The sequence below is a fragment of the Mariniphaga anaerophila genome, from assembly GCF_900129025.1.
GTDB lineage: Bacteria > Bacteroidota > Bacteroidia > Bacteroidales > Prolixibacteraceae > Mariniphaga > Mariniphaga anaerophila.
This window is the reverse complement of sequence record NZ_FQUM01000003.1, coordinates 346,028-461,370: the sequence shown is the minus strand read 5'-3', so window position 1 is coordinate 461,370 and position 115,343 is coordinate 346,028. Positions and strand designations below refer to the sequence as shown.

93 protein-coding genes (2 of these 93 running past the window's edge) are annotated in these 115,343 nt (G+C 42.9%); 58 read left to right on the top strand and 35 right to left on the bottom strand.

Features of this window, described 5'->3' with window-relative positions:
- Positions 1–1,251, bottom strand: the 5' portion of a protein-coding gene (sufB, locus tag BUB08_RS07995) for a Fe-S cluster assembly protein SufB (protein WP_073000525.1). It extends 192 nt beyond the left edge of the window; the window shows 1,251 of its 1,443 coding nt (coding positions 1–1,251); its start codon is at positions 1,249–1,251; its stop codon lies off the left edge, out of view.
- Positions 1,252–1,382: 131 nt separating this feature from the next.
- On the opposite strand from sufB, the gene thiL reads away from it, so the two are divergent.
- Positions 1,383–2,423, top strand: coding sequence for a thiamine-phosphate kinase (gene thiL, locus BUB08_RS07990; RefSeq protein WP_073000523.1), 1,041 nt, complete (start codon positions 1,383–1,385; stop codon positions 2,421–2,423).
- A 3-nt stretch (positions 2,424–2,426) separates the two neighbouring features.
- Here the strand turns inward: thiL and lpxA are convergent, their stop codons facing one another.
- The 4 genes from lpxA to BUB08_RS07970 are packed head-to-tail and all read right to left on the bottom strand — an operon-like array spanning position 2,427 to position 6,975.
- The gene (gene lpxA, locus BUB08_RS07985) at positions 2,427–3,209 is read right to left on the bottom strand and encodes an acyl-ACP--UDP-N-acetylglucosamine O-acyltransferase (protein ID WP_073000520.1); all 783 of its coding nucleotides are present in this window, start codon (positions 3,207–3,209) and stop codon (positions 2,427–2,429) included.
- 19 nt (positions 3,210–3,228) lie between these two features.
- A complete protein-coding gene (locus BUB08_RS07980; RefSeq protein ID WP_139249644.1) occupies positions 3,229–4,617 on the bottom strand; it encodes a bifunctional UDP-3-O-[3-hydroxymyristoyl] N-acetylglucosamine deacetylase/3-hydroxyacyl-ACP dehydratase in 1,389 nt (462 codons plus the stop codon).
- 9 nt (positions 4,618–4,626) lie between these two features.
- On the bottom strand, positions 4,627–5,682 hold the full coding sequence (lpxD, locus tag BUB08_RS07975; protein ID WP_073000517.1) for a UDP-3-O-(3-hydroxymyristoyl)glucosamine N-acyltransferase: 1,056 nt from the start codon (positions 5,680–5,682) through the stop codon (positions 4,627–4,629).
- A gap of 36 nt (positions 5,683–5,718) precedes the next feature.
- Positions 5,719–6,975: an HD domain-containing protein gene (locus tag BUB08_RS07970; RefSeq protein WP_073000514.1), complete on the bottom strand. Its 1,257-nt coding sequence runs from the start codon at positions 6,973–6,975 to the stop codon at positions 5,719–5,721.
- 171 nt (positions 6,976–7,146) lie between these two features.
- On the opposite strand from BUB08_RS07970, the gene rimP reads away from it, so the two are divergent.
- From rimP to BUB08_RS07925, 9 genes are all read left to right on the top strand, one after another.
- Positions 7,147–7,611: a ribosome assembly cofactor RimP gene (gene rimP / locus BUB08_RS07965; RefSeq protein ID WP_073000511.1), complete on the top strand. Its 465-nt coding sequence runs from the start codon at positions 7,147–7,149 to the stop codon at positions 7,609–7,611.
- An 11-nt stretch (positions 7,612–7,622) separates the two neighbouring features.
- Positions 7,623–8,858 (top strand): transcription termination factor NusA, encoded by a 1,236-nt coding sequence (gene nusA / locus BUB08_RS07960; RefSeq protein WP_073000508.1) that lies wholly within the window; start codon positions 7,623–7,625, stop codon positions 8,856–8,858.
- A gap of 95 nt (positions 8,859–8,953) precedes the next feature.
- Positions 8,954–11,989: a translation initiation factor IF-2 gene (gene infB, locus BUB08_RS07955; protein ID WP_073000505.1), complete on the top strand. Its 3,036-nt coding sequence runs from the start codon at positions 8,954–8,956 to the stop codon at positions 11,987–11,989.
- Between the two features lie 96 nt (positions 11,990–12,085).
- Positions 12,086–14,875: a hypothetical protein gene (locus tag BUB08_RS07950; protein ID WP_073000502.1), complete on the top strand. Its 2,790-nt coding sequence runs from the start codon at positions 12,086–12,088 to the stop codon at positions 14,873–14,875.
- A gap of 123 nt (positions 14,876–14,998) precedes the next feature.
- Positions 14,999–15,910 (top strand): DMT family transporter, encoded by a 912-nt coding sequence (locus BUB08_RS07945; protein WP_073000499.1) that lies wholly within the window; start codon positions 14,999–15,001, stop codon positions 15,908–15,910.
- Positions 15,911–16,151: 241 nt separating this feature from the next.
- A complete protein-coding gene (locus BUB08_RS07940) occupies positions 16,152–17,534 on the top strand; it encodes an efflux RND transporter periplasmic adaptor subunit (protein ID WP_073000496.1) in 1,383 nt (460 codons plus the stop codon).
- On the top strand, positions 17,531–18,874 hold the full coding sequence (locus BUB08_RS07935; protein WP_073000493.1) for an ABC transporter permease: 1,344 nt from the start codon (positions 17,531–17,533) through the stop codon (positions 18,872–18,874). Before BUB08_RS07940 ends, BUB08_RS07935 begins: the two co-directional genes overlap by 4 nt.
- Positions 18,875–18,892: 18 nt before the next feature.
- A complete protein-coding gene (locus tag BUB08_RS07930; RefSeq protein WP_073000490.1) occupies positions 18,893–20,377 on the top strand; it encodes a TolC family protein in 1,485 nt (494 codons plus the stop codon).
- 9 nt (positions 20,378–20,386) lie between these two features.
- A complete protein-coding gene (locus BUB08_RS07925) occupies positions 20,387–21,634 on the top strand; it encodes an efflux RND transporter periplasmic adaptor subunit (protein WP_073000488.1) in 1,248 nt (415 codons plus the stop codon).
- 275 nt (positions 21,635–21,909) lie between these two features.
- Here the strand turns inward: BUB08_RS07925 and BUB08_RS07920 are convergent, their stop codons facing one another.
- A complete protein-coding gene (locus BUB08_RS07920) occupies positions 21,910–22,308 on the bottom strand; it encodes a GreA/GreB family elongation factor (RefSeq protein WP_073000487.1) in 399 nt (132 codons plus the stop codon).
- A gap of 92 nt (positions 22,309–22,400) precedes the next feature.
- Here BUB08_RS07920 and BUB08_RS07915 point away from each other — a divergent pair, with 92 nt between their 5' ends.
- Positions 22,401–23,102, top strand: a complete 702-nt coding sequence (locus tag BUB08_RS07915; protein ID WP_175549973.1) for a MarR family winged helix-turn-helix transcriptional regulator — start codon at positions 22,401–22,403, stop codon at positions 23,100–23,102.
- Positions 23,103–23,131: 29 nt separating this feature from the next.
- Here the strand turns inward: BUB08_RS07915 and BUB08_RS07910 are convergent, their stop codons facing one another.
- The 4 genes from BUB08_RS07910 to BUB08_RS07895 form a co-directional block, all read right to left on the bottom strand.
- A complete protein-coding gene (locus BUB08_RS07910) occupies positions 23,132–23,911 on the bottom strand; it encodes an inositol monophosphatase family protein (protein WP_073000485.1) in 780 nt (259 codons plus the stop codon).
- A 13-nt stretch (positions 23,912–23,924) separates the two neighbouring features.
- On the bottom strand, positions 23,925–25,196 hold the full coding sequence (locus BUB08_RS07905) for a zinc-binding dehydrogenase (protein WP_073000484.1): 1,272 nt from the start codon (positions 25,194–25,196) through the stop codon (positions 23,925–23,927).
- A gap of 33 nt (positions 25,197–25,229) precedes the next feature.
- A complete protein-coding gene (locus tag BUB08_RS07900; RefSeq protein ID WP_073000888.1) occupies positions 25,230–27,206 on the bottom strand; it encodes an SDR family NAD(P)-dependent oxidoreductase in 1,977 nt (658 codons plus the stop codon).
- A gap of 74 nt (positions 27,207–27,280) precedes the next feature.
- A complete protein-coding gene (locus BUB08_RS07895) occupies positions 27,281–28,516 on the bottom strand; it encodes a hypothetical protein (protein ID WP_083570647.1) in 1,236 nt (411 codons plus the stop codon).
- A gap of 268 nt (positions 28,517–28,784) precedes the next feature.
- Here BUB08_RS07895 and rplM point away from each other — a divergent pair, with 268 nt between their 5' ends.
- From rplM to BUB08_RS07795, 20 genes are all read left to right on the top strand, one after another.
- Positions 28,785–29,240 (top strand): 50S ribosomal protein L13, encoded by a 456-nt coding sequence (gene rplM, locus BUB08_RS07890; RefSeq protein ID WP_073000885.1) that lies wholly within the window; start codon positions 28,785–28,787, stop codon positions 29,238–29,240.
- Between the two features lie 5 nt (positions 29,241–29,245).
- Positions 29,246–29,632: a 30S ribosomal protein S9 gene (gene rpsI, locus BUB08_RS07885; RefSeq protein WP_073000483.1), complete on the top strand. Its 387-nt coding sequence runs from the start codon at positions 29,246–29,248 to the stop codon at positions 29,630–29,632.
- Positions 29,633–29,730: 98 nt separating this feature from the next.
- Positions 29,731–30,555 (top strand): 30S ribosomal protein S2, encoded by an 825-nt coding sequence (rpsB, locus tag BUB08_RS07880; RefSeq protein WP_073000482.1) that lies wholly within the window; start codon positions 29,731–29,733, stop codon positions 30,553–30,555.
- A 44-nt stretch (positions 30,556–30,599) separates the two neighbouring features.
- The gene (gene tsf, locus BUB08_RS07875) at positions 30,600–31,427 is read left to right on the top strand and encodes a translation elongation factor Ts (RefSeq protein WP_073000481.1); all 828 of its coding nucleotides are present in this window, start codon (positions 30,600–30,602) and stop codon (positions 31,425–31,427) included.
- Positions 31,428–31,661: 234 nt separating this feature from the next.
- Positions 31,662–32,402 (top strand): hypothetical protein, encoded by a 741-nt coding sequence (locus BUB08_RS07870; RefSeq protein WP_073000480.1) that lies wholly within the window; start codon positions 31,662–31,664, stop codon positions 32,400–32,402.
- Positions 32,403–32,504: 102 nt separating this feature from the next.
- On the top strand, positions 32,505–34,559 hold the full coding sequence (locus BUB08_RS07865; RefSeq protein WP_073000479.1) for a DUF2264 domain-containing protein: 2,055 nt from the start codon (positions 32,505–32,507) through the stop codon (positions 34,557–34,559).
- A 98-nt stretch (positions 34,560–34,657) separates the two neighbouring features.
- The gene (locus tag BUB08_RS07860) at positions 34,658–36,607 is read left to right on the top strand and encodes a glycoside hydrolase family 127 protein (protein WP_073000478.1); all 1,950 of its coding nucleotides are present in this window, start codon (positions 34,658–34,660) and stop codon (positions 36,605–36,607) included.
- Positions 36,608–36,825: 218 nt separating this feature from the next.
- Positions 36,826–38,277 (top strand): TrkH family potassium uptake protein, encoded by a 1,452-nt coding sequence (locus tag BUB08_RS07855; RefSeq protein WP_073000477.1) that lies wholly within the window; start codon positions 36,826–36,828, stop codon positions 38,275–38,277.
- A 57-nt stretch (positions 38,278–38,334) separates the two neighbouring features.
- A complete protein-coding gene (locus BUB08_RS07850) occupies positions 38,335–39,849 on the top strand; it encodes an ATP-binding protein (RefSeq protein ID WP_073000476.1) in 1,515 nt (504 codons plus the stop codon).
- Positions 39,842–40,525, top strand: coding sequence for a response regulator (locus BUB08_RS07845; RefSeq protein ID WP_073000475.1), 684 nt, complete (start codon positions 39,842–39,844; stop codon positions 40,523–40,525). Before BUB08_RS07850 ends, BUB08_RS07845 begins: the two co-directional genes overlap by 8 nt.
- Positions 40,526–40,568: 43 nt before the next feature.
- Entirely contained in the window at positions 40,569–41,324 is a 756-nt protein-coding gene (locus tag BUB08_RS07840) for a hypothetical protein (protein WP_139249643.1), read from the top strand.
- A gap of 93 nt (positions 41,325–41,417) precedes the next feature.
- Positions 41,418–43,568, top strand: a complete 2,151-nt coding sequence (locus BUB08_RS07835) for a cation:proton antiporter (RefSeq protein WP_175549971.1) — start codon at positions 41,418–41,420, stop codon at positions 43,566–43,568.
- Positions 43,569–43,664: 96 nt separating this feature from the next.
- Positions 43,665–45,776, top strand: coding sequence for an amino acid permease (locus BUB08_RS07830; RefSeq protein ID WP_073000470.1), 2,112 nt, complete (start codon positions 43,665–43,667; stop codon positions 45,774–45,776).
- 40 nt (positions 45,777–45,816) lie between these two features.
- Positions 45,817–46,695 (top strand): cell division protein FtsX, encoded by an 879-nt coding sequence (locus BUB08_RS07825; RefSeq protein ID WP_073000881.1) that lies wholly within the window; start codon positions 45,817–45,819, stop codon positions 46,693–46,695.
- Positions 46,696–46,710: 15 nt separating this feature from the next.
- A complete protein-coding gene (locus BUB08_RS07820; protein ID WP_073000467.1) occupies positions 46,711–46,977 on the top strand; it encodes a DUF3098 domain-containing protein in 267 nt (88 codons plus the stop codon).
- A gap of 11 nt (positions 46,978–46,988) precedes the next feature.
- A complete protein-coding gene (locus tag BUB08_RS07815) occupies positions 46,989–47,771 on the top strand; it encodes an undecaprenyl-diphosphate phosphatase (RefSeq protein WP_073000466.1) in 783 nt (260 codons plus the stop codon).
- A gap of 40 nt (positions 47,772–47,811) precedes the next feature.
- Positions 47,812–48,525, top strand: a complete 714-nt coding sequence (gene truB, locus BUB08_RS07810) for a tRNA pseudouridine(55) synthase TruB (RefSeq protein WP_073000465.1) — start codon at positions 47,812–47,814, stop codon at positions 48,523–48,525.
- 106 nt (positions 48,526–48,631) lie between these two features.
- Positions 48,632–49,681 (top strand): tRNA preQ1(34) S-adenosylmethionine ribosyltransferase-isomerase QueA, encoded by a 1,050-nt coding sequence (gene queA / locus BUB08_RS07805; protein ID WP_073000879.1) that lies wholly within the window; start codon positions 48,632–48,634, stop codon positions 49,679–49,681.
- 219 nt (positions 49,682–49,900) lie between these two features.
- Positions 49,901–50,596 (top strand): SIMPL domain-containing protein, encoded by a 696-nt coding sequence (locus tag BUB08_RS07800; protein WP_073000877.1) that lies wholly within the window; start codon positions 49,901–49,903, stop codon positions 50,594–50,596.
- Between the two features lie 101 nt (positions 50,597–50,697).
- On the top strand, positions 50,698–51,591 hold the full coding sequence (locus tag BUB08_RS07795) for a class I SAM-dependent methyltransferase (RefSeq protein ID WP_073000462.1): 894 nt from the start codon (positions 50,698–50,700) through the stop codon (positions 51,589–51,591).
- On the opposite strand, the gene BUB08_RS07790 is transcribed toward BUB08_RS07795, so the two are convergent.
- From BUB08_RS07790 to BUB08_RS07765, 6 genes are all read right to left on the bottom strand, one after another.
- The gene (locus tag BUB08_RS07790) at positions 51,592–52,371 is read right to left on the bottom strand and encodes a LytR/AlgR family response regulator transcription factor (protein ID WP_073000461.1); all 780 of its coding nucleotides are present in this window, start codon (positions 52,369–52,371) and stop codon (positions 51,592–51,594) included.
- The gene (locus BUB08_RS07785; RefSeq protein ID WP_073000459.1) at positions 52,368–53,405 is read right to left on the bottom strand and encodes a sensor histidine kinase; all 1,038 of its coding nucleotides are present in this window, start codon (positions 53,403–53,405) and stop codon (positions 52,368–52,370) included. The genes BUB08_RS07790 and BUB08_RS07785 overlap by 4 nt, the downstream gene beginning before the upstream one ends.
- A 66-nt stretch (positions 53,406–53,471) precedes the next feature.
- Positions 53,472–54,893 (bottom strand): TolC family protein, encoded by a 1,422-nt coding sequence (locus BUB08_RS07780; protein ID WP_073000458.1) that lies wholly within the window; start codon positions 54,891–54,893, stop codon positions 53,472–53,474.
- Entirely contained in the window at positions 54,890–58,048 is a 3,159-nt protein-coding gene (locus BUB08_RS07775) for an efflux RND transporter permease subunit (RefSeq protein ID WP_073000457.1), read from the bottom strand. Before BUB08_RS07775 ends, BUB08_RS07780 begins: the two co-directional genes overlap by 4 nt.
- Complete coding sequence (locus tag BUB08_RS07770; RefSeq protein WP_073000455.1) at positions 58,048–59,115, bottom strand: efflux RND transporter periplasmic adaptor subunit; 1,068 nt, start codon at positions 59,113–59,115, stop codon at positions 58,048–58,050. Before BUB08_RS07770 ends, BUB08_RS07775 begins: the two co-directional genes overlap by 1 nt.
- Positions 59,116–59,350: 235 nt before the next feature.
- Positions 59,351–60,268 carry a patatin-like phospholipase family protein gene (locus tag BUB08_RS07765; protein WP_073000454.1) on the bottom strand — a complete coding sequence of 306 codons (918 nt, stop codon included), beginning with the start codon at positions 60,266–60,268 and terminating at the stop codon, positions 59,351–59,353.
- A 147-nt stretch (positions 60,269–60,415) separates the two neighbouring features.
- Here BUB08_RS07765 and BUB08_RS07760 point away from each other — a divergent pair, with 147 nt between their 5' ends.
- The 9 genes from BUB08_RS07760 to BUB08_RS07720 all read left to right on the top strand — a co-directional run bounded on the left by BUB08_RS07760 (position 60,416) and on the right by BUB08_RS07720 (position 72,903).
- Positions 60,416–61,033, top strand: coding sequence for a hypothetical protein (locus BUB08_RS07760; protein ID WP_073000453.1), 618 nt, complete (start codon positions 60,416–60,418; stop codon positions 61,031–61,033).
- 152 nt (positions 61,034–61,185) lie between these two features.
- The gene (locus BUB08_RS07755) at positions 61,186–61,788 is read left to right on the top strand and encodes a TetR/AcrR family transcriptional regulator (protein WP_073000452.1); all 603 of its coding nucleotides are present in this window, start codon (positions 61,186–61,188) and stop codon (positions 61,786–61,788) included.
- 55 nt (positions 61,789–61,843) lie between these two features.
- Positions 61,844–63,148 (top strand): TolC family protein, encoded by a 1,305-nt coding sequence (locus BUB08_RS07750; RefSeq protein WP_083570644.1) that lies wholly within the window; start codon positions 61,844–61,846, stop codon positions 63,146–63,148.
- Positions 63,149–63,158: 10 nt separating this feature from the next.
- The gene (locus BUB08_RS07745; RefSeq protein WP_073000450.1) at positions 63,159–64,214 is read left to right on the top strand and encodes an efflux RND transporter periplasmic adaptor subunit; all 1,056 of its coding nucleotides are present in this window, start codon (positions 63,159–63,161) and stop codon (positions 64,212–64,214) included.
- 34 nt (positions 64,215–64,248) lie between these two features.
- A complete protein-coding gene (locus BUB08_RS07740; RefSeq protein ID WP_073000449.1) occupies positions 64,249–67,368 on the top strand; it encodes an efflux RND transporter permease subunit in 3,120 nt (1,039 codons plus the stop codon).
- 11 nt (positions 67,369–67,379) lie between these two features.
- Positions 67,380–67,673, top strand: a complete 294-nt coding sequence (locus tag BUB08_RS07735; protein ID WP_073000448.1) for a PG0541 family transporter-associated protein — start codon at positions 67,380–67,382, stop codon at positions 67,671–67,673.
- 189 nt (positions 67,674–67,862) lie between these two features.
- A complete protein-coding gene (locus BUB08_RS07730) occupies positions 67,863–69,698 on the top strand; it encodes a DNA topoisomerase IV subunit B (protein ID WP_073000447.1) in 1,836 nt (611 codons plus the stop codon).
- A 20-nt stretch (positions 69,699–69,718) separates the two neighbouring features.
- Complete coding sequence (locus tag BUB08_RS07725) at positions 69,719–72,373, top strand: DNA gyrase/topoisomerase IV subunit A (RefSeq protein WP_073000445.1); 2,655 nt, start codon at positions 69,719–69,721, stop codon at positions 72,371–72,373.
- Positions 72,374–72,402: 29 nt separating this feature from the next.
- Entirely contained in the window at positions 72,403–72,903 is a 501-nt protein-coding gene (locus BUB08_RS07720; RefSeq protein ID WP_073000443.1) for a shikimate kinase, read from the top strand.
- 105 nt (positions 72,904–73,008) lie between these two features.
- Here BUB08_RS07720 and secG read toward each other — a convergent pair whose 3' ends face one another.
- Genes secG through BUB08_RS07700 form a run of 4 tightly spaced genes read right to left on the bottom strand, consistent with a single transcriptional unit; the run spans position 73,009 to position 75,747 of the window.
- On the bottom strand, positions 73,009–73,383 hold the full coding sequence (secG, locus tag BUB08_RS07715) for a preprotein translocase subunit SecG (RefSeq protein ID WP_073000441.1): 375 nt from the start codon (positions 73,381–73,383) through the stop codon (positions 73,009–73,011).
- 10 nt (positions 73,384–73,393) lie between these two features.
- The gene (locus BUB08_RS07710; protein WP_073000439.1) at positions 73,394–73,999 is read right to left on the bottom strand and encodes a tetratricopeptide repeat protein; all 606 of its coding nucleotides are present in this window, start codon (positions 73,997–73,999) and stop codon (positions 73,394–73,396) included.
- 2 nt (positions 74,000–74,001) lie between these two features.
- Positions 74,002–74,514 (bottom strand): LptE family protein, encoded by a 513-nt coding sequence (locus BUB08_RS07705; RefSeq protein WP_073000437.1) that lies wholly within the window; start codon positions 74,512–74,514, stop codon positions 74,002–74,004.
- A 3-nt stretch (positions 74,515–74,517) separates the two neighbouring features.
- Positions 74,518–75,747: a sigma-54 interaction domain-containing protein gene (locus BUB08_RS07700; RefSeq protein ID WP_073000435.1), complete on the bottom strand. Its 1,230-nt coding sequence runs from the start codon at positions 75,745–75,747 to the stop codon at positions 74,518–74,520.
- Positions 75,748–75,928: 181 nt separating this feature from the next.
- Here BUB08_RS07700 and kdsB point away from each other — a divergent pair, with 181 nt between their 5' ends.
- Both kdsB and BUB08_RS07690 read left to right on the top strand, forming a co-directional pair.
- The gene (gene kdsB, locus BUB08_RS07695) at positions 75,929–76,669 is read left to right on the top strand and encodes a 3-deoxy-manno-octulosonate cytidylyltransferase (protein ID WP_073000434.1); all 741 of its coding nucleotides are present in this window, start codon (positions 75,929–75,931) and stop codon (positions 76,667–76,669) included.
- 49 nt (positions 76,670–76,718) lie between these two features.
- A complete protein-coding gene (locus BUB08_RS07690) occupies positions 76,719–77,084 on the top strand; it encodes a T9SS type A sorting domain-containing protein (protein WP_073000433.1) in 366 nt (121 codons plus the stop codon).
- 68 nt (positions 77,085–77,152) lie between these two features.
- On the opposite strand, the gene deoC is transcribed toward BUB08_RS07690, so the two are convergent.
- Both deoC and BUB08_RS07680 read right to left on the bottom strand, forming a co-directional pair.
- On the bottom strand, positions 77,153–77,866 hold the full coding sequence (gene deoC, locus BUB08_RS07685; RefSeq protein ID WP_073000432.1) for a deoxyribose-phosphate aldolase: 714 nt from the start codon (positions 77,864–77,866) through the stop codon (positions 77,153–77,155).
- 10 nt (positions 77,867–77,876) lie between these two features.
- Positions 77,877–79,172: a serine hydrolase domain-containing protein gene (locus BUB08_RS07680; protein ID WP_073000431.1), complete on the bottom strand. Its 1,296-nt coding sequence runs from the start codon at positions 79,170–79,172 to the stop codon at positions 77,877–77,879.
- A gap of 409 nt (positions 79,173–79,581) precedes the next feature.
- Here BUB08_RS07680 and pgi point away from each other — a divergent pair, with 409 nt between their 5' ends.
- Positions 79,582–81,228 (top strand): glucose-6-phosphate isomerase, encoded by a 1,647-nt coding sequence (gene pgi, locus BUB08_RS07675; protein ID WP_073000429.1) that lies wholly within the window; start codon positions 79,582–79,584, stop codon positions 81,226–81,228.
- A gap of 131 nt (positions 81,229–81,359) precedes the next feature.
- On the opposite strand, the gene BUB08_RS07670 is transcribed toward pgi, so the two are convergent.
- Both BUB08_RS07670 and BUB08_RS07665 read right to left on the bottom strand, forming a co-directional pair.
- Complete coding sequence (locus tag BUB08_RS07670) at positions 81,360–82,145, bottom strand: META domain-containing protein (protein ID WP_139249642.1); 786 nt, start codon at positions 82,143–82,145, stop codon at positions 81,360–81,362.
- A gap of 37 nt (positions 82,146–82,182) precedes the next feature.
- Positions 82,183–83,181, bottom strand: coding sequence for an NAD(P)H-dependent glycerol-3-phosphate dehydrogenase (locus tag BUB08_RS07665; RefSeq protein ID WP_073000427.1), 999 nt, complete (start codon positions 83,179–83,181; stop codon positions 82,183–82,185).
- Positions 83,182–83,289: 108 nt separating this feature from the next.
- Between BUB08_RS07665 and glpK the strand changes: the two genes are divergently transcribed.
- The 3 genes from glpK (at position 83,290) to BUB08_RS19990 (ending at position 86,945) form a co-directional block, all read left to right on the top strand.
- Positions 83,290–84,786, top strand: a complete 1,497-nt coding sequence (gene glpK, locus BUB08_RS07660) for a glycerol kinase GlpK (protein ID WP_073000425.1) — start codon at positions 83,290–83,292, stop codon at positions 84,784–84,786.
- Positions 84,787–84,911: 125 nt separating this feature from the next.
- Positions 84,912–85,661, top strand: coding sequence for an MIP/aquaporin family protein (locus tag BUB08_RS07655; RefSeq protein ID WP_073000423.1), 750 nt, complete (start codon positions 84,912–84,914; stop codon positions 85,659–85,661).
- Between the two features lie 285 nt (positions 85,662–85,946).
- Positions 85,947–86,945, top strand: a complete 999-nt coding sequence (locus tag BUB08_RS19990) for a response regulator (protein WP_083570643.1) — start codon at positions 85,947–85,949, stop codon at positions 86,943–86,945.
- 54 nt (positions 86,946–86,999) lie between these two features.
- On the opposite strand, the gene BUB08_RS07645 is transcribed toward BUB08_RS19990, so the two are convergent.
- From BUB08_RS07645 to hpt, 8 genes are all read right to left on the bottom strand, one after another.
- A complete protein-coding gene (locus BUB08_RS07645) occupies positions 87,000–88,283 on the bottom strand; it encodes a hexokinase family protein (protein WP_073000421.1) in 1,284 nt (427 codons plus the stop codon).
- A 32-nt stretch (positions 88,284–88,315) separates the two neighbouring features.
- Positions 88,316–89,689 carry an alpha-L-fucosidase gene (locus tag BUB08_RS07640; RefSeq protein ID WP_073000419.1) on the bottom strand — a complete coding sequence of 458 codons (1,374 nt, stop codon included), beginning with the start codon at positions 89,687–89,689 and terminating at the stop codon, positions 88,316–88,318.
- Between the two features lie 384 nt (positions 89,690–90,073).
- Positions 90,074–91,618, bottom strand: coding sequence for a beta-N-acetylhexosaminidase (locus BUB08_RS07635; protein ID WP_073000417.1), 1,545 nt, complete (start codon positions 91,616–91,618; stop codon positions 90,074–90,076).
- Between the two features lie 313 nt (positions 91,619–91,931).
- Positions 91,932–93,719 (bottom strand): MutS-related protein, encoded by a 1,788-nt coding sequence (locus BUB08_RS07630; protein WP_073000416.1) that lies wholly within the window; start codon positions 93,717–93,719, stop codon positions 91,932–91,934.
- A 2-nt stretch (positions 93,720–93,721) separates the two neighbouring features.
- Complete coding sequence (locus BUB08_RS07625; RefSeq protein WP_073000414.1) at positions 93,722–94,414, bottom strand: phosphatase PAP2 family protein; 693 nt, start codon at positions 94,412–94,414, stop codon at positions 93,722–93,724.
- Entirely contained in the window at positions 94,414–95,403 is a 990-nt protein-coding gene (gene obgE, locus BUB08_RS07620) for a GTPase ObgE (RefSeq protein WP_073000412.1), read from the bottom strand. Before obgE ends, BUB08_RS07625 begins: the two co-directional genes overlap by 1 nt.
- 82 nt (positions 95,404–95,485) lie before the next feature.
- On the bottom strand, positions 95,486–96,058 hold the full coding sequence (locus tag BUB08_RS07615) for an adenylate kinase (RefSeq protein WP_073000410.1): 573 nt from the start codon (positions 96,056–96,058) through the stop codon (positions 95,486–95,488).
- Positions 96,059–96,074: 16 nt separating this feature from the next.
- Positions 96,075–96,617, bottom strand: a complete 543-nt coding sequence (gene hpt / locus BUB08_RS07610; RefSeq protein WP_073000409.1) for a hypoxanthine phosphoribosyltransferase — start codon at positions 96,615–96,617, stop codon at positions 96,075–96,077.
- Positions 96,618–96,730: 113 nt separating this feature from the next.
- Here hpt and purE point away from each other — a divergent pair, with 113 nt between their 5' ends.
- Genes purE through BUB08_RS07580 form a run of 6 tightly spaced genes read left to right on the top strand, consistent with a single transcriptional unit; the run spans position 96,731 to position 103,436 of the window.
- A complete protein-coding gene (gene purE / locus BUB08_RS07605) occupies positions 96,731–97,237 on the top strand; it encodes a 5-(carboxyamino)imidazole ribonucleotide mutase (protein ID WP_073000407.1) in 507 nt (168 codons plus the stop codon).
- 23 nt (positions 97,238–97,260) lie between these two features.
- Positions 97,261–98,103, top strand: coding sequence for a PorV/PorQ family protein (locus tag BUB08_RS07600; RefSeq protein WP_073000405.1), 843 nt, complete (start codon positions 97,261–97,263; stop codon positions 98,101–98,103).
- Positions 98,100–100,142 (top strand): ComEA family DNA-binding protein, encoded by a 2,043-nt coding sequence (locus tag BUB08_RS07595; protein WP_139249641.1) that lies wholly within the window; start codon positions 98,100–98,102, stop codon positions 100,140–100,142. The genes BUB08_RS07600 and BUB08_RS07595 overlap by 4 nt, the downstream gene beginning before the upstream one ends.
- Positions 100,143–100,184: 42 nt before the next feature.
- On the top strand, positions 100,185–101,324 hold the full coding sequence (locus BUB08_RS07590) for a 1-acyl-sn-glycerol-3-phosphate acyltransferase (protein WP_073000402.1): 1,140 nt from the start codon (positions 100,185–100,187) through the stop codon (positions 101,322–101,324).
- A complete protein-coding gene (locus BUB08_RS07585) occupies positions 101,321–101,974 on the top strand; it encodes an HAD family hydrolase (protein ID WP_073000401.1) in 654 nt (217 codons plus the stop codon). The genes BUB08_RS07590 and BUB08_RS07585 overlap by 4 nt, the downstream gene beginning before the upstream one ends.
- Positions 101,975–102,005: 31 nt before the next feature.
- Entirely contained in the window at positions 102,006–103,436 is a 1,431-nt protein-coding gene (locus BUB08_RS07580; protein ID WP_083570642.1) for an ArnT family glycosyltransferase, read from the top strand.
- Here BUB08_RS07580 and recJ read toward each other — a convergent pair.
- On the bottom strand, positions 103,433–105,157 hold the full coding sequence (gene recJ / locus BUB08_RS07575; RefSeq protein WP_073000872.1) for a single-stranded-DNA-specific exonuclease RecJ: 1,725 nt from the start codon (positions 105,155–105,157) through the stop codon (positions 103,433–103,435). The genes BUB08_RS07580 and recJ overlap by 4 nt on opposite strands.
- Positions 105,158–105,290: 133 nt before the next feature.
- Between recJ and lysS the strand changes: the two genes are divergently transcribed.
- The 3 genes from lysS (at position 105,291) to BUB08_RS07560 (ending at position 108,238) form a co-directional block, all read left to right on the top strand.
- A complete protein-coding gene (gene lysS / locus BUB08_RS07570) occupies positions 105,291–107,000 on the top strand; it encodes a lysine--tRNA ligase (protein ID WP_175549970.1) in 1,710 nt (569 codons plus the stop codon).
- 151 nt (positions 107,001–107,151) lie between these two features.
- Complete coding sequence (locus tag BUB08_RS07565; protein ID WP_073000397.1) at positions 107,152–107,976, top strand: M23 family metallopeptidase; 825 nt, start codon at positions 107,152–107,154, stop codon at positions 107,974–107,976.
- A gap of 58 nt (positions 107,977–108,034) precedes the next feature.
- Complete coding sequence (locus BUB08_RS07560; protein WP_073000395.1) at positions 108,035–108,238, top strand: transglycosylase; 204 nt, start codon at positions 108,035–108,037, stop codon at positions 108,236–108,238.
- A gap of 147 nt (positions 108,239–108,385) precedes the next feature.
- Here BUB08_RS07560 and BUB08_RS07555 read toward each other — a convergent pair whose 3' ends face one another.
- Together BUB08_RS07555 and BUB08_RS07550 are read right to left on the bottom strand one after the other, a co-directional pair.
- On the bottom strand, positions 108,386–110,854 hold the full coding sequence (locus BUB08_RS07555; protein ID WP_073000393.1) for an alpha-ketoacid dehydrogenase subunit alpha/beta: 2,469 nt from the start codon (positions 110,852–110,854) through the stop codon (positions 108,386–108,388).
- 25 nt (positions 110,855–110,879) lie between these two features.
- A complete protein-coding gene (locus BUB08_RS07550; RefSeq protein WP_073000391.1) occupies positions 110,880–112,157 on the bottom strand; it encodes a dihydrolipoamide acetyltransferase family protein in 1,278 nt (425 codons plus the stop codon).
- A gap of 178 nt (positions 112,158–112,335) precedes the next feature.
- On the opposite strand from BUB08_RS07550, the gene BUB08_RS07545 reads away from it, so the two are divergent.
- From BUB08_RS07545 to BUB08_RS07535, 3 genes are all read left to right on the top strand, one after another.
- Complete coding sequence (locus BUB08_RS07545; RefSeq protein ID WP_073000389.1) at positions 112,336–113,046, top strand: GntR family transcriptional regulator; 711 nt, start codon at positions 112,336–112,338, stop codon at positions 113,044–113,046.
- Between the two features lie 200 nt (positions 113,047–113,246).
- Positions 113,247–114,146 (top strand): alpha/beta hydrolase, encoded by a 900-nt coding sequence (locus BUB08_RS07540; RefSeq protein ID WP_073000388.1) that lies wholly within the window; start codon positions 113,247–113,249, stop codon positions 114,144–114,146.
- Between the two features lie 219 nt (positions 114,147–114,365).
- Positions 114,366–115,343, top strand: the 5' portion of a protein-coding gene (locus tag BUB08_RS07535) for an aspartate kinase (RefSeq protein ID WP_073000386.1). The gene runs 345 nt beyond the window's last position; only the first 978 of its 1,323 coding nucleotides appear in the window; it begins with the start codon at positions 114,366–114,368; the stop codon falls past the right edge of the window.

Here is a 115,343-nt window from a genome sequence, read left to right as displayed (position 1 = left end):
CTCAACAATCGATGATTTATTGCCTACTTCAATGTATGGGAAGGTATGTGCTCCACAAGTGTCGTTCAGCAACAGCGAATCGCATTGCGAAAAGTTTCTCGAATTAATTGCTCCGGGCAGTACTTTAACCAGTCCGCGGTAAGAATTCTCGCTTTTCCCTGCAGAAATTCCTTTGGAAACGATGGTGCTTTTTGTGTTTTTTCCGATGTGAATCATTTTTGAACCCGTGTCGGCCTGCTGGTGATTATTGGTAACAGCAACAGAGTTAAATTCACCCACTGAATTATTCCCGATAAGAATGCAACTCGGGTATTTCCAGGTAATGGCCGAACCGGTTTCTACCTGTGTCCAACTGATTTTGGATGACACGCCTCGACAGATGCCGCGCTTGGTTACGAAATTGTAAATTCCGCCTTTTCCGTTTTTATCTCCCGGATACCAGTTTTGTACGGTGGAATATTTTACTTCGGCCCGGTCGAGGGCAATAATTTCGACTACGGCCGCGTGCAACTGGTTTTCGTCGCGCATTGGCGCGGTACATCCTTCCAGGTAACTTACGTAGCTGTCGTCGTCGGCTACAATAAGGGTTCTTTCGAACTGGCCGGTGTTGGCGGCGTTAATACGGAAATAAGTAGACAATTCCATCGGGCATCGTACTCCTTTCGGAATATAGCAAAAAGAGCCGTCGCTAAAAACAGCCGAGTTAAGTGCAGCAAAAAAATTGTCGGCAACAGGAACTGCCTGTCCGATGTATTTACGCACCAGGTCTGGATGTTCCTGCAGTGCTTCGCTAAACGAGCAGAATATAATTCCCTGCTCGGCCAGCACTTCTTTGAACGTAGTTTTTACGGAAACACTGTCGAGAACTGCATCTACTGCTACACCGGCCAAATGTTTTTGCTCTTCCAGCGGAATACCCAGTTTGTTGAAAGTATCCAACAGTTCCGGGTCAACTTCGTCCATACTTTTGAGCTCTTTTTTCTTTGGCGCTGCATAGTAGCTGATGTCCTGAAAATCGATTGGTGGTACTTTTAAATAAGCCCAGTTTGGCATTTTCATTTTTTGCCACTTTCTAAATGCACCCAGCCTGAATTCGAGCATGAAATCCGGCTCGTTTTTTTTCTTTGATATTGTGCGGACAACTTCTTCATTGAGCCCCCGATCAATAATATCGGTGTCTATGTCGGAGAAAAAGCCGTACTTGTATTCGTTTTGGGTTACTTCTGCTAATATCTTGTCTTGATCTGTCATTTTTTTACTCTGTTATGGATAAATAACAAACGTTTATCCAGACTGTTTACAAATAAATTGCAAAGATATAAAACTATGGGTAATTTTGTCCTTAAGGAATGCAATTAACACCTTTTAGTCTTTTATTAATAATGAGTAAAGAAAAGAAACAAACCAGAATAGCCGATTTGGGTGAATTTGGCCTGATTGAACGGCTTACCAAGAACATTAATATTGTAAATAAGAGTACACTGAGAGGAGTTGGAGACGATGCCGCAGTTATTGATTATAAAGAGAACTGCGTGGTGTTTTCTACTGATTTACTGACTGAAGGAGTGCACTTTAACCTGATGTATGTTCCGTTAAAACATTTGGGATACAAAGCGGTTGTTGTGAACCTGTCGGATATTTACGCCATGAATGCCCGTCCGCGGCAAATAACCGTTAATCTAGCGTTGTCGAATAAATTTTCGGTAGAAGCGGTGGAAGAGTTGTATTCTGGTATTCATCTGGCCTGCGAGCATTATGGAGTCGATTTGGTTGGCGGAGACACAACAAGCTCGTTAACCGGTTTAACAATTAGTATAAGTGTACTGGGCGAAGCAATCCCGGAAAACCTGGTTTACAGAAGTGGCGCAAAACCGGGCGATTTGCTCTGTGTTTCGGGCGATTTGGGCGGTGCCTACATGGGATTACAGCTTTTGGAGCGTGAGAACGAAGTTTTCAAAGTAAATCAGAATACACAACCACAATTGCAGGGATACGATTATATTCTGGGACGGCAGTTAAAGCCGGAAGCCCGGGCTGACGTTGTGAATGCTTTTGAAAAGCTGAAACTGAAACCTACTTCGATGATTGATATTTCAGACGGGTTGTCTTCTGAAATTTTGCATTTGTGCAAAAACTCGAATGTGGGGTGCCAGTTGTTTGAAGGAAGTGTGCCCATGGATGATCAAACCAAGAAGATGGCAGGCGAGCTGAACATTAATCCGATTGTGGCTGCGTTAAACGGGGGAGAAGATTACGAATTGCTTTTTACATTGTCTCCTGAAGACTCGGAGAAAATTAAAAATGATCCTGATTTTACAGTTATTGGAAAAATAACTGAGCCTGCAGAAGGTGCGAATCTGATTGCCATGGGCGGATCAAAAATTCCTCTGCAGGCTCAGGGATGGAATCACCTGAAAAGCTGATTGCTAATCGGGATAGTATCCTCTGATGATGCCTCTTTTTGAGTCTTTTACAAAAAGAAGAACTTCATCACGTTCCTGGGTTGCAGGCATTTCTGCTTCAATTATTTCTACAGCCTGAGCTGTGTTCAACCCTTTTTGGTAAATATACCGGTAAATGTCCTGAATTTCTCTTATTTTTTCGTTGGAATAAGTTCTGCGGCGCAGTCCGATGGAGTTAATTCCAACGTAAGACAACGGCTCGCGACCTGCTTTAATAAAAGGAGGAACATCTTTACGTACCAGAGAACCTCCGCCAATCATAACGTGCGATCCAATACGGCAAAACTGGTGAACTCCTGTCATTCCCGAAATAATGGCCCAGTCGTCAACAACAACTTCTCCGGCCAATTGGGTATTGTTTCCCAGAATAACAGAGTTTCCTACAACACAATCGTGTGCAATGTGCACATACGCCATAAGCAGATTGTTGTTTCCAACTACTGTTTTGCCTTTTGCAGCAGTGCCCCTGTTGATGGTTACATATTCACGGATGGTGTTGTTGTCTCCGATTTCGACAGTGGTATATTCTCCTTTGAACTTTAAATCTTGTGGTATAGCACCAATTACTGATCCCGGAAAAATGTTGCAGTTTTTTCCGATACGTGTTCCTGAAAGTATGGTAACACTTGACCCAATGCGGGTTCCTTCACCAATTACAACATCTCTGTCGATTGATACAAAAGGTTCTATTACAACGTTTTCTGCAACTTTTGCATCGGGATGTACGTACGCCAGTGGTTGTTTCATAATCTATACTGATTCTGTATTAATTATCTGTTTGTTTTACAATCTGAGCCATGAATTCGCCTTCTGCGACAATTTTGCTGCCCACATATGTTACTCCTTTCATGGTGGCAATACCACGTCTGATGGGAGAAGTTAAAATTACTTTAAATATGAGGGTGTCGCCGGGGACTACCTTCCTTCTGAATTTTACATTGTCAACCCTGATAAAGTAGGTTGAGTATTTTCCTTCAAGCTTACAAAGCACGAGCAGCCCGCCGGTTTGAGCCATGGCTTCAATTAGCAGTACGCCAGGCATTAGCGGTTCGTCCGGAAAATGTCCCTGGAAAAACGGTTCGTTGTGGGTTACGTTTTTAACTCCTACAATTTCTGTATCAGACATGGACAGAACTTTGTCCACCATTAAAAACGGATAACGGTGGGGAAGAAATTCTTTTATCTGAAGGGTATCCAGTACCGGCGCTGCATCCGGATCATATTCGGGTGCACCGGATTGCAATTTTTTCCATTTGTTTTTTAATTCACGGGCAAAAATCGTGTTGGGCCTGTGTCCGGGTTTTGTGGCAATAATCCGTCCTTTTATACGCTTTCCGCAAAGTGCAAGGTCGCCAATAACATCAAGAAGTTTGTGGCGTGCGCATTCATTGTCGAAATGCAGTTCCAGATTATTCAGTATTCCATGCTGTTTTACTTCAATATGGTCGTGGTGAAAAAGATCGGCCAAACGATCCAGTTCTTTTTGTCCAATTTCCCTGTCGATAATAACAATGGCGTTATTCAGTTCGCCACCTTTTATGAGGTTGTTGTTCAGCAGAAATTCCAATTCGTGCAAAAACACAAAAGTGCGGCAATTGGCAATTTCTTCGCTGAATTTTTCAATAGAATCGAGTATCGCGTATTGGTTGTTCAGTACTTTCGACTGGAATGAAATCATTACATTCAGACTGTAATCGTCGTCCGGAAGTGCAATGATATGTGAACCTGACTTTTCATCGAATATTTCTATTTTCTCACGAATTTCAAAATATTCGCGTTCGGCATCTTGTTCTTTTATACCGGCCTTTTTTATGGCCTCTACAAAATATTTAGAGCTGCCGTCCATAATCGGGGCTTCCTCGTTGTTTACCTCAATTAATACATTGTCGAGGTCCATTCCAACCATAGCAGCCAGTGCGTGTTCGATGGTGCCAATTCTGGCTCCGTCTTTTTCGAGCAGTGTTCCGCGTGAAGTATCAACAACCAAATCGACGTCTGCTTCGATAATTGGCTGGTTCTCTAAATCAATACGTTTAAATTTAAATCCGTGATTTTCCGGAGCCGGCAAAAAGTTCATGGTTACATGCACTCCGGTATGCAACCCTTTTCCCTCAATTTTAAATGAATTTGCTAATGTTTTTTGTTTTACCACCATACCTGAAATTTACTTAGAACCGGCTTCTTTTGCCTGTTTTAAGGATTCAACATCTTTTTGAAGCTGTAAAAATTCATTACGGAGTTTAGGTAAGTTTTTTATAATGGCGTATGTTTTAACGGCATCTTTGTAATTAATAGCCGGAGTAGAAAGTATGATTTCGTTATCTTTAACAGACTTGGCAACGCCTGACTGGGCTCCAATCTGAACATGGTCGCCAATGGTAAGGTGACCGGCGAGGCCAACCTGTCCGGCAAACCTGCAGTTTTTGCCTATTTTTGTTGAACCTGCCATTCCCGATTGCCCTGCAATTACGGTATTTTCGCCAACTTCGCAGTTGTGAGCTACCTGAACAAGGTTGTCGATTTTTGCCCCTTTCCTGACAATTGTAGATCCAAATGTTCCACAATCGACCACAGTATTGGCACCAATTTCAACGTCATCTTCCAGAATTGCATTTCCCACCTGGTGAATTTTTTTGTAGGTGCCATCTGCCTGTGGGGCAAAACCAAATCCGTCGGAGCCAATTACAACGCCCGAGTGTAGAATGCAATTGTTGCCAATTACGCAGTCGTCGTAAATTTTAACTCCCGCATATAATATGCAGTTTTCGCCAACGGTAACATTGTCGCCTATAAAAACCTGGGGAAAAAGCTTAGTGGTGTTTCCCACTTTTGCATTTTTACCAATGCTGGTAAATGCTCCAATGTAAACATCTTCTCCAATGCTTGCAGTTTCGTCTATAGAAACAGGAGACTCAATACCTTTACGGGTATTTTGTTTTGTTTGTACATATAAATCGAGAAGAGATGCAAATGCCTGATAGGCATCTTCAACCTTAATTAAGGTAGTTTTAATCTCTGCTCTTGGCTTAAACGTCCGATTTACCAGTACAATCGACGAGTCAGTATTGTATATGAAATGCTCATATTTCGGATTGGCAAGGAAAGAGAGTGTTCCGGGTTTTCCCTCCTCTATTTTCGATATGCCAGATACTTTAACATCGTTGTTTCCAATTACTTCTCCGTTCAGAAACAATGCAATGTCTGTAGCTTTAAATTCCATGCATTATTTTTTTAGCGGTGCAAATATAGGTTTAAACTAATTAATGACCAATTCTTTTGGGTAACAGGCAAAATATTTCCTGACTGTCTTGTTTAAAACAGAAAGGTTTATGTCGGAAGCTTTTTCCATGTCTTTGATTTTTCCGTTCTTTAATAGAATATTAATATTTTCGTTATGTCTGTTATACGCGCTGTTGGTAATTTCGCCAGTCATAAGAAAGTATTGAGAGAGTTTCGGGTTGTGTGTAATCTGGTTGGTAATTTGAACCAATGTTTTTTCTTTCCACTTTTTGGTAACGGGTTTGTCAATAAGCTGAATCCTGAAAAGTTTTCGGTTAAAAAGATTTGTAGACAGTGTGGAAAGAATCATATCGGAGTGTGACTGCCATTCTTTTATGCACGAGAAAATATCGTTGTCGTCCAGCAGCGCGTACCAATCGAGAACTTTTTTTCCTTCAACTACAGTGTTTTTTGAAAAGTCATCGTGGCTGAAGTTGTATTTCATAAAAATCTCGAGGGTGGGCGTTAGGAACAATTTTTCGCCTGTGGTATAAATTTCGTTTGCCCGTTTTAATACATTAATAAGTAAGAACTCTGCCGACACAACTGTTTTATGAAGGTACACCTGCCAGTACATCAACCTGCGCGCAATCAGAAATTTTTCGATGGAGTAGATTCCTTTGTAATCTACGGCCAGTTGGTCGTTCCAAACTGTTAACATTTTAATAATGCGGTCAATTCCTACAATTCCTTCAGCCACTCCTGTGAAAAAGCTGTCGCGGCTGAGGTAGTCGAGCCTGTCCATGTCTAACTGGCTGGCTACCAACTGGTGTAAAAACTGTTTCTTGTACTGGTTTTTAAAAATTTCGATGGCGAGCTGAAGTTTTCCGTCAAACTGTCGGTTCAACTCTTCCATCATCAGTAGCGAAATGGTTTCGTGAGGAATTTCTACCAGCGTGTTTTCCAGAACATGGGAAAAAGGCGCGTGCCCAATGTCGTGAAGGAGGATGGCCATGGTTACTGCGTCTGCCTCTTCTTCGGTTATTTCGTGGCCTTTTAGCCGCAACACAGAAATGGCCTGTCGCATCAGGTGGCTTGCTCCCAGGGCGTGCTCAAAGCGAGTGTGGTTGGCGCCCGGGTACACGAGGAATGAAAGCCCGAGTTGCTTGATTCTCCGGAGTCTCTGCATGTACGGATGTTCAATCAGATCAAATACCAGCTCCGATTGGAGATTGATGAACCCAAATACCGGGTCGTTAATTATTTTCTTTTTGTTTGTGAAATAATCGGTCACCTGTTTTCTATTATTCAGAGGCTAAAAATACAAAAGATTAATTAATTCGCTTTAAGGCATTTATCAATCTCTATATTTTTTGCATTTAGGAAAGAAATTACTATTTTTGCGCAGATTTTCAGAAAACCTGAAATAGGGGACCAGAGGTTCCCTATTTTGTTACAGGCAATTATGGTGGATAAGAAAAAAATAGTGGAACTGGTAAAAGAAAAGCTCGATGAAAATGCTTTTCTGGTTGATGTACAGGTAAACACATCGAATGTAATAAAAGTGTTTCTGGATAGCTTCGATGGACTTTCCATCGACCGTTGTGTGGAGATTAGCCGGTTTCTCGAAAACAGCCTTGACAGGGAAAAAGAAGATTTCGAACTACAGGTTTCTTCTCCCGGATTATCTGAAAGTTTCAGGGTGAAAGAGCAATACCTGAAGAACGAAGGACGTGAGGTGGAGATTGTAACTGCTGACGGTTTAAAACGAACAGGGCTCTTAAAAGAAGTAAAGCCTGATTTTATTTTACTGGAAACTTCGGCCCGTGAAAAAGTAGAAGGGCACAAAAAGAAGCAATTGATCGTAAAAGAACATCAGATTGATTATAGCGATATTAAAAGCGCAAAAGTTATAGTTTCATTTAAATAAAAAGAATAACGATGGAAAATATTAACCTTACCGATACTTTTGCCGAGTTCAAAGAGCTGAAGAATATCGACCGGGTGACCATGATGAGTGTGCTCGAAGATGTTTTTCGCAGCGTGCTGATTAAGCAGTACGGCACCGACGAAAATTTCGATGTAATTATTAACATCGATAAAGGCGACTTTGAAATCTGGAGAAATCGTGAGGTCGTAGAGGACAGCGAACTGGAAGATCCCAATTTGCAGATTTCTCTTACCGAAGCTCAAAAGATTGACAGCGATTACGAAGTGGGCGAAGAGGTAACCGACGAGGTGAAGTTAATTGATTTTGGTCGTCGTGCTATTCTGAACCTTCGGCAGAACCTGGCCAGCAAAATTATGGAGCTGGAGAAAGACCACATCTACGGTAAATACAAAGATAAAATCGGCGATATTGTTACCGGTGAAGTTTACCAGGTCTGGAAGAAGGAAATATTGATACTTGACGATGAAGGAAACGAGTTGATTTTGCCAAAGTCAGAACAAATTCCTTCAGACTATTTTCGTAAGGGCGATACCGTTCGAGCCATCGTATACAAAGTTGAACTGCGCAATAACAATCCGTTGATTATTTTGTCGCGTACAGCGCCGGTTTTCCTCGAAAGGTTGTTCGAACTGGAAATTCCGGAGATATTTGATGGATTAATTACCATTAAAAAGATTGTACGTGTTCCCGGAGAACGGGCAAAAGTAGCAGTAGAATCATACGACGAACGAATTGACCCGGTTGGAGCATGTGTGGGAATGAAAGGCTCACGTATCCACGGAATTGTTCGTGAGTTGAAAAACGAAAATATTGATGTAATTAACTATTCTGCAAACACCCAGCTGTACATAAAACGTGCGCTGAATCCGGCAAAAATTAACAACATCAAATTAAAAGAAGAAGATAAAAGGGCAGAAGTGTACCTCAGGCCCGAAGAAGTTTCGCTGGCAATTGGAAAAGGCGGTCTTAATATTAGGCTGGCAAGCCAGTTAACCGGTTACGAAATTGACGTTTACCGCGAAGTGGAAGACGACGATGATGACGTAAACCTGGAAGAATTTGCTGACGAAATTGAAGGTTGGGTTATTGATGCGTTGAAAGCAATCGGATGCGATACTGCTAAAAACGTATTGAGTATTCCTCGTAACGAATTGATTAAGAGGACTGATTTGGAAGATGAAACAATAGATAATGTACTGAAAGTATTAAAAGCAGAATTTGAGTAAATAAAAATTAAGCTTAATTTTAAGTTACTCTAAATGCTTTTATCTAAACTTGCAGAGACTTTTAATATTGGGTTAGGAAAAGAAAAAAAGAATATATGGCAGCAGGTAAAACAATAAGGCTTAGTAAACTTGCGAGAGAGTTTAACGTGGGAATTCACACCATTGTTGACTTTTTGCAAAAGAAAGGTTTTGACTATAATTCAAACCCGAATACAAAAGTTTCTGAAGATGCTTTGGCTTTATTGGAAAAAGAGTATAAGATTGATTTAAATCTGAAAAAAGAGTCAGAAAAAATAATTCTGAAAAGCCACCGGCCAAAGCAGGAGGTAATTAGTATAGACGACAAATCTGAAAAAGTAGTTGACGAAGATTTAGAAGAGGAAGAAGTTATAGAAACTCCCAAAGTAGCAGTTAAAAAAACACCTGCTCCTGAAGTCAAAAAGAAAGAAGAAGAGAAGATTATTGAAAAGCCAAAAATGGCTGACAAGATAAAGGTTGTTGGAAAGGTTGATTTAGAAAGCCTCAAAAAGCCTGTTAAAAAGGTTGAAAAGCCTGAAGAAGTTAAAGAAAAAGAACCAGAGAAAACTGTTGAAAAAGCAGTCGAAAAAGTAGAGCCCAAAAAGGTTGAGAAACCTGTTGAGCCCGAAAAACCTGTTGCAGAAAAAGAACCTGCTCCAGTAAAAGAAGAAATCATTCAACCGGAAAAGGCTCCGAAAGCGGAGGCACAACCTGCGAAGGAAGAAGAGAAAACCAAAGAAGAAATCATCGAAACAGAAGTTCCAAAAGTGGAAGAACTCAAAGTAGTCGGAAAAATTGATCTCGACGCGTTGAACCAGAAAACACGTCCAGCGAAAAAATCGAGAAAAGAACGCGAAAAAGAACGGAAAGAACGCAGACGACAAAAGGTTGCCTCGCTGAAAACAGAAGAACATGTTGCCGAAAAATCGACAGAAAAGGGTTCTGAAGGAAATTCCGAAAAAGAAGAAGTTGTTATCAGGGCCAAAGTCGGAAGACTTAACGGGCCCACAGTAGTTGGCAAAATTGATTTGCCTGAAAAAAAATCAGATTCGCATGGCGATGCGGCTTCCAAGAAAAAACGCAGGAAAAGGATCAAAGAATCCGGCCGCGTAAAATTCGAAGACAAAAAGCAGGATTCGAGAGGAGGAAGGACAGATCACAAACTACAGAAAAATACCGGAAAGAAGAAAAAAGTTCTGCTTAAGAAAGAGGTGAACGAAGAAGAAGTTCAGAAGCAGATTAAAGATACCCTGGCTCGCCTTACTTCAAAAGGCAAGTCGAAAGGATCTAAACACCGGCGCGATAAAAGGGCTGCGGCAAGTGAAAGAGCGCAGGCCGATATGGAAAAGCAGAATATAGAAAAGAAAATATTGAAGGCTACCGAGTTTGTATCGGTTAGCGAGCTGGCTAATATGATGAGTGTGAATGTAAACCAGATCATCTCATCGTGCATGAGCCTTGGCCTTTTCGTTTCTATTAACCAACGTTTAGATGCCGAAACATTATCTATCGTTGCCGAAGAATTTGGTTTTAAAGTCGAATTTGTAAGTGCTGACCTGCACGATTCAATTGATTCGGAAGTAGATGCCGAAGAAGATTTGGAACCACGTCCGCCTATTGTTACCGTAATGGGGCACGTAGACCACGGGAAGACTTCGTTACTCGACCACATCCGGAACACCAATGTAATTGCCGGAGAAGCCGGTGGTATTACTCAGCATATCGGAGCTTATAAAGTAAAGTTGAAATCAGGCAGGAAAATTACTTTCCTTGATACTCCTGGTCACGAGGCTTTTACCGCAATGCGTGCACGTGGAGCACAGGTTACCGACGTTGCCATTATTATTGTGGCTGCCGATGATAACGTGATGCCCCAAACAGTGGAAGCAATCAACCATGCCACAGCGGCTGGCGTACCAATTGTTTTTGCCATTAATAAAATTGATAAACCGGGCGCTAATCCCGACCGTATAAAGGAAGAGCTCGCCAATATGAACTTCCTGGTAGAAGAATGGGGCGGTAAATACCAGTCCCAGGACATTTCTGCCAAGCAAGGACAAGGCATTACCGATTTGCTCGAAAAAGTACTGCTCGAAGCAGAAATGCTGGAGCTTAAAGCCAACCCGAACAGGAGGGCAGTGGGTACCATCATCGAGTCGTCATTGGATAAAGGACGCGGGTATGTTGCTACCGTTTTAGTTGAAAACGGAACATTAAATGCAGGTGACATTGTTTTGGCCGGACAGCATTTTGGCCACATAAAAGCAATGTTTAACGAAAGGAACCAGCGTATTGAAACCGCAGGTCCTGCCGAACCGGTAATTATTTTGGGGCTTGACGGAGCACCGCAGGCCGGCGATAAGTTTAACGTGATGGAAAACGAACGGGATGCCCGTAACGTTGCCAACAAACGCGAACAGCTCGCTCGTGAACAGGGTCTCCGGTCGCAAAAACATATTACACTCGACGAAATCGGACGACGAATTGCCATTGGCAACTTCCAGGAACTTAACCTTATTATTAAAGGTGACGTTGACGGTTCTATCGAAGCTCTTTCAGATTCATTGATAAAACTTTCTACCGACGAAATTCAGGTTAACATTAAGCACAAAGCTGTCGGACAGATTTCCGAATCAGACATTTTGTTGGCCGCCGCTTCCGAAGCTATTGTTGTTGGATTCCAGGTACGGCCATCGCTTAGTGCACGTAAACTTGCCGAAAAAGAGCAAATCGATATTCGTTTATATTCTATTATTTACGATGCCATTAACGAGGTGAAAGCTGCAATGGAAGGGATGCTTTCTCCGGATATTAAAGAAGAAATTACAGGTACTGCCGAAGTGCTCGAAACCTTTAAAGTTACCAAAGTTGGAACAGTTGCCGGGTGTATTGTACGCGACGGCAAAATTTCCCGCAGTTCAAAAATCAGGATTATTCGCGATGGTATTGTAATTTATACCGGGAACCTCGGTTCGCTGAAGCGTTTTAAAGACGACGCCAAAGAAGTGAAGAATGGTTACGAATGTGGTTTGAACATTGAGAACTTTAACGACATTAAGGTGGGCGACCATGTTGAAGCATTCCAGGAAGTGGAAGTAGCTAAGCAATTGTAACCCCCGAGTTATTAACAACCGGTATTTCATTAATATTCAGAAAATCCCGCTTTTCAACTCTCCCGTTTTTGTAGTTTTGAGGAAAACCCAGGAAAGATGAAGCGTAACCTGATTATCGTTGTTTTGATTGTTCTGGCAGCCGTCGGAGGTTATTTCTATTTTTCAAACGAAAGAAGCCCGTTTTTAAGAGATACTTCCGTTTACAAAGCTGTTCCGGTATCTTCGCCGTTTTTTTTTGAATTAAGCTCCATTCGAAGCATTCCGTTTGGCGATCCGTTTATTCGTGAAATGGAAAATGCCGGGATTGGCAAAAATTGGTTCGAGTTTTTGCATAAGGCCGATTCGTTGATTGACGTAACCGAGGAACTCCCCCGGAGCTTGCGAAATTCCTCTTTTCTGCTCGCCTACGGCATTGCTGGAAGGAACGAACTGATTCCTCTTTTGGCAACTCAGGCAGAATCTCACAGCCGGAGAAATGCACTTGGAAAATTTTTGAAAACCGTTTATCCTCCCGGCAAATACAATTACGACGAACGTGATTATGGCAAGTATAAAATACAGGAGATTTCGGGCGAGAATAATCAGGATATCCTCTTTTTTTCATATGCTGAAGATTTGTTATTGGTTAGTCCGCGCGTGATTATTATTGAGCAGGTAATTCGCCAGTTTTCTGTTCATGGAATTGAAAATAACCCCTACTTTTTGGATGTGAACAAAACTGCGGGTACGCAGGGCGTTTCTCTGTATATTAATCATAAATGGATAAACAGTCTTTTCGCTGAAATTTTAAATCGAACTGCTATTCAAAAGGTAGACGAGTTTGGTGCCACGTCCCGTATTCAGTATTCTTCGAAGGCTGAAAAATTCAGGGATTTTGCTGAATGGAGTGAACTCGATTTTAGGTTTAATAACGGACAACTTCTGTTAAATGGGGTTTCTGCGGTTGATGATTCCCTCAACCATTTTTTGACTGTTTTCGACAAACAGCAGCCGGTTCGCTACCGGGCCGGAGAAATTTTGCCACAAAATACCTCCTTTTATTGCAGCTACTCGTTTTCCGATAAGAAATTATTTTTTGAAAAACTGGAAGACTTTTTCATGCATTCGCCGGCTTATTATCACCGCGAAGAACGGATGAAACGGTTCGACCGGGGATTCAGGGGAAGTGTGCGCAATGCATTTCAGGAAATGGTAAACGATGAAGTGATTGTAGCAACATCAACAATTCCGGTAGATCCTTCAAATAAAACTACGTTTTTTATTATTCATACCGAAAGCCGTTCCGGAGCCGAGGAGCAGTTCCAGAAACTGATGAGCGGTTATGCTTCGCGTACGGAAACTGAGATGAATAAATTGTATACTGATTTTGAGATTGACAAAGATGTCAGGTTTCGTATTTATCGTTTTCCGTATCCGTCTTTCCCCGGCTTGTGGATGGGAAGCCCGTTTGGTATTGCAGATGCCAGGGTTGCTGTGTTTTACGATAATTATCTGGTTTTTTCCAATTCGGAACAAGGGCTGCAGGAATATTTGCGCAACATGGTTTTGGGGGCAACGCTGTCGGGCGACAACAATTACCAGCGGTTTATCCAGAGCAGTTCCAGCCGTTCTAACATCAACGTTTATGCAGATATAAACAGGGCTTTCGGATTGCGAAATGAAATTTTGTCTCCGTCATTCCTTGAACAAATCAAAGAAAAAGAAGAAACCATCCGTCGTTACGGGCAGGTAAACTGGCAGGTACAACACGACAAGGGAATCTTTTTCAATTCCCTGGCTATTCAGGCTCATTCGGCTGAAAACGAGGAGGCAAAAACAACCTGGCAAAGTTCCGTTGGCAGTAATGTGGCAACAAAACCGCTGATGGTTTTAAATCATACCGACAAGAGTAACCGCGAAATCATTTTTCAGGATGCGCAAAACAATCTTCAGTTGGTTGCCGGTTCCGGACGGGTGCGTTGGAGTGTGCCAATTTCGGGTTCTGTTTTAGGCGAAATTTACCAGATAGATTATTTCAAAAACGGCCGATTGCAATATCTTTTCAACACGAAAGACAAATTGTACCTTATCGACAGAAATGGTAATAACGTGGGGAATTTCCCGATTGCCCTGCGTTCTCCGGCAACAAACGGAGTAAGTGTATTCGATTACGATAACAACCGGAATTACCGCTACTTTGTGGCAGGCGAAGACCGAAAAATTTACGCTTATGATTATTCCGGTAAAATTATTTCGGGGTGGAGTTTTGGGCAGACTGATTTTTCGGTAACTACTCCTGTTCAGCATTTCAGGGTTGCGGGAAAAGATTACATTGTATTTAACGATAAGTCGCGCATTTACATTCAAAACAGGCAGGGCGAAACGCGGGTGCCGGTTTCTGCTCGTTTCGATTTTAGTAAAAATCCGGTTAAACTGAGCCTTGAGGGAACGCCCAAAATTGTTGCTACCGATTCTGGCGGGAAAGTGCACTACATTTACTTTAACGGAAAAACAGAAGAGAAAAAAACGGCCCGGTATAGCAGTAATCACTTTTTTACAGTTGATGACCTGGATGGTAACGGAACTCCTGATTTTGTTTTTGTAGATGGCAACGAAGTAACGGTTATGGACGAAAACGGGAAAAAGTTGTTCGGCAAAAAGTTGGATAATCCCGTTCAGCACCAACCCAATGTGTATACTTTCTCGTCGAAGTTGAAAAAGGTGGGGGTGGTTGATGCCGTTTCAAACCGGATTTACCTTTTTGCTCCTGATGGAAAAATACACCAGGGTTTTCCGCTGCAAGGAAACAGCGAATTTTCTATCGGAAAACTTTCCGACAGTTCAACCGGCCTGAATCTGGTTGTGGGAAGTGAAGGGGGAAAACTTTATAATTATACGCTGAATTAAGAGTCGTTCGCGCTACTAAAAATTATCAGAAAATAACGTGATAACAGAACAGGCGGCAAAATGCTTTCTGTAAACAACCGGTTTCAATTTTTTATACTTTTGCGATTCATTTTAGAATAGTCAATGAAATTAGATACGTTAAAAGGATATTTGTTTGCTTTGGTAGCAACCATCGCATTTTCCAACGTTTATATTTTTAGCAAGGCGGCACTTAATGAGGTGCATTTGGTTCAGTTTGGTGTTTACTGGTTTTCCATCAGTACATTTTTAAACCTGCTTTATTCCGTAAAACAGAAGAAGCTGGCACAGCTAAAAATGCTTTCCAAAAAGCAGGTGCGTATTTTAATTACGTTGGGAATGCTGGAAATACTTACCACCACATCGTTTTTCTTGTCTATTCATATTATTCCCGACCCGGCAGTTACTTCTTTTTTGGGCAACATGTTTCCGGTAATGCTGGCTTTGGGAGGAGTTTTTATACTCGGAGAAAAATTTGGACCGGTGGAAATTATTGGTGCTTTTTTGGCAATGACTGGTGCTTTTATTATTAGTTACACCGGTGGAACCTCGTTCGATAAATTTTTTATTCCGGGAACCGGTATTGTGCTGATAAATGCTTTTTTGGCAACCTCTGCTTCTTTGGTTGTAAAAGTGCACGTGAAGAAAATGAGCCCCGAGCTTTTAAATCTTAACCGTTCGGTTTGGTTGCTGATTTTTTCCATTGTCATGTTTTTTGTGTACGGGCAATCGATTATTATTCCGGCTTCAGCAATAAAAAATATTGCCATTGGCGCTTTGCTGGGGCCGTTTTTGGCTGTTCTTACCGTTTACTATTCGTTCAGTTTTCTGCCTGCATCAAAGTCGTCGGTAGTGCAAAGTCTCAAAGGGATTTTTGTGCTTGTGGGCGCCTATCTGTTTTTCGGTACGCTTCCGCTTAAGCACCAGCTTATTGGTGGATTTCTTACTGTTGGCGGAGTGTTGATTATGACGCTGGCCCAGGCGGGGGTTTTCAGAAAAAGAGTTAAAGAATCATAATGCCTCTGTGTTATTGACAGAGATTTATTTTCTTTCGGACAAATTATACCAAAATCCCTGTTCTCTTGTTATGTTATCAGAATTTTAGCGTTGTATATTGAATGTGTGATTTTCAAGAATGAAATAAATGTTCTGTAACTTTTGAAATTTCGTTTTTTAAGAAAATATTATTGTTAATCGGGGCATAATTTTTGTTAATTAAATGCCTGTTAATGAAAATCAAATCCGAAAATAAAAAAGCATGAATAAAAAGCTATTGTTAACCGCCGGCATTGCAGTAATCGTGCTGCTAGCTGCTTTTTTCCTTCTCACGCAATCGAAAAGCGAGACGGTGAAAATTTCCACCAAAGTAAACCGAGGCCCTTTTGAAGTACTTGTTTATTCCAGCGGGCAGCTGGAGGCACAGCATTCAGAAGATATTGTCGTTCCTGACAATCTTCGTGATCGGGACATTCGGATTTATGAGATCAAAATTACAGATTTGGTAGAAGAGGGTACCGTAGTGGACTCTGGTGATTATGTGGCAACCCTCGACCAGAAAGCGGTGGAAGAAACCCTGACCAACGCCCGCGAAGAACTGGAACAGGCGTACAACGAGTTTGAAGATGCCAAACTGGACTCGAACCTTACCCTGAGTAACGTGCGCGACCAGATTATTAATGCAAGGGAAGAAGTTGAAGAAAAGAAAATAGTGCTTGACGAGTCGGTTTACGAATCGCCGGCTGTAATACGCAAAGCCGAAATGGATTTGGATAAGTCTAAACGGAAGCTCGAACAGGAAGTTCAGGGGTACGATTTAAAGCAACGTCAGGCAGTTTCTAAAGTGGAACGAAAAAAAATTGAACTTCGGCGGCTCGAAAGCCGGGTTGATAAGCTGAACGACGTGTATCACTCGCTGGTGATTACCGCGCCGAAAGCCGGAATGGTAATTTACGGAAAGGACCGCACCCGCGAAAAAATAAAAGTGGGCTCCACAGTAAGTCCCTGGATGCCGGTGATTGCTACCCTTCCTGATCTTTCGTCCATGCTTTCAACAACGTTTGTTAACGAAATAGATATTTCGAAAGTTAAAACCGGACAAAAAGTTATTCTTGGTATTGATGCCCTGCCTGAAAAAGAGCTGGAAGGCGAAGTGGTTTCGGTGGCAAACATTGGTCAGCCCATGCCCAAAAGCGATGCTAAAGTATTTGAAGTAAAAATAAGGGTGTTTGGCGATGTGTCGGACTTGAAACCTGCAATGACGACCAGTAACCAGATTCAGACCGGTTTTTATACCGACACACTTTTTATTCCGGCAGAGGCGGTTTTCTCCAACGACACCATGCAGTATGTTTATGTTGAAAATGGCGGGGTGGTTAAGCAGGTAGTTGATTTGGGCGACCAGAACGAAAACTATTTTCTGGTGCGGAAAGGATTGAATGCCGGTGATGTTGTGCTGCTAACAGAGCCGCCACATTCGGAAGATATTGCCATTGTTGGCGAAGAAATTTATCAGGAAATAAAAGAACGGAAATTACGCGAAGAGGAGGAGGCCAAAAAAGCGCTGGAAGAGGAGAAGAAGAAACCGTTCAAACTTCAGAAAAAAGCAAGCGGAAATTCTGGTAATGTAATAATCATCGGATGAAGGCAATTATTCAACGTTACGGGCATGATATCGTTACAGGTATCGAATCGATTTTTGCCAACAAGGTAAAATCGCTGCTGACGGCTTTGGGAATTATTTTTGGCGTGGCTGCGGTAATCAGCATGCTAGCCATAGGTAACGGAGCCCAGCAGGAAATTCTGGAGCAGATTAAAATGGTGGGTGTAAATAATATTGTAATTTCTCCCGTTGTTGGCTCTGATAGCGAAAATGAAAACAGTTCGGGCAGCGAAGACGGCCCACAGGTTAGTACCAAAAAATTTTCAAAAGGATTAACATTACTTGATGTGGAAGCCATCAAAGAAGTTATTCCGAGTGTGGAAAGGGTAACCCCGGTTATTTCTTTTAATTATTCGGCCATTCTCGATGGGAAAAGCAAACCAGTAGTGCTTGAAGGAATCAATAATCATTATTTCCATCTGTTTAATATCACGCTTCAGTCAGGTAAAGAATTTACCGATGAACAGATGGCCAACGCATTTCCCGTTTGTGTAATCGGAGACAACATTCGGAAAGTATTTTTTAACCAGGAAGACCCGATTGGAAAGCATATTAAGTGCGGCGAAATCTGGCTTCAGGTAGTCGGGGTGGTCGAACGGCGTGATTTTACGGCGTCTGCTTCCGACGAAATGGGAATTAGCAGTACTGACAATAAAATATTTGTTCCGGCCAAAACGGTGAATATGCGGTTCAGAAACAGGGCGCTTATTCGTGCCGACGAAGTGGAGGCTTTGGCAACTTCTCAGGGGGGCGAAGCCAATCAGTCGGAAAACATTAACCAGTTGGACAAGATTATTGTGCAGGTAGATGAAACTGAATACCTGAGTTCCACAGCCGAAGTAATTCGCAGAATGTTGCTGCGCCGGCACAACAACTTGTACGATTTTGAAGTGACCATTCCCGAGCTGCTGCTAAAACAACAGCAACGCACCAAAAATATTTTCAATATTGTGCTGGGGGTAATTGCTGGCATCTCGTTGCTGGTGGGCGGAATCGGAATTATGAACATCATGTTGGCATCGGTAATGGAGCGAATTCGCGAAATAGGTGTACGGCAGGCAATCGGGGCTTCCCGCATAGATATTATTGTGCAGTTCCTGTCAGAGTCTACCATTATTAGTGTTTCGGGCGGAATTATCGGTATTCTGCTGGGAGTTGCGCTATCGAAAATCATTACTGTGGTTTTCGATATTCAAACCATAATTTCGGCATTTTCCATTATCATTTCTTTTGGCGTTTCGGTTATTGTCGGAATTACTTTTGGGTACCTGCCCGCAAAAAGAGCATCCGAGCACGATCCTGTCAATTCGTTACGGTATTAATTTAACCTCAATAAAAAAATGAAACAGCTAATCACTGCTTTAATAATTTATAGTTTGTTTACCCCGGTGGTTTTCGCTCAGGAAAAGAAATACTTCACCTTGCAAAATGTGATAGATGCTGCATCAGAGCAGTCTCTCGACGCATTCAGAAATGAAAACATGTACCTGGCCAGTTACTGGGAATTTCGGTACTTTAAGGCCGACCGGCTCCCCAGTTTGTCGCTGCAGGCGACGCCGCTGGATTATAGCCGTGCCATGCAAAAGGTGTATAATTACGACGAGAATCGCGACGAATTTAAATTGCGCGAAGATTTAAGTTCCGAGTTATCGCTCTCTTTAAGTCAAAGCGTAGGTTTTACCGGCGGGCAGATTTTTGCCCGGTCAGACCTGGGCCTCTTGCGAAAGTTGGGCGACGATGAAGTTTCGTCCTGGTCATCTACTCCTTTCAGTGTGGGATATATTCAACCGCTTAGCGGCTATAATAAGTTGAAATGGACTGCCAAGATTGAACCGCTAAAGTATGAGAAGGCGAAGAAAAACTACATTCAGTCGAAGGAAGAACTGGCTATAAAAGCCGGCAGGTTGTTTTTTGATTTGGTTGATGCCCAGATTGAGGTAAATATTTCTGAAACCAATTTGGCAAATGCCGACACGCTTTTTAAAATAGGGCAGGGACGCTACCAGGTGGGCACCGTAACCCAGGATGAATTACTTAACCTGGAACTCAGTTTTATGAATGCAAATTTGGCACTTACGCAGTCGAATCTGGGGCTTGAACGGGCTTTGGCTGAACTGAATTCTTTTTTGGGGTTTGATAAGAATACGAAAATCGAATGTATTGTTCCTGATGAATTGCCTGACTTGCAGATTTCTGCGGCAGAAGCAGTCGATTTGGCGCTGGCAAATAACCCCGAAATGATTGACCAGCAGCAGCGGTTGATTGAAGAGGACAGAAAAGTAAATCAGGCAAAAAGCGAAAATGGCATAACCGGTGATTTGTTTGCGCTTTACGGGTTAAATCAAAATGCAAAAGGGTTTAATGAAGTGTATAGGGATCCGCTTGACCAGCAACAGTTTCGGGTCGGAATTGATGTTCCCATACTTGATTGGGGGCGCAGAAAAGGGAAACTGGCCATGGCGAAATCAACCCGCGAGGTGGTGCGCATTAGCGTAAATCAGGAAAAAATGGATTTTGAGCAGAATGTGATTATGAATGTGATGGAGTTTAATCTTCAGGGAAAACAGGTGCAAAACACAGCGAAAGCCGATACCATTGCACAAATGGGATACGACGTTACTCAACAGCGGTTTCTTATAGGTAAAGTGGATGTTACAAAGTTGAACCTCGCACGAAACGATCAGGAGCAGGCCCGCCGGGCATATATTCGAGCACTCCGCTCATACTGGAATTACTACTATACTATTCGCAGGCTTACTCTTTTTGATTTTGAGAAGAAGGTTACCCTTTCAGAAGACTTCGATGAGATTGTCAACAACTATTAAACGTACGGAATGAAGCTCAAACGAAAACAATATCTAATAATAATTGCTGCGGCCGCTGTAGTTGTTACAGCGTTAACTTTTTTTCTTACATCGGGAGAAGGGGGAAAACAGTACACGGTAAAAAACGGACTGTTTGAACTTGTTCTTGAAGTGAAAGGCGAAATTCAGGGTAAAAATGCCGTAGTAATTAGTTTGCCCGACGAACTGAAACGCAGGGACTTGCGCATTTATCAGATGAAGATTAAAGACATGGTGGAAGAGGGTACATCCGTAAAAGCAGGCGATTGGGTTGCCACGCTTGATGCTGCTCAAATTACTCAGGAAATGCAGAATAACCAGCAGGATTTGGATAAACAGCGGGCCGAACTGAACGATGCAAGAATCGACTCTTCGATACAACTGACGAAATTGCGGGAAGAACTGGGTGAGTTCAAATACGATTTGGAATATAAAGAGTTGGAGTTGGAACAGTCTCAGTACGAATCGCCGGCTTATCAGCGCAAAAAGCAGATGGAGTATGACCAAACCGTTCGGCAAATGAAAAAGAAACAGCGAGATTATCAACTGAGACAGCTGGATCTGAAAATGAAAACCAAGCGGATTGAAGACCGTTTCGATTTCCACAGCAACAGAGATTCGCTGCTGAAAGCGGCTATGATGGCAGCCCGGGTAACTGCCCCCAAAGACGGGCTGGTTATGTATGCCAAACTCTGGAACGGCAGAAAGCTGCGCGTTGGCGACGACATCAGCATCTGGATGCCAACCATTGCCACTTTGCCTGATTTGTCGGAACCCGTGTCTGAAGCTTATATTCCTGAAATTGACATAACTAAAATTGCTCTGGGCGACAGTGTCAGAATTACTATTGATGCGCTTCCGGGTGACGATTTTAAAGGCGTGGTTTCAAACATTGCCAACGTAGGACAGGAATTGTCAGGGTTTGATATGAAGGTTTTTAAAGTGATGATTGACCTGAAAGTGGAAGGCAAAAAAATTAAGCCGGCAATGACGTCTAACAATAAAATTGTTCTGGCGCGGTTAACTGACGTGATAAAAATTCCACGCAGTTGTCTTTTTACAGACAATGGAAGTACTTACGTTTTTCTAAATAAGTCAGGAAAAATCTGGAAAAAAAAGGTTACCCCCGGGCTGGAAAATGAAGAAGAGGTTGTTATTGAAACAGGCCTTGAAAGTGGCGATAAAATTTTGATGAACCCGCCTGAAGGGGGAGAATCCATTGATTTTCTGAACAGCTAGGTAGTTGCCTAATTATCAAAAATAAAGAAACCGGATTTTTGGTCCGGTTTCCTGAAAATCAAATAGAATTGGTTCCTGGAATACTTGTTCTTGATGTTGAAATTTAGCAATAATTAAAAAACTTGCAGAAGCACTAAATTCTGCCTTTTCTCTTTTTAACTTTTTCCTCCTGTTTTTTTAGCTTTTTTTCCTGTTGTCGTTCTTTCAAGCTTTTTTTGGGTGCTTTTAACCCGACATTCTTTTTAGCCATGATGATTTATTTTTTATATGAGTTGTTAGTGCTCTTCCTCTGTATAGATAATATTTTTGATTTTGATTTTTTTTACGCCGCGCGGAGCGTTAAACGTTATGGTGCTTCCGACTTTATAGCCCAGTAAAGCACTGCCAAACATCGACAGAACAGAAATTTTACCTGTTTTGAAATCAGCGTCTTTTGGGAAAACAAGCCTCACCTTCATTTCTCTGTTGGTGTCCAAATCCACCACTTCTGCAAACGAATTCATTCTTACAAAATCTGTTTTTATTCTTTTGCCTTTTACTCTTTTGGCGCGTTTAATTTCCCCGCCCAAATAGTCGAGATTCCCTTTTTCTGTTGTGTGGCTTACTTTCTCCGTTTTTAGTAGCTCGCATAAACTTATATAGTCTTGCTCAGTAATATTTATGTTCTGTTTCATGATTAATTTGTTTTAAATCGTATACGATGTAAATATATCGTATGCGATACAATTATAATAAAACTTTTATATTTTTACAAAAAAATGATTTGATGGGAAGAAATAAGTATGCGATACTAAAGCAGGTTATTGATTTGTACGAAGATTATGAGCAAAATGAAAAACATCTTGATTTATTGTCGTTTGCGAGGTGGATAACCAATAAGCTCGATAAAGAGCCGGAATTGAATAAAAGAGTTGCTCCGGAAAAGAACTACGATGCGTTTGCTGATGAAATTCCGGTAATAAAAAAGTTTGAAGAGAAAACCCGTTTCCTCGAATCTGTTTCCCGTCTTGCCCGCTATCATGAGTTTTATTCGCGAAAAGCCCTCAAAGATTTAGTGATAAATACCCGGCTCGAATTTTTATTTCTTCAGACCATTAATTTGATGGAAAAGGCAAAAAAGACCGACCTGATAAATACTTACCATTTGGAATACACTACGGGGATGGATACGATAAGAAGACTAAATAATAACGGGCTGCTGGACGAGATTCCTGACGACTCCGACAAGCGTGCAAAATTGCTGGTGCTCACCCAAAAAGGGCACGAGATTTTAGCGCTGGCAAACAAAAGAATGGATGAAGAGAATAAAATGTTTTTAACTGCCGTCAATCAAAACAAATGGAAAAAGGCGATGCAGATTCTCGAAGAAATTGATGAATTTCATAGTAATGTTTACCAAAACCACAACGACAAGCCTTTTGCCGAATTATGTAACCTGATGGATTCGTTAAAGTATTTGTACAAGTAATTTATTTGCCGGGAATACTTTCCGGTTTCCTAACCAATCTTTTCTAGCTGTTTTACCAGAGACTCGTGAATCTCGCGGCGAGAAAACAAAAGCTTGTCGCTTTGGTTGTTCCACGGGTTTCCCTGCCAGTCGGAAAACACGCATCCGGCCTCGGTGGCAATTACTGCGCCGGCAGCAAAATCCCAGAGCGAATCGCCCGAACAGATAAACCCGTCAACCGAACCGGCTGCCAAAAAACAAAGTTCAACCGCAGTGGTTCCGAACTTCAGCGTATCAAAATTAACCGCCAGTTTTTCTGCAACTTTTTTAAAGTTATTTCTGTCTTCGTGCCCGTATCCATGGTTCAGAAAAACACACGGGGTGAAATCCTCGCGCAACGGTGGAAGCACTATTTGTTTTCCGTTGCAAAAAGCGCCTCCTCCTTTTTCGGCAGTGTATTCTTTTTGTGAGATGGGATCGATAATCACCCCGAGGAGAAAGTCATTCCCCTCCATCAGTCCGATGGAAACAGCAAAAAGCGGAATTCCCCGGGCAAAATTGGAAGTCCCGTCCAGCGGATCGACCACCCATTTTTTGCCCGGCTCCTGCCGAAGTAATCCACTTTCTTCACTTAAAATATTGTAGGCAGAGTTGTTTTTCAAAACACTGAAAATGGCTGTTTCTGCTGCAAAATCAGTATCGGTAACTAATCCCTGGGCTTCTCCTTTTACCCTGGCATTGGATGAATTTCCGAATTTCTCCCGGATTACTTCAGCTCCTGCCCGGGCTGCTTGTAGTGCAATATTTAAATCAGTTGAAAGTGCGGACATATTTTCAGGTAGTTTAAATTTCAGGTGCGTGTTCCAGCAAGTATTTTTCGGCGTCAACGTTCCACAACCCTTTAGTCCGGGCCACCAGCTTTGCCAGTTCGGCATAAAACGGTTCGGTTTTCCCTCGTTCTTCAAAATCGGAAATTGCAACCAGCGGAAGGTTTTTGTGCGTGTATATTAGTTTTTTTCCGCCGGGAATACTGGGCAGGTTCAGCGTTGTTTCTGCAACCGTATTTAGTCCCCCGATGTGCGTGATTAAACCCGCCGGATCGAGTCCCTGGCTCATGCAGGCCAGCGCTTCCACCATGTCGTCGTTATTCCCGCCCGAAGTTCCGGCAATGTGTGTGTAGGCGTAATGAACGTTGTAGAAATTCAGTTTTGCCGAAAATTCGGGATTGGAGGGGCCTGCAAAAAAGTTCAGGCAACCATCGTGCGCCAAAATTGCATCAGCCTGTTCCACAACCGGTGCCACCGGAGCAAATACAAAAACATCGTTGTATCCGCCGCCCGAAATTTCCTTGAGCTTTTCAACCGGGTTTTCAATGTTTCCTGTATTGATATAAATCAGTTCAATTCCTTTTTCCTGCGCCCATTTTTCCGGGAATATTTCTGCCGCACGGTCAAGTCGGGTCTGGTCAATGTCTGTAATTACCAGTAGCGAAGGTTTCCTGTCTTTTCGGTTTACAACGTAGTTGATGGCCGCCAGTCCCATCGGCCCGACTCCCGCAAGAATAGCCATTTTCCCGCCGTCCACGATTTCCATTTGGTGAGCATACGAACCCGGTTTGGTGTGGTAGTTGGCGTGCATGGCGCCAATAACGCAACTTAGCGGCTCAGCCAGCGATGCCGGGTAAAATCCCGGCCCGTTGTAGGTAAGCAGACAATCTTGCACCAGTACATCGTTTGGAATGATAACGTAAGTTGCATCTCCGCCGATATTTTGGTACGAGTAACCGGGAGCACTGAGTACGCCCAGCGGCCCGTCTTCGTAATAAATAGCCGGCTGGATGGAATATTTTTGACCGGGTTTGAACTTGTGCTGCCATTTGGCGCCCACTTCTATGATTTCTCCGGCGAATTCGTGTCCGATAATAACTGGATTTTCGTTTACGTTGTCGGGAATTCGTTTATGGTCGGGGCCCTGTTTGGCCGCTTTGTAGCTCGACATGCAAATGCTGTCGGATACCACTTTCGCCAAAATTTCATCCTCTTTTATTTTTGGAAGCTCAAATTCTTCCAGCCTTAAATCTTCTTTTCCGTATAGTCTGATTGCTTTTGTTTTCATTTTTAAATTGAGTCGTCAGTTAAAGAATTACTACTATTTTAACATGTTCTGGCCACCGGTTACCGGAATGGCCTGCCCGGTTTCGTATTGCTGGTCGATGACGTAAAAGATTGCTTTAGCCACATCTTTTGGCGTGCATCCCCTGCCTGCCGGAACCTGCGCTTCATAAAACGATTTTACGTCGGAAATGGTTTTTGCTCCCGGTACTTTTCCGGCTTTCAGGTATTGAACAAACAACCCTTTTTCGGGGTCGCTCCACAGTGGCCCGTCGAAAAAATTACCCGGGCAAACGGAGTTCACTTTAATGTTGAACGGCATCAATTCCAGTGCAAACGACTGGGTGAGGCCAATTCCTCCGAACTTTCCGCCTGCATACGCAAAATTCTTGTTGCTGCCTTTTAGCCCCGATTTCGAATTGATTTGAATGATGTCCATAAAATGATTGGGGCAGTGCCTGTGTTGTATCTTCATTACTTTCTGGGCATATTTTGAACACAGGAAATAGCCGGTGTAATTTACCTTAGTCATCAGCTCAAAAGTTGCAGCGTCCATTTCGTCCAGGCTGCCCGCGCGAAGTATTCCGGCGTTGGAAATCATTACATCCAGTCCGCCAAACCGAAGGACTGCCTGCTGAATCATATTTTCGACCGAGGTGGCCTCGCTAACATTCACACCGATAAAATGCGCTTCGTTTTTCCTGCCTTTGTCATTAAGCTGGCCGGCAAATTCTTTTCCTTTTTCTGCGTTGAGGTCGGCAACAACAATGTTAGCGCCTTGGTTGAACAAGATTTCTGCAATGCCTGCCCCAAACCCCTGGGCTGCCCCGGTAACAATTACTGTTTTGTTTTCCAGTTGTCCCTGCGCCTTTCCTCCGAGCGAAACTTTTTTTCGGTAGTTTTCCACCTCCCAGTTTTCGATAAATGCAACCTGCTCTGCGGTTAAAGGATGCGGCCCCCCGAAGTTTTCCGCAAGCGTGGCAATCTGGCAAAAGTCGCTCACCATATCTTTCAGGTACCCGACTGACACTGCAGAATCTTCAGCCGCAATTACGCCTTCGTTTTGTATGAAAATAATTTTAGGCGTGGCCTTGCGCCGAGTTGTAAATTCCGCAATTTGTGCACGGGCTTCTGACAGAATTTTTTCGGTTGTCCCTTTGTTTTCAATAAACAGGTATTCTGATAGGCAATACACCATTTGGTCGGGATTGTACGGACGAGCAATCCACTTGCTGAATGTTTTTTTGTCTGTTATGAAGTTGGAAATCCACGTACTGTTGAAAGCCGTTGCTACTTTTAATTTCTCTCCGGATAGCATCATTCTGACGGCAGGTAGAATCTCTGCCATTTCTTTTGAAACCGGTTTTTCTTCCGATTCGGGAAATGAATCAAACGTGTTTTTAAGCTTTGTTTCTATGCCGGCGTAAATGCCTTTTATTTCGTCAGTGGTGTTGGCAGCAACAAAAATTCCGTGGTTCTGAATCAGCACAATTTTCGGGTCGTTCCCGAATTTTTGGTGGTAGGCGGCAATCTGTTCCGCAATAATTTTGAAAAGAATATAACCGGGGTCTGAATACGGAACGAATAGTGCCTTCTCTCCGAAAATTTCGGTTGTTTTTTGTTCTGCCTGGTTGCTGCACATCAATCCGTTAATTAGCGTGGAGTGGGTGTGTACCACATATTTGTAGCTAAACAGGTTGTGCAGCGACGTTTCAACCGACGGGCGCAAACCGGATTCCGGATTTATCCGGCTGTTCAGTAATGCATTTTTTACCTCTTCTTCGCGTTGTACCGGATTCGCAGAAAACTGTTGATTGGGTATGTCGTTAAGTTTGGCGCGGTCGAGTACGCAAAACCCGTCTTCACCAATACTACCCAGATTGATGCCGCTGGCTTTTATCCACAAATGTTTTTCGTTTTTAAACGATGTGTTTCCGCCGCCTGCAATTACATATTCTTTGTTTTTGCCATAATAGCGGGATACTTCAATCAATTCTTTTATTTCGGGTTTCATTTTGCTTTTTTTGTATTCTCTGCAACTGATTCGGAATGTTCCGGCAGATGCAGAATTTATTTTACTGTTCAAAATTAATTATTTGTGTACTTTTTTATTACTGCTTTGCCCAGTTTGATGAAATAATTTTTTTGGTCAATTTTTGCTTTTCTTCCGTTCAGGTACCCCTCTTTGCCTTGTGCTTTGAGGTATTGGTGGGCGGCAATTACAGCGGCGCCATCGTAGTTTATATTCATCAACTCAGCATCCAGGGGCACACCGCCGCGGCAGGAAACTTTAAGCGGGGAGAGCTCAGGAGTGTTGTGCTCTGTTCCAAACGTAACCACAAATCCGTGCTCGTTAAAATATGTGACAAAATCCTTCAAAATTTTAAAATCATTTCTTCCGGGAATCAGTTCAACGGAGTACACATCGTTTTTAACAAGCTCTTGCAATAGCTTTTCTTTGTTTGCTTCGTAGTCGGTAAAATTACCTTTCGAGTCATCTAACAAAACAGGATAACACGGAATTCCACCCGCATCGATAATAATTTCTATTACTTCTTTTAGTGAAAGAAATGCTTTTGGATCTTCCGGAACAAATGCTGCGCCGCCCGCCTTTAAAAGGTTGCCACGAATTTCGTTTTCAATTGTTGCTAGGTTGTCAAGCGGAGATATCAGTTCCTTTCCCGAAAATATTTTTTGGAAAAGCGTTTTCCTTGCTCCTTCAGTACTTTCTTTGTCGAAAACAGCCAGCCGAACGGCCTGTGCAATATGCCGTTCTCGAAACAGGTTTTTTGCCAATTGCTGTTGAAGTTCTGCTACGCTAAAATGGATTTCGATATTATTTGCTGCAAAAAATGCATTCAGCTTTTCTACCATCTGAAAAGTCTGATGGTTGCTCTCTGTTTGAAGTTCTTGTATTTTTTTTTGTGACTCTTCGTTCATTTGCACAGGGAATTGCAGCCCTTTTCCACTGAAATAGGTGCGGCCCGGATTGTTGGGGTCGTTTACCCTGACGCCGGCCTCCTGCAAATCGTTTTGCAACGCCATAAATTCGATGTTGAACAGCGGAAATATTTTATGCGTTTCAGCCAAGTTTGCAAACTCGCTGTACCCGTCGGTAGTATAAAAATCGTTTATGCCAAGCACCTTTATGCTTTCTTTTTGGGCCATTAAAAAGGGCTGTTCAATATTTGCAAAAGCAGAGAATGAGTGTGGAGTATGTATGTGCCCGTTTATCTCAGGAACCGGGTTCTCGTTTAGTTTTTGGTGCCATTCGAGCAACTCGTCGGGCGTAGGAAAATTGGCCAATGCGTTTTTTACTTTCATGGTTTGTTAAATTATTGTGTCTGGTTACAAATTAACAAAACGCTTTGTATCTGGCTGTCCTTTGGTATCCTGTTAATTAGCTGAAAAAAAAGAGAATTATATTTTGGTAATAACAAAAAAGAGAATACTTTTGCAGTCCCGATTATTGTCCGTACTTACAAGTGATGTAAAAGGTTGATTTCCTTTGGATAACATACTTCAGGAAGCCCGAAAACCTGAATGGAAACCACGGGATGAAAATTAAATGTTGAATAAAAAATTAGGACGAGTGGATACATTGAGTTACAAAACCGTTTCGGCAAACAAAGCAACCGTTAATAAAGAATGGGTACTTGTTGATGCTGAAAATCTGGTGCTGGGCCGGTTGGCCAGCGAGGTTGCTAAAATCCTCAGGGGCAAACACAAGCCCGAGTTTACACCGCACGTAGATTGTGGTGATAATGTAATTGTGATTAACGCCGAAAAAGTGCAGCTTACCGGAAATAAAATGACCGACAGGCTTCATTTTCGCCACAGTGGTTACCCGGGAGGACAGACAAAACAAACCCCGAAACAAATTTTGGATAAATATCCTGAAAGGCTTGTTGAAAAAGCCGTTAAAGGGATGTTGCCGAAAAATAAACTGGGAAGGCAGTTGTTCCGTAACCTGCATGTTGTTGTGGGAGCAGAGCACAAATACGAGGCTCAGAAACCAAAAGTTGTTGATTTAAGTACGAATAATTAAGAAAAATGGAAGTAGTTAATACAATAGGGCGTAGGAAATCAGCAGTTGCACGTATTTACGTGAACGAAGGTAAAGGAAATATTACCATCAACAAACGCGATTTTAAAGAGTATTTTCCAACCACTACTTTGCAGTACATCGTTACTCAGCCGTTAAATCTGGTTGAAGCTGCAGAAAAATACGACATTAAAGTGAATCTGGACGGTGGCGGTATTAAAGGCCAGGCCGAAGCATTGCGTTTGGCAATTACCCGTGCACTGATGAAAATTGATCCGGAATCTAGAAAAGAACTGAAAGCAGCAGGCTTTGTTACCAGGGATCCACGCGAAGTGGAACGTAAAAAACCAGGTCAGCCAAAAGCAAGAAAACGGTTCCAGTTCTCAAAACGTTAATATTATTATTGTTAAATTATATGGGTCTAAAACGGTTGAGACTTCCATTTGGCGGGACTACTCAACGGTTGCTTTTAGAATCATAAAAAAGTAAACAGATGCCTAAAGTATCATTTCAGGAATTATTGGATGCAGGTGCGCATTTTGGCCACCTGAAAAGGAAATGGAATCCGAACATGGAGCCTTACATCTTCATGGAAAAGAACGGAATCCACATCATCGATCTGCAGAAAACAATTGTAAAAATTGATGAAGCAGCAGCTGCAATGAAGCAGATTGCCAAATCAGGAAGAAAAATTCTTTTTGTTGCCACTAAAAAACAGGCAAAAGAATTGGTTTCTGACTTGGTTAAAAGTGTAGGAATGCCATATGTTACCGAGCGCTGGCCCGGAGGTATGCTTACCAACTTTCCTACTATCAGGAAAGCAGTGAAGAAAATGATTGCCATCGATAAAATGGCAAAAGACGCCAGTTGGGATAACCTTTCAAAAAGAGAAAAATTGCAGATTACCCGTCAGCGGGCTAAACTGGAAAAAGTTCTCGGTAGTATCGTTGATCTTACCCGTCTGCCTGCAGCGTTATTCGTTGTTGACGTGATGAAAGAAAAGATTGCCGTTCGCGAAGCTCACCGTCTTGGAATTCCAGTATTTGCCATTGTGGACACCAACTCAAATCCCGATGGAATTGATTTCGTAATTCCTGCAAACGACGATGCTTCACAGTCGATTAAACTGATTGTTGGCGAAATGGTTGAAGCAGTTCGTGAAGGTCTGGTTGAAAGGAAAGCAGAGAAGAAAGACGAAGATGAAGCTCCTAAAAGGAAAAGCCGGGAAAAAGTTAAACACGAAAAGGCTCCCGAACAGAGCCCGGTTGATGACGAGGATGCCGGTGACGACCAAGATGCAGGAGATGAAGAAGAATAGCCAACAGCTATAAAATATTAAGAACATTTATAAAAACAAGTTTTATGTCTTTTACAACAGCTGATGTAGTAAAACTGAGGAAAGTAACCGGTGCAGGAATGATGGATTGCAAGAATGCACTGGGTGAAGCCGATGGTGATTTTGACAGGGCTCTTGAAATTATCCGCGAAAAAGGAAAATTGGTAGCCAGCAAACGTGCCGACAGGGAAGCAACCGAAGGTGCAGTTTTGGCTAAAACAACTGAAGATAAAAAGTTTGGTGCTCTGGTAGTACTGAACTGCGAAACCGACTTTGTTGCAAAAAATGAAAATTTTGTAGCATTTGCCGACAGCATTTTGAATGTTGCTTTGAATCAAAAATCCGAAAATCTGGATGGTTTGAAAGGACAGGATCTTGACGGAAGGACAATTGAAGCGCAGGTAACTGAACAAACAGGGGTTATCGGAGAAAAACTCGACCTTTCCTACTACGGAAAGATTGACGCCGAATCTGTTGTTAGCTATATCCACCCCGGAAATAAACTGGCTACTTTGGTTGGTTTCAATAAAGCCGATGTTGATGAACATGTTGCCAAAGATGTTGCCATGCAGGTAGCTGCTATGGCTCCTGTTTCTGTTGACACAGACTCGATTCCGCAGGAAGTTATTGATAAAGAGCTGGAAATTGCGAAAGAAAAATTCCGTTTGGAAGGAAAACCTGAAGCAATGCTTGACAAAATTGCTCACGGTGCCCTTAATAAATGGTACAAAGAGGTTACTCTTTTGAATCAGGCATTTATTAAAGACGGTAAAATTTCCGTAAAAGAATATCTTGCACAGCACGATAAAGAACTGAAAGTAACAGGATTCGAACGTTATACATTGAACGCATAATTATCCTGAATACGTTATAAAGCGCTAACGGATTTTAGTTCCGTTAACTCAAAAAAGAGGCTGTTTGGTTTTTCCAGACAGCCTCTTTTGGTTGGTAGCGCCCTGGCTAATTCAGCCGTTCCGTATTTGAGAATTCAGTAATTAGCTCTTTTCTTTATCTGCATATCTTTAAACACAGGTTTCATTTGAAGCAGTGGTAAATTATTTCTTGTTAAATTTCGGGAAATTTCAATTATGCAGCCGGAAAAGAAACAACTGGAAGTATTGTTGATGCACTATTTCCGCAATTGTTATCCAGAATTTCCCAAAGGGAAAACGCTACCTTCGGAGTCGCCCGATTTTATTGTCACTTTAAAAAGCAAAAACCATTTGGGAATTGAACTCACCCGGCTGAACCCTGCAAATGCAAAAGAACCCGACGAAGTGGCTATTGCAAGGAATAGAACACGTGAGCGGATAATTGAGTCGGCCAGGGAGCTTTTTGAAGGCACATCTCCCCTGAAACTGTTTGTGAAATTTCTTTTTTCCGAGACCGAACCGATTTCCGAAGAGCGCGAACTTGCCGTTTCGGTGCAACTGACAAATGTTGTGCGAAAGGCTATTGTTGGTAAAAAGACGGGAAGTTTTTTTAAGGAGTTGGTGGGACCAGAAGCGCTGCCCGCCGGTCTGGAAGCACTCTTGATTGTTCATCACCCCGGATTGCAGGTGTCTTTTTGGGAACGTTCAAATAACCTTGGGGTTTCCGAGAATGTGGTTGCCGATATCCGCGAGGCAATTCATAAAAAAGACGAGAAATTGAGGTACTACCAAAAACAGCGGTTGAATTACTACTGGCTATTGGTTACAACCGACCGGTTGCGTGGAGTGAAGAGTTATAACCTGCCCAATAAAATAATGAATCTTACTTTTCATTCGCGTTTTCAGCATGTCTTTCTCTTCGATTTAATAAAGGCTGACGTTTTTCAGTTGGTTTAGTAACGGGTTGCTAAAATAGTACCAGTGCTTGCTAAACCGGTGGTAAGCAAATAATCTTAGCATTCATAATCTTTGCAGGTATAAAACAGAACATCGAAAACCATGAAAAGAGCATTTTCAGTTGAACAACCTGACTTTGAGTTGAGCCCGCTTACCGGCATGAACCGCGGACACTACATTGAAATGGCGAAGTACCTGCTCGAAAGGGCATTTCTTCATATCAATTCGATAAATGATCCTTTGACCTTTCCTCCGGTACCAGGGAAAACATATCCGCAGCCAAACGACCCGGACTGGCGTTGGCGGTCGTTGGAGTTTGAGGCGCTGGAGCGGACATTTACGCTTGCCGGCCCACTTATTCATGTCGAGCCCGAGGTGGAAATTAAGGGGATTAAATTGCGGGATTACTATAGCCTGCAGATGTACAACGCGTTTACTCCTGGTCATCCCAACTCCCTTCCATTGCCCGAAGATTTGCCCGATTCAACCTACCAGTTCACGTGCGAATTTGGCGGGTTGTTTAAAACGTTGCTGTTGATGCCCGATACCATCTGGACACAGTTTCCGGAAAAGCAAAAAGAAGAGATGGTTGTTACCATTTCTAAATGGGCACATCATCGCACAACGCAGAATAACTGGCGTATTTTTAATGTTGTAGCGCTCTCGTTTCTGAAAAAATATGGCTACGAAATTGACGACGAACTGCTGAAAAGTCATTTGTTGTGGGTGGCTTCTTATCATTCGGGAAACGGTTGGTATCTGGAGCAAACCTACAATTACTACTCCATTAGTTTATTCATTGTTTACACCACAATCTGGAACCGGACTTTTGGGGATGAATTTTATCCGGAGATTGCTGAAATTATTGAACGTTCGGCCAGGAAACTGATGGAATCGTTAACCAGTTTTTTCGGTCGTAACGGGTACATCAACATGTGGTCGCGCAGCATTTGCTACCGCACCTGGGTATCGGGCGCTTTTCCCGTTGCGTTTATGCTGAAGGATGGTGCATTAATTGACGCAGGTTTTGCCCGCCGGCTTTGTTCCGGTTCATTGCTTCAGTTTGTTACCCGAGAAGAGTTTTATTACAACGATATTCCCAGCCTTGGTTTTTATGGGAAGAAAGAATACATGGTTCAGAATTACAGTTGCCCGGCAAGTCCGTTTTTAATGTTTTTGCCATTTATTTGTTTGGCATTGCCCGAAGATTCGCCATTTTGGACAGCCCGCGAAAATGAAGGATTCTGGGAGGGGTTGGGTGAAAAAACAAAGACGGTCGTTCTCGAAAATCCGGGGTTAGTTTTGGCTAATCACGGGAAATCCGGGGCGTCAGAAATTATCCCCGGAAAAGTTTATTATGATGATCCCAATTACTCGAAGTTGGTTTACAATACCTGTTTCCCCTGGGAAGATCATGACCCAACGGGAGGAACGTCAATGGAATACAGCTTCAGAAGTCTTGATCCGCGGGACGTGCGCGGCGATGACATAAATTTTTACCTGACCGGGCTGAAGGTTGACAATAGTTCGGAAAAGAACAAAGCTTTTTCCATTTCGCAGAGTATGGTGTTTAACGGAGTGAAGGGCGGCGTTGTCTACCGGCAGGCGTTTATACGAAAACCGCCAAACAATGGAGTCGGTTACATTATCGATTTGGCCGATATCATTATTCCGGGCGGGGTAATCAGGGTTGATCGTACCCGGCTGGCTTTTGAACATGAACTTACGCTCGGCCACTTCGGATTGCCTCATATCAATGGAGAAAAAGCGGTTGTGAGTCGGTTTAACGAAGGGAATAAGGAAGTAATTACAGCAACTATTAAAGGACGCAGCGTTGCGCTAATTGCATATACTGGCTGGGATGAATTGGATAGTGTGGTTCATGCCAACCGCAATGCCGAAGCGGATGAAAGTACGGTTGTTTTTGCGCGGAAAAAACGATTGGAAAAAAATCCGGCTATGGAAATAATGATTACGGTAATGCTGCATAAAACCGATGATTCTGGCTGGACACAGGAAGAGCTTTCTCCCATAAAGGAGTTTGAAATAATGGATGTTACACCGGTTTTCTCTACAATGGGGGCAAAAATTACATTGTCTGACAATAAGGTTTACGAAGTTTATTTTGAAGAAATTGACGGCCACCGAAGGAGCTGACATACATTTTTGGTTGAGTTGTGTTTTTCCGCTTTGTTTTTGTCCGTTGATTTTCAATTTTTTGAATAACTTTAGTCAATCCAAAAAACAGAGTGAAAATGCGCCAAACAATCCTCTCTTTTGCAATTGTTTTGATGTTGTTCTCCTGCTCTGAAAAGAGCTCGACGAATGACTATCCGATATCTCCGGTGCCGTTTACGCGGGTAGAGTTAGACGATGATTTCTGGACGAAGCGGATAAAAACAAACCACGATGTTACAATTCCCATTGCGATTCAGAAAAGTGAGCAGACCGGACGTATTGATAATTTTGCCATTGCAGGAGGTTTAAAAGAAGGTACTTTTTGCTCTCCTTTTCCTTTCGACGATTCAGATGTTTTCAAAATTATTGAAGGTGCAGCCTACTCCTTGCAGATGTTTCCCGATACTGAAATGGAAAGTACGGTAGATTCGCTTATTAACCTGATTGGAAAAGCACAGGAAGAAGACGGCTATTTGTTTACCAACCGCACAATTATGGGCGACAGCGGGCATGCCTGGATTGGAACAAAGCGTTGGGAAAAAGTGGACGATTTGAGCCACGAACTATACAACCTTGGACATTTTTACGAAGCAGCAGTTGCCTATTTTCAGGCTACCGGGAAACAGAAAATCCTCGACATTGCTGTAAAAAGTGCCAATCTGGTCGACCGTGAATTCGGGTACGGTAAAATCGAAAACTACCCCGGGCATCAGGAAATTGAAATTGGACTGGTAAAACTTTACCGCATTACCGGCGACAAAAAATACCTCGATTTGGCCAAATTTTTTCTTGATATCCGTGGGCGTGGAATTGGGGAGAAAAAAAGCTACAATCAGTCGCATGTGCCGGTGGTTGATCAAACCGAAGCAGTGGGGCACTCGGTGCGTGCAGCCTATATGTGGACCGGCATGGCCGATGTAGCCGCGCTTACCGGAGACCAGTCGTATATAAACGCCATTACAAAAATCTGGGAAGATGTGGTTTGCCGGAAGTTGTACATTACCGGAGGAATTGGTGCCCAAGGTGGACACGAAGGCTTTGGCTCCCCGTATGAGCTTCCCAACAAAAAAGCATACTGCGAAACCTGCGCAGCAATTGCCAACGTATTTTGGAATCACCGGATGTTTTTGATGACGGGCGATGCCAAATACATTGATGTTTTAGAACGCTCATTGTACAACAATGTGCTCTCCGGCGTTTCGCTCAGCGGCGATCACTTTTTTTACCCCAATCCACTTCGGTCGGACGGTGAGCACCAGCGCAGCGAGTGGTTTGGTTGTGCCTGCTGTCCTTCTAATATCTCAAGGTTCATTCCTTCGATGCCGAACTATATTTATGCGCAAAAAGGGAATGATTTGTACGTCAATCTTTTTGTGTCTGGCTCAACCGCTTTTGAAACATCCAGAGGAAGTGTAACGCTTACGCAGGAAAGCAACATGCCCTGGAACGGGCACATTTTGTTTACGCTGAACCCCGAAAAACGAACCAAAGCAAACCTGCTTATCCGGATTCCGGGCTGGGCCTCAGAACATCCTGTTCCCGGAGATTTATACGAATATTCAGACAACTACAGCATTTCGCCGGTATTTAAAATTAACGGCAAAGAAGTTTCTCCTGAAAAAAGAAGCGGGTACGCTGTCCTTTCAAAAAAGTGGGGGCCGGGCGATAAAGTTGATGTGACCTTTCCTTTTAAAGTGCGAAAAATTTTAGCCAACGAAAAGGTGGAAGCCGATCGCGGAAAAATGGCGCTTCAACTTGGCCCGTTGGTGTATTGTACTGAATGGGCAGATTATCAGGATGCCAATATTTTTAACCTTATTTTGCCCGAAAATGCAGAGTTTTCCTATGGTTTTCAGCCGGGAAAACTGGGCGGGATAAATGTTGTTTCAGGTGATGCTTCTATTCTGAAAATAGGAGAAGGCCCGGATAAAGGAGAACTTTTTCCGCAACAGTTTACGGCCATTCCGTATTATGCCTGGGCGCACCGCGGCCCCGGAAAAATGATGGTGTGGATTCCGGTTCGTTAAAGTATTCAAGCACCAAATTTTCCATTTCTTTTTGATTTTTGGGAAGTTGTTTCGAATCAGGTTGTTAAAGTAAAATGTTTGTCAATCAGCTTAATGTGCAAAAAATAAAGAACAGGTCTTCTTTATAAAATCTTTATATTCTTCAAACAATATTTTATTTACTATTTATGAAATCTCCTGCAAATTTGCCCTGAGAATATAAATGATAACAGAGGGGAATGAGCCAGGTTTTACATTTCAGGCTAATAGCAAAAGTAATAAGCCGAATTTCGTTTATTATTGCTGTGGCTTTGTTGATTTCTGCAGGGGTAGCAGTAATTTATAAAGAGGCAGTGTTGCCTTTTGTATATTCGTTGCTGTTGTCTGTGCTTTTGGGAGTAGGGTTGGATTTTGTTTCCCGGAGGACGGAAAAGAAAGCCATAATTCAACGAAAGGATGCCTTTTTTTCTGTTACTCTGTCGTGGTTTTATGTTAGTCTGCTGGGGAGTTTGCCCTTCATTTTTTCCGGAGCCATTCCCTCTTTTGTAAATGCTTTTTTTGAGTCTGTTTCTGGGTTTACCACAACCGGGTCGTCCATTTTAACCGATATCGAATCACTGCCAAAATCTGCACTTTTTTGGAGAAGCCTGACCCACTGGATTGGCGGAATCGGAATCATCGTACTTTTTATTATTGTAATGCCGTCGCTTCACGAGGGCGGTTACCATTTGTTTACGCTCGAATCGTCGGTGCAGGAGAAAATCCATCCGAAAATACGGTCTGTTGTTCAGCGGTTGTTTTTTATTTATTTGCTGCTTACCGGGCTTGAAACAATACTGTTGCTTGCCGGCGGAATGAACCTTTTTGAAAGTGTTTGCCACTCGTTCGGAACGATTGCCACTGGCGGATTTTCTCCAAAAAATACAAGCATTGGTGGCTACTCTCCATACATTCAGTATGTGGTAATGATATTTATGTTTTTGAGCGGAACTAACTTTGTAATTCATTATAATTTGCTGAAAAGGGATTTTACCAAAATCGCAAAAAATGAGGAGCTGAAATTTTACATTGCTGTAACTGCAATTATTGGGGTTGTAATAACGCTGTTGCTTGTTTTTAATACTGAGAAATCAGTTGAAGAGTCGTTTAGGGAATCCTTTTTTCAGGTTATTTCCATGATAACCTGCACCGGGTTTGCAACAGAAGATTACCTGCTTTGGCCAAAGATTGCCTGGATGATTATTTTCTTTTCCATGTTTTTAGGAGGATGTTCCGGGTCTACCGCAGGAGGAATTAAAATGGTTCGTCATTTATTGGTTTTCAAGAATATTCGCCTTTTCTTCAATGAGTCGGCTCATCCACAGGCGGTATTTCGTATGAAACTGAATGGAAATGCCATTAACGAAACAACGAACAAAACGATTTTGTCTTATTTTTCCACTTATTTTTTAGTGTTTATTGTGGGAAGTATTTTGTTGGTAACTGCCGGTCTCGATGCAGGCTCGGCAGCAAGTTCGGCTGCAACGGCCATGGCCGGTATTGGCCCGGGAATTGGCACCGTGGGGCCTGCATCCAATTTTGCGCATTTAACCGATGCTGCCAAGTTAATCCTTACGTTTCTAATGGTTTTAGGGCGTTTGGAAATTTATACGGTGCTTGTTTTGTTTACTCGAAATTTTTGGAAGGATTAACCAAGTAGCAACATCTATTGCTACATTTGAAGTTAAGTTTTAAGAATTGGTTGTGAAATGAATAAAACAAAAAAATCGAAAATAAATCCTCTTGTTCTTGCTACTTTGATAACAGGAGGAATTGCTTTGCTTTGCACTCCGTTGGCAAATACACAGAACTACCATTTGGTATCGTATATTTTGCTGTTTGTGGTTTCTATTCTTTCAACTTTTTTGGGAACCGGGCCTGTTTTGCTGGCGTCTGCGTTAAGTGCAATTCTTTGGAACTTCTTTTTTATTCCCCCTCACTATACTTTTCATATTGAAAAAACCGAAGACATTCTGATATTCAGCCTCTTTTTTATTATTGCCCTGGTAAACGGAATTTTAACCACCAGAGTTCGTAACCAGGAAAAACTGGTGCGCGACAGGGAGAGCCGTACAAATGCACTTTTTCAGTTAACCAAAGAGCTTTCAAAAGCCAGCGGAATTGAGGCCGTACAGAAAGTTGCCATCAGAGAAATCAGAAATCATTTTAATATCGAATCCTTTTTTATTTTGCAGGATGGCGACAATATTCTGAAAAGCAGCGGGAGACTGCAAAAAGAAAAGCAGCTAAAAACAGAAGTGGTAAATGTAGCCGAATGGGTTTTTAAAAAGGGACAAAAAGCCGGCGCTTTTACCAAACATCCCATGGGAATTGAGTATACGATTTATCCGCTTCCGGGAATCAGGGTAACTACCGGAGTAATTGCCATAAAACAGGAAAGCGGGTTTGCCGGCGATCAGGAGTCTTACTGGGATACTTTTCTGGTGCTGATATCCAATGCACTTGAGCGCGAGTTTTTGGGAGAGATGGCGCAGCGGGTCAGGTTTTTAGACGAGTCGGACAGGTTGTACAAAACGTTGTTTAACTCCATTTCTCATGAGTTGCGAATTCCGGTGGCAACCATCATGGGAGCTTCAGATTCCATGTTGAATTCGTCGAAATCTGAAAATATGCAGGCGGCGTTGTGCAACGAAATTTTTACGGCATCGCTTCGGTTAAACCGCCTCATTGAAAACCTGCTGAATATCTCACGGCTGGAAAGCGGACACATTTCTCCGCGGCTCGACTGGTGCGATCTAAACGATTTGGTAAACAAAGTGGCCGATGATTTAAAAGATGAACTTAAACCTTTTACCCTGAAAATTAACGTTCCGGACGATATGCCCCTCGTGAAGATCGATTTTGGCCTGATGGAGCAGGTTCTGTACAATCTTTTAATTAATTCGACCCAATATGCTCCGCCAACCTCCGATATTTTGCTGTCGGTAAATTACACTAACGGAACACTGGTTGTTGAAGTGGAAGACAATGGCCCCGGATTTCCTGAAAATGAGTTGAAAAGTGCGTTTAACAAATTTTACCGGGTTGATAAACACAGAACCGGCGGGCTGGGACTTGGATTGTCTATTGCAAAAGGGTTTGTGGAAGCGCACGACGGAACAATTGCTGTGAAAAACAGAAAGAGCAGGGGTGCAAAGTTTACCATTCAAATTCCTTCGGAAAAATCAGAAATTAACAATTTACAGGAACGCGATTATGAATGAAGACGGAACCATATTAGTTATCGACGACGAAAAGCAGATTCGCAGGCTGCTGGAAATAACGCTTTCTGCAAACGGCTATAAAGTACTGTTGTCAATAAATGGCAAAGACGGGTTAATTGATGCCGCAACGCAGCATCCGTCGCTTATTTTACTCGATTTGGGGTTGCCTGATATCGACGGGCAGGAAGTGCTTAAAAAATTGAGAGAATGGTACCAGAAACCGGTTGTTATTCTTTCGGTGCGCGATTCGGAAGAAGAAATTATAAAAGCGCTGGATAACGGCGCCAACGACTATTTGACAAAACCGTTCAGAACCGGAGAATTGCTCGCCCGCATAAGGGCAGCCTTTAGGTACGGAGCAGAATCTACTGATGATTCTGTAATGACTTTTGGTTCGTTGACAATAGAACTGGCTAACCATGTGGTGCGAAAAAACAACGAATTGCTAAAACTCACTGCCACAGAATATTCTTTGTTGTTGCTACTGGCAAAAAATAGTGGTCGGGTTCTTACTCATCAGTACATTCTTAAGGAAGTGTGGGGATACGGATACATTGAGCAAACCCAGTATTTAAGGGTTTTTGTAGCTCAGTTGCGGAAGAAAATAGAAGATAACCCTTCCCGGCCAACATTGTTGATTACAGAATCGGGGATTGGATATCGGTTTGGCGAATGAAACTACCAGGGAAGGATAGCCGTACATAATAAAAACTATAACCATGAGAAAAATTAAGGTCAAACTGATGCTGGGAATCGGAGTTGTTTTTCTGATTTCGTATAGTATTATGATGGTGAATATCGGAACCAATCAAAGTATAGTAAATAAATCAGATTCGCTGCTTACCAGTAATTACGCTTCGTTAAAGCATACTTTTCAGATGCTTAGGATTTTAAACGACATTAATATTTTTGTGGCGCAGGGGCTTAGTGAAGACTCGGTGGCCGGGCAAACTATGCTGATAGCAGACAAAATAGAAAAGTTTAAGCAGCCGCTTCAGCTCCAGGTCGATAACATAACAGAACCCGGCGAACTGCAACTTACCAATCGCCTGCAAAAATCGTTTGGCGCTTTCGAGCACTACCTTATTGCAAGGGAGCGGCCTTTTTATTGGGAGGACTACAACCGGCTTTTTGCCGAAGTGCGCGGAGATATCCTTGAAATTTACCAGATGAATGCCGAGTCGCTCGAAGATAAAAACGATTCCATCAGAGAGCACGCAGCGCATGTTTTAACGTTGCAGAAAAATGTGGGAATTGTCGGGCTTACTTTGTTGTGTATTCTTTTGGTTTTTCTGCCGTTGTACCTGCTTCGCCCGGTAGAACATCTTACCTGGAAACTGAAAGAAGATTATGAAAAAGCTTTCAATAAAAAAGTCAAACTGAAAAAAGGCCACGAGCTGAAACAGCTGGAAGACATTGTGGAAAAAATGATGGCATCAATACAAAAAGAAGTGCCGGATAAGGACGATAAATAGCTCCCGGATTTGCAATTTTTCTCACTGCTTTTCCATTGCTTTTTTCATTCATCCTTTTTTCTATCTTTGGAGCCACTTGAAATCAAAATGACAATGTTGCTGTTTGTTAATACAATCGAAACAACGCTTCCGTTATCCAATCCGGTACTAAAATTCCTTGTTATATTACTCATTATTTTGTTCGCACCGATTTTGCTGAACCGGGTAAAAATACCGCATTTATTGGGGCTGATTATTGCCGGAACTGTAATCGGACCGTTCGGATTTAACCTGATTTCCCGCGATAGCAGTATTATTCTTTCCGGAACAGCCGGATTGCTGTACATTATGTTTTTGGCCGGCCTGGAAATCGACATGGCCGATTTTAAAAAGAACGTGTGGAAAAGTTCGCTGCTGGGAATAGCAGGGTTTCTGATTCCGATGGCATTGGGGACTTTCATGGGAGTTTACGTGTTGAAATATTCGCTGATGACCTCGGTTTTAATGGCCAGTATGTTTTCTTCGCACACGCTTATCACTTATCCGATTGTGAGCAAACTGGGCATTACAAAAAACAAAGCCGTAAATATTACCGTTGGCAGCACATTAATTACCAACGTGCTGGCACTACTGGTGCTGGCAGTGGTTGTGGGCATGACTTCAGGCGAAATGGATAAGCATTTCTGGATTCGGTTGCCGATTTCTTTTATCGTGTTTTCATCGGTAATTATGTTGCTTTTTCCGGTTGTTGCCCGTTGGTTTTTCAAACGCTACGACGACAATGTTTCGCAATATATTTTTGTTCTGGTACTGGTTTTTACGGGAGCTGTATTTTCCGAGCTGGCCGGAGTAGAAGGAATTATTGGTGCATTTTTAGCGGGACTGGCGCTCAATCGGTTAATCCCGCGAACATCGCCGTTAATGAATCGAATCGACTTTGTGGGCAATGCCATTTTTATTCCGTTCTTTTTGTTGGGAGTGGGAATGCTGATTGATTACCGTGCCTTTTTTAGCGACACAGAAACACTGATTGTAGCAGTAACCATGTCGGTTGTTGCAACCGTCGGAAAATTTATTCCTGCCTGGATTGTCCAGAAGATTTTTGGATTTTCGCTGGATCAGCGGAGACTGATTTTTGGTCTGAGCAATGCTCAGGCTGCCGCAACGCTTGCTGCAGTGCTGGTGGGTTACAATGTAATTATTGGCCACACTGCCGACGGTGAACCCATCCGGTTGCTTAGCGAAAGCATTTTGAATGGAACCATTATTATGATTTTGGTGACCTGCACCATTGCATCATTCGAAACGCAACGGGGAGCAGAGGGAGTTGCAAGGGAAGAAAATTCAGGCATGGAGGAAGAATCCCAGGTTCCGGAGGAGCGGATTCTGATACCGGTGAGCAACCCCGAAACCGTAAACGAGCTGATTCAGTTGAGTACGCTCATCAAATCGAAAAAAAACAAGGCGGGCCTTTTCGGATTGAATATTGTTAGCAACAGCACTTCGCTGCCCGATGCCGGGAAAAACGCAAAGAAAGTATTGGAAAAAGCGGCAATGACCGCCGCTGCCACAGATATTCATCTTACCGAACTGTTGCGGTACGATTTGAATGTTGTTAATGGAATTACCAGTGTAATTAAGGAACACAGCATTACTGACCTGGTACTTGGGCTGCACGTAAAAAAGGGAATTTCCGAATCGTTTTTGGGAAACCTGACCGAGGGGATTCTTGCAAAAAGCAACATAACCACGCTGGTTTACAAGCCTGCGCAACCGGTGTCCACGGTTAAAAGACACTTTATTGTGGTGCCCGAAAATGCAGAAAAGGAAGTCGGCTTTCCGTTTTGGTTGCTTAAAACCTGGAATATTGCCCGAAACTCAGGGGCAAAACTTCTGTTTTACGGTACCGAAACAACGCTGGAGTTTATCAGAAAAATTCATTCCAAACACCCGGTGGAAGCTGAGTTTCACTTGTTCGACGATTGGGACGATTTTCTTATCCTTTCAAGAGATGTAAAAGAAGACGACAACCTGATTGTGGTGTTGAGCCGGAAAAACAAAACCTCGTATCATTCCAATATGTCCAACGTGCCCAAGTACCTGAATAAATACTTTCAGGGAAACAGTTTTATTTTAGTTTACCCGATGCAGGTTAATGAAGAGCAGATAAAGAAAATGGATTTGAATTACCCCTCGTTGCTGGAACCTATTGAAAAGTTGGACGAAATAGGAAAAACCATTGCCGGATTGTTTAAACGAAAATGAACTTTTTTCGTCGCCGTTGGTATTTTTATTTTGAAAAGATATTTTTATACATAGGAAGTTCATTTTTAATAACGGCATCCGGAAACCGAAATGCGTATGGCAAAAAAGAATAAGTTAAAAAAGGAATTAGGATTATTTGAAGTTTTTACCATTAGCACAGGTGCGATGTTTAGCTCTGGTTTTTTCCTTCTTCCCGGTCTTGCGTCCCAATACACAGGCCCTTCGGTTTTTGTTGCTTATCTCGTTTCCGGGTTTCTTATTCTGCCCTCTATGTTTAGTATTGCTGAAATTTCAACCGCCTTGCCTCGATCCGGCGGCGCGTATTTTTTTCTCGATCGCAGTTTGGGTCCCATGATTGGAACAATTGGCGGTTTGGGAACCTATTTCGCCCTCATGTTTAAAACTGCTTTTGCCATTATTGGTATTGGTGCATACGCTGCTATTTTTTGGGATGTTCCCATAAAAACCATTGCCATAATGGCAACGTTGTTTTTTATGGTATTGAATCTTGTTGGTGCAAAAAAAACAACGGGGTTGCAAAACTTTTTTGTTTCATTTTTAATTATCGTTCTGGGCGCCTTTATTTTTGATGGGTTGTACAACATCTTTTTTTCCGACCGGATTGACATTCCAAAGGCAAATGAGCATTTTACGCCATTTTTTACCAACGGGTTTGAGGGAGTAATTGTAACTGCCGGTTTCGTGTTTGTATCCTATCTGGGCTTGACGCAAATTGCCAGCGTGGCCGAAGAAATTAAAAATCCTGAGCGGAATATTCCTTTGGGCATGTTGCTTTCGTTGATTGTTACCGGGCTTATTTATTTTCTGGGCGTGTTTGTTATGGTTTCAATAATTGAACCAGCAAAATTTGCCACAGACCTGGCGCCCGCTGCCACAGCCGTAAAAAAAATGTTTGTGTGGATGCCCGGTAACCTGGGCGCTTATCTGATGACCGGCGCTGCAATGGCTGCTTTTGCCTCAACCGGAAATGCAGGGCTGCTCTCGTCGTCGCGCTATCCGTTTGCAATGGGGCGCGACAAACTGTTTCCGCCTATGTTTTCAAAAGTGGGTAAGAAAGGAACCCCGGTGGCTGCTGTTTTACTTACCACCGGCTTTATTTTGTTGTTTATCCTTCTGCTGTCGGAAAAAGGAATTGCTAAGCTGGCCAGTACTTTTCAGCTTCTCATTTTTCTGTTTATCAACTTTTCTGTTATTGTTTTCCGAAAAAGCAACATCGAGTCGTACGACCCGGGGTACAAATCGCCGCTTTACCCGTTTATGCAAATTGCCGGAATAATTATTTCCATCGTTTTAATCGCCTACATGGGGTGGATGGCTATTTTGTTTACAGCTGCAATTGTGCTGTTGGGCGTTCTTTGGTACAGGTATTATGCCCGTGTTCGGGTAAAACGCGAAGGGGCAATTTTTCATTGGTTTGCGCTGCTGGGTAAATATCAGTATGCCGAGTTGGAGAGCGAATTTATGACCATTATAAAGGAAAAAGGTTTACGGCAGGGCGACCCGTTTGACGAAACAATTATTCGTTCCCGCATTACTTTTTCCGAAAAGAAAACCAATTTTAATGAGCTACTGAATTATGTATCCGGAATATTTTCGGAAGAGATGCATGTCAGAAAAGAAGATCTGGTGAACGATTTTCTAACTGCTTCAGCCATTGAGCCTGCCCTGGTAATTCCACGGGTTTCCATTCTTTTTGCAAAAAAGGAAGGGATCGATCGCCCGTCTCTTCATATTGTTATTGCAAAAGAAGAAATAAGCAAGCCGGTGGAAAAGAACGGAATTTCGTCGGACGATTTTATCCGGGTGTTCTTTTTTCTTGTGAACCCGGCAAAGGAGCCGCGGCAGCAGCTGCGCATGTTGTCGAGGCTGGTTGACATTATCGAACGAAGCAATTTTGTGGACGAAATGATGGAACTGAAAAGCCATCGTGAAATCAAGGAATATTTAATGCACAACGAACGTTATATTACCATTCATTTGCTGCCCGGAACGGTTCAGTCCAATATGGTTGGCAAGCAGCTTAAAGAAATAAAGTGGCCTTCGGAAGTGCTGGTTGCAATGGTCGAACGCGGTTCAGCAACGTTTGCGCCCAATGGAAATACCCGCTTGCTCGAAAATGATGTACTCACGGTAATTGGCGAGCCGAAATCTATTTCGCAACTTTACGATCAGTATCTACAGGTTTAAAAAGGCAATTAATTTTTTAATTTTGTTTTTTTTTATGACAATGAAAGCACCAAAGCCCGGAAAATTAAAGAAACGTGTGTTTCGCTCGTGGATAACTTCTACCGTGAGCATCTCGCTGGTTTTGGTATTGCTGGGTGGCCTGCTTCTGATTTTGGCAAATGCAGGCCGTTTGTCCGATTATGTAAGAGAGCAGATTGGCTTTACTTTGGTTTTGCACGACGATCTGAAAGAAGTTGATGTGCTTCGGCTTGAAAAAGTTCTGGCATCAACAGATTATGTGAAATCAACACGGTATATCGATAAAGAAACTGCTGCCCGGGAACTCACCGAGGAATTGGGCGAGGACTTCTCCGGATTTTTAGGGTTTAATCCGCTGTTTGCATCTGTCGATGTAAAATTGTTTGCTCCTTACACCAACTCAGACAGCCTGGCAATTATCGAAAAGGAGTTCCTGGAATTTCCGCAGGTCAAGGAGGTTTACTATCAGAAAGACCTGTTGGCAGTTATTAACGAGAACGTGAAAAAAATTAGCGTTTTTCTTCTCATTGTAAGTGGATTAACCGGTTTTATATTCGTTTCACTGATAAACAACACCATCCGCATCTCGGTTTATTCCGAACGCTTTACCATAAATACAATGCAGCTGGTTGGTGCAACCCGCTCGTTTGTGCGAAAGCCGTTTCTGCGAAGGGGCGTTTCGCTGGGCGTTTGGGGAGGACTGGTCGCTAACTCCCTATTGTTTGCCGGCATTTTTTCGTTTCGAAACGAACTGGAAGGGCTGATTAAACCTGCTGATTTAGTAGTGTTGGGTTATGTGTTTTTGTTGGTAATTGTTCTCGGAATGGTCATTTCTTACGTTTCTACGTGGTTGGCGGTAAATAAATTCCTTCGATTGAAATTCGATGAGTTATTTTATTAGTTATCTTTGGCAGCTATGAAAAAGAAAGCAATAATACAAGATAAAACAACCGATGAACCCGAATTTGCTTTAGGTAAAGAGAATTACCGGATGATGGCTATCGGGTTTGGGATTATAGTTGTTGGATTTGTTTTAATGATTGGCGGTGGGAGCGATGACCCCAATGTGTTTAATTCTGAAATTTTCAGTTTTAGGCGAATTACACTGGCTCCACTTCTTTTACTGTTTGGCTTCCTGTTTGAGATCTACGCGATTTTGAAGAAGCCAAAGAACGATAAATAATTCCATTTACAATGAATGAAATACAGGCACTGATCCTTGGACTTTTGCAGGGCCTAACCGAATTTTTGCCCGTCAGTTCCAGCGGGCATCTCGAAATCGGAAATGCAGTATTGGGCGTAAAAACCGGAAATAACCTGCTTTTTGCAGTTACGGTTCACGTTGCAACAGTTTTAAGTACTTTAGTTGTTTTTCGAAAAGATATTTTGAAACTGCTGACCGATCTTTTTGCGTTTCAATGGAATGAATCTACTCAATACGTTTTTAAACTGTTGTTTTCGGCATTGCCGGTTTTGGTACTGGGCGTATTTTTTGCCGAGCAGATTGAGCAGTTTTTTACAGGAAATCTTTTTCTTGTGGGCAGTATGCTTTTAATAACCGCAGGCTTGCTTGCTTTTGCCCATTTTGCAAAAAAAAGGAATTCTCAGATTACCTGGGGAAAAGCATTTATTATCGGCATTGCGCAAGCGCTGGCAGTAATGCCGGGTATTTCGCGCAGCGGTGCAACTATTGCAACCGGTTTGCTGTTGGGCACAAAAAAAGATGAAGTCGCCCGGTTCTCATTTCTGATGGTATTGGTTCCTATTCTCGGAGCAGCGTTTTTGGATCTTGTGGGCGGCGATTTTACCGAAGAATCTACGGTCGGAACCATTCCTCTTTTAGTGGGCTTTATTACTGCTTTTATTTCAGGGTTACTTGCCTGTTCGTTAATGATTCGGGTGGTTAAGCGGGGAAAACTGATTTATTTTGCTGTTTACTGCTTAATTGTCGGGTTAATTGCTATCTTTGCAGCCTGATTTTAGGATTCATTAAAGCGCTGAAAGTTAATTGTTTGCGATGTCTAACCTGGAGAAAAAGTATGATTTTTTAGGCGGAGAGGTTTTATTGTTTGATAAAAACCTTGAGTGGACTTCGTTTGATTTGGTTCAACGGGTCAGAAACGGACTGTGCCGGGAGATGAGAATTAAGAAGCTGAAAGTTGGCCATGCGGGCACACTCGATCCGCTGGCAACGGGGTTGATGATTCTTTGTACCGGAAAATCTACAAAACTTATTGAATCGTTCCAAGACAGGGAAAAGGAGTATGTAGCCACATTGAAGTTGGGCGCAACAACTCCATCGTTCGATTTGGAAACCGAAGAAGAAAACCATACCGATTTTGGGCATGTTACCCCGGAGTTGGTTGAACAGGTATTGGCCAGGTTTGTAGGTGAAACAGAGCAGGTTCCCCCGGTTTTTTCAGCCGTAAAAGTTAAAGGGAAACGCGCATTCGATTATGCAAGAAACGGGGAGGAGTTGAAACTTCAACCGAAAAAAATTGTTATACAAAGAATTATTATCGAATCAATTGATATTCCATTTGTTACAATACGTGTTGTGTGCGGCAAAGGAACCTATGTAAGGGCGCTGGCACGCGATGTTGGTCTTGAATTGGGGTGTGGAGCTTACCTGACAGGTTTGCGAAGAACCCGGATTGGCGAGTTTAAAGTGGAGGATGCATTGTCTGTAGAACATTTCATAAAAAATATTGGTTCGTTTGTAACAATTTGAGAAATGATGCGTAAAACGGGGGTCTGTGTGTAAAGCACAGGAAACGGTAAAGAAGAGTAGTAAATTTTCAATAGTAAATAACAAAAATTATATAAAGGAGTTGCCCATGAAGTTATCGAAATTTAAGTACGATTTGGATGAGAAAAAGATTGCGTTACATCCTGCATACAACAGGGACGAAGCAAAAATGATGGTATTGGACAGGGCAAAACGCACCATCGAACATAAGGTGTTCAAAGACATAGTTAACTATTTTGACGATGGAGATGTTTTTGTGTTCAATGATACCAAAGTTTTTCCTGCACGGTTGTATGGAAACAAAGAAAAAACCGGCGCCGAAATTGAAGTGTTCCTTCTGAGGGAGTTGAACCGCGAAATGAGGTTATGGGATGTTTTGGTTGATCCTGCTCGGAAAATTCGTATCGGAAACAAGTTGTATTTTGGGGAAGATGATACATTGGTTGCAGAGGTGATTGACAATACGACATCTCGGGGTCGTACTCTTCGTTTTTTATTTGACGGACCTTACGATGAATTCAAAAGTACATTATACAGTTTAGGGGAAACCCCGCTGCCGAAATTTATTAACAGGGCTGTTGTTCCGGAAGATAAAGAACGGTACCAGACTATTTTTGCAAAACACGAAGGAGCAGTAGCTGCTCCAACCGCAGGTTTGCATTTTAGCCGCGAGCTGATGAAACGTCTGGAGATTAACGGAACCGAATTCGCTTATGTAACATTGCATGTAGGTTTAGGAAACTTCCGTAGTGTTGATGTGGAAGATCTTACCAAACATAAAATGGACTCAGAGCAAATCTGGATAAAAGACGAAGCTTGCGAAAAAATTAACAAGGCGAAAACAGAGCGGAGAAATGTTTGCGCGGTAGGTACAACTGTAATGCGTACACTGGAAAGTTCAGTGTCAACTCAAGGGTTTGTAAAACCGTTTGAAGGATGGACCAATAAGTTTATTTTCCCTCCGTACGAATTTAATGTGGCTAACCGCATGGTTACCAATTTCCATCTTCCGTATTCTACTTTGCTGATGATGGTTGCTGCGTTTGGCGGATATGATTTTGTAATGGAAGCCTACAATGTTGCCATGAAAAACGATTACCGGTTTGGTACGTACGGCGATGCAATGCTGATTTTATAAAAAGAAAGTTTTCTCGTGCGGCCGAATACGCTGACACTTTTTGAGTTACACGGGAATAGGATGAAATATTGAAACAACTGTCGGGAAAGTGGTATCTTTTTTGACAGTTGTTTTGTTTTAATAATAGTTGTGAAATGAGCATAAACCCGGTTTTTGACACAAAAAACTTTGTTTAATGCGAGTTTCATTAAAACCTTTGAAAACAAACAATTTTACAAAATGAAACATCTATTTTTTCTGATTTTTACAATCTGTGCGTTGTCGCTTTCGGCTCAAAATCAACAGGAAGCAAGGTTTATTGAAGTGCGTGGAACTGCCGTTAAAGAGGTTCAACCCGACGAAATGGTATTATCCATTACCATTCAGGAATACTTCGAAGAGGAATTTCAAAAGAATAAAGAACCCGAAGATTACAAAACCAAAGTGCCGCTGGCAAAAATTGAAAACGGTCTTATTAAGGATCTGCGTAAAGTTGGCATCGACAAAGATGACATTCGCGTGCGCGGAATGGGAAATTATTGGAGGCAGCAGGGGAAAGAATTTCTTTTTAGCAAGCAGTTGGAAGTAAAAATTACCGACTTCTCTAAAATAAACAAGCTCTCTTCGTTGGTTGATGCAAAGGGAATTCGCTCTTTGAATGTTGGCCAAATGAGTAATTCAGACGCGGAAGCGTTTAGAAAAGAAGTGAAAATTGAGGCATTGAAAGATGCCCGCGAAAAAGCAAAATACATGGTAGAGAGCCTGGGCGAAAACTTAGGCGAAGTGCTTTCTATTACCGAGTTAAACGATGGATATTCCCGCCCGTATATGGCAAAAAATATGCTGATGGCAGCAGATGTATCGTATGAAAGCGCTGATGAAGTTCAAAATATTACTATCTCTTACCAGGTAATAGTCCGGTTCAGGATTAATTAGAGTTGGAGATGTCGCGTATAAATATTTGTGCCGGGTTTCGGAAATCCGGCACAAATGTTCTGTGGTAGCGCGTATATTCTTATATTCGACAAAAAAATTAAATGGCACTTTTCAAGGTAGATCATTGTCCGGTTTGTGGAAGTAAAAATTTCAGTTCATACCTGACCTGCACGGATTTTTTCGTTTCAGGAGAGAAATTTGAGATTGCCGCCTGCAACAGTTGCGGCTTTAAATTTACTGCAAATGCAGCGGATGAAGAGAGCATTGGCAGGTACTACCAAAGTGAAAAGTACATTTCGCATTCCAATACGTCGAAAGGACTGGTGAATATTGTTTACCACTGGGTACGCAGTTTTATGCTGGGAAGGAAGCGGCATCGGATTGAAAAGTCTACCGGGTTAAAATCAGGGAAAATACTGGATGTGGGTACCGGAACCGGTTTTTTCCTGAACGAAATGAAAAACCGTGGCTGGCAGGTTACCGGAACAGAGAAAAGTTCTGATGCCCGTTCGTTTGCAAAGCAGGAGTTTGGCCTTGAGGTTGATGAGCCGGAACAGCTTTTTCGCTTCGCAGCAGAAAGTTTTAATGCCATTACGCTCTGGCATGTTCTGGAGCATGTTCACCGCCTGGATGAGAACATGGATGCGTTTTACCGTCTGCTAAACGCTCAGGGGAAACTGGTAATTGCCGTTCCGAATCAAACATCGTATGATGCCCGCCATTACAAAGAGTATTGGGCAGCGTGGGATGTGCCGCGCCATTTGTGGCACTTTGGTCCGGAGCAAATGGCCCGATTCGGACAGAAGCATGGTTTCAGGCTTGTTTCGAAGCACACCATGCCATTCGATTCGTTTTATGTTTCCATGCTTAGTGAAAAGTATAAAAAATCGAAATTAGCATTGCTGAAAGGTTTGTTGCACGGAAAAATTTCGTGGCTGAACAGCCTGGTTAACCCGGAAAGGTGCAGTTCTGTTATTTACGTTTTCGAAAAATAGTTACTTCCCAACCCATGCTTTAAAGTCGGACGCTTTTAGCCTGCTAACAACCAAATCTCCTTCGAAAGGAGGATGCATACGTATTTTTAGTTTGCCGCCAAAGTAATTTTCGATTTTATCAACTGCTTTTATATTTACAACCGCTTGTCTGTTTGCCCGAAAAAAAACGTCCGGATCGAGTTGCTCTTCTAAGGCTTCCAGCGAAAAATCGATGATGTGTTTTTTTCGGTTGAAGGTGTAGGCGGTGGTAATTCGGTTTTCGCTGTAAAAGCAGGCAACCTCTTCTACCGGGAGTTTGAAAAATAGAGCTCCTTTGGTTACCAGAAACCTTTTTCGGTATTTCTTTTCACCTTTTCTGATGGCTTCCAGAATTTCGGAATAATCCAGCGATTTGTCTGCTTTAGTTGACAGCGACACAATGTTTTCAAATTTTTCGATGGCGGCTTCAAGGTCTTTTCCTTTGAAAGGTTTCAGTAAATAATCGATGCTGTTTACTTTAAACGCCCTGATGGCATAATTGTCGTAAGCAGTGGTGAAAATTACCATGCTGTTTATTTCCACCTTGTCGAATATCGAAAAGCAAAGTCCGTCGGCCAACTGAACATCCATAAAAAAGAGATCGGGGTGAGGATTTTGACGAAGCCATTCAACACTTTTTTTTACGCTTTCAAACGTATTTATTACTTCCCATTCGGGGCGCAGTTTTTTTATCATCCCCTCCAGCAAACGCAAATTGTAGAGTTCGTCTTCAACTAACACTATTTTTACGGATTGGCTCATAGCAACGGGATTTTTACTTCAAAAAAATCTTCCCCTGAAATTATTTTCATTGGTTGATCGGTTAACATGGAGTAGCGTTCTTGGAGGTTTTTCAACCCGGTTTTTTCTGAAAAAGCAGATTCTTTTAAATTCAAATTGTTTCTGACCGTAAGTGTTTCCTCATTCGATTTGATAAGCACAACCAACGGTGTGTCTTTTACTGCAATGTTGTGTTTTATTGCATTTTCTACCAGTAGTTGCAACGCCAGTGGCGGAATCTCTTTTTTTAAGGCAGAATCATTTACTTCGGTAACAACCCGGAGTGCTTCGCCCATTCGTTCGCGGTGGATGGCCGTGTAAGCGTCAATAAATTCGAGCTCCTCCGACAGCTTTACGGTAGTTTTATCTTTGCTTTGCAGTACGTAGCGGTAAAAGTCTGTAAAGTTCTGGGTGAAATGGATAGCGGCATCCTGGTCAAATACAATCATCGACTTCAGAACACTCAGGTTATTGAAAAGAAAATGCGGATTCAACTGAGCCTGCAGCGAGTTGTAATCGCTTTTCAGTTTCAGGCTTTTCATTTCTTCCAGTTGCCGTATTGAATAAACCCATTTGCCAATAATGCGCAGCGTTATGGAAACGAGGATGAGAATGAAAATAAAAATTACGCCGAAAAGCATCATTAGTTGCACAAACGGATGGGAAAAAAAGAGGGCTTCTTTTGCAACCAGGTAAAAGTAGAAAATAGAGGTAATTCCGATAAACAGGCTTACCAGAAAATGCAAAACCACACGCAGGCTTATTTTTTCGGGAATTGGTAGAAAGTGTTCCGCCAGATGATCCAAAAGCACGTTGCTTTCGCTGATAATATTGAAAATTATTACTACCTGAAAATATTCCAGCGCAGTAACTTTTAGCGTTTCGTCTCCGGTAATTTGTACCGAAAGAAAGAAAAACAATAACCCCACACCGCTTACCAGCGCCACCCTGATAAAAAAACTTTTCAGTGTGTACGCTGATAACCGGCTGATGAAATGGAGTTCGTCGCTTTTCATTTCGAATACAATTTGATGGCTAATCAAAAGTAGTAAAGAATACTAATTCGTGGGGTTTCTTATGAATTACCTTTCGGAAATCCCCAACTTTCCGGTTGCTTTTAACCAGGCTGTTTCTTTTAGTTTGAAGTCGGCCCGGGAGTCGATTAGTTCGCCCGAAGCTTGTTGCCAGTTGGTTTGCGCCATCAATAAATCGGTAATGGTTTCCATCCCGACTTCGTAATTGTCGCGCGCCACCCGCAGGTTTTCTTCGGCTTGCTCCAACGCAGTTTCATTCATCCGGATGCGTTCCCAGGCCAATTGTAAGTTTAGTTTTGCCTGTTCTGCTTCCAGTTTCATCAGTTGTTCATTTTTTCCCAGCTCAAGCTCTTTTATCTCTTTGTCGATTTTTGCGGCGTTGATTTTTTTCACTCCTTCTCCCCAATGGAAAATGGGAATTTTTACCGAAGCCAGCACATTGAGGCTGGTGTTTGTAAACTCGGTGTCGCTAAATTTAACGCCGCCCAAGTGGTTGTATCCTGCCTGAATTCCTGCAGTTGGTAGAAAATCAGACTTTGTCATAAGTATATTTTGCTCCTGCAGGGCGATGTTTTTTTGCAACAATTTGTACTCCGGTCGTTGTTTTATTGTTTCATCTTCCAGAACAAGCTCCACGGGGGCATTCACCATAACAGTTGTGTCTAACGCAGTAATTGCCGTGTTAAACGGCAGCCCCGTAACCCTGCACAAAACCATGCGACTGAGTTCGAGTCCGTTTTGCGCTTTTTGCAGATTGAGTTTTGCATTATTGTATCCCACTTGTGCCTTCAGTAAATCGTTTCTGCTCGACATTCCCACATCGTGTGCATCGGTTGCTTTTTTAACCAACTCATCAAGAAGATCCACAGCCTGCTGCGCCACTTTTACTTTTTGGAAAACAGAAATGTACGTCCAGTATGCATTGTCTGCTTCGGCAATGGTTTTCATCCTTTCCAACTCGATGTTTTCATCCGCCATTTCAATACCGATGCTGGCCATTCGGTTGCCCGCGTTTATTTTGCCGCCGGTATAAACAGGCTGTTCCAGTGCTACTCCGGCCAGGTATGCGCCGCTTAAACTAACATTCAGCGGCAACCATGCATACATATTGAATACGGGGTTTCCATCGGGTCCGATTACCGGAGTCCCGGTAGACGGGTCTACCAAAATGTTTGGATCCAGTTCGCCGGTAGCCAGATTTGGTGTTTTGGTTGGCAGTGTCAGCTCCATTTCAAAATCTTTGTTCTGGTAAATGCCGGTGCCCGTGGCCGAAAAACTGGGTAAGCGCATGGTTTTTACAGCTGCTTTTTGTGCTTCGGATTTTTCCAGTTGTTTGCCTGCAATTTTCAGGCTTTCGTTTTTCATTAACGCCATTTCCCGGGCCCGGAGCAGAGTCATCTGTTCCTGTCCGGCTGCCTGCAACGTAGAAACTATTAAAATGAGAAGTGCAATATAATTGATTGTTTTCATGACTGAATCTCTCTTCTTTTTTCAGGTTCTTTAATTTTTTTTACCCCATAAAAAGCGGCATATAAAATGGGCACAAACAGCAGTGTAATTACTGTTCCCACAAGTAATCCGCTTATAATTGCCACTGCCATGCTGGAGTACATGGGATCGCTGAGCAGCGGAATCATCCCCAGAATAGTGGTGAACGATGCCAGCAATACCGGGCGTGTACGCGAAATGGTAGCATTAATTACGGCATAATATTTTTCAACGCCTTCGGCAATAAGGTTTTCAACTTCGTCGAGCAACACAATGGCGTTTTTTACAATCATTCCCATTAACCCGAACGACCCGATAATTGCCATGAATGTAAACGGCTGGCCGGTAACAATCATTCCCGGCACAATACCCACAAAAGCCATTGGAATGCAGGAAATAACAATCAGCGGTTTTCTGAAATCGTTAAAAAGTAAAATGAGGGTAAGAATTATAAGCATAATGGAAATGGGCAGATAACTGAAGATATTGTGCAGCGCATCGCCCTGGAGTTCATGCTCACCAACCCAGACTGCTTTGTATCCGTCAGGAAGGGGAATGCTTTTGATTTCGTCGAGCATGGTCGCCCGCACCAGTTCCGGACTGTAGCCGTCCAGAGGTTCGCACTGTACTTGCAGGCCTCGTTGTCCGTTTACCCTGCGAATTACCTGTTCCTGCCATTCGAGATTTACTCCGCGGGTGACGGCGCTCAGCGGCACCGGACTAACCAGTTCCCCGGTCAGGTCATCTATCGATTTTATTCCTGTTAGCAGTTCCTGGATGGTTGATTCATCCACCCCCGCAAGGTTGGGCATCATGCTCCACACCGGGATATCGTCCAGGTTTTCTATTTTTGATCCATCGGCATTTCGCAGTTTCATTACGATACCTACGCGGGTTTGCCCTTCAAAATATTCTCCAATTGGAAGGCCGTCTGTGGCAGCAAGAATGGCATTGCCCACATCAGAACGCGATGCTCCTGCTCTGCGTGCCGACTGCTGCATGTAATCTGCTACCATTGCCTGTCCCATGGGTTCCCAGTCGTCTTCAATTGTGTAAGGATCTGCATACGGATTATTTCTGAATATTTCCTGAGCCCGGGCGCTTAAGTTGCGCAAAACAGCCGGGTCGGGCCCTGTGAATTCCACCTCTACCGTGTGCGATGCTTTAATGGATAGATTGTATTTTCGAATGCGTGTGCGTGCGTCCGGGAAATTGTTATGCAGGTAGTCGCTAAGTACCGGCTTCATCCGAATCATGGTTTCGTAATCTTCAAAATCCACAATCAATTCGCCGTAATTGTCGGCTGCTTCTCCCATTGGTCGCACCAAACAATAGCGCGTAGGTGTTTGCCCGTGACTGGTAACAACCTGTTTTACTTCTTTCAGCGAAAGAAAATAATCGGTGATTTGCTTCAGATCGGCGTTTACTTTTTGCGGGCCGGTGTCTGCCGGGAGCCTGTATTCAATGTAAACCTGATTGTAGTTAAAATCGGGGAAGAAGGTTTTTTTGATGTTTTGAAAATTGAAAGCAGCAACAGCCAGCAACAGCACAGCTACAATAAGTGTTACTGTTTTGTAGCGAAGCATCAGCCCCAGTATGTTTCTGAATTTTTTGTACCCCCAGCCCTGATAAAGCTCTTTTGTTTTTTTGTCCTTCTTTTTCTTTTTCAAGAGCATTTCAGAAAACAGCGGTACCTGCGTCATTGCCAGTGCCCAGCTGATAAATAGAGAAATGCAGAGCACTACAAATAAATCGCGGGCATAAGTTCCTGCTGCATCTTTCGAAAGATATACCGGCAGAAAAGCTGCCACTGCAATAAATGTGGCTCCGAAAAGCGGCCAGGCTGTGCGGGTTGCCGGTTGTACCAGCGCTTTTTTTCGTTTTACTCCCTTTTTTAAATCGACTAAAATGCCGTCGATAACAACAATGGCATTGTCAACCAGCATTCCCATGGCCACAATAAATGCGCCCAGTGAAATGCGCTGAAGCGTTCCGCCGGCTGCCAGCAGAATAGGGAACGTGGCCAGAATAGTCAGCAGCAGTCCGGTACCAATAATAAACCCGCTGCGGAAACCCATGGAAAGCATTAGCACCAGAATAACAATGAGCACAGATGCCACAAGGTTCCACATAAAACCGCCAATGGCGTGTTTTACCAGGTCGGGCTGAAAAAAGACCTTCTCGAATTCGTACCCTGCCGGAATGTCTTTTTTTAGTTCTTCCAGCCTTTTTTCTACGCGTTTGCCTACTTCAACAATGTTTTCGCCCGATTCCATGGAAAGGGAAATGGCGATTGCATCTTTATTGTTCAGGTGCATGTTGTTGCGGGGAGGTTCGGTGTAAACTTCGTTTACCTGCGCAATGTCTGAGATTTTAAAAAGGCTGCCGTCGAGGCCTTTTATAATTACGTTGGCCACGTCGGAGGCGCTGGCAATTTTGCCATTCACCGAAATGTTGAGTAACTGATTGCCTGTTTGCAGGCTGCCGGGGTAAATCGCTGCATTTTCTCCTTGCAGGGCCGCTATCACCTGAAAAGGATAAACGCCCAGCTCTCCCATTTTCGAAGGATTGAAAACTATTTCGGTAACCGGTTGCTGTTTTCCGAATACTTCAACGCGGGCTACTCCTTTTACTGCTGCCATTTCGCGCTTTACAAACTGCGCCATCTTGTTCATTTCCTTGTAGGAATATCCGTCGCCTGTCATTGCGTAGAACATGCCATACACATCGCCAAAGTTGTCGTAAACCATTGGCTTCTGAACGCCTTTCGGAAGTTTGTCAACCACTTCGCTCATCCGGCGGCGCAGGAAATCCCAGCGTTGCTCAATTTCCTGTTGAGGAACAGTAAGTTCGAGCATTACGGTAACAATAGAAAGGTTTGGCATCGACTTGGACCGGATGGTTTCCACATCGCCCAGCGTGCTTAGTTCTTCTTCAATTACATGGGTAACCTGCATTTCAACCTCGTGGGCTGTTGCTCCCGGGTAAATGGTTACTATTTGCGACATCATTACTTTCAGCTCCGGGTCTTCCAGTTTACTGATGGAACGAAAAGCAAGAACGCCGCCCGCCACCATGCAAAACAGGATGAACCAGATGATGGCTTTTCTGCGGAATGTTAATTCAGTAAGATACATTACATGAGTCCTCCCACGTTGGTTTCAGAAACGGGCTCAAGTAGTTTTACCTTCTCGTTTTCGTTGAGGCTGTTTACGCCGGCAACTACTACCTGCTCTTTTACTTGTAACCCTTCTTTAATTCGAATACGGCCGTCGCCTGTGAGTTTGTCAGTTACCACTTCCCGCATTTTAACGGTTTCGTCTGGCTGATAAATCCAAACGTAAGTTTTGCCGTTTCTATTAAACAATGCGTTTAACGGAACACAGGCCAGTGGTTCTGCATCGTTTGTGTACGAAATTTTTACGAGCACATCCATTCCTGGCGCCAGTCCGGGAAGGTCGGCAGGTTTTACGCCAAGCTGCAATTTATAAAGTTGGTTGTTGTTTGCTTTTTTGCTGTAGCTGAGCAGTTGCAGTGGAAAGTTTTTTTCCGACAAGTCGGGCTGATTGCCGGAGAAGGAAACAATGTTTTTGCGTTTGATGTACAACGATACCGGTATTTCCACTTCAACCTGGTAATGCCCCACGTCAATCAACGAGGCAAGCGGCATTCCCGTGTCAATCAGTTCCTTTTCCCGGAAATTGACTTTTTGAATGTACCCCGAAACCGGAGCCAGAAGTTTGGTGTCGTTCAGTTGATCTTTGGCATGTTTTAGTTGGGTAGTAACCATTTTTAGTCCGGAAACTGCTTTGTCGTAATCGTTTCCTGCTACGCTTTCCCGGTTGTGGAGTTCGATTACGCGGTCGGCTTCGGCTTTTACCTGATCATATTGTGCCTGCGCTGCTTCCAGCTGTATTTCGTAGTCGCGCGGATCAATTTGCGCCACCATCTGTCCGGCTTGCACATAATCGCCTTCTTTTATCTGTATTTTTTGAATTGGCCCAGCTACGCGGAATGCCAGGTTCACTTCTCCGGCCTCTTTGGTAATTCCGGGGTAATTTTTTACCAGAATCGAATCGGCCCGGCACACGGTTTCAACTTTTACTTTTCTGATAATTTCTGATTGCCCGCTGTTTTTGTTTAAACAGCCGGAAAGTGTAGCCAGAGAAAGTAAAAAAAATACACTGTTTCTTAATAGTTTCATCTGTTTTGAATTTTTTGTTTAAGGAATAAGTGAAATCAGGAAGAGAGAGTAAACGTCTCATTTTATATGATTTTCACTCATCCGCAATACTTATAATATATTGTTTTTATTTCGTTAAGAGCCTGAAGAAAATCATCCGAAAATAAGCTATTCAGTATTTTTAATGTCCGTAAAATTTACTGAAATGATAAAATTTACGGATGAAGTGCAGTCTGTTTTTGTTTCTTCTGAACTGCTAGCTTTTCTGCCTGTTTTTATACGCATTAATTGCTTCCTGCGCTTTTTCTGTGCCTTCTTTTATCAGTTGATTTGCTTTGTAAAACTCGAATGTTTTTGCTGCGTCTGCCGGAATGCTGATGAGGATGTCCGGTTTGTTCAGCTCCAGTTGAAGGTTTGAAATACGAGTCAGCATCATCGAAGAAGTAAGCTGCAACAGGTTGAGGTGTCCCTGTATTTTGTTGTCAGATTTTGGTAGCAGCTCCCGTATTTTATTCTGCAGGTATTCGATACTACTGTTAACATGCATCGGCTTTTGGCTGTTCTGTTTTTCCGGCTTATTTCCCGGGTTTTCTTTTTTATCGTTATCCGGGTTTTCGGTTGGCGGCTGTGTGTCGTATAAATTAACAGCCACAAGCAGATCGCCGTCCGTGCGTTTCAGGTGGTTTACCGGTACCGGGTTAAGCAGTCCGCCATCGACAAATATTTTGTTGCCCGACGTAAACGGTGTAAATATAGCGGGGATGGCAATGGAAGCTCTGGCAGCGGTATAAAAACTTCCGCTTGTAAAAACCACTTCTTCCTGGTTGTTAATGTCGGTAGCCACAGCCGCAAAGGGGATATTCATGTCCTCAATCAGCATATCGGGAATCATCTCTTTCATTTTATTGAAAACCCGTTCTCCTTTGAGTAACCCATTCTGGCTTAGTGTAATATCCATAAGACTGTAAACGTCGCGTTTTCTTAACGTGCTAACCCATTCTTTGTAAACATTGAGTTTGCCCATGGCGTAGAAACCCGCAATGAGGGTTCCCATGGAACATCCGCTAATTGAGGTAATTTCAAAATTTTGTTTTTCCAGCTCCTCAATTACACCGATATGTGCCAGGCCGCGGGCGCCACCGCTTCCCAATGCTAAAGCAATTTTTTGTTTCATGATGTTATTGGATTTAAAGAAAAACAACGATAAAATTAGTCCATTTCTTTTTTCTGAGCGAATGCATAAGCTTTTATCCAGGCAGAATTTACAGTTTGTTTTTGAATGAATCGAATTTTGGATATCTTCTGTTATTTTTACGGATAAGTGAAAACGATTTTTATAAAACTGGGCATTTTACTGGTGGGCTTTGTTTACGCAGGAGTACTTCCTTACGCTGTTAAAAAAAGCATTCAGCATATTAATTTCGATTTGAAGAAATATACGCTGAGCTTTTTGAGCAATAAAAAATTGTACGGCAAAATGTATGTGCGGGGGTACAAACATCTGCTTTTTGCCATTGCTGTTTTAAATTACCTGTTTTTTTGGCTGCTTACTCAGTTTTACGATTTGGGTGAAAATGAGCGGCTAATGCGGCAGATTGATTATAGTTTTGCGTTTTTGACCCTGCTGGCTTTTGTGCCTCATAATATTTATCCATACAGCAGAAAGCATTTAAAAACGAGCATTCAGCGGCTGACACACAATTTGTTGGCGGGTGTGGTTTTTTTAACATTGCCTGCGCTGGTAATAATGTTTCAGACTGCGTTGTTGCCTGACATGCATTTCTTGGGAGTTTCCGGCCTGATAATTATTGGAGGAACTGTGCTGGTAACATTGGCATCGGTTTTAAGAAACGGAGTGACCGGCGTTACAGAAATGCTTTTTATAAATGGTATTAGCATCTGGAGCATTTTTATAACCATCCTCACTTTTGTTCGGTAAACAGGCTTTTGGTCGCCAGCGTTAAATTTCCTTTGTTTTCTGTTTCGTTTCTGTCCCGATTTTCACCTTTTACCGATAAATCTATTTATTTCGTAGAAAACTTTCAGCGTGTTTTTAGTTTTCTGCTAAATTAGCGCTCTTAAATTTTTTGAATGGAAGTACACGATAGAATAGTTGACGAAGCAACCAGGCAGTTTATGCAGTTTGGAATTAGAAATGTGACGATGGACGCGATTGCAGCGGCTTTGGGAATGTCGAAACGTACAGTTTATGAAGCGTTCAAAGATAAAACATCGTTGGTTCATACTTGTATCAGAAGCCTAAGGCATAAACACCGGGAGAAGAGTAAAGAAGTTTGCGACTCTTCTAGAAATGTAGTAGAAACCATTTTTTCGTTTTTAGATGAAGGTATTAAAGCGATGAATTCTGTTAATCCGGTTTTCTTTCGCGACCTGGAAAAATTTTACCCGGAAACCTGGAACAGCTTGCGAACGAAAAATGAAAAAGAGGCATTTCTTTTTACAAAAGAGTTGTTGCAGCAGGGAATTGACGAAGGCTTTTTCAGGCCCGAAATTAATATTCCGATTGTGGCAAAGCTTTTTCATGAACAAAAAAATTTGCTGGCCAACGAGGCAATTTTTCCGCGTGAAGAATACAATTACGCTGATGTTTTTCACAGCCTTACTTTGAATTTTATCCGCGGAATTTCAACAAAAAAAGGAATTGATCTCATCGACTCGATGCTGACAAAATAATTTTTTTTGAAACATTTTGTGAAAACGAATACAGATAACAGAAAAACAATTAACTATGATGAGGAAACAGATTGTTGCAATGTTAATGGGAGCGGTGCTTTTTGGCTCAGTGCAGGCGCAGGAGAAGCTTACACTCGACCTCGAAGCCGCCAGGCAATATGCGCTGGACTACAACCGTACCATTAAAAATTCAGGGCTTGCGATAGAACAGTCGCAGGAAAAGTTGTGGGAAACTATTGCCGCAGGGCTGCCGCAGGTAAATGCCACTGCCGATTATTCAAATGCCATGGGCGCCGAAATCAGCATTCAGTTTGATGAAACCCAGGAGCCTTCAAAAATACCGATTAAACCTACCAGTAATTTTAATTTGCAGGTTGGGCAGTTGCTTTTTAACGGAAGTTACCTGGTTGGTATTCAAACTGCAAAACTGGCACAAAAGCTTTCCGAAAAAAACTTCGAGAAAACAGAACAGGATGTTTTGAGCCAGGTAACAGAGAGTTACTACCTGGTTTTAATTGCGGAAGAATCGATGAAGATATTGGAATCAAATGTGAAGAACCTGAACGAGGTTTATCGGAAAACCGAGCCGCTGGTGCGCGTTGGCATGATGGAGAAAGTAGAGCTGGACCAGCTTTCGGTACAGGTGAATTCTTTGAATAACTCTGTGCGGGCTGCCGAGCGCCAGCACGAAATGGCCAAAAACCTGATGAGAGTTCAGTTGGGCGTTTCTGCAGATACTGAATTGGAACTGACCAGATCGCTTGCCGATTTTTTAGACGACAACACGCTGGTTGGTACTGAGTCTTCTTTCGTGCCGGGGCAAAATCTGGATTTTCAACTGCTCGAAGTTCAGGAAGAAATGACGGAAAAGCAGATACTAATGCAGCAAGCAAACTACCTGCCCACAATTACAGGTTATTATAATTATACGGAGAAGATTCTGAAGCCGGCATTTGATATGTCGCCTAGGCATATGATTGGCTTGCAGATGAATATTCCTATTTTTTCAAGTGGCGAGCGCCGTGCAAAAGTAAGGCAGGCTAGAATTGATTTGGAAACTACCCGAAATACCAAAGCGTTAATGCAGGATCAATTGGATATTCAATTTAAACAACTGCAGTTTAACCTGAAAAGCGCCATCGAAAGTTACCAGGTTCAGAAAAAGAATGTGGAAGTATCGCGCGAGGTTTATCAAAATCTCAAACGGAAATACGGGCAGGGAATGATTTCGGGGCTGGAACTGACAACTGCCGACAACAATTATTTGCAGTCTGAGTCGGAATACCTTGCTTCCATGCTTGAAGTATTGCAGGCGCAAAATGCGCTTGACACACTAACCGGAAAATTAGTAAACAATTAAAACAACAATAATGAAACAGATTTCAAAACTTATTATCGCATTAGCTCTGGCAGTTGCCGTTTTTGTTGGTTGCTCGCCCAAACAGCAGGGCGGAACAGACACAGCCGCTGGCAAGCCCGAAAAGAAAGAAGTAGTAAGGGTGATGGAACTTCAGATGCAAACCGTTGCCCGCTCGGTAGAATACCCGGCAACACTTGAAGCCTACGAAGAGGTTCACCTGGCACCGGCATCTCCGGGCAGAATTGAAGGAATCTTTGCCGATGTTGGCGACCATATTTCAAAAGGAGAATTATTGGTGCAAATGGATCGCACGCAGTTGCACCAGGCCGAAGTTCAGTTGAAAAACCTCGAAGTTGATTTTCAACGGCTGGATACTCTGGCAAAATACGGAAGTGTTGCCGAACAGCAGTACGATCAGCTAAAAGCCCAGTACGAAGTGGCTTTATCTAACGTAAAATTTCTGAAAGAAAATACACAGCTTTTGGCTCCTTTTAACGGAGTAGTGTCGGGCAGATATTTTGAGCCGGGCGAATTGTACTCGGGAACACCAAATACTCAGGCCGGAAAAGCAGCAGTGCTTTCGCTGGTGCAAATCGATCAGTTGAAAGTTCTTGTGCCGCTTTCTGAAAAGTATTTTCCCCAGGTAAAAAAGGGAATGGAAACAGAAATAAAGGTTGATATTTATCCGAACAGTAACTTTAGCGGAAGAATAGAACGTGTTCATCCGACCATCGATCCTTCAAACCGTACGTTTAATGCCGAGGTAAAAATAAATAACAGCCAGAGGTTGCTGAGGCCGGGTATGTTTGCCCGCATTAACCTCGATCTCGATGAGGAAGAAGCTGTTTTGCTGCCCAGCATGGCCGTATTAAAAATGCAGGGGTCGAACGACCGTTACCTGTTTGTGGAAAAAGATGGAAAAGCACACCGTGTTAGTGTTGTTATTGGTAAACGGTACGACGATAACATTGAAGTTTTTTCAGATGAATTGAAGCCCGGAGACCATGTTGTGATTAGCGGGCAGGCGCGCTTGCTCGACGGCGTAGAAGTGGAAGTCGTAAAATAGCAGGTGGCAAAATTCTTTATTTAAAAAAAAGAACATGAGTATATACAAAAATGCAGTAAATAAGCCTATTACCACGCTTATGGTTTTTACAGCCATTGTGGTAATGGGACTCTACTCGCTGGTTCAGATTCCCGTCGACCTTTACCCCGAAATGGATCCGCCGTTTATTTCGGTAATGACAACCTATTCGGGCGCAAATGCCAGCGACATTGAGACCAACGTAACGCGAACCATTGAAGATGCACTTAACTCGGTAGACAACCTGAAAGAAATAACATCTACTTCAACAGATAACCTTTCGGTAATTAACCTGGAGTTTGAGTGGGGAGCTAACCTCGACGAAGCCACAAACGATATTCGGGATGTGATCGACCGTATTTACGATTTCCTGCCCGAAGCTGCTGAACGTCCCCAGATTTTCAAGTTCAACACCAGCATGATGCCAATAGTATTTTATGCTGTAACCGCGGAAGAAAGTTATTCGGGGCTGGAAAAAATCCTGGACGAGAAAATTGTAAATCCGTTGAACCGCGTGGAGGGGATTGGTTCCATCGGCCTGATGGGAGCTCCAAAACGTGTGGTTTATGTGGATGCCGATCCCCGGCTTTTGGATGCGTACAATCTTACCGTTGAACAAATTGGAAGTACGATTGCCGCAGAAAATATGAACATGCCTTCCGGAAACATAAAAATGGGAGACATTGATTATCAGCTTCGGGTGCAGGGGGAATTCAATACCAGCTCGCGTATTGAAAACCTTGTTGTGGGAAACATGGCTGGCAAACCGGTGTACATCCGGGATGTGGCAGTGGTTCGAGACTCTATAAAAGATCTTTCTCTCGACGAAAAAATCAACGGTCAAACCGGCCTTCGCATGTTTGTAATGAAACAGTCGGGCGCCAATACTGTAAAAGTGGCGCGCGAAGTACGTGCAAACATTGAGGAACTGGAAAAAGATCTTCCTCCCGACATCAAAATCAACCTGATTATGGATACTTCCGAATTCATAAAAGGCTCGGTAAATAACTTGTCGCAGACGCTTTTGTATGCGTTGTTTTTCGTGATTTTGGTAGTGCTGTTTTTCCTTGGAAGATGGCGGGCAACATTTATTATTGTACTTACCATCCCTATTTCGCTGATTGTGGCATTCCTGTTCTTGTTTGTTACCGGGGGCTCAATTAACGTAATTTCATTAACCTCTCTGTCCATTGCGATTGGTATGGTGGTGGACGATGCCATTGTGGTGCTCGAAAATATTACGCGACATGTGGAACGGGGAGCAACTCCGCGCGAAGCGGCAATTTATGCAACCAACGAGGTGTGGCTGGCTGTAATTATTACCACGCTGGTTGTTGTGGCAGTATTTTTCCCGCTTACCCTCGTCGGCGGAATGACCGGTGTAATTTTTAACCAGTTGGGGTGGATTGTAACCATTACTGTGGTAACATCTACGCTGGCGGCAATTTCGTTGACTCCGATGCTGGCATCGAAATTTTTGAAACTACGCGGAAAAAAGAAAAAGCCACGTGCTCTCAGCTACGAAAATACCATTGAAAAAGGATTGGGTTTTCTGGATAACTTTTACGAAAGTACTTTGCGCTGGGCGCTGCGGCACAAGCTTTTAATATTATTCTTTTCGCTGGCTATTTTTGTCGGTTCAATTTTTCTGATGAAGAATATTCATACAGACTTTATGCCCGAATCGGACGAAAGCAGCATCTCTGCAGAAATTGAGCTTCAGACCGGAACGCGGGTTGAGGAAACCATAAAAACAGCCCGGTATCTGGAACAGGTATTCAAGGAAAAATTTCCGGAGGTACAAATTATGGCGGCCTCATCAGGCTCTGATGACGAAGGCGGTTTTTTCTCTCTTTTTACCACCACGGGTTCCAATATGATAAACTTTATGATGCGACTTTCTGACATCGAAGATCGCGACCGTTCGGTTTGGGATATTGCTGCCGAAATGCGTGAAGAGATTGCCGCGTTGCCCGAAGTGATAAACTTTAGTGTCTCCACTTCAAACCAGGGTATGGGCGGCACTTCCAATACCGTTGACGTTGAAATTTACGGGTACGATTTTGATTTGACCAATGCTTTGGCCGACGAGGTTCGCAAAAGACTGGAAACTGTGCCGGGCGCAATCGATATTCAGGTAAGCCGAAAAACCGACAAACCGGAGTTGCAGTTTGTGCTGGACCGCGACAAACTGGCGTTGCACGGGCTCACTACTTCGCAGGTTTCTTCCAATATCCGGAACCGGGTTAGCGGTATGGTTGCATCGCAATACAAAGAAGAGGGAGAAGAATACGATATTCGTGTAAGGCTGCAAGAAGAGTTCAGAAGCTCGTTGACCGACCTGGATGAAATTACCATTGTAACACCTACCGGCGCAAAGGTTAAAATGAAAGAACTGGGTGAGGTAAAAGAGTACTGGTCGCCGCCAAACATTGAACACAAAAGGCGCGAACGTATTGTTACCGTTTCGGCTAAGCCGGACCAAGTAGCGCTGGGAGAACTTGCCGCCCGGATAAATGCCCAACTTGAAGGGCTGGATATTCCGCAGGAAGTATTACTGAATGTTGGCGGTGCTTACGAAGATCAGCAGGAATCGTTTATGGATCTGGGCCTGTTAATGATAATCAGCCTGGTTTTGGTTTTCATTGTTATGGCATCTCAGTTTGAGTCGTTTACCATGCCGTTTGTGATTATGTTTTCCATTCCGTTTGCATTTACCGGAGTTATTGTTGCGCTTTACCTTACCGGTACCACGTTAAGTCTTGTTGCTGCGCTGGGAGCAGTGTTGCTAATTGGTATTGTGGTGAAAAACGGTATTGTACTCATCGATTTCACCAACCTGATGCGCGACCGCGGGCTGGAACTTTACGAAGCCATTGCCGTTTCCGGAAAGTCGCGTTTGCGCCCGGTTTTAATGACTGCCGCAACTACTATTTTGGGAATGTTGCCACTGGCGCTTAGCACCGGCGAAGGAGCCGAATTGTGGCGCCCTATGGGAATTACCGTAATTGGAGGACTGGTGTTTTCAACCATTGTTACAATGGTAATTGTTCCGGTAATGTACGGCATTATGGCGCAGCACGGCGAACGCGATAAAAAGAAGAAAGTTGTGAAACAATTCCGTTTTATGGAGTAAAAGACAAAAAGATGAAAGCAGTAATGATAGTATTTAACCAGGCCAATACCGAGCGTGTGGAATATATGTTCGGGAAGTTGGAGATACGCGGATACACCTGGTTTTCCAATGTGAAAGGAAGAGGCTCAGAAACCGGAGAACCCCGGATGGGCACCCACACCTGGCCGGAGATGAATTCGGCGGCGCTAACCATTATTCCCGACGAAGTGGTGGACGATTTACTGGCCGCTGTGAAGAAACTGGATGAAATTAACGAAGAAGTCGGAGTCCGGGCGTTTGTGTGGGCAGTGGAAAAAACTGTTTAACAGTATTTTGCATATCGAATGATAAAAGCAGGAGTTTTCTGTTCGGAAAGCTCCTGCTTTTCTTTTTTATCAGGGGGTTAAAGTATTTAATATCTAAACTTTTCAACGTCAGATTGTTAGTTTTTGGTGAGGTTTTGCCGACACAAAACCACGCCGATTTGGTTATATTTGTGCCAAAATTCAGGAAAAATGACTCCGAATTACGACGAAGGAACAATACGTACATTAGATTGGCAGGAGCATATTCGGAAACGTCCGGGTATGTATATCGGAAAACTGGGCGACGGCACGGCGGCTGACGACGGTATTTATGTGCTGCTGAAAGAAGTGATGGATAACTCGATAGATGAGTTTATGATGGGATTCGGTAAAAAGATTACCATCGATATCGAAAATGAAAAAGTTACCATTCGCGACTATGGTCGGGGTGTTCCGTTGGGAAAATTGTTGGATGTTGCCAGTAAAATGAACACCGGGGCTAAATACGATTCCAAGGTGTTTAAAAAGTCGGTTGGTTTGAACGGGGTGGGTATCAAAGCAGTAAATGCCCTCTCGTCAAAATTTACCATTTGTTCTGTTCGCGAAGGAGTAGCCAAAGAGATAGAGTTTAGCCGCGGAATGGTTACCGGCGAAAAAGATTTAACCGGAGTGGAAGAAGCCAATGGAACAAAGGTGGTTTTCGAACCCGATCCTGAAGTATTTAAAAGCTTCCGCTACATTAGCGACTACGTGGTGAACATGGTGAAAAACTACACCTTCCTGAATGCCGGGCTCACCATCGAATACAACGGCGAACGGTTTTATTCCCGCAACGGCCTTCGCGATTTGCTGGAAGAAAACATGGACGATCATCCGATTTATCCTGTGATTCACCTCAAAGGAGAAGACATAGAAATTGCGGTTACCCACGGAAATCGGTACGGAGAGAATTACTTTTCCTTTGTTAACGGGCAGCACACTACGCAGGGAGGTACACACCTTCAGGCTTTTCGCGAAGTTTATGTAAAAACCATTCGCGACTTTTACAAAAAAGATTTTGATCCTTCAGATATTCGTGCTTCCATTGTCGCTGCAGTGAGCATTAAAGTGGAAGAACCGGTTTTCGAATCGCAGACAAAAACCAAGCTGGGTTCAAAAGATGTTGGTCCCAACGGGCCGTCAGTGCGTGCTCATGTGGGGAATTTTCTGCAAACAGAACTGGATAATTTTCTGCATAAAAATCCGGATACCGCAGAAATTCTGTTGCGGCGGATTACTGAATCGGAACGCGAAAGAAAGGCCATTTCGGGAATTAAGAAACTGGCCAAGCAGCGGGCAAAGAAAGTGAGCCTGCACAACAAAAAGTTGCGCGATTGCCGCATTCATTTCGACAATAAAAATGACCGTGCCGAAGAGTCGAGCATTTTTATTACCGAAGGGGACTCGGCAAGTGGTTCCATCACAAAATCGCGCGATGTAAATACTCAGGCCGTTTTTAGTTTGCGCGGAAAGCCGCTTAATACATACGGGCTCACAAAAAAAGTGGTTTACGAAAACGAAGAGTTCAACCTGTTACAGGCAGCGCTGAATATTGAGGAGAGCATTGACGATTTGCGCTACAACAAAATAATAATAGCAACCGATGCCGATGTTGACGGAATGCACATTCGGTTGTTGCTTATCACGTTCTTCTTGCAGTTTTTTCCGGAGCTGATTCGGAAAGGGCACGTTTTTATTTTGCAAACTCCGCTTTTCAGGGTGAGAAATAAAAAGAAAACGTACTATTGTTATTCCGACGAAGAACGTCGTGATGCCATTAATATACTGAAAGGAAAACCGGAGATAACACGATTTAAAGGACTGGGGGAGATTTCTCCCGATGAGTTTAAAAATTTTATCGGTAAAAATATCCGGCTCGACCCGGTAATGATGAAAAAACACGAGTCGGTATCACAAATGCTTGAGTTTTACATGGGAAAAAACACCCCCGACAGGCAGGATTTTATTATTGAAAATTTGTACGTAGAGAAAGACGAGGTAGCTTAAAAAGGGCTCAATAGAACAGAATGTCAGAAGAATTATTAGATAAGGAAAATAGCGAAGAACAACCGGACAAAGGAAGTGACGGAGTAAAAGAAGAGATTACCTATTTGCCGGGCATGTACCGCAACTGGTTTCTCGATTATGCATCGTACGTAATTTTAGAGCGTGCTGTGCCGTATGTAAACGACGGGTTGAAACCTGTTCAGCGGCGTATTATGCATGCCATGCGCGAGATGGACGACGGACGTTACAACAAGGTGGCGAATATTATAGGGCAAACCATGCAGTACCACCCGCACGGCGATGCTTCTATCGGCGATGCCATTGTTCAGTTAGGGCAAAAAGATTTGCTTATCGATACCCAGGGAAACTGGGGAAATATGCTCACCGGCGACGGTTCTGCCGCACCTCGTTACATCGAAGCCCGTTTGTCGAAGTTTGCGTTGGAAGTGCTTTTTAACCCCAAAACAACAGAGTGGAAGCTTTCTTACGACGGACGAAAAAAAGAACCGGTAACACTGCCGTCGAAATTTCCGTTGCTGTTGGCGCAGGGTGTAGATGGTATTGCAGTTGGACTGGCTTCAAAAATATTTCCTCATAACTTTAACGAGCTTATTGACGCTTCAATTGCTTACCTGAAAAAGGAAGAGTTTGAGCTGTTGCCCGACTTTCCAACAGGCGGATTGGCAGATTGCAGCAAATACAACGACGGCCTGCGTGGCGGTTCCGTAAAAGTACGTGCGAAAATTGAAAAGCACGACAACAAAACACTGGTGATTACCGAAATTCCTTACGGTAAAACAACCACAACGCTTATCGAATCTATAATAAAGGCCAACGATAAGGGCAAAATCAAGATTAAAAGAATTGACGATAACACGGCGGCACACGTAGAAATTCTGGTGCATCTGGCGCCCGGCGTTTCGTCCGATAAAACCATAGATGCCCTTTACGCTTTTACCGATTGCGAAGTTTCCATTTCGCCAAACGCCTGCATTATTGAGAACGATAAACCTCATTTTATTGGAGTAGAGGAGATTCTTAAACGATCTACCGACAGCACTCTGCAACTGCTGAAACTGGAACTGGAGATAAAAAAATCGGAGCTGGAAGAAGCCTGGCATTTTGCATCGCTGGAAAAAATATTTATAGAGGAACGAATTTATAAAGACAAGGAATTTGAGGATTCGGAGAACATGGATCAGGCAGTGGCGCACATCGACGAGCGGCTGAATCCGTGGAAACCAAATTTTAAGCGGGAAATTACCCGCGAGGATATTCTGAAGCTGATGGAAATTCGCATGGCCCGCATCCTCAAGTTTAATGCAGCAAAAGCAGAAGAAGGCATTCTTGCCATCGAAGATGAAATAGAAGACGTTCAGCATAATATCGATAATATTGTTCCTTATACTATTCAGTGGTTCAGCCATCTGAAAGATAAATATGGAAAGGGGCGCGAACGAAAAACAGAAATCAGAAGTTTCGAAAATATTGTGGCCACAAAAGTGGTTGTCAAAAACGAAAAGTTGTACGTCGATCGCAAAGAAGGATTTATGGGTTTTGGTCTGAAAAAGGCTGAATATGTTTGCGATTGTTCTGACATTGACGACGTTATTGTTTTTAGGCGCGATGGAACCTATTTTATTACCAAGGTAACAGACAAGGCGTTCATCGGCAAAAATCCAATGTACCTGGCCGTTTTTAAGCGAAACGATAAACGTACCATTTACAATGTGGTGTACCGCGACGGCAAAACCGGTTTTTCGTACATGAAACGGTTCTCGGTTACCGGTGTTACCCGCGATAAAGAATACAATATTACCAAAGAAACGGCTGGATCGCGGATCACCTATTTTTCTGCCAATCCCAACGGAGAAGCGGAAACATTGAAGATTCTGCTAAAGCCAAAGCCCCGGTTGAAGAAACTGGCATTCGAAGTAGATTTGGGCGAATTGGCCATTAAAGGCCGGCAATCCATGGGAAATATCCTGACAAAACACGAAGTTCATCGAATTTCGTTGAAGGAAAAGGGAGTTTCAACGCTTGGCGGACGGAAGATTTGGTTTGACGAAGACGTGCTTCGCCTGAATGCCGATTCACGCGGGAAATACCTGGGTGAGTTTGCCGGCGAAGATAAGATTTTGGTTATTTACAAAAATGGCGAATTCGAGTTGTATAATTTCGATCTCAGCAATCACTTCGACCAGGATATTCTGACTATTGAAAAGTTCGACAGTAAGAAAATTCTTTCGGTGGTTTATTACGATGCCGAGCAAAGTTTCTATTATGTGAAACGTTTTGAAATTGATGAGACTGAAGGTAAACGTGTGAGATTTGTCGGCGAAAATGAGGACAATAAATTGGTGAGTATAACCTGGGTAAGTTACCCCCGTTTTGAAATTGAGTTTGGCGGAAAACATGCCGAACGCGAAAACGAAATTATTGAGGTGGCAGAATATATCGGGGTAAAATCATGGAAAGCAAAAGGCAAAAGATTGTCTAATTACAGCATCGAAAATGTAAAAGAACTGGAGCCGGTAGTTCGCGATGAACACGACAAGCCGGAGGATGAAACGGATGTTGATGCGGAAAAAACTCCGGATGATTTTGACGACGTGCCTTTTGAAATTAAACGACCGGGAACGGATGAAGATCCGAATCAGATGTCGTTGTTTTAGAACCGACAATTAGCTTTTTATTGAGAAAGATGAGAATTTACCTGATTGGATACATGGGCTGTGGAAAATCGACGCTAGGACGGAGGCTGGCCAAACACGCTGGCCTTGAGTTTGTCGATATGGATCATTACATTGAAAAACGCAACTGCAAAACAATTCCCCTGATTTTTTCAGAAGAAGGAGAGGCCGAATTTCGCAAGAAAGAACGTAAAGCGTTGGAAGAACTTGCTGAGTTTTCCGATGTGGTTATTGCCACAGGCGGAGGCGCTCCCTGCTTTTTCGATAACGTGGATTTGATGAACCGAACCGGGCAAACCATTTACCTGAACATTGATCCCAAGATTTTAGCCGACCGCCTGTTGAATTCTAAAACCGAACGACCGCTAATCAAAGGAAAATCTAAAGAAGAGCTTGTTGCATTTATTGACGAAACCCTTAATAAACGCAACGAGTTTTACACGAAGGCACATTTTCAAATTACCGATCCGGATATTCTGCTGGACGATATTATGAAGATGGTCAACAGTTAGCTTTTGTTACTATTCTTTTCTGTAACAGTTCCTTCTCAGTTTATTAAATGAAAAAAGCCATCTGTTTAAAACAAATGGCTTTGTATAAGTTTGAAAACTAATTTCTTATTGTTGGTCACCGTCTTCGGTTGCTGGAGCTGGTGCATTTTCGTCGGTTGTTGCTTCCGGAGCTGTGGTCGGGAAGTTCGGAACCTGAGTAGGATCTACTGCGGTTTCAACTTGTTCTCTTACTCTGGACTGTTCCTGGCCTATTTGTTCACGAGGAATAAAAGCGGAACCCATAATGGAAAGTACAAGTAATGCACCGGCTAAAACCCAGGTTGCTTTTTCCAGAAAATCGGTGGTTTTGCGAACACCCATAATCTGGTTTGATGATTGAAAATTACTGGCCAATCCACCACCTTTTGAGTTCTGTACCAATACAATTAATATCAACAGAACACAAACGATAAAAATTAAAACTGTGATTAATGCGTACATCGTATGTCAGTTAAATGTTTTTTAATTTTTCTATTTCTTCAATTCGGGTTGCAAAGTAAACATTTTTTTCCGGATATTTCAAGCTTAATTTTTGAAAAGCTTCCAGCGCTTTATCGTATTTCTTCTGCTCGAAATAAATCGTGGCCAGGGTTTCGGTAACCAGTTCGTCATTTTCTGCCACCGATTTTGCGATTATTTCATTTTCAGAATCTTCTAGATGTTTTTCGCGACTGATTTTCCCGATTTTCATGGGACCTGGTTGCGCCGACAGAAATTTGTCGATAAGACTATTTCCTGAAAGACTTTTGCCTGAATCTTCAATAATGTATCCTGACGAAGCAGACGTTTGATTTTCGAAATTTGTATTTCCTGATTTTTTTCTTTTTCCCGGGTTTAAAATCCGGTACAACTGTTTTCTGTCTGCAACGAGTGGCGCTGCTTTTTTTAGCTCCGATTCGAAATCAGAGGCGCCGGTATTTTGCAGGTTTTTAAGATATAACAGCCGGGCCGATTGAAAATACGGGTATTTTTCGGTTAGCTCTTTCAGCTCTGTAAGAGTTTCCTGATTCAGCAAATTCGTATTATCCAGGAGATTGTAAAACTGTTCTTTTTGCATGACTACCAGTTTGCCAGTGTGGCGTTAAAAATGTCTTCGGTCAATTTTGTAATAATTTCCGGAACCAGCCCGTCTTCCACGGCGCTAAGCGAGCTTGTGGCATCAAAATCTTCATAAGCGGAGAATGTCTGCTCAATGTTTTGGTCGGGATCAATGTTGTTGGTGTATTTTACACGTACTGAAATTGTTAACCGGTTCAGCGCTGCCATATCTTCTTTTTGAATTGACATGGGGCGAACGTCATATCCAGTAATTTGGCCTTCGAAAATGAGGTCACCGTCTTCGGCAAGCTCATTAAGCGGAGTTTGGCGTTGCAGTTTTTCACGCAGGGATTCTGTAAACGACTGGCTTAGAGTCGGATTTATCAAACGTGCCCGGTTGGGAAAATAGTAAACCGAGAATGTTTTTACGGCAGGGGAGATGTTTGCCCCGGTAAATGAGTAGGAAACTCTGCACGAATTGACGACGGCCGCCAGCAGAATTATTGTAAAAAATGAAACAAGCCTTTTTTGCATTTTCTAGCCTTTAATGTTATGCTCTTTAATTTTTCTGTAAAGTGTCCGCTCCGAAATACCCAGCTCTTCAGCGGCATATTTTCTTTTCCCGTTATGTTTCTCCAGCGCTTTTTTTATCAGTTCAATTTCTTTGTCTTCCAACGATAAAGATTCCTCAATTACTTCTTCGGTATCCTGAATATTGTTTTTGTCGATGTGAGGAATATGCACCGGTTTTGGCTGGTGATCGTTTTGCGAAAAATTGATGTCTTCCGAATCGTAAAGGTTGCGAATGATTTGCGCCTGATCGTGAGAAATAGGAGCTTCCTTGTTTTCCATAATATCGAAAACCAGCTTTTTCAAATCATTCATATCCTTTTTCATATCGAAAAGGATTTTGTAAAGTATTTCCCGTTCGTTTGAAAAGCCTTTTTCTTCTGTTTTTGAAAATACTGCCGGCAGATTTTTCGAAGTGAGCGACGGAAGGTAGCGCTGCAAAACATCACCTGTAATTTCTCTGTTTTGTTCAATAATCGAAATTTGCTCGGTAATGTTTTTTAGCTGTCTAACGTTCCCCGGCCACCTGTAATTTTCTAGCAGAACGCGGGCTTCATCGTTCAGCCTTACCGAAGGCATTCGGTATTTCTCTGCAAAATCGCGTGCAAATTTGCGAAACAGCAAATGAATATCCTCGGGGCGCTGCCTTAGCGGAAGAATGGTAATCGGGACAGTGTTTAATCTGTAGTACAAATCTTCTCTGAACTTTCCTTCTTCAATTGCCGTCGGAAGATTTACGTTGGTGGCGGCAATTACCCGCACATCGGTTTTAATAACTTTTGAAGAACCCACCCTGATGAACTCTCCTGTTTCTAATACGCGCAGCAGTCGTACCTGGGTTGAAAGCGGGAGTTCTCCAATTTCATCAAGGAAAATTGTTCCTCCGTCCGCTTCCTGGAAATAACCTTTCCGGTCGGAAAGCGCACCGGTGAACGAGCCTTTTTCGTGGCCGAAAAGTTCTGAATCAATTGTTCCCTCAGGAATGGCGCCGCAGTTTACAGCAATGTAATTTCCGTGCTTCCGGCTCGAAAACTGGTGGATAATCTGAGGGAAAACTTCTTTCCCGGTTCCGCTTTCTCCTGTAATTAATACTGAAAGGTCTGTGGGAGCAACCTGCACCGCTACTTCAATAGCCCTGTTTAGTCCCGGAGAATTACCAATTATTTCAAACCTTTGTTTTATATCCTGAAGATCCATTGTCTTTTGTTATTCAAATAAGACGACAAATTTACAATTTTTCGCCGGCAATACTCCCGAACCGTTTTCAATTAACTTTTTTTCTGTTTTATAAGATTGTATAACAACATTTTTCTTCGATTTTGAGAACCGGATTTTATAATCGTTATCTTTGGCACACGAAATTTTTTAGAAGAACAGAATGGAATTTGTTGCAATTATACCTGCACGCTTTAAATCTACCCGTTTCCCGGGAAAACCACTGGCAATGCTCGGAGGAAAACCGGTAATTCAGTGGGTTTATGAAAATGTAAAACAGGCGCTTGACAATGTTTGGGTGGCGACCGACGACGATAGGATTTTTAACGAAGTTGAAGCTTTTGGCGGGAAAGCTGTTTATACCGAGTCAACACACAGAAGTGGTACCGACCGCTGTGCAGAAGCAGCAAGATCGTTGAAAAAAGACATTCAATTTGATGTTGTAATTAACGTGCAGGGCGACGAGCCATTTATTAAAGCAGACCAGATTCGGCAGTTGATGGCTTGTTTTGATGGGAATACTGAAATTGCCACGTTAATAAAAGCGATAGATTCTGCCGAAGAGTTGTTTAATCCCAACCGCCCAAAAGTTGTTCTCGGAAATGATCAAAAGGCACTGTATTTTAGTCGTTCGCCAATACCGTACGTCAGGGGCGAAAAAGAGAGCGACTGGTTGCTGACAAACACATTTTGGGCGCACATAGGAATGTATGCGTATACCAACGAAGTTTTGCAGCAGATAACCAAGCTGACCCCCGGAAAGCTTGAACGTGTTGAAGCACTAGAGCAGTTGCGGTGGCTGGAAAACGGATTTCAGATAAAAACTGCGGTAACCGAATTTCAGAGTATCGGAATTGACACGCCTGACGATTTGAGGGTGGCAGAGGAGTTGCTGATGAAATAAAAAGGCACAAAATTTGCTGATTAGGTGGAGAAATCGTAAATTATCAGTTATGAAACGATTAATAATAGCAGGTTTGTTTTTTGTTTTTGCTTTCTCCGGGTTTGCTTTTAGCCCGGGCAATAATTTTTACGACCAAACCCAGCCATCGTTAATGGATAAAGATCGTTTCGAATTGAAGATTTATCCCAATCCAACAGAAACCGGACAAGTTACCCTGGAAATGAACAAAGGAGAGATCTCCGAAATCAGGTTAATTAATATTGCAGGGAAAGAGGTTGTTTTACGAAAAATGGATTTTGCTACGCCAAAATATACGTTAAGGTTGGAGCGAGTTCCCAGCGGTATTTATTTTGTAAGGGTAAAAACCGCCGAAAACAAAATGGTGGTTAAAAAACTCGTGGTTTCTTCTCACTGAAGAAGTTTCTTTTCTTCCCGATAAAAAGACATACTTAGTTTTTCAATAGAGGTTTAAGCGCTCCTGTTTCAGGAGCTGAATCTTTTTTGGGCTTCTTCCAAAATTGCAATTGTTGCAGTTGCCCCGCACCGTGAGCATCCCGCTTTTTGTACAGCCAGTAATCCGTCGAGCGTGCGCACTCCTCCGGCAGCTTTTACTTTTACTCCCGGCCCGACATTCTTTTTCATTAACTCCAGGTTTGGAATGGTTGCTCCGGTGTAACTGTACTTCCCGCCGTCACCTTTTACAAATCCGAAACCGGTTGATGTTTTTACATAATCAGCACTCACCTTGGTGCAAATTGCGCAAAGTTTTACGATGTCACTCTCTTTTGTAACGTAGTCGGTTTCGAAAATTACCTTGACAATAGCGCCGTTTTCGTGGCATTTTTTTGTTACAGCGCCTACTTCCTTTTCAATGTAATTCCAGTCGCCCTGTAATGCCTTGCCAATGTTAATCACCATGTCTATTTCCTCTGCGCCGTCGTTGCAGGCTGTTTCCGCTTCAAATATTTTTACCGGAATAGCAGAGTTGCCGGCAGGAAAACCAATTACGCAACCTACTAAAACATCAGTGCCTTTCAGAAATTCACAAGCCTGTTTAACTGCGTAAGGTTTTACGCAAACCGATGCCACGTCATATTTTTTTGCCACTTCGCATTCTCTTTTCAGGTCCTCATCAGTTAATGTGGGATGAAGAATGGAATGGTCGATCATTTTCGCGAGTTGTTTAATTTTATCCATTGTTGAGTTTTTATTTGTCAATTGTTTGAAAAACCAGTTGTCTGAATTTCCATCCGGTCTGGTCGTTAACCGGGCCCTGGGTTTGTTTCATAATAATCCCGATTACATTTTCTTTTGGGTCGGCAAAATACTGGGTATTAAAATAGCCGCCCCAGTCAAATGTGCCTGCACTTCCCAACCCGCCTTTGGTTTCTCCACCTTCCGACAGAACGGCAAAGGCCAGCCCGTAATATTTTTCATTTCCTCCATACAACTGTCCGGTTTGGTTTTTCATTATTGTATTGATTGTGGTTTTGCTTAAAAGCCTGACTCCGTTGTATTCCCCGCCGTTCAGGTACATTTGCAGCAGTGTTGCGTAATCTTTTGCCGTACTGGAAAGACCGCCTCCTCCGGAGAAAAATGTCTTTGCTCCTTTTATGGGATAATCAGCATCATAAGAAGAGTCCGGAAGTTTTTTCCACTTCTCGTCCTCTTTGTATTGAACCGCAACCAACCTTTCTGCTTTTTTGTCGGGCAGGTAAAAATAGGTGTCGTTCATCCCCAGCGGGTCAAAAATTCTTGTTTTCAGAAATTGATCGAAAGGCATTCCTGAAACCACTTCAATAAAATAACCGAGTACATCCAGCCCTTCGCTGTATGTGTAAGCTTCTCCGGGGTGATGATGCAGTGGCATTTTTGCCAGCTTTTTTATATTTTCTGAGATGGTTATGTTTTCTGTGGTAAAGGCGTCAATAATGCCTTCTTTGCCAAAAATCATTCTGAATCGTTCGTCCCTGTCAATGGCGCCGTATCCAATTCCTGACGTGTGTGTGAGCAAGTGCCTTATTGTAATTTGTTTGTTGGCGGGAACTCCGATCCAGGTGGTGTCACTGTATCTGAATGAACTTAAAACCTGCGTATTTTTAAATTCAGGAATGTATTTTGAAATCGGGTCGTCGAGGCGAAATTTTCCTTCTTCCCAAAGCATCATTACTGCTGTTGCTGTAACGGCTTTTGTTTGCGAAGCGATGCGAAATATGTCGTCGCGTTTTAGTTTTTTCCCGGCCTGGTTGTTTGCCATTCCGTATGCTTTCCAGTGCACAATTTTTCCGTTGCGGGCAACCAGAGAAACAATTCCAGGTAAATCGTTGTTGGCAACTGCATCTTCGCACATTTTGTCGATTCGTGCCAGCCTCTCGGGCGAAATACCAACACTTTCCGGGGCGACTTCGCTTAAAACCGGAGATTTTTTGATGGATTTTGTTTGTGCATTTCCTGCGGTAAAAAGGACAACTGACAGAAAGAATGAAATAAAAAGTTTTTTCATTATCAGGTGTTTAAATGATTTTTTTTTATCGGTATTTTTTCTGCCTCTAATTTAGGGAAATTACTCCAACACTTCATGTCTTTTGTTAATTCGTTATTAAAGTTCAGAATAGATTACTTCGGTTTTTTGCTCATTATACGTCGAACTTTTTGGAAAGCGAGAGGCCGGGAAATGCCCGGTTGCAGCATTTAATGCAAGCGTGAAAGGAGCCTTTGTGTAATAGGTTTTTCTAATTTTGATAGCGAAAATTAAGCTTAAAAATTGATTAAGCTTAATTTGTGAGTAACATGTAATAATCACAAACGTTTATCTTTGTAACGATTTAACCAGAAAGTTATTTAATCGTAATACAACAATCTTGTTTCTACGCAGGATGTAATTATTAATCGAAACAATAAAAATATAAGTTATGTTGCCAAAAATAAATCCGATGACCACGAATGCCTGGGAAAAACTTGAAGATTATTATTTCAATTTTGAGGGCACTCATATGAAAGAAATTTTTGAAAAGGATCCTGAGCGGTTTCAGAAATATTCGTTAGAATTTGAAGATATTCTTGTTGACTTTTCAAAAAACATTGTTGACGATAAAGTGCGCGAATTGCTTGTTGAACTGGCACGCGAATGCGGACTAAGGGAAGCAATTGAAAGCATGTTTTCCGGAGAGAAAATTAATGCGACAGAAAACCGTGCCGTTTTGCATGTGGCTTTGCGTAACCGTAGCAATACGCCGGTTTTAGTTGACGGGAAAGACGTGATGCCCGAGGTTAATGCCGTGCTCGACCAAATGAAAGCATTTTCTGAAAAAGTGATTTCAGGCGAGTGGAAAGGTTACACCGGAAAAGCAATTACCGATGTTGTAAATATTGGAATTGGAGGTTCAGACCTTGGCCCGTTAATGGTAACCGAAGCACTGAAACCTTATAAAAACCATCTCAACCTGCATTTCGTTTCAAATGTGGATGGAACTCATATTGCAGAAACATTGAAAAAGGTAAATCCGGAAACCACACTTTTTATTGTGGCTTCAAAAACATTTACTACGCTGGAAACCATGACAAATGCAAATACTGCCCGCGACTGGTTTCTTAACGCAGCTAAAGATGAAAGCTTTGTGAAAAAGCATTTTGTTGCTGTTTCTACCAACGAAAAAGAAGTTGCCAAATTCGGCATCGACACTAAAAATATGTTCCGGTTTTGGAACTGGGTGGGAGGCCGTTACTCACTTTGGTCTGCCATCGGACTTTCCATTGTTTTAGGCATTGGTTACGAAAATTACATCAGTCTTCTGGAGGGAGCTCACGCAATGGACAAACACTTCAGAAACTCTGAATTCGATAAAAACATTCCGGTGATTCTTGCAGTTTTTGGAATTTGGTACAACAACTTTTTTGGTGCCGAAACTGAAGCAATTTTACCTTACGACCAGTACATGCACAGGTTCTCAGCTTATTTCCAGCAGGGAAATATGGAAAGCAACGGAAAATATGTGGATCGCAACGGAGAAATGGTTGAATACCAAACCGGCCCGATTATCTGGGGCGAACCGGGAACCAACGGTCAGCATGCATTTTACCAGCTTATCCATCAGGGGACTAAACTGATTCCGTGCGATTTTATTGCTGCTGCAATAAATCATAACAAAGTTGGAGATCATCAACAAAAATTGCTGGCTAACTTTTTTGCACAGCCCGAGGCGCTTATGGCCGGAAAAACAGAAGAACAGGTTGTTGCCGAGTTAAAAGCCGCCGGCAAAACAGAAGAGGAAATTGCATTTCTGACTCCGTTTAAAGTATTTCCCGGTAATGTGCCTACCAATTCAATTTTAGTAAAAAAACTGACTCCGCATGTTTTGGGATCGTTGATTGCCATGTACGAGCATAAGATTTTTGTGCAGGGAATTATCTGGAACATATTTAGTTTCGACCAATGGGGCGTTGAACTGGGTAAACAGCTGGCAAGCGCAATTCTTCCGGAACTGTCGGGCAACGAACCGGTTGTGGGGCACGACGTATCTACAAACGGATTAATTAACGCCTATAAAAAGATGCGATAGAAAAATGGCACAGACGTTAGTTTAACGCCTTAAAGTCAACTAATATCGGCTTGTTATCAATAAAAAAGCCTTCAAGGGTTCAAAACTTGAAGGCTTTTTTAGGTTCAAAACCTGTTTGAATAACTGATGATTTACTGCAGGTAAACTGCTTTGAATTTGGCAAGCGGCGCCATTCGAGCTTTGTTGAGAATAAGTTCGTCGCCGTTGTTGTTGTAATTATCGACCGTTTGAAGAACGTTCAAAAATTCACTTTCCAGTTCCATCTCCGGGCATGCCATTCTGGTGGTGGCCAGTGGCGAAAACTTAATTTGGTTACCGTCCAGCAATTCATACGTTCCGTTAAAATTGTTGCAGCCTGCATTTCCAAAAACGCGGTTGTCTGAAACTTTAAGAATGAGATGAGGCTCGCGGTTTTGGAAACTTCCCTGATCGATTTTTTTGCCCCTCAGCTCAACCAGTTTCCAATAGGTCTCAACAATAGTAGTTCCTCTTTTTCTCAATATGTAATTTGCGGCGAGGTCTCCCAAAATCCGATTCCCGTCCATGTCGAGTTTAAACAACTGGTTTTCGCCAACCAGGTATTTTTCAGAATTTTTCTGAATGTTTTTTCCCTTTAGGGTTATTTTGCTTCCGTTTTTATCCCATTCAAATTTACCTGACGACTGGAAAACAGTTTCGTCTTTGTCCGTATATTTTAAGGCCATTGTATAAGTCAGGTCTTCTGATAATGTGATTTCTGTTTGAATCCCTTCGCAATCGGCGCATGGTAAAAAACCTGCGTAGGTTCCTGCCCAATCCAGCGAATTTCTGGAAGTATCCATAGAATATTCTTGTTTGTTCTGTGCTTTTTTTACTGTGTTACAAGAAACTAAAACGGCAAGTAAAAACGTAATAAGAAAAATTGTTTTTGTTTTCATGATTTGTGTTTTAAAAATTAAACTTAAAGAAGGTGCTTTAGTTCATCTTTAGGGCTAACTGAGCTATTTCTTTTTTAGAAGGAATATTTTCGTATAAAATTCGGTACACTGCTTCGCAAATGGGCAGGGAAACATTGTATTGTTTGTTAATTTCATGAATAGAGCGCGAGGCATAGTAACCTTCTGCCACCATGTTCATGTCTAAAAATGCATTTCGTACCGAATAACCCCTGCCGATAAGTGTGCCCAGCAAACGGTTGCGGCTGAATTGCGAATAGACGGTAACGAGCAAATCACCCAAATAGGCAGAGTCTTTAATGTCGCGGGTTATGGGATGTACGGTGTCAACAAACCGCTTTATTTCATGAATTGCATTGGAAACCAACACCGCCTGAAAGTTGTCTCCGTACCGAAGTCCGTGTGCAATTCCGGCTCCGATAGCGATTATATTTTTCATTACCGACGTGTATTCTGTTCCCCAAATATCGTCTGAAATGGAGGTGTAAATGTATTCGCTTTGAATTAGCTTAGCAAAGTTAGTCGCCTTGGTTTCTTCAATGCTTGCTACCGTCAGGTACGACAGTTTTTCGAGGGCTACTTCTTCCGCGTGACTCGGGCCGGCAATTACTCCGACGTTTTCGTACGGTACGTTGAAATAGTTTTTCAGGTATTCCACAACCAGAAGATTGTCATTGGTAACAATTCCTTTTATTCCCGACAAAAAGTATTTGCTGCTGAGGTCAGTTTTCAATCCGCCAAGAATTTCGGGCAAAAATGCAGACGGTACGGCCAATACAATAATGTCTGAATTATCTACCAGCGTATCAACATTGTTAAAGAAATTAATTTGTTCCACATTAAATTCCACGCTTTGGAGATAACGCGGGTTGTAACCTGTTTCTCTGAATGTGTCAATGGTTTCCGTCTTTCGAAAAAACCAGTTGATTTGCCCAACGTTTTCCAGCAGCATTTTAGAAATAGCAGTAGCCCAGCTTCCGCTTCCAATAATGCCTATTCTGTCTGTTTTTATATTCATCCCAATTGTTTTCGGGATGCAAAAATAAGAAGATTGTTAAACTTTTGTTTCATTTACTGTAATTGTTGTATTTTCATGGTTCAAATCAATAAAATAAATCTTTAGACCATGTGTAACTATGTTCTGGCCTTTGATTCGGGAACCACGAGTAACAGGGCTATTCTTTTTAATCATTCTGGAGAAATTGTCGGTACTGCGCAACAGGAGTTTGAACAGATTTATCCTCAGCCTGGCTGGGTTGAACACAACCCCCGCGATATTTGGGAAACTCAGTTGAAAGTGACCCGCGATGCAATTGAAAGTAACAATGTTTCTCCTTCTGACATTGCCGGAATTGGAATTACAAATCAGCGCGAAACAACCGTAGTGTGGAACCGCGATACCGGAGAACCGGTTTACAATGCCATAGTTTGGCAGGATCGTCGCACTGCAGGTATTTGCGATGAGTTGAAAGCTCGCGGCCTGGAGCATTTTTTTATCGAAAAAACAGGGCTGGTTATCGATGCTTATTTTTCCGGAACGAAAATTAAATGGATTCTCGATAATGTTGAGGGAGCGCGCGATTTGGCAAAAGCGGGCAAACTGGCATTTGGCACTGTGGATACCTGGCTTATTTGGAAACTCACTGGCGGAAAGTTGCATGTAACCGATGTTACCAACGCCTGCCGGACACTCCTTTTTAATATTCATACTTTAGAATGGGACGACGAGTTGTTGGAGATTTTGGGAGTTCCGAAAGAGATACTTCCGGAAGTAAAACAAAGTAGCGAAGTTTACGGAAAAACCGAACCGGAGTTGTTCGGAGGCGAAATTCCGATTGCCGGAATAGCTGGCGACCAGCAGGCTGCACTGTTCGGGCAAATGTGTATTAAAGAAGGGATGGTAAAAAATACATACGGTACCGGCTGTTTTGTGATGAAAAATACGGGAAGCAAACCCATTGCGTCTAAACATAATCTGCTTACAACAATTGCCTGGCAAATAAACGGCAAAACTACATACGCGCTCGAAGGGAGCATTTTTGTTGGTGGCGCTGTGGTCCAGTGGCTTCGCGATCAACTTGGAATCATCAGATCATCAGCAGAAATTGAGGAGCTGGCATCTCAGGTGCCCGACAGCGGCGGGGTTTCGTTTGTACAGGCGTTTGTGGGGTTGGGTGCACCACACTGGGATCAGTATGCAACCGGAACCATTATCGGGTTAAGCCGCGGTACCGGAAAAGCTCATATTGCCCGCGCTGCATTGGAGGCAATTGCCCTGAGCTCAATGGAGGTAATTAAAACAATGGCAGAAGATTCGGGAATAAAGGTTAACGAGCTGAGAGTTGACGGAGGTGCCGCCGTAAATAATCTGTTAATGCAAATTCAGTCTGATGTGATTAACATAAATGTTGTTCGTCCGAAAATAACTGAAACCACTGCTTTGGGAGCTGCATATCTGGCCGGCCTGGCAACCGGATTTTGGAAGGATTTGGAGGATGTGAAGAAACAGTGGCAAGTGGATCGGAAATTTGAGCCTGCAGCAGACAAGGGGAAATTGAAAAAACTAATTGCCAATTGGGAGAAAGCCGTTAAAAGAAGTAAGGCCTGGTACGAGTCGTTCTAAAAGGTTTGTCTGCATTTCTAAAAAACAGAGGTGACGGGTGTTTGCAAAAACTTGTTTCTGGAACAAATTGAACAATATAACACAGTTGCAAAAGATTATTATTTCGAAGATTAAAATTTACATATATGATTGAATATTTTGGAGAGTTTTTAGGCACGTTTATTTTGATTCTGCTTGGGAATGGCGTTGTCGCCAGTGTGAATCTGGATAAAACTCATAGTCACGCAAGTGGATGGATTGTTATAACAGCAGGGTGGGGCATGGCCGTTTTTGTAGCTGTGCTGGCAACTGCCGACATCAGCGGGGCACATATTAATCCTGCCGTTACGCTGGGGTTGGCATTTAGCGGTTTGTTCGAATGGGTAAAAGTTGTGCCTTTTATTCTGGCTCAAATGCTAGGGGCAATGCTGGGAGCTTTTGTTGTTTATGTATTTTTTAAGAATCACTTTAAAATAACAACCGCCAAAGGTGTAAAAAAAGCTTGTTTTTGCACATCGCCGGCTATAAGAGATTTTAAAAACAATTTTTTCTCGGAAACGGTAGGAACTTTCGTTCTTGTTTTAGCCGTGCTGTTAATTACAATGCCGCAATTGCAATATGAAAGTCTCGGAAGCAGTAAAGTCGGATTGGGATCTTTAGGGGCACTTCCGGTGGCATTGGTGGTGTTTTCACTCGGACTGAGTTTGGGAGGAACCACCGGTTATGCAATTAATCCTGCCAGGGATTTGGGGCCGCGGATTGTTCACGCTCTAATTCCATTAAAAAACAAAGATAACAGCGATTGGCAGTATTCGTGGATACCAGTTTTAGGCCCGGTGGCAGGTGCCGCCTTAGCCTCACTGGTTCACTATTTTATTACCTGTAATTGTGCGTAGTCTTTTTTTTGAAAAAAAAAATAAACTTTTTTGGAAATGAAAAAAGGTTTATTACATTTGTAGCGCAATACGTTCTGTATTGCTTGTGTGTTTGGGGGTTAACATTTGAGGGCAGCTGATGAGCTGCCCTTTCTTTTTGGACTTTTTTTAAGTATTTAATGGACTCTTTCCATGGTTCAAAACGCAGGCACCACTTTTTTGCACCACAGTATTTTCCCTTTGTTAACTAAAAAAATGATATATTTATAAACGTTTTTTAACCGTTGAACCAAATTCGGATTTGCCATGGGAAATCATAATAAAAGCAAAAATCAGCAACTTGGTGCGCTGAAAAACCAGATTGATTTTTTGAAAGCAATTATTAACGGCGATCTCTCTTTTAACTTAGGTGACGAAAAATTCCCCTTACCCACCCAAGAACCCGAGAAGGAACTTAGGATAGCGCTTGCAGGTATTTTATCGGAAAAAGACAAGTACCGTGATTTGTTTGAAAATGCTCCTGCAGGCTACGCAATTCTTGATGCGTCGTTTCATCTGACGGAAATAAATGAGAGAGGAAAAAAGTTGTTAAGCATTGAAGAAGATGTTGCGGGAAAGCTTTTCTCTGACTTTATTGCTGAGAAGGATCTCGAGCCGTTTCAGTTTTTTCTAAAAGGGTTAAAAGCAGGAAAAGACGATGAGGAAAGCCGCGTGACTCTGAAAAATGCCTCCGGGGTTTTTGCGTTCAGGGGAGTTGCCTGCGGTGTTGATGAAAAAAAAGAGCAGTTGTACAGAATTATGTTTTTCAATACTTCATGTGCTGAAAAAACTAAATCAGAACAAAGCAACAATGGCAATTCAACTGAAACAGAGGTGTTGTCTTTGGATGGCGCGCCAGCGTCTTCACCAAAAAAGGTCACTACTGATGAGGTATTGGGAAAACTGACCGTTTTGATAACTGACGATGATGAAATTGCCCGTGTTTATTTAGGCGAGTTGCTTCGGAATAAATGCAAAACGCTTTTGTATGCGAAAAACGGAAAGGAAGCAGTTGAGTATATTGTTGATGGAGTTCATGTTGACCTCGTTCTTATGGATATAAAAATGCCGATAATGGATGGGTACTCGGCTACTATTAAAATTAAAGAAGTTAACAAGGACATTATTATTGTGGCGCAAACGGCATATGCGCTGGCCAGCGATCGTGAAAAAGCACTGGCTGCCGGATGTAACGATTACCTTGCTAAGCCTCTTGTAAAAGAAGATTTGTTTTCTGTTATCGAAAAGTTTTTCAAACGGGCATAAAGCAAAAATGCCCGGGAAATATTCCCCAGGCATTCGTGTAACTATCGGTATTTTTTAGTTTTCAATTCCTGCGATGGCAGCGCCAACAAGGCTTGAATTTTTTACTTCTACAATTTCGTAGTACCGCTGGTTTTTACCCGAAAGAAATTCCTGAAGGAACCCCTCAAACATTTTTCTGAAGTTTTTCAGTTTGTAAAAAGTTGTTCCTTCAATAGTCATTAATACAGGTTTTTCGGCAGATTTTGCTTTGTCTGTTTTTATTATAACTGCGCCCAGGTTTGCAGCTACCAGCTTGGCTGCCCGTTCAATCATGGCCTCAATAATTTCAGCAGCCGTTTTTTTGTCTTCATCTGTAACCAGGCTGCTGGTGAGGATGTTTTCTTCCAGATCGATTCCACAAACAAACTTATTTACTTCTTCCGAGCAAAGTTCAGGCAGTGTTTTTAGGTTGACCTGGGTTTCTTTGCTGAAAGCACCTTCTTCGCCTGCAACTTTTAAAGCTGTCGTACAAAGTCCTCCGAAATATCCTCCGGCAAACATTTTCTCAAAAGAATACCTGTCTGGATTTTTTGTTTGTTTGTCAAAAAGTTGGTCAATGTCGGTGCGTGGTACTTTCCCAAAATTCCCGGATTCAATATTTATTATCTGACTTTTGTCCGAATCGAGGCCTGATGTTTTTGTTATGTTTTTATTATTTTCAATGTAGCAGGTATTTGTGCCTGTTCCCAGAATGAACCCTATATATGTGTCATAGGTTTTTCCTGCGGTGGCTGCTTTTCCGGCAAGCAGGGTTGCAACTGTGTCGTTCAGTAAAACCAGTTGCTTTTCCGGTGTCCCCATCGCTTCAAGCATTTTTTTGCCAACCATTTCTCCAATTACTTCGGGCGCTTTCACTTCCTTGCTCCATTCCAGTAATTTACCGTCTTTGTTAGGGAAAATCTCAACTGCATACGAAAAGCAGAACCCTATTTTTTCTGAATCGGTTTTGTATTCCTCAAGGTATCCTGCCATAACTTTAAAGAATTCTTCTTTCGATAATTCTTTATCAACAGCAGGCATTTTCCCGTTTTTCAGCTTTTCTGTAACAAGTTGCATGTTCTCGTCGAAATATATTTTTGCCGTACGAAAATTGGTGCCGCCTGCGTCGATGGCTATTACCGGCTGATTGGGCTGTAGATTTTTGTTGGCCTCTATGTATGTCGGGATCATCATGAGCGAGCTTTGCTCGTTCTGTAAGCCGGCATCCATTTCGTCTAAAAATGAATGAACCACTTCTTGAATGTCAATCTTATCTGCAGTGAGCTGATGGTTTTTTAAGAATATTTGTGCTTTGTTCATATTAGAAAAATTATGTTGAGAACTGTATTTTACTATAATGCATTTTCAATTTTGAATACCCATGCGTAGGGGCTTGGATTGGAAATGGGAGATAACGCTGGCGGGGTTATTCGCACGGTATTCCCTGATTTTTTCGATTTTACGTTTCCGTCGAAGCCCAACATTGAAATTTTGCCTGAATTTTTAATGCCTTTCACAGTAACTGGTTCCGTCGGAAATTCAGTGCATAGCACATACAGGTTGTTCCCTTTTTTGGTGAAGAAAATATTTTCTGCAGTATTTTCTTTAGAACCATCCCACTTGCGGGTTTCGTAAATGGCTTCGCCGTTTATGTTGAGCCAGTTGCCCATGTCCATAAGTCGTTGCTGCTGAATCACAGGAATTCTGCCATCAGCAGTAGGCCCTACATCGAGCAAAAGATTTCCGCCACCTGCAACCTTTGCAACAAGCAAATCTACAAGCGCATCTGACGTCATGTAATTGTCCAGATTCTCTACCTGGTTGTACCCAAATGATGTTCCTATTCCCCGGCATTCTTCCCAGGGGCGCTCAACTTCGCCTACTCCTTCGTTGTCATGAACTAAATCGTATTCCGTAGTATAAATGCCTCCATGTACACCACGTGTTTTTTTCCCCCAGCGGTCGTTAACAACAACCCGATCCTTTACCGGAGATTCGTTGTAGAGCCATGCCAGAAATTCTGTGCTTTTCCATTTGTCGCTAGTGTGCTCCCATTCGCCGTCTGTCCATACAATATCAGGTTCGTAACGGTTAACCAAGTCTTTCATTTGGGGAATCATATGGTCATCTACATATTTGTCGATGTTTTTCCGGTACAGTGGGTTGTACCATTCGTACAACGAGTAATAAAATCCCATGTGCAAACCGGCTTTTTTTACGGACTCAGAGAGGTCTCCGCACAAATCGCGATGAGGGCCAACGTCAACACTGTTCCAGTTCCAGGCTTGCTCGCTGGGCCAAAGGGTAAAACCTTCATGATGCTTAGATGTGAGCACTACGTATTTTGCCCCTGCCTTTTTGAAAACTTCAGCCCAGTAGTCGGGTTCGAAATGCTGGGCTTTCCACATGGGAGCGAAGTCCTGGTATTTAAAGTTCTCCCCGTAGGTCTCATTATGATAGTCTCTGAAAATCTTTCCTGATTTGCTGTTTTCGTTTTTTCTCCACCAGTACCATTCTGAATACTTGGCATAAACTCCTTCAATATTTGCGGGAGCCCAGGCCGGGACTGAATAAACTCCCCAGTGAATGAAAATGCCAAACTTCACGTCTTCAAACCACTGTGGTACTGGTCTGCTATCTATGGATTCCCACGTAGGTTGATATTTTTGTGCGAAGAGTTGTGTGGTGAAAAATAATAGTAAAATGGGGATAAGGATTTTTTTCATTTTTAGTAGTTATTTGATTATTGTAATTTGATTTCAGCGAAAGTTGTAATATGTTACGGCTGTAAAAAGTTCTAACCGTTTTGTCGTTTCCCAAAGAAATTTTGGAAGGGAATAGTTGTTTTTAAGAAAGCAAGATTTGCAGATTGTATGCATGCTCTGTATTGCGTCATTCATAGTTGTTTTGTCTTTTTGCTTTATCTGGCTGTACCGTTTTTTGTTTTTAGTCGGTTAATATAGTTCAAAATAGTGACTTGGAAAATTGGGGACGTAAAATAGTGTGCTCCAGGTAAAAAAAAGTGTTTCTTGTTAAGCATACTTAGGAACCGGGTAGCTGTAAATACAAGAAAAGAGGCCGTTTTTACAACCTCTTTTCTTGTATGAAAGTTATTCAGCCCACGGCACAAGCGGTGAACGATAAAAATCGATTTCCATATTTTTGAACCTTTTCCCGTGAGCAGCCAATCTGAGTTTGTATTCGTCCCAGTTGCGGAGTTCCGGGGCGGTCCATCCGATTTCAGCATATCCTGCAAGCCTTGGAAAAACCATGTATTCCAGTTCATCTATATTGGTAACGGTTTCTGTCCACAACGGAGCTTCTATTCCCAAAATATTTTCTTTGGTAATGCCTTCAACTAATGTTGCCGGATTCCATGAGTAACCGTGGTCAACTTCAATGTAGCCGGCCCAGTGTAACCCCAGGTACGTTGTAGAATCGTATTGCATGTCGAGGTATGCCCTTGCTGCAGGCGACATAATTACTTGAGTACCTTTGTTAACTCCTGTTGTGGTATTTTTTACATTAGACCAGAATTGAACCGTTGCGCCTTCCACCGGGGTGGCATTGGCAATTTCGTCCCAGCCAATTACTTTTTTCCCGTGTTTCGTGATAATTTCCTGTACACGATTGATAAAATAAACATAGTCGTCGTGTTCGGTAACAAGTGATTCGTCGCCGCCAATATGAAACCAGGGGCCCGGAGTCAGTGCTGAAATTTCGCGAACGACATCGTCAATGAACTGGTAGGTAACATCTTTGTCGGTGCAAAATGTGCTAAATCCAACTTCTGTACCGGTGTAAAGGTCAGTGGCTTTTCCATCGCAGTTTAATTCGGCGTACGAAGCCAGCGCTGCGTTGGTGTGCCCGGGCATGTCAATTTCCGGAACAATGGTAACATTTCTTTCCTGTGCATATTTTACAATGTCAGAAAATTGTTCCTGGGTGTAGAAACCACCTTCGCCACCACCAACTTCAGTGCTTCCGCCAATTTCAGTCAGTTTGGGCCACGATTTGATTTCAATGCGCCAGCCCTGATCATCAGAAAGGTGCATGTGTAGAATATTCATTTTGTAAGAAGCCAGAAAATCGATGACTCGTTTTACGTCTTCAACATTAAAGAAGTGACGCGATACGTCCAACATCATACCACGAAAGCCGTATTGGGGAAAATCGCGGACTGTGCCTGTCGGAATTTTTAATGAAGCAGCTTCTGTTGCTTTTACCGGCAGTGTTTGCAACAATGTTTGAATAGCGTAGAAATTTCCGGCTGCGCTTTTTGCTTCAATTTTGATGAGCTTTTTGGCAATGTTTAAAACGTATCCTTCTTCTCCCAAATCTTCCAGGTCAGAAGCAGAAAGAAAAATTCCTTTGGCCGGAGCTTTGTCAGTCGGCTGAACCTTCAGATCCAACCCTGAAATACGGTTTAGTTCAGTAGATAAATACTGAGCTGTTTGTTCGAGCTCTTCAATTCCTTCCTGAAACCAAATGGTTGTAGCGTACGATAAATTAAACGCTTCTCCTGTAGCTTCAACCGTTGCCGGCTGCGGAATAAAGCTGGTTTTTGTAAGATCTGTAGGTTCTTGCTGGCTGCAGGAACTCAATAAAAACAGGCCAACGCTGGTTAGCATGGCAAGAAAAGTTGATTTTTTCATCTCTGTATAATTTTTAAAGTTATTCAGTGTTTCGATTTCAATTCGTTAATGCCTGGTTACAGCATTGCTTTTTTGTTCAGTTTGAATTGAATTCGGTTTTTAAAAAATTTAATTACTGCACGCAAAGTTACTTGAATTATCCCAAAGTGATGTTTGCTTTTTTCAAAACCATAAGGAAAAACTTGTGATTTTGGCTCTGTTTTGAGGCGAGTTGGCTGATTTGAGAAGGAATTGTTGTTTTGCAGAGTTGAAGTAAAACGTTTTCGCGCAGTGTTTTTGTAATAATCTGATGAATGCTCCGGTTAAAAGAGTGTTAGATAATGCCAATTTTTTTCATTAAGAAGGTAGCGTTCATGGTTTTTGTAACACCATCGGTAAGAAGGTAGTCAAAAATCATTTCGTCATTATTCAGCGTTATTTCGAAACATTTATTGAAAACCATTTGCGGGTATTCGCTTTCCATCTCGCTGATTTTTAGGTCGTGCGTGGCGATTAAGGCAACTGCTTTTAATTCCAGAAGTTTACGGATAAGTTCGCGCGAGCCATTGAGCTTGTCTACCGAGTTCGTTCCTTTTAATATCTCGTCGAGGATTACAAATATTTTTTCACCGTTTTTCAGACGGTCGAGAACCGTTTTTATGCGTTTTAACTCAGCAAAAAAGTAGGACTCATCTTTCAGCAGCGAATCGGTAGTTCGCATGTTGGTGTAGACTTTAACAGGGCTGAAAACCAATTGCTCTGCACAAACGGGAGCTCCTGTACGTGCCAGAATCAGGTTAACCCCAACGGTGCGTAAAAATGTACTTTTCCCGGCCATGTTTGCGCCCGTAATAATCATTGCTTTTCCCCACCCGTTAATCGAGAGATTGTTGCACACCCGCTTTTTTGCAGGCAATAGCGGATGGCCAAGTTGTGTCGCCTGCAATGCAAAACCGCCTTCGTGAATTTTCGGATAAACAAAGTCCGGATGCTCGTAAGCCATGTTTGCCAGACTGATTAGTGCATCGGTTTCTGCAATAACTTCGAGCCACGAAGCCAGCTTTTTCCGGTTGCTCCGGTGCCAGTTCCATAATTTATAGGTGCATCGCACATCCCACAAAAAAATGGAGTTCAGAACCATATTAACGATAAGATTCTGACGGTATTCAAATTGGTTGACCAGCTTTTTTAGTTGGCGAATGGTGTCGCTTGCCCGGCCGGGCTTGCTTACTTTTTGTTGCAGTTCTAAAAGAAATGGCGACTGGAATTCCCGTTGTTCAATAAATTCCAGCAGTTGTTTATATTTCTCAAGTAGTTCCGATTTTCGTCCGAAAAACTGATAGTAGCGGGTAATTGTTTTGAAGGAAAACCCCAGAATTCCCCATTGAATAAATACCATTAAAGCGACCCAAAAGTTGGAAACCCCCAGAAATGCAGGGATGGTTGACAAAATGGTAAGGAGTGGAATAACAATAAATGAAGCGCGGATGGCAGCAGGCCGTTTTAACTGGAGCTCAGTTTCAGACCAACGTTTTATTTCTTCGTTCAATTCGTTCGTCTCCTTAAAAAGATGTCCGTTGGCCAGAAAGTGAAGACGCCAGTTGGGGATGGCCGACAGTTCGCGAATTGCTTCCTGCCGCATTTCTATTTCCGCTTTTCCCAGCGGAGGAGACTGTAGCCAGCTTGCCAGCAACTGTTTTCCGCTCAATGTAGAGGTGCGGTTGATGAACTGAAAAAGAGAGCCGTCTCCGAACAGATCCAAATCGTAAGAATTAAAATGAGCAGGGTTTAGAAATTCCTGGCCGTTTTCGAAATGGTTGAACTGATGTTTCAGTGCGAGAAGTTCGTCTTCGGTAATCTTTTTTAATGCCTCCAGCCTTTTTTTCTTTTTTTCCAGTTGCACATTCTTTTTTATCAAAAAGAAAAAGAGTAAAAGAAAGAACAACGATGGTAAAATGGTAATCCAGCCTTTCCACCCCCAAATTGCAACCGGAACAAAAATAAGACAGAAGGCAATCAGTCGATACCAAACCCAGATCCTTATTTTTTGTGAAATTGCTTTTATTTTTAACTGGTAATTATCGTATTTCGAACGATAAAACTCGGCGGCAGCAGGCTCCATAATTATAAGTAGTTGTAATGATGAAGAATGGAGGTCATGATTACTACAGTGACTGCCAATACCGAGAAAACCAGAAAAATAATGCCTGACTGCCCGGGAGCCAGCCCTGTGGATTTGATTTTAGGATTTCTGGCCAGAAAGAAGTGAACTTCGAAAAACATCAGAGCTTTGTATGTTGCTACGCCAACCAGCCAACCCAAAACTGCACCGCCTAAAATGTCAAGCGGGTAGTGCACGCCCGAATAAATGCGGGAGTATGAGAAAAGTACTGCCCAAAACAGCATTAAAAACCAGTAGCCCTTGTTTTTGAAAAGGCGTGTGGATAGCGCAAATAATGCAAAGGAGTTGGCCGCATGCGAAGAAACAAACCCATGCAGTCCGCCTTTTCGTAAAACATTATGAACAAGATGTTCTATTTCCGGATTGTAAACCGGTCGCAGTCGCTGAATGGTTTCTTTTAGCAACACCGACAACTGGTCGGCAAGCAGTATAGTGAGCGCCACAAAAACCACAACCAGCCACCATTTGCTTTTGAAGTTTTTGAAAACGAAAAAAAGAATAACCGCAAAAAATGGAATCCACGTTTCTTTCCGGGTAACCATCAGCATTATTGTGTCCCAAAAGTCGTTATGGAAGCTGTTAAGGTAGAGAAAAAATTCCGTGTCAAAGTCCAGTATTTTCTGCAGGTATGCCATCAGCTATTCAGTATTTCCCAGATTGTGTCTTTTAGTTGCTGAACGTTGTAGCCGGTAACAGAAGAAAAAAACAGGTGCGGAATTCCTTTTAGTTCTGTGCTGATTTCTTTCATCAGTTCCTGATCGAGCATGTCGGCTTTGCTGATGGCCAAAAAGCGTTGTTTGTCCAGCAGTTCGGGGTTGTATTTTTCCAGTTCGCTCAGCAGAATGTTGTATTCTTTCAGGTGGTCTTCACTGTCTGCCGGCACCATAAACAGCAACATCGGGTTGCGTTCGATGTGTCGCAGAAACCGCAATCCCAGTCCTTTCCCTTCGTGGGCTCCCTCAATAATTCCTGGAATATCGGCCATCACGAACGAACGTTGCTCGCGGTGTCCTACAATGCCCAGGTTAGGAGTGAGGGTAGTAAACGGATAGTCGGCAATTTTGGGTTTTGCTGCAGATACTACCGATAACAGGGTTGACTTTCCGGCACTGGGGAAACCCACCAGCCCAACGTCTGCCAACACTTTCAGTTCAAGTATTTTCCAGCCCTCTTCTCCGTCTTCTCCGGGTTGTGCGTAGCGTGGAGTCTGGTTGGTAGACGTTTTGAAATGGTCATTTCCCTGTCCGCCGCGTCCACCTTTCATCAATGTTTTTTGCTGGCCGTGCTCGGTTACTTCAAGAATAAACTCTCCTGTTTCACCATCGCGAACAATGGTTCCGAGTGGTACTTCCAGTATAATATCTTCCCCGTCGGCACCAGTCATTCGCTGAGCTCCGCCTGATTCGCCGTTTCCGGCTTTAATGTGTTTTTTATACTTCAGGTGAAGTAACGTCCATTTGTGCTCGTTTCCTTCCAGAATGATGTGGCCGCCACGTCCGCCGTCGCCACCATCCGGACCGCCTTTGGGAATATATTTTTCCCGCCGCAAGTGGGCTGAGCCTGCTCCTCCCTGTCCCGATTTGCAAAATATTTTTACGTAATCAACAAAATTCGATTCTGCCATCTTTTTTATCCTGTTTCAGATTGTTGTAAAACGGGGCATTTCAGTCGTAAAGAAACTTCAGCGTTTGCGGAAGCGTTTGCAGTTATAAACTGCTCACGGTTTTCTTCAGCCGGTCTGCAATTTCTTCGATAGTTCCCATTCCGTTTATCCCGAAATGTTTGCCCTGCTTTTTATAATACTCAATAAGCGGAGACGTCTTTTCTTTGTACACGCTGATGCGGTTTTCAACAATAGACTGGTCCTGGTCGTCAGATCTTCCTGAAACTTTTCCGCGGCTCAAAAGCCGTTCAATGAGTTCCTGTTTTTCTACTTCCAGGCTCAGCATCCCCGAAATGGGAGTGTTGTTTGTATTCAGCAGTTTGTCAAGTGCATCTGCCTGCTCAACTGTGCGTGGAAACCCGTCAAAAATAAAACCTTTGGCATTTTTGTTGGCTTCCAGTTTGCTTTTTATCATCCCGATTACTACAGCATCGGGAACCAGTTCTCCTTTATCCATAAACGCTTTTGCTTCCAGTCCGAGTTTTGAGCCGGCTGCAATTTCGCTTCTTAAAAGGTCTCCGGTAGATAAATGAATGAGTTCAAAAGAGTCGATTAGAAATTCGGCTTGTGTCCCTTTTCCGGCCCCCGGAGGGCCAAATATTACAAGGTTCAACATGATATTTTGGTTTTTTTTATTCGTTCGCGACAGAGTATATGTCAATGAGGTTGCGTCCCAGTCCGTCGTAATCCAAGCCGTAGCCCACAATAAAATCGTTGGGAATTTCCATGCCAACGTAATCCAGTTTTACATCTCTAATTAATGCGTCCGGTTTAAGAAGTAACGTAGCAACCAGTACTTCGCGCGGATTCAGTAATTTCAGTTGCCCCTGGATGTTTTCTATGGTAAGTCCACTGTCAACAATGTCCTCCAGCACAACAACGGTGCGTCCCTCAATTACTTCATTCAGACCGATTAACTGTTTTACCTGCCCCGAGGTTTTGTCGCCCCGGTACGAAGCCAGTTTTACAAAGGATATTTCTGTTTGTATCAGACTGATACGTTTAAACAGTTCTGCGGCAAACATGAATGATCCGTTTAAAATGCACAAGAATAAAGGATTTTTCTCCTTTAAATCGTTGTTCATTGTTTCTGCCATTTTTTCTATGGTCGCGCGTATTTTTTCATAGGGGATAAAAAGCTGAAAGTTTTTGTCGTGGATCTTAACTTGTTTCATTAACGGAAAAAATTATTTTTAAAAGTATCTTTTATGGCGTATTTTCGTCTTGAAAATTTGAAGCCACAAAATAACAAAACAAAATGATTAACTGAAAATATAAAATGCAAAAGATGAAACCAAAAGTGAGTATTATTATGGGGAGCACTTCTGATTTGGATGTGATGGCAAAGGCGGCGAAACTGCTCGACGAATTTGAAATTCCGTTTGAAATGAACGCGCTTTCAGCACACCGAACCCCCGAAGAGGTGGAAATATTTGCAAAAAATGCCAAGGACAGGGGAGTGAAAGTAATTATTGCAGGAGCCGGAATGGCTGCTCATCTTCCGGGAGTTATTGCTGCCATGACTCCACTGCCGGTTATTGGTGTTCCCATCAAAGCCAGTCTCGAAGGTTTCGATTCAATAATGTCTATTATTCAAATGCCCCCGGGAATTCCGGTTGCTTCGGTTGCTGTTAACGGTGCCATGAATGCCGCAATTCTTGCTGTGCAGATAATGGCTACAGGCGATGCCGAACTAATGGAGAAAATGGTGGACTACAAAGAGAGTCTGAAACAAAAAATAGTTAACGCCAACAAAGAGCTTTCGGAGGTAAAATACAAGTTCAAAACAAACTGATTATAAACTAATGCGGTGAAATAATGAAGAACGCCCCCAATAGAAATTGCTTTTCAGTACTGATTTCGGTAATTCTGCTTTCGGGGGTTTTCAATGTTTCGTTTGCACAGGAGAACTATCCGGTCGGAGCCCGTTCACTGGGGCTTTCGCACGCTGCTGTTTCGCTCTCCGATTCGTGGGCTGTGTTTCATAATCAGGCAGGAATTGCAGGAACGAATGGATTCTTTGCCGGATTTTTTTACGAGTCCAGATTCGGAGTTGAGTTGTTGTCGTTGTCTGCCGGCTCGGTTGTTATGCCTTTTGGAAGCGGGGCATTCGGACTGAGTTTCTTTCAGTTTGGAGAGGGCGCATTTAAGGAGCATAAGTTTGGCCTTGCGTATGCCAGAACCTTGTCGGAGAAATGGAAAGCAGGCATTCAGCTCGATTATTTCTCCCGGGCTTTCCCGGAGAATGAACGGGCCAGAGGTTTTGCCACGTTCGAAGGCGGCGTTCTTTTTCAGCCTTCGGAAAAGCTGTATTTGGGTGTCCATGTTTTTAATCCTGTTTCGGGAGGAATTAACACGCCGTCCGGGAAGCAGGAGATGCCGGTGGTTTTTCGGGTTGGTGGGCATTATCGTTTTAGTGAAATGGTACTGGCCGCTTTCGAAACAGAAACGGACAATCAAAATCCGGTACTACTTAAAACCGGCATCGAATTTTTACCCGTGGAAAACCTGGCGTTTCGGATTGGCGTTTCCGGCAAACCATTTAAATACACAGCCGGGATAGGGTATAAAACGGGCAGCTTTTCCGGCGATTTGGGATTCGGATACCATGGAAATCTGGGAATTACTCCTTCGGTTTCCGTTCAATTTCAGTTGGAATGAGAAGCACGCCTCAACATATCGTGTTGGCGTTGCTGTGCTTTTTTTCGGTTATTGGCCGGTCGCAAACTCCGGAAGCAGAAAGTCAGGTGGAAGCGATTATCGAGTCCATTGTAGAAGAGTTGGGTGAAGAAACCGGCGCGGCGTTGATAATTGAAGATTTGGAGCAGTTCGCGGAAAATCCGTTGAATATTAATACTGCAACACGCGAACAACTTTCGGAGCTTCATTTGCTGGATGAGGTACAGCTACAAAAGTTGCTGAATTACCTTTCCCGGTTTGGCCCGGCGTTGTCTGTTTTCGAATTGAATACTATTGATGGCTTTAATCGGGAACTGCTGTTGAAAATGGAACCGTTCATCTGGTTTGGCCCTGCAGTGGAAAAGTCCCGGTCGGTACCGGAAATGCTAAAATACGGCCGCCACGAGATGATTATGCGAACCACCGGAACAGTTCAGAAGCCAAAGGGTTACAAAGAAAAAGATGACGGAACAACGCCTTACGAAGGAAGCCGGGCACGTTATTATGCACGTTACCTGTTTCAGTCTTCTGACAATATTTCTGTTGGAATTACAGCAGATAAAGATCCCGGCGAAGCCTTTTTTGCCGGCTCAAACAAAGAGGGGTTTGATTTTTATTCAGGGCATGTGAGTTTGAAAATCAGCCCGGTAATCGAAAAACTTACAATAGGCGATTTTGTGGTACGCAGCGGTCAGGGGCTGGTACTCTGGCAGGGGTTCTCAGCCGGCAAATCGGTATATTCGCTGAACATTTCAAAAACCAACCAGGGCGTTCGTCCATATACATCTACCGATGAAAACCGGTTTTTTAGGGGTGTTTCCACAACGTTGAAATTAGGAGATGCCCGGGCCAGTTTCTTTTACTCGCAGAAAAACCGCGACGGAAATATTGAGTCGTCTGATGTTTTGGGAAATTATTTTACCAGTTTGCAAACCTCTGGCTACCATCGCACTGCAAGCGAAATTGCTGATAAAAACAGCGTGAACGACTTGAATGCAGGAGCTGTTGTTTCCTGGCAATTTCAAAACCTGAAAGTTGGAGCCACACTGTTGTATCGAAAGTTTGACATGCCTTTTATTCGGAGCGACCAGCTTTACAATCGGTTTCGTTTTGGCGGAAAGGAGAATTTTGTGGCAGGCGGCGACTACCTGTACAGCAAGGGGAAGTACCAGTTGTTTGGCGAAGTGGCTGTTTCAAAGTCAAAAGGAAAAGGTGTTTTGCAGGGAGCAACTGCCCATTTGCACGACCGCATTCAGCTTTCGGCATTGTTCCGCCACTTCGATAAGAACTACCACGCCATGTGGGCAGCGCCTTTTTCGGAGGGGAGCCAGGCCGCAAATGAAACCGGTTTGTATTTTGGAACACGTATTTTGCCCGCGAAGTTTGTAACGTTTTCGGCTTATTCTGATTTTTATCGTTTCCCGTGGATAAATTATTCTACCGCCGGCCCGGCTGTGGGATGGGATGTTTTTGCCCAGGCCGATTTTCGGTTGTCGCGCAAAATGCAGTTTTATATTCGGTATAAAAATGAAGAGAAAGAGCAGAAATTCAGGATTGAAGAGAAATATGAGAATCGTCCGGAGCAGTTCCGAAAATCCAGAATTCATTTTCAATACAGCTTGTCGGAAGCGTTCAAAATAAAAACCCGGGTGGAGCATGTTTTTTACAAAGGGCTAAAAAAAGAAAACGGCTGGATGGTTTTTCAGGATGTGCAATTTGCGCCAGCAGCATTTCCGCTCAATGCTTCTTTTCGCCTGGCATTTTTTGATACCGAAAGTTACAATTCGAGAATTTATGCCTACGAAAACGACCTGCTTTACACTTTTGCCGTTCCTGCATTTTTCGGGAAAGGGGTTCGTACTTATTTCAATCTGAAATACAAAATCAGCAAAAAAGCAGAAGTTTGGCTGAAGTTGGCAAATACTTCTCAAAGTGGCGTAGAATCCATAAGTTCGGGGTACAATGAAATTTCTGGAAATCAAAAAACTGAAGTTAAATTTCAGTTGAGGTTGAAAATATAGATTCGAATTTGTTACTTTGCCCCGCAATTTCAAAAGCGCAAGATGGAATATAATTTTGATGACATCCGCCCATACACAGACAAAGAGGTTAAGGAAAAGATAAAATTGATGACGAAAGACCCTGCGTTTGACAGGGTGTTGATGTATCTTTTTAAAGTCCGCCCAAAAGTGGAGATGGTAAAACTGCAACTTCGAATGATTCGAGAAATTAAGCAGTTGCAGGGCACGTTTGTTTACGATTTGCTGAGGTGGCTGATTAATAAAACTTCGGACGGGCTCTCTTGTTACGGGCTCGAAAATCTGGAGAAAACAAAACCTTACCTTTTTATTTCCAATCATCGCGATATCGTTCTCGATGCCGCGTTGCTCAATTATCTCATTTTTGAAAAGGGGATGAATACCACGCAGATTGCCATCGGGAATAATCTTCTGTTGTACGAATGGATTGAACATGCCGTAAAGCTGAACAGGGCTTTTATTGTTAAAAGAAACCTGCCACCGCGTGAATTGCTGGAATCTTCGAAAAAAGTGTCCGAGTTCATCCGGAAATCCATTACTCAGGACAATCTCTCGGTTTGGATTGCCCAGCGCGAAGGCCGCACAAAAGACGGCTTCGACAAAACTCAGGAAAGCGTTTTGAAAATGCTGAACATGAGCAATGAAAAAAGCATTTCTGAAGGGTTCAAAGATTTAAATGTTGTTCCGGTTTCCATTTCATATGAGATTGAACCGTGCGGTTTGGCAAAAATGAAGGAACTCATAAAAAAGGAACATTACGGCCAGAAGAAGACCAACAAAGACGATTTGAAAAGTATGTCGATGGGGATGTTTAATCCGAAGGGAAGAATGCGTTTTTCATTCGGTAAACCCATTGAAGTGAATTTTGATAAAGCAGAAACACAGGAGCAGAGGAACCATCAGTTTAAAGAGTTGGCAGAGTTGATTGACCGGCAGATTTATGCCAATTTTAAATTGTGGCCCAACAATTATATTGCTTACGATATGCTGATGCCCGAAGCAAAGTTCAAACACAAATACAATTCGCACGAAAAGAAACAATTTAAAATGATGCTCGAACAAGCTCAGATTTTCATTGATTTTCCGATTACCGACATTCAGGAACGTTTCCTGAAAATGTACGCTAACCCGGTAATTAACAAGATGAAAGTGATGGATTTATGAGGGACGCATCTGTAATTGTCTGGGACTGGAACGGGACCCTTTTAAACGATTTGGAACTGAGTCTTTCCTGCATTAATAATTTGCTGGAAAAACGTAACCTGCCCCGGTTGGATCGTCAAAAATACAAAGAGGTTTTTTCCTTCCCGATTAAAGATTATTACGAATCCATCGGGTTCGATTTTTCACAAGAAGATTTTGATGTGCCTGCCATGGAATATATCAGGTTGTACGACAGTGGAGTGGAGAACTGTTTGTTGCAGCCGAGAGCAGTGGAAACACTGGAATATTTTAAAACAAAAGGCATGCGGCAGTTTGTGCTTTCTGCCATGCATCAGGACATGCTTGAAAGAACATTGAAGCACAATGGCATTTATCAATTTTTTGAAGGAGTTGCAGGACTTGGCGATCATTACGCCGTTTCTAAAGTAGAACGGGGGAAACAATTGCTTGGTAAGTTTAATATCGAGCGCGAAAATGCCTGGATTGTAGGAGATACCATACATGATTTTGAAGTGGCGCAGGAGCTTGAAATTCGCTGCATTTTGGTTGCAGACGGGCATCAGTCGAAAAACAGGCTGAAAGAAACAGGTTCTCCGGTTCTGAACAATATTTCCGACCTTTTGGGCGTTGGGGAAATTAGCGAGAACTAAGAAAAAAAATAAATATCGACTGATTTGAAATATGAAGACTACTTTTTTTAAAAAGTACGCGGTCCTGATCTTTATGGGCTTGTCTGTTTTATTGCGTCTTTTTAGTTTTTTCCCCAGTGTGCTTGATCACGATGAATCGACTTATCTGATTATTGGTCGTGAAATTTTGCAGGGAAAAGAACTGTATACCGATGTTACTGACACCAAGCCTGCCGGTATTTTCCTTTTTTACGCTGCCTTGGAGTTTCTGGTTGGCGGATCCATTTTTCTGAAAAGGTTTGCTTTTGCGTTGGTGGTTGGAATTACCGCCTACCTTCTAACTAAAGTTTCACAATTGCTTTTTAAAAATTGGAACGCCGCTTTTGCAGCCGGGTTGATTTACATTTTTTATACCTCAATCTGGGTGTACCACGGCCTTTCGCCCAACACCGAGTTGCTCTTTAACCTGACTACAATCAGCACATTATTGCTTTTTCTTCAGCCCAAATTAAAAACGTGGGTTTTTGGCGGGCTGATTATGGGAATCGGATTCATTATAAAATACCTTGTTTTATTTGACCTGATCGCTTTTATGGCGTTTTTTTTTGTTTTCGACATTGTGCGGAATTCCCAAATAGTAAAACGCCCCGGGTTTTGGGGAAGATACGTTGGCGCAGGACTGGCTTTTCTTCTTCCGTTTGGGTTGTTGAATCTTTTTTTCTGGTTGAAAAATCCGGCGCATGATTTTTTTTATGTGACTTACGAATTGCCCGGCAATTACGGAAGTAATCCGTCTATGGTGAGGTGCGGAACAATGCTGGCTGATTTTATCGGGAAATTCCTGCCCATCTCTTTTTTCCTTTTTTATGTGCTGTTTAAGCGAAGTAATATTCTGAAAAAGGAGCAGAAATGGTTCTTTGTTACGTGGGTCATTTGCATACTAATTGCCATTTACCTGCCGGGCAAAGAGTTTAGCCATTATACCATTCAGTTAATGTTGCCGCTAAGCCTTATTGCCGGGCTGTTTTTTCACTCTGAATTCAAAATTGATCGTTACACTTCAGCCGTGTTTACAGGAAGAACCGGATGGGCATTGCTGTTTTTGGCTGTTGTTGTAATCCAGATTGTCGGTTTCAAAAGTGAATTGATGGAACCAGACTATCCGCGTGAAGTCGCTGCTGCAATTAAGCAGGAACTTGATCCGGGGGAAGATATTTACGTGGGTAATTACGAGCAGATTATTTATTACTTGCTCGATGAAGACAGCCCGACAAAATACATTCATCCCAACCTTATTTTTACGAAAACGCACAAGGCGTTTGAGATTAACGTGGACAAAGAGCTAGCCCGGATAATGAGTACTGAACCTGATTTCGTTACATTGGAAAAAGACAACCCAAAGGTTATCAAACTAATGAAATCAAAGTACAGGCTGGTGAAGAAATTTAAGAAGGGGAGAATCAGTCTGTATTGCCGGAATTAGAAAATATCCCGTTTTTTGATGTCCCTGATAAACAGCTGTAAACTTGTTTTTCCCCGGTATTCGTTTTCGGTAATCGAATAGCAAACGTCAAAAGGCAATCCCGAAGTAATTAAGTTGAATTTGTCTGACTGGTTGAATGCAATTCCGGGGAAAATGCCCGAGTTTACATCCGGCTCAACCAGATCGAGTTTCAGGTGCTCCTGGTTTTTCCCTACCAAACGGCTGGTGCCTGCATCAAAAACATCTTCGGTAACAAAAACCGGGGTCATGTTATGTGGCCCAAACGGAGCAAACTGTTTTAGTATCCGGTAAAACCGTGGAGTAATTTCACTCAGCGTAATTTTTGCGTCAACATCAATGGTTTGCGTTTGCGAATGGTCGGTTAACTGGCTGGTGACAATTTCTTCAAACCTCCGTCTAAACTCCGGAATGTTTTCAATTTTCATGGTCAGACCCGCGGCAAACATGTGCCCGCCGTATGAATCCAGCAAGTCGCTGCACTTCCCGATGGCTTCGTACAAATCAAAATCTTTTACCGAGCGTGCCGAACCCGTTGCCAATCCGTTCGATTCGGTTAAAATAATAGTGGGTCGGTAAAATTGTTCGGTTACCCGCGATGCAACAATCCCCACAACTCCTTTGTGCCAGTCGCGGTTGTACAACACCGTGCTGTTCATGTTTTTCATGTGAGGATCATTTTCAATCATGTCCAGCGCATCTTGTGTAATGTCGCGGTCTAGGGTTTTTCTGATTTCGTTGAACGAATCAATTTCTTCGCCCAGAATGTCTGATTTATCTTCGTCGTTTGAAACTAAAATCTGTACAGACTTTTTCCCGTGTTCAATTCGTCCCGAAGCATTCAGGCGCGGGCCAATCTTAAAAACGATATCGCTAATGGTAATTTCGGTGCCGTTAATTCCTGCCAGGTTAATAATGGTTTGCAACCCCATTCCCGGGTTTGAATTTAGTTTCTTCAACCCGTAATAGGCCAGCACCCTGTTTTCTCCGGTAATCGGAACAATATCCGAAGCAATACTAACCACTACCAGATCGAGTAAATCGTAAATTTCTTCCAGCTCAACTGCATTTTTTTGGCAGTAAGCCTGCAGAAGTTTAAATCCCACGCCACATCCCGACAATTCTTTGTAAGGATATTTACAGTCGGGCTGCTTGGCGTCGAGTACTGCTACTGCCGGAGGAACCTGTTCGTCCGGATTATGATGATCGCAGATAATAAAATCGAGTCCGCGCTGCCGTGCATCAGAAATTTTGTCTACGGCTTTTATTCCGCAATCCAGTGCAATTATTAATGAGAATCCGTTTGTTTCGGCGTAATTAATGCTTTTGGGAGAAATCCCGTAACCTTCGCTGTAACGGTCGGGTATGTAATACTCAATTTGTTCGATTCGGTTTCTGAGAAAAGTGTACATCAAGGCCACCGATGTTGTTCCGTCCACGTCGTAATCGCCGTAAACCATTACTTTTTCCTGATTTGCGATAGCCTGTTCGAGGCGGTCAACTGCTTTGTCCATGTCTTTCATCAGAAATGGATCGTGAAGGTCGCTGAGCCGCGGCCGGAAAAAAGATTTTGCTTCGTTAAATGTAGTTATTCCCCTTTGAACCAGTAGTTGCGCGATGGTCATGTTCACGTTCAGCGCTGCCGACAGGTGCTTTATTTCATTCGGATCGCCCTGCTTTTTTAGATCCCATATTTTTTCCATGCGTACGTTTTGTTTTTCCATAGCCCGATTTGCAAAGATAACAAATGCATCTGATTTAAGGTTGAACTATAGATTCTGAAAACGAAACCCGCATCTTTTATTATCTTTGCTGAAATTTTTTTTGAAGCAAAAAATGAATCACTTGGAATTAAGCGAACAGGAAATTATACGGAGAGAGTCGTTGCAAAAATTGCGTGATTTGGGTATCGATCCTTATCCGGCAGCCGAGTACAAAGTAAACGCGACTTCTCGCGAAATCAAGGAGCAGTATAGCGAAGAAAAGAATAACTTTCAGGAAGTTTGCCTGGCCGGACGAATTATGAACCGGCGGATTATGGGCAAGGCTTCTTTTGGTGAGCTGCAGGATCACGAAGGGCGCATCCAGATTTATGTTAATCGCGACGAGATTTGTCCGGGCGACGATAAAACTTTGTATAACGAGGTGTTCAAAAAACTGCTCGACCGCGGTGATATCATTGGAGTAGAAGGTTTTGTTTTTATTACGCACATGGGTGAAATTACGATCCACGTAAAAAATTTCACTGTGCTGAATAAATCACTTCGGCCTCTGCCCGCTGTAAAAGAAAAGGAAGGCAAAACATACGACGCATTCACTGACCCGGAACAAAGGTACCGTCAGCGTTATGTCGATTTAATAGTAAATCCGCAGGTGAAAGATGTGTTTATTAAACGCACAAAAATTATCAACACCATGCGGCAAATGTTTAACGAATACGGGTATTTCGAAGTAGAAACTCCTATTTTACAGCCAATCCCGGGAGGAGCTGCGGCGCGTCCGTTTGTTACCCACCACAATTCGTTGAACATTCCTCTTTATTTGCGAATTGCGAACGAACTGTATCTGAAACGCCTGATTGTTGGTGGTTTTGATGGCGTTTATGAATTTGCAAAAGACTTCAGAAACGAAGGAATGGACCGTACCCACAACCCTGAATTTACCGTAATGGAAATTTATGTGGCGTACAAAGATTACAAATGGATGATGAATTTTACCGAAGAAATTTGTGAACGGGTAGCTCTGGCGCTGCACGGAACCACTAAAGTTCAGCTGGGCGAAAATGTCATCGATTATAAACGTCCGTTCCCCCGTGTAACAATGGCTGAGGCGATTAAAGAACATACCGGTTACGATATTGCAGGGAAGAGCGAACAGGAGTTGCGGGATATTTGCGACAAGCTGGGAATTGAAACAGACCCCAGCATGGGCAAAGGGAAATTGATTGACGAGATTTTTGGTGAAAAATGTGAAGGCAACTACATTCAGCCCACATTCATTACCGATTACCCGGTTGAAATGTCTCCGCTAACAAAAAAACACCGCAATAATCCGGAGCTGACCGAACGCTTTGAATTGATGGTAAACGGAAAAGAGTTGGCCAATGCCTACTCCGAATTAAATGACCCGATTGACCAGCGCGAGCGTTTTGAAGAACAATTACGCCTCTCGGAAAAAGGAGACGACGAAGCAATGTTTATCGACCAGGACTTTTTGCGGGCACTGGAATACGGCATGCCTCCTACTTCTGGAATGGGAATTGGCATCGACCGTTTAACCATGTTTATGACCAACAGTTCGTCTATTCAGGATGTACTCTTTTTCCCGCAGATGAAACCCGAGAAAAAGAAAGTGGAAATGACCGAAGACGAAAAATTAGTGCTGGAATTATTGAAGGCTGAATCTCCGGTTGATTTGAACCAGTTGAAAGAAAAGTCCGGATTGAGCAATAAAAAGTGGGACAAAGCCATTAAAGGACTGACTAAAAACAACCTGGCCAAAGTGGAAAAAACAGAGGATGGGTTGATGGTGCAGGCGATAGATTAGGTTGCAGAAATTAAGTGTGTTGACATCATAGAAAAAGCTTCGGAACAATCCGGAGCTTTTCAGTTTTTTAATACTTAATGGCTCAACAAAAAATAACCCCCAACGTTAATTCGTTATTTGAAACAAATGGCTTAATTTTCTTTTTTTTAGCATGCAGAAATTAATCGCAGTAATAATTTTTTTTCTTTTTAGTACACTTAGTTTGTACGCACAGTACGTTAATTCCGATTCTCTTATAATAGTTCCGGGGTTTGAAATGCCCATGACATTAAACGAATTCGACTCGTTGCGGTTTGAATCGCCCGAAACAGAAATTGTACCCGGGCAGTTTGTTCTTCAGCCGCATATTCCGTCGGGTAAAATTCTTAGTGAGTTTTACTTGCCGTCAGACGGAAAGGTAATCAGCAGGTTTGGGCCGCGAAACGGTAGAATGCATTCGGGAACCGATATTAAGATGAACCGCGGCGACACAATATTTGCTGCCTATTACGGAACTGTTACCCGGGCAAAATATTACTACGGATATGGAAATATGGTGGTTGTTGACCACGGGAACAGCCTCGAAACAGGTTATGCCCATTTGTCGGGCTTTCTGGTTGAAACCGGTGACAATGTTGTGAAAGGCCAGCCGATTGGTTTGGCAGGAAGAACAGGGAGAGCTACCACCAATCATTTGCATTTCGAAATCAGGGAGGGGAAAAGAGCTTTTAATCCTGAGCTGGTTTTCGATTTTGAAAACGGAAAAGTGCGGAACGAAACGCAGTCGGCATATAATCTAACGGAACTACACCGGGCGCTGACTCCGGCCGGTTATTCGGTTAATGAAGCAACACCACAACATTACAAAGTAAGAAGTGGCGATTCGTTGTGGAAAATTTCGCGTCGGTACAAAACTTCCATCAAAACATTGTGCGCACTGAATAATCTAAATGAGAACTCGGTGCTGCGCGTGGGGATGGTTTTGAAGTTGTACTGACCGGGCGTAGAATTCTGTTGACGAAGTAATTGCAAAGAGAAATCATCAATAAAAAATAATGAGAAAAGTAGGATTTGTATTAATTGTAATCGGACTGGCCGGAGTGGCCTATTTCGGTTATGAAGCACTGCAGGCATCAGAAAGTTTCAACGTTTTGGGAATTGATGTTGCTGTGAGCAACGCCGATTGGAAGCCCGTGATTTATAGTGGAATTGTTACGGTTGTGGGAATAATTCTGGCTCTGATACGGAAAAAACGTTGAGCGGGATTGCAAGTTTGTTCGATTTTTCGGCGGCTAAAAAAAAGATTCAGCAGATGAAAAAAACACCTGCTGAATACATTTGAATGTTATGACATTCTGGTTGTGTGGTTTAAAAGTGTTCCTTTAGAGGAAGGGCAGCCTTTCTATTTAAATTCCTTTTGCATTTCTGTTTAATTGTTCTTCTTCCGTAAAATCGTTTTCGGGATTGTGCCCCGGGAGCGGAAGAATGCGTTCGTGAATGGCATCTACAATCCATTCCGGTTGTGGGAAGAAATAGTCTTCCAGTTCGTGAGCAGGAGTTATCCAGTTGCGTGAGCCAACTACTACCGGCGGGGCATCCAGGTAATCGAATGCAAGTTCGGTAATGTTTGAAGCTAAATCGCGCATGAACGAACCGCGCGCCGAGGCATCGCCGGTAATTACAATCCTGCCTGTTTTTTTGATGGATTCAATTACCATGTCGTAATTAAACGGAACCAGCGAACGTGCATCAATAACTTCTGCCGAAATATTGTGTTTCTCTTCCAGAATTTTAGCGGCATCCAGTGCGCGGTAAAGCGTTGCTCCAATAGAGAGAATGGTTATTTCGTTACCTTCCTTTTTAATATCGGGTTCTCCCATCTGTATTTCGTAGTAGCCTTCCGGAACTCCGCCTTCGTGAAACATTTCACCAATGTCGTAAATGCGCTGGCTTTCGAAGAAAACAACCGGGTCTGTTCCCTGCAGTGCCGCATTCATTAATCCTTTGGCATCGTATGGCGTTGCGGGGAAAACAACCTTCAATCCGGGAATGTGAGCCGCCAGTGCTGTCCAGTCCTGCGAGTGTTGTGCCCCGTATTTTGAACCCACCGAAACGCGTATTACCACCGGCATTTTTAAAACATTTCCGCTCATTGCCTGCCATTTCGGAAGTTGGTTAAACACTTCGTCGCCGGCACGCCCCAGAAAATCGCAATACATTATTTCCGGAATAACCCGTCCGCCGCACATGGCGTAGCCAATGGCTGTTCCAACAATTGCCCCTTCAGAAATGGGAGAGTTGAACAGCCGGTGGTAGGGCAGGGCTTCGGTAAGGCCACGGTAAACTGCAAACGCGCCGCCCCAGTCGCGGTTTTCTTCGCCGTAAGCAATCAGTGTCGGATCTTTGTAAAACCGGTCGGCGATGGCTTCGAATATGCCGTCGCGCAGAGCGTAGGTTTTTATTTTTGAAAACGGTTTTCCGTTTTTATCAAACATGAACCGTTCTTTGTTGGCAATTTGTTTTACCCGGGGATTTTTTTCCAGCGGATGATTTACTTCTGGTTCCCGGTCTTCCATTTTTTCAACCGACTGGTTACTGAACATCATTTCTCCAATAAGATCCGGATATTTTTTCATATCCATGTGAGGCGAAACTTCATCGTCAATGGCCAGTTTTAATGTAGAAGAGATGAGCGTTGTAGTGTTGGCTTTTATTTTTTCCAGCTCGTCTTTTGTGGCAATCCCGGCTTTTTCCAGTTCATTTCCAAACCACACGATAGAGTCCTGGCTTTCCCAGGCTTCCACTTCCTCTTTTGAGCGGTACGACGAAGCATCGGAAGGAGAGTGCCCGCTGTAGCGATAAGTCAGTACATCCAGCAGAACAGGGCCGCGTTTTTCTTCCAGTATTTTCCTTTTGCGACGATAAGCATCGATAACCGCCAGCGGATTATAGCCATCTACGCGCTCTGCGTGCATTTGGTCTTTGTTGAGCCCGGCGCCAATTCGTGCGGCTACTTCGTATCCCATGGTTTCGCCACAAGTCTGGCCGCCCATTCCGTACTGGTTATTCATAATGTTAATGATTAGCGGCAGCCCGCCTTTCATGTCGTCTTCCCACAATTCGGTGAATTGGTCCATGGTGGCAAATGTAAGTCCTTCCCACACCGGGCCGCAAGCCATGGAAGCATCACCGATGTTGGCTACAACGATTCCTTTTTTACGATTCACTTTTTTGTACAAAGCTGCACCCACTGAAATATCTCCCGAACCACCAACAATCGCGTTGTTCGGATAAACGCCAAACGGAGTGAAAAATGCGTGCATGGAGCCGCCTAATCCTTTATTGAATCCGGTTTTGCGGGCGAAGATTTCGGCAAGCGTTCCGTATAACAGGAATTTTATTGCCAGCTCTTTGGTAGTGCCGGTGTGGCCGGCTTTTACAGGAGCGAGGGTGACTCCGTCAAAATGTTTCTCCATAATACTTTCCAGCGCTTTATCGTCGAGCTTGGCAATGGCCGACAATCCTTTAGCAAGAATTTCGCCATGGCTGCGGTGCGATCCGAAAATAAAGTCGTCAACATCGAGAGTGTACGCCATGCCAACTGCTGCGGCTTCCTGTCCGATGGAAAGGTGAGCCGGACCGGGGTGGTTGTATGGAATTCCGTTGTATTCGCCACGGGTTTTGATGAGGTTCAGCATGGTTTCAAATTCCCGGATGACGACCATATCATTAAAAATATGGAGCATCTCTTCTTTGGAGAAGTTCTCTCTCTCCTCTTCAATTGATTTATTGTATTGGTTTATTGGGATGGGGGAAAATTCTATCTGCTTGGGTTTCCTGACTTCGTCGGGATTTATGAATTGATTCTTAGGCATGATTGTAAGTTTTAAAATTTAAACGTTAAACTGACAGGTTTTCAATCTGATTTTTAATTTCTGCAAGAAACCGGGTGGCTTCGCCTCCGTCGAGGGCCTGGTGGTTATATGTGAGCGAAAGCCCAATCATTGGAACGAAAGCATAAACGCCGTTTTCAATTTCCTTGGGGCGAGGCACAATGGTGCAGACACCCAAAATAGCAGTTTGTGGTAGGTTTATGACCGGGGTAAATACTTCTACTCCGTAATTTCCCAGGTTAGAAACAGTGAACGATGCTGCGGCAGGGCTTAACAGATCGGGATTTACATTTCCGCTGCGGGCTTGTGTTGCCAGTTGTTGCAGTTGAAATGAAAGTCCGGTAATCGAGAGGTCGTCTGCATTTTGCAACGTCGGAACCATCAGCCCGCGGTCGGTGTCAACAGCAAGTCCTAAATGTACCTTTTTGAACCATTTCATCTTGTCGCCCAGGTAGTGTGTGTTTACCTGCGGGAATTTTTCCAGCGCGCGTATTACTGCAAAACAAACCAGGTCGTTGATGGTCACGTTTTGAGAAACAGTTCCTTCAGTATAAGCTTTTTTGTATTTTTTGCGCAGCTTTTGTAATTGTCGTGCGTCGGCGCTGAGGTGGTGGGTAAGTTGCGCCGAGTTTTGCAGCGATTGGTGCATGGCTGTCGCAATCAGTTTACGAATATTGGGAATGGATTTTTCTTCGAAGTCGGCTCCGGTTTGAAGAACCTGCGCTTTTGGTGCTGCTGCCCTGGTTTCAGGCTGCGGTTTTTCAGTGGGTTTTTGAACGGGCTTCTGGGTCGGTTTTGCGGCAGATTCAACATCACGTGCGATAATTCGGCCACGCGGTCCCGAGCCTTTTATCGACTGAATATCTATTCCCATTTTTTCTGCCATATTTTTGGCCAGGGGCGAAATGCGAACTCGTTTTCCGGATTCGTTCTCTTCCACGTCGAATTCAACTACGTTGGGCGACTCTTCTTTTTGTTCAGTTTTAGTTTCCTCCTGCGCTGCCGTAGCTGCTTCGCTTCCGGGAGCATATTCGTCAACCGGTTCTCCCGCTTTTCCAATAACCGCCACGTTGGTAAGTACAGGAACTTCTTCGCCTTCTTCAAAAAATACAGCCAAAAGAGTTCCCTCTTCTTTGGCTTCTTCTTCAAATGAGGCTTTGTCGGTTTCGTAAGAGAAAAGCAGATCGCCCTCTTTTACTTCCTCGCCAACCGATTTGTACCATTGTCCCATAATACAGGATTCAACGGACTGGCCCTGGCGGGGCATCATTACAGGTGTTGCCATTTTTTCTTAAATTATTTTGTTTGACCTATTGTTACAAATTCGTTTACTTAGATTTTTTAATTCCCTTTAATAATAAGGTATTACAGCCGATATTATTAAGAGAGCTGTAAAAATATGAAGAATAACTTGTAAATACAAGTTGCTTTATTTGTTTTAATAAAATTTTTATTTTTGGGGTATGAATGAAAACGTGCCGCAATACCGGAAGTTATACGAGCTGCTTCGTAAGCATATCGTTTCAGGTGTTTATGAAGAAGGGGATTTGTTGCCCTCAGAGAATGAGTTGTGTGCTTTGCACGGAATGACCCGACCAACCGTTCGTCATGCGTTGGATACGCTGGTGAACGAAGGCCTTATTTTAAAGAAGCAGGGCAAAGGAAGTATTGTGCGAAAGCCGCCGCAGAATATCGGGATTTTGTCGATTTCAGGTACTGCTTCTGCAATTGGGGTGCGTTATTTGAGAACCGACATCCTACAGAAGCCGGAGTTGAGAAAGTGGCCGGATATGTTTCCGTTTGACCTGTCGGAGCCGGAATCGGAGTCGGGGTGTATTTATATGGAGCGGCTGCGGTATGTAGACGGGCAGCCTGTGTTTTACGACATTAACCGTCTTCCGAACATTAATCTTCCGCGTTTTACAAACCGTTCGTTAGAGAATAAATCGCTTTTTGAAGTTTTGCGCAAACATTACCAGGTGAATGTTTTGGGTGGCGAGCAGCAGTTAAAGGCAATTGTTCCCGACGCGCGTATTAAAAATATACTTCGTTTGAAAAGCGGGCAGCCGGTGCTTTACATCGAGCGAAAACTGAATACCAATAAAGAGGGGTTCAATATTTATTCTACCATTTATTTCAATTCGGAAAAACATACCATTTTCGGAAACTTCTGACTTTTTTTAGCGCTCAAAATTTGGAGAAACTGCATTCTTAATGGTTTAACCGACAATTTTTTCAATAAAAATTTTTGTCTCTTTTTATTAAATTCTACTTTTGCCGGAATTTTTGTTCCCAAATTACAGGGAACGACTTGCAATTGAACGGCGTAACATGGGAAACAACGTCATTAAACGTTAAATGAAACAAGTAAGCTTTGGGAAACATTGTTGATTTGGCCGAGAAAAAAGAACCGGTAAACATAAAGGGAGAGAGGGCTACTTTTGAGAACGAGAAATACGGAAGCCATCCGTTGAATGTATTTGATATTTGGCTGGCTGAGTCGGAGGTTCCTACTCCGCTTGTTATATATATTCATGGTGGCGGATTTGTTGGCGGCGACAAGTCAAAGTATTTCGAATCGGAAGATATGGTTCGTTTTCTTGCCGCCGGAGTTTCTGTTGCAACCATTAACTACCGGTTTATGACCGACGCTCCTTTCGGAATTAAGGCCAGTTTTTTTGACTCAAAAAGGTGTTTGCAATACATTCGGCACAACGCCAAAAAATACAATATTGATAAAACCCGGATTGCCTGCTCAGGTGGCTCAGCCGGTGCCGGCACTGCTTTATGGCTTGCTTTTTCAGACGACATGGCCGATCCTCAGAACGAAGACCCTGTACTTAGGGAATCCTCCCGGTTGACTTGCGCCGGTGCGTTTGCAACCCAATCGACCTACGATATTTTTCAATGGGAAAAAATAATTGGCATTCCCATATCCGACACACCTGAACAGCTTTGGAACATTGCAACGGCATTCGGTCTGAAAGACTTTAACGGCGTTGATTTGTATAATCAGAAAGAAATCAGGAAAGATTTGGATTTCCTGAGCCGGATGGATAAAAGCGACCCTCCCATTTTTGTTTATAACAGGCACAAAAGCGGAATTCCAACAAACGAGGATGAACTGAATCATCATCCGTTGCACGCAAAAGCCATAAAAGAAAAGGCAGACGCCGTGGGGTTGGAAGCCATTGTTTATGCTCCTGAAATTGGTATTGTCGATCCTTCCGGAAAAGATTTGGTTGACTTCTTTATGGAGAAGTTTTTTGAATAAATATTCATATCAAACGAATAGATTTTCAAATTTTTTTACAAACAAAAAACAGGATGCAAAAAGTTTTGTTTGCATTAACCTTCTGAATGTTAATTATTTTTGATGTTGTTCTTAGGGTTCGATACTAAAAATGTGATTTTTTTGATGAATTCGCACTGCTTATTTGCCTGAAAAATACACATCTTTGCAGTTAAGAAACAGATTAAAAGCATTTTGAATATGAAGGTTTTAAAGTTTGGCGGAACATCGGTAGGGTCGCCCGAAAATATGCGGGCTGTGATGAAAATAATTACCGATGGAGAGCAGAAAATTGTAGTGCTTTCGGCCATGTCGGGTACTACAAATGCGTTGGTTGATATTGCCGGATTGCTTTGGAAAAAGAACCGCGAGACAGCCAGTGTTTCAATTGGGCAACTTGAAGCAACTTATAAAAAGGTGGTTAAGGAGCTTTTTGAAAACGAGGAAAATGTTAAAAAAGGATTGAAGGTTATTCGTTCGTCATTTAATACCATAAAATCATTCACTTCAGGAAGATTCTCGCATGTGGGCGAAAATACCATTGTAGCTCAGGGAGAACTGATGTCTACTCAGTTGTTTACTCTTTTGATGCTTGAGAACGGCCACGATGCAAAATTGCTTCCGGCACTTGATTTTATGCGTATTGACGAGGAAAAAGCAGCAGACTCGCATTACATCAGGGAGAACGCAGAGCGCGTGCTGAAGGAGGTTGGTGCAGCACAATATTACGTTACGCAGGGATTTATCTGTCGGAATGCCAAAGATGAAATCGACAACCTGCAGCGAGGCGGAAGTGACTATACTGCATCGTTAATTGGCGCTGCTTTGGATGTTGATGAAATTCAGATTTGGACAGACATCGACGGCTTTCATAATAATGACCCGCGTTTTGTTGAAAATACGCAGAAAATTGAGCAGCTTTCGTTTTATGAAGCGGCTGAGCTGGCTTACTTCGGTGCGAAAATTCTGCATCCTCAAACTGTTTTTCCGGCAAGAGTACATGATATCCCGGTGAGGTTGAAAAATACATTGAATCCTTCTGATAGCGGAACTCTTATTACATCTGAATCGACAGGCACAGGAATTAAAGCTGTTGCCGCAAAGGACGGAATTACAGCCATAAAAATTCGTTCTGACAGGATGCTTATGGCGTATGGTTTTCTGAAGAGCGTTTTTCGC

Bases quoted from the DNA above. Each gene is read 5' to 3' on its own strand.
- thiL (WP_073000523.1), top strand. From the start codon at position 1,383: ATGAGTAAAGAAAAGAAACAAACCAGAATAGCCGATTTGGGTGAATTT.
- lpxA (WP_073000520.1), bottom strand. From the start codon at position 3,209: ATGAAACAACCACTGGCGTACGTACATCCCGATGCAAAAGTTGCAGAA.
- BUB08_RS07980 (WP_139249644.1), bottom strand. From the start codon at position 4,617: ATGGTGGTAAAACAAAAAACATTAGCAAATTCATTTAAAATTGAGGGA.
- lpxD (WP_073000517.1), bottom strand. From the start codon at position 5,682: ATGGAATTTAAAGCTACAGACATTGCATTGTTTCTGAACGGAGAAGTA.
- rimP (WP_073000511.1), top strand. From the start codon at position 7,147: ATGGTGGATAAGAAAAAAATAGTGGAACTGGTAAAAGAAAAGCTCGAT.
- nusA (WP_073000508.1), top strand. From the start codon at position 7,623: ATGGAAAATATTAACCTTACCGATACTTTTGCCGAGTTCAAAGAGCTG.
- infB (WP_073000505.1), top strand. From the start codon at position 8,954: ATGGCAGCAGGTAAAACAATAAGGCTTAGTAAACTTGCGAGAGAGTTT.
- BUB08_RS07950 (WP_073000502.1), top strand. From the start codon at position 12,086: ATGAAGCGTAACCTGATTATCGTTGTTTTGATTGTTCTGGCAGCCGTC.
- BUB08_RS07945 (WP_073000499.1), top strand. From the start codon at position 14,999: ATGAAATTAGATACGTTAAAAGGATATTTGTTTGCTTTGGTAGCAACC.
- BUB08_RS07940 (WP_073000496.1), top strand. From the start codon at position 16,152: ATGAATAAAAAGCTATTGTTAACCGCCGGCATTGCAGTAATCGTGCTG.
- BUB08_RS07935 (WP_073000493.1), top strand. From the start codon at position 17,531: ATGAAGGCAATTATTCAACGTTACGGGCATGATATCGTTACAGGTATC.
- BUB08_RS07930 (WP_073000490.1), top strand. From the start codon at position 18,893: ATGAAACAGCTAATCACTGCTTTAATAATTTATAGTTTGTTTACCCCG.
- BUB08_RS07925 (WP_073000488.1), top strand. From the start codon at position 20,387: ATGAAGCTCAAACGAAAACAATATCTAATAATAATTGCTGCGGCCGCT.
- BUB08_RS07920 (WP_073000487.1), bottom strand. From the start codon at position 22,308: ATGAAACAGAACATAAATATTACTGAGCAAGACTATATAAGTTTATGC.
- BUB08_RS07915 (WP_175549973.1), top strand. From the start codon at position 22,401: ATGGGAAGAAATAAGTATGCGATACTAAAGCAGGTTATTGATTTGTAC.
- BUB08_RS07910 (WP_073000485.1), bottom strand. From the start codon at position 23,911: ATGTCCGCACTTTCAACTGATTTAAATATTGCACTACAAGCAGCCCGG.
- BUB08_RS07905 (WP_073000484.1), bottom strand. From the start codon at position 25,196: ATGAAAACAAAAGCAATCAGACTATACGGAAAAGAAGATTTAAGGCTG.
- BUB08_RS07900 (WP_073000888.1), bottom strand. From the start codon at position 27,206: ATGAAACCCGAAATAAAAGAATTGATTGAAGTATCCCGCTATTATGGC.
- BUB08_RS07895 (WP_083570647.1), bottom strand. From the start codon at position 28,516: ATGAAAGTAAAAAACGCATTGGCCAATTTTCCTACGCCCGACGAGTTG.
- rpsI (WP_073000483.1), top strand. From the start codon at position 29,246: ATGGAAGTAGTTAATACAATAGGGCGTAGGAAATCAGCAGTTGCACGT.
- rpsB (WP_073000482.1), top strand. From the start codon at position 29,731: ATGCCTAAAGTATCATTTCAGGAATTATTGGATGCAGGTGCGCATTTT.
- tsf (WP_073000481.1), top strand. From the start codon at position 30,600: ATGTCTTTTACAACAGCTGATGTAGTAAAACTGAGGAAAGTAACCGGT.
- BUB08_RS07870 (WP_073000480.1), top strand. From the start codon at position 31,662: ATGCAGCCGGAAAAGAAACAACTGGAAGTATTGTTGATGCACTATTTC.
- BUB08_RS07865 (WP_073000479.1), top strand. From the start codon at position 32,505: ATGAAAAGAGCATTTTCAGTTGAACAACCTGACTTTGAGTTGAGCCCG.
- BUB08_RS07860 (WP_073000478.1), top strand. From the start codon at position 34,658: ATGCGCCAAACAATCCTCTCTTTTGCAATTGTTTTGATGTTGTTCTCC.
- BUB08_RS07855 (WP_073000477.1), top strand. From the start codon at position 36,826: ATGAGCCAGGTTTTACATTTCAGGCTAATAGCAAAAGTAATAAGCCGA.
- BUB08_RS07850 (WP_073000476.1), top strand. From the start codon at position 38,335: ATGAATAAAACAAAAAAATCGAAAATAAATCCTCTTGTTCTTGCTACT.
- BUB08_RS07845 (WP_073000475.1), top strand. From the start codon at position 39,842: ATGAATGAAGACGGAACCATATTAGTTATCGACGACGAAAAGCAGATT.
- BUB08_RS07840 (WP_139249643.1), top strand. From the start codon at position 40,569: ATGAGAAAAATTAAGGTCAAACTGATGCTGGGAATCGGAGTTGTTTTT.
- BUB08_RS07835 (WP_175549971.1), top strand. From the start codon at position 41,418: ATGTTGCTGTTTGTTAATACAATCGAAACAACGCTTCCGTTATCCAAT.
- BUB08_RS07830 (WP_073000470.1), top strand. From the start codon at position 43,665: ATGGCAAAAAAGAATAAGTTAAAAAAGGAATTAGGATTATTTGAAGTT.
- BUB08_RS07825 (WP_073000881.1), top strand. From the start codon at position 45,817: ATGAAAGCACCAAAGCCCGGAAAATTAAAGAAACGTGTGTTTCGCTCG.
- BUB08_RS07820 (WP_073000467.1), top strand. From the start codon at position 46,711: ATGAAAAAGAAAGCAATAATACAAGATAAAACAACCGATGAACCCGAA.
- BUB08_RS07815 (WP_073000466.1), top strand. From the start codon at position 46,989: ATGAATGAAATACAGGCACTGATCCTTGGACTTTTGCAGGGCCTAACC.
- truB (WP_073000465.1), top strand. From the start codon at position 47,812: ATGTCTAACCTGGAGAAAAAGTATGATTTTTTAGGCGGAGAGGTTTTA.
- queA (WP_073000879.1), top strand. From the start codon at position 48,632: ATGAAGTTATCGAAATTTAAGTACGATTTGGATGAGAAAAAGATTGCG.
- BUB08_RS07800 (WP_073000877.1), top strand. From the start codon at position 49,901: ATGAAACATCTATTTTTTCTGATTTTTACAATCTGTGCGTTGTCGCTT.
- BUB08_RS07795 (WP_073000462.1), top strand. From the start codon at position 50,698: ATGGCACTTTTCAAGGTAGATCATTGTCCGGTTTGTGGAAGTAAAAAT.
- BUB08_RS07790 (WP_073000461.1), bottom strand. From the start codon at position 52,371: ATGAGCCAATCCGTAAAAATAGTGTTAGTTGAAGACGAACTCTACAAT.
- BUB08_RS07785 (WP_073000459.1), bottom strand. From the start codon at position 53,405: ATGAAAAGCGACGAACTCCATTTCATCAGCCGGTTATCAGCGTACACA.
- BUB08_RS07780 (WP_073000458.1), bottom strand. From the start codon at position 54,893: ATGAAAACAATCAATTATATTGCACTTCTCATTTTAATAGTTTCTACG.
- BUB08_RS07775 (WP_073000457.1), bottom strand. From the start codon at position 58,048: ATGTATCTTACTGAATTAACATTCCGCAGAAAAGCCATCATCTGGTTC.
- BUB08_RS07770 (WP_073000455.1), bottom strand. From the start codon at position 59,115: ATGAAACTATTAAGAAACAGTGTATTTTTTTTACTTTCTCTGGCTACA.
- BUB08_RS07765 (WP_073000454.1), bottom strand. From the start codon at position 60,268: ATGAAACAAAAAATTGCTTTAGCATTGGGAAGCGGTGGCGCCCGCGGC.
- BUB08_RS07755 (WP_073000452.1), top strand. From the start codon at position 61,186: ATGGAAGTACACGATAGAATAGTTGACGAAGCAACCAGGCAGTTTATG.
- BUB08_RS07750 (WP_083570644.1), top strand. From the start codon at position 61,844: ATGATGAGGAAACAGATTGTTGCAATGTTAATGGGAGCGGTGCTTTTT.
- BUB08_RS07745 (WP_073000450.1), top strand. From the start codon at position 63,159: ATGAAACAGATTTCAAAACTTATTATCGCATTAGCTCTGGCAGTTGCC.
- BUB08_RS07740 (WP_073000449.1), top strand. From the start codon at position 64,249: ATGAGTATATACAAAAATGCAGTAAATAAGCCTATTACCACGCTTATG.
- BUB08_RS07735 (WP_073000448.1), top strand. From the start codon at position 67,380: ATGAAAGCAGTAATGATAGTATTTAACCAGGCCAATACCGAGCGTGTG.
- BUB08_RS07730 (WP_073000447.1), top strand. From the start codon at position 67,863: ATGACTCCGAATTACGACGAAGGAACAATACGTACATTAGATTGGCAG.
- BUB08_RS07725 (WP_073000445.1), top strand. From the start codon at position 69,719: ATGTCAGAAGAATTATTAGATAAGGAAAATAGCGAAGAACAACCGGAC.
- BUB08_RS07720 (WP_073000443.1), top strand. From the start codon at position 72,403: ATGAGAATTTACCTGATTGGATACATGGGCTGTGGAAAATCGACGCTA.
- secG (WP_073000441.1), bottom strand. From the start codon at position 73,383: ATGTACGCATTAATCACAGTTTTAATTTTTATCGTTTGTGTTCTGTTG.
- BUB08_RS07710 (WP_073000439.1), bottom strand. From the start codon at position 73,999: ATGCAAAAAGAACAGTTTTACAATCTCCTGGATAATACGAATTTGCTG.
- BUB08_RS07705 (WP_073000437.1), bottom strand. From the start codon at position 74,514: ATGCAAAAAAGGCTTGTTTCATTTTTTACAATAATTCTGCTGGCGGCC.
- BUB08_RS07700 (WP_073000435.1), bottom strand. From the start codon at position 75,747: ATGGATCTTCAGGATATAAAACAAAGGTTTGAAATAATTGGTAATTCT.
- kdsB (WP_073000434.1), top strand. From the start codon at position 75,929: ATGGAATTTGTTGCAATTATACCTGCACGCTTTAAATCTACCCGTTTC.
- BUB08_RS07690 (WP_073000433.1), top strand. From the start codon at position 76,719: ATGAAACGATTAATAATAGCAGGTTTGTTTTTTGTTTTTGCTTTCTCC.
- deoC (WP_073000432.1), bottom strand. From the start codon at position 77,866: ATGGATAAAATTAAACAACTCGCGAAAATGATCGACCATTCCATTCTT.
- BUB08_RS07680 (WP_073000431.1), bottom strand. From the start codon at position 79,172: ATGAAAAAACTTTTTATTTCATTCTTTCTGTCAGTTGTCCTTTTTACC.
- pgi (WP_073000429.1), top strand. From the start codon at position 79,582: ATGTTGCCAAAAATAAATCCGATGACCACGAATGCCTGGGAAAAACTT.
- BUB08_RS07670 (WP_139249642.1), bottom strand. From the start codon at position 82,145: ATGAAAACAAAAACAATTTTTCTTATTACGTTTTTACTTGCCGTTTTA.
- BUB08_RS07665 (WP_073000427.1), bottom strand. From the start codon at position 83,181: ATGAATATAAAAACAGACAGAATAGGCATTATTGGAAGCGGAAGCTGG.
- glpK (WP_073000425.1), top strand. From the start codon at position 83,290: ATGTGTAACTATGTTCTGGCCTTTGATTCGGGAACCACGAGTAACAGG.
- BUB08_RS07655 (WP_073000423.1), top strand. From the start codon at position 84,912: ATGATTGAATATTTTGGAGAGTTTTTAGGCACGTTTATTTTGATTCTG.
- BUB08_RS19990 (WP_083570643.1), top strand. From the start codon at position 85,947: ATGGGAAATCATAATAAAAGCAAAAATCAGCAACTTGGTGCGCTGAAA.
- BUB08_RS07645 (WP_073000421.1), bottom strand. From the start codon at position 88,283: ATGAACAAAGCACAAATATTCTTAAAAAACCATCAGCTCACTGCAGAT.
- BUB08_RS07640 (WP_073000419.1), bottom strand. From the start codon at position 89,689: ATGAAAAAAATCCTTATCCCCATTTTACTATTATTTTTCACCACACAA.
- BUB08_RS07635 (WP_073000417.1), bottom strand. From the start codon at position 91,618: ATGAAAAAATCAACTTTTCTTGCCATGCTAACCAGCGTTGGCCTGTTT.
- BUB08_RS07630 (WP_073000416.1), bottom strand. From the start codon at position 93,719: ATGGAGCCTGCTGCCGCCGAGTTTTATCGTTCGAAATACGATAATTAC.
- BUB08_RS07625 (WP_073000414.1), bottom strand. From the start codon at position 94,414: ATGGCATACCTGCAGAAAATACTGGACTTTGACACGGAATTTTTTCTC.
- obgE (WP_073000412.1), bottom strand. From the start codon at position 95,403: ATGGCAGAATCGAATTTTGTTGATTACGTAAAAATATTTTGCAAATCG.
- BUB08_RS07615 (WP_073000410.1), bottom strand. From the start codon at position 96,058: ATGTTGAACCTTGTAATATTTGGCCCTCCGGGGGCCGGAAAAGGGACA.
- hpt (WP_073000409.1), bottom strand. From the start codon at position 96,617: ATGAAACAAGTTAAGATCCACGACAAAAACTTTCAGCTTTTTATCCCC.
- purE (WP_073000407.1), top strand. From the start codon at position 96,731: ATGAAACCAAAAGTGAGTATTATTATGGGGAGCACTTCTGATTTGGAT.
- BUB08_RS07600 (WP_073000405.1), top strand. From the start codon at position 97,261: ATGAAGAACGCCCCCAATAGAAATTGCTTTTCAGTACTGATTTCGGTA.
- BUB08_RS07595 (WP_139249641.1), top strand. From the start codon at position 98,100: ATGAGAAGCACGCCTCAACATATCGTGTTGGCGTTGCTGTGCTTTTTT.
- BUB08_RS07590 (WP_073000402.1), top strand. From the start codon at position 100,185: ATGGAATATAATTTTGATGACATCCGCCCATACACAGACAAAGAGGTT.
- BUB08_RS07585 (WP_073000401.1), top strand. From the start codon at position 101,321: ATGAGGGACGCATCTGTAATTGTCTGGGACTGGAACGGGACCCTTTTA.
- BUB08_RS07580 (WP_083570642.1), top strand. From the start codon at position 102,006: ATGAAGACTACTTTTTTTAAAAAGTACGCGGTCCTGATCTTTATGGGC.
- recJ (WP_073000872.1), bottom strand. From the start codon at position 105,157: ATGGAAAAAATATGGGATCTAAAAAAGCAGGGCGATCCGAATGAAATA.
- lysS (WP_175549970.1), top strand. From the start codon at position 105,291: ATGAATCACTTGGAATTAAGCGAACAGGAAATTATACGGAGAGAGTCG.
- BUB08_RS07565 (WP_073000397.1), top strand. From the start codon at position 107,152: ATGCAGAAATTAATCGCAGTAATAATTTTTTTTCTTTTTAGTACACTT.
- BUB08_RS07560 (WP_073000395.1), top strand. From the start codon at position 108,035: ATGAGAAAAGTAGGATTTGTATTAATTGTAATCGGACTGGCCGGAGTG.
- BUB08_RS07555 (WP_073000393.1), bottom strand. From the start codon at position 110,854: ATGCCTAAGAATCAATTCATAAATCCCGACGAAGTCAGGAAACCCAAG.
- BUB08_RS07550 (WP_073000391.1), bottom strand. From the start codon at position 112,157: ATGGCAACACCTGTAATGATGCCCCGCCAGGGCCAGTCCGTTGAATCC.
- BUB08_RS07545 (WP_073000389.1), top strand. From the start codon at position 112,336: ATGAATGAAAACGTGCCGCAATACCGGAAGTTATACGAGCTGCTTCGT.